We start from the raw sequence: 110,772 nt of genomic DNA, 5'->3' as shown, positions 1-110,772 counted from the left end.
GCGGATCAGCGATGCTGGCGCAAGTCATCTTGGCCCGCATGCGGCCCGCTGCGGCGGTTGCGCGTATCATCGGCGCATGTTGGCCGCTGCTTCTTCCGATCATACCTATGGCAATCTGGCGGGCCGAAGCCACCGGCGCCGCGCTGTCGGGCTGGTCTTTCGTTTTCAAGTTATACTGGCTCATCTCACCGCTGCGTACGCAGTGGGAACACCTTGATATTGGATCAGTGTTCGTCATCGTTGCAGCGCTGGTGTTGATGCGCGTCCTGGTCCGGTGGTTTGTATGGGACTTGAAGATGTCATTGGCGGCAATCGTGTGCTTTGCCGCATACGCGATCCTTCCCAGCGTCGTATTCGGGTCGGCTTTTGCCGATATGCGGCTACTGCCTTATGCCTTTGCACTGGCGCTGCTCGCGGTTCGCATGCAGGCGCTTGGGCCAAAGGCCAACGCATTTGTCAGCACCGTGGCAATAGGCTTTTTTGCCGCCCGCATGGTGATCACAGGAACGGCCTACGTCGTACAGGATCGAGAGATTCAGGCTGAACTCGCCGCGCTCGACAAGATACCACAAGGTGCGCGGGTGGCGTTCTTTGTGGTGAAGCCGTGTTGGGCAGCGTGGGAATCGCCCGTGCTCGATCATATCGGCGGGGCAGCAATTGCGCGGCGCAACGCTTTTGTGAATGATCAGTGGCAGCAGCCCGGTGTGAACCCCATGACGGTGCACTACCCCGCAGCCGGACGGTTTGACCGCGACCCGTCCCATCTAACTCAGCGCGAAGATTGCAGCCACCAGATGCGGCCCAAGCTGTCGGAATCGATCTGGAGCCTGCCGCTCGACGCATTTACGCATGTCTGGATTGTGGGTGAAGTCGGCCAATCGATCTTCGTGCCGCCGCGCTTGGAACGTGTCCCCTATACGGGCGCTGGCCAGCTTTACACAGTGACGCCTTACAGCGGCGATGCACCATGAACGATCTTGCGTATCACGGTTGACTGGCTGGCTCAGCTTGCGCTTTTGCGATGGCTTCAGGCGCGCTAGGGCATGGCAATGATCAAAGTCGTTTCCGCCCCGCGCCGCATCCTTCTTGCAGGGGCAAGCGGAACGATCGGATCGGCTGTGGCGGCCCGGTTAAACGCAGAAGGGCATGCCGTGACATGTGCATCACGAGCCGCGCTGGGCGATCCGGCGTTGCTGGCTGCGACCATGGCCGATGCCCGGCCAGAGGTGGTCATATCGTGCATCGCATCGCGCAGCGGCGCACCAAAAGATGCACAATTGGTCGATTTTCAGGCCAATATTGTCCTGCTTGATGCCGCACAAACGGTTGGAGCAGCACAGTTCATCCTGTTATCCGCTATCTGCGTACAAAAGCCGCTACTGGCGTTCCAACGCGCCAAGCTCGCCTTTGAAGCGCGCCTTGTTGCCAGCGGGATTGGTTACACCATTATCCGTCCGACCGCATTCTTCAAGTCGCTGTCCGGACAGGTGAAACGGGTCAAATCGGGTAAACCATTCCTAATCTTTGGAGACGGCAACCTGACGCGGTGCAAACCCATCAGCGACCGCGATCTTGCAGGGTTCATCAGTGAGGCTATCGGTAATCCCGAGGCTGCAAACCGTATCCTACCGATTGGCGGCCCGGGCCCGGCCATCTCTTTGCGTGAACAAGGAGAAATGCTGTTTGCAGCCGCAGGTCGGCAGGCACGTTTCCGGTCTGTATCGCCGGCCATTTTCACTTGGGCCGAGCGGGCACTTCAACCGGGCGCTGGGGTGTCAGACTGGTTTGCGCAAAAGGCCGAATATGCCCGGATTGCCCGTTACTACGCGACCGAATCGATGCTGGTTCTCGACCCCGTATCGGGCCACTATTGCACTGATTTGACGCCCGAATATGGGGTGGATACACTCGCGGCGCATTACCGTGAGTTGCTGCTGGCCAGCTAAGTTGGTGCAAGCAAATTGTGGGCTCTTTAAATGCACGATGGCGAAGCTGTTGCTAATGTCATCATTTCAGCGTGCACCCGAGCCGTGCAGAATTTGCCTGATCACAGCTGCGCGAAGTGATTTACAGATATAAAAATATCTTTATATGATGCGCCTCCATGCAGATCGAAGACATCTTTAAGGCGCTTGGCGACCCTACCCGGCTGCGCATTGCGCGGTTGCTTGGGGCGATGGAATTGGCCGTTGGAGAACTTGCACAAGTTCTCGGCCAAAGTCAGCCGCGCGTTTCGCGCCATGTCGGAATCCTGTGTGACGCAGGCCTTGCCGAACGACGCCGGGAAGGCAGCTGGGTGTTTCTGCGCCAGAGCGAACCAAGCGCGCCCTTGATTGAAGCGGTCCAAAGCCTGCTCACGCTGGCCGAGACGGAAGAACCCACCTTCGCCGCGCTGTGCGACGCAGACCGCCGTAAACTCGCTGCGATCCGGGACGCCCGTGAAACGGCAGCCGAAACCTATTTTGCCCGACACGCCGGAGAGTGGGACGAATTGCGTGCGCTTCACAGCGCGGATGTTGAAGTCGAACGTCGACTGTCCGACGCGCTTGCAGATGCACCGCTTGGTGCAATGCTGGACATCGGTACGGGGACCGGGCGCATGGCCGAACTTTTTGCTGATCGCGCAGAGCGCATCGTTGCGCTGGACAAGAACCTTGAAATGCTTCGCGTCGCGCGTGCCAAGCTGCAGCACCTACCCACCGCTCAGATCGAGCTGGTGCAGGGCGATTTTGCCGATTTGCCGTTCGCGGATGCCACGTTCGATACCGTGTTGCTGCATCAAGTCTTGCATTTTGCCCCCGATCCCGCGCCTGCATTGATCGAGGCCGCCCGCGTGCTACGGAGCGGAGGGAGGATCGCGATCGTTGATTTTGCAAGCCACGATCACGAAGAATTGCGCACCCGCCATCAGCATGTCCGCTTGGGATTTGCCGATCGCCAGATGGCCGAATTGCTCGGTGCTGCCGGGTTTGTTGCCTGCCCGCCTCTGGCACTAGAAGGGGGCGCGCTGGTCGTGAAAATCTGGACCGCTACGCGCCTGCCTGCCGCCGTTACTGCCAAGATACCCGCTTTGGAAACCGCTCGATGACCCCGACGCTCGACCAACTCAACGAATACCGCACCGCGACCGATACGCCGCTGTTTTCCGGCCTGCCGGGCGATGTCGCGGTGAGCTTCGAGTTCTTCCCGCCCAAGTCTGAAAAGATGGAAGAACAGCTGTGGGATGCGGTGACGCAGCTGAAGCCGCTGGACCCGAGCTTCGTCTCGGTCACCTATGGTGCGGGCGGTTCCACCCGCGAGCGCACCCACGCCACGGTCGCGCGGATCATCTCCGAGGCCAAGCTGCCGGCGGCCGCGCATCTCACCTGTGTCGCGGCCACCAAGGCGGAAATCCGCGACGTCGCCGAACAATACTGGGAAGCGGGCGTGCGCCATATCGTCGCGCTGCGCGGGGATGCAGGCGAGCCCGGCGCGCCGTTCACGCCGCATCCCGATGGCTATGCGAGCGCCGCCGATCTGGTCGCGGGCTTGAAGGACATCGCCCCGTTCGAAGTGAGCGTGGCGGCCTATCCTGAAACCCACCCCGATGCGGTGAGCCCACAGGACGATATCGACAATCTTAAGCGCAAGCTGGACGCCGGCGCCACCCGCGCGATCAGCCAGTTCTTCTTTTCGCCCGAAGCCTTCTTCCGGTTCCGCGATGCCTGCGCCGCCGCCGGGATCGATGCCGCGATCCTGCCGGGCATCCTGCCGGTCACCAACGTCGCGCAGGCGCGCAAGTTCGCGAGCGCCTGCGGGGCGGAGTTCCCGGTGTGGATGGACGGATTGTTTGCCGGCCTCGATGAAAAGCCCGCCGCGCGCCAGCTGGTCGCCGCCACGGTCGCGGCGGAGATGTGCCGCCGGCTTTACGCAGGCGGCGTGCGCGATTTCCACTTCTACACCCTCAACCGCCCCGAGCTCGCCTATGCGATCTGCCACATGCTCGGGAAGCGTCCGCAATCGGAGCACACCGCATGAGCGCCCGCCAGCATCTCCTCGAAGCCGCCCGGACCCGCGTCTTGATCTCGGACGGCGCCTTCGGGACGCAGATCCAGAACCGCAAGTTGACCGAAGCGGATTATGCCGGTGATCTGGGCCTTGCCGCCGATCAGAAGGGCAACAACGACATCCTGGCGCTGACCCGCCCCGATGTGATCGGTGACATCACCCGCGCCTATCTCGAGGCCGGGTCGGATATCGTGTCGACCAACACCTTTTCGGCCAACCGGATCAGCCAGGCCGATTATGCCGCCGAAGCGTTGGTGGGCGATATCAACATCGCCTCGGGCCGGATCGCGCGCGCGCTGGCGGATGAATATCAGGCGAAGGATGGGCGGATGCGGTTCGTCGCCGGCGCGATCGGGCCGACCAACAAGACGCTGTCGCTCAGCCCCGATGTCGAAGATCCCGGCTACCGCGAGATCGACTTCGACGAACTCGTCGCGGTCTACAAGGAACAGGCCGCCGCGCTGATCGAGGGCGGCTGCGACTTCATCCTGATCGAAACCGTGTTCGACACGCTCAACGCCAAGGCGGGCGTCATGGCGGTCAAGCAGCTCGAGCGCGATCTGGGCCGCGAAGTGCCGGTGATGATCTCGATGACGCTGACCGACCTGTCGGGCCGCAACCTGTCGGGCCACACGGTCGAAGCCTTCTGGTACGCCGTACGCCATGCCAAGCCGGTGACCATCGGGCTCAATTGCAGCTTCGGTGCCGAGCAGCTGCGCCCGCATGTGAAGGTGCTATCGCAGATCGCCGACACCTTGCTGATGATCTATCCCAACGCGGGCCTGCCCAATGAACTCGGCGAATATGACGAGATGCCTGAGACGACCGCGGGTTTCGTCAAGGACTGGGCCGATCATGGTCAGGTGAACATTCTCGGCGGCTGTTGCGGCTCGTCGCCCGCGCACATCGCCGCCATCGCCAATGCGGTCGCCAAGAGCGAGCCGCGCAAGGTGCCTTCGCCCGAACCGGCCATGAAGCTGGCGGGGCTCGAAGCGTTCATCGCGGCCTGATCTGAACTGAAAGTTTGCAAGTGACCCAACCCACCTCCTCCGCCCGCTTCATCAACATTGGCGAGCGTACCAACGTCACCGGCTCGGCCGCGTTCAAGAAGCTGATCATGGCGGACGATTACGCCGCCGCGGTCGAAGTCGCGCGCCAGCAGGTCGAAAACGGCGCGCAGGTGATCGACGTCAACATGGACGAAGGGCTGCTCGATGCTGTCCACGCGATGACGACGTTCCTGAAACTGATCGCCGCCGAGCCCGACATCGCGCGGGTGCCGGTGATGATCGACTCGTCGAAGTTCCACGTCATCGAAGCGGGCCTCAAGTGCGTCAGCGGCAAGCCGATCGTCAATTCGATCAGCATGAAGGAGGGCGAGGCCCAGTTCCTCGAACACGCGCGCATCTGCATGGATTACGGCGCGGCCGCGGTGGTCATGGCGTTCGATGAGACCGGGCAGGCCGACACCAAGGCGCGCAAGGTCGAAATCTGCAAGCGTGCCTATGATCTGCTGGTGGCCGAAGGCTTCCCGCCCGAGGACATCATCTTCGATCCCAACATCTTCGCGGTGGCGACCGGGATCGAGGAACACAACAATTACGGCGTCGACTTCATCGAAGCGGTTCAGGAACTGCGCGAGCTGTGCCCGCACGCGCATTACTCGGGCGGGCTCTCCAACCTCTCCTTCTCGTTCCGCGGCAACGAGCCCGTGCGCCGCGCGATGCATTCGGTGTTCCTGTATCACGCCATCCCCGCCGGGCTCGACATGGCGATCGTGAACGCGGGCCAGCTCGACGTTTACGACCAGATCGACCCGGCGCTGCGCGAGGCTTGCGAGGACGTGATCCTCAACCGCGATCCGGATGCGACCGAACGGCTGATCGCGCTCGCCGAAAGCTTCAAGGGCAAGAGCGTCGCGGACGAAAAGGCCGCCGAGGAATGGCGCGGTTGGGCGGTGAAAAAGCGGCTGGAGCACGCGCTGGTCAAGGGCATCGACGCGCATATCGTCGACGATACCGAAATCATGCGCGCCGCGATTGCCGAGGCCGGCGGCCGCCCGATCGAAGTGATCGAAGGCCCGCTGATGGACGGCATGAACGTGGTCGGCGACCTGTTCGGCAGCGGCAAGATGTTCCTGCCCCAAGTGGTCAAATCCGCCCGCGTGATGAAGAAGGCGGTCGCCCACCTCATCCCCTATATCGAGGCCGAGAAGGACCTGCTGCCCGAGGAAGAACGCAAGGCCAAGGGCAAGATCATCATGGCGACGGTGAAGGGCGATGTGCACGACATCGGCAAGAACATCGTCGGCGTGGTGCTGCAGTGCAACGGCTACGACGTGATCGATCTGGGCGTCATGGTGCCCTGGCCGACGATCCTGGCATCCGCCAACGACAACAAGGCCGACATGATCGGGCTGTCGGGCCTGATCACGCCGTCATTGGACGAGATGGTGACCGTGGCCGAGGAAATGCAGCGTGCGGGGATGACCATGCCGCTGCTGATCGGCGGCGCGACCACCAGCAAGGTTCACACCGCGCTGCGGATCGACCCGGCTTACGAAGGCCCGGTGATCCACGTGCTCGACGCCAGCCGCGCGGTCGGTGTGGCTTCCAAGCTGCTCTCCGACACCCAGCGCGATGATTACGTCGCGCAGGTCGAGGATGACTATATCGCGGTGCGCGATGCGCGTGCGGGCAAGACGGTGAGCGCGCTGCTCAGCTTGGCCGAAGCACGCGGCAATGCCTTTCCGACCGATTACGCCGAGAAGCCCGCCGCGCCGGCGCAGCCCGGCTTGCACGTGTTCGATGATTGGAGCCTTGCGCATCTGCGGGACTTTATCGACTGGACGCCGTTCTTCCGCGCCTGGGAGCTCCACGGCAATTACCCCGCGATCCTCACCGACGAGGTGGTGGGCGAAACCGCGACCCAGCTTTTCGCCGATGCAAATGACATGCTCGACCGGATCATCGCGGAAAGGTGGCTGACCGCGCGCGGCGTAGTGGGCCTGTGGCCGTGCGGTCGCGATGGCGACGACATCGTGCTGGACAACGGCGCGCGCCTGCCGATGCTGCGTCAGCAGGTCAAGAAATCGCGTGACCGTGCCAATATGTGCCTCGCCGATTTCATCGATCCCTCGGGCGACTGGATCGGTGGCTTTGCGGTCGGCATCCACGGGATCGACGAGCACTCGGCGCGGTTCCAGGCCGACAAGGACGATTATTCCGACATCCTGTTGAAGGCACTGGCCGACCGCTTTGCCGAGGCTTTCGCCGAAGCGCTGCACCAGCATGTCCGCACCACGCTGTGGGCCTATGCACCGGACGAACAATTCACCGGCGAAGCGCTGATCAAGGAAGAATACCGCGGTATCCGCCCCGCACCGGGCTATCCCGCCTGCCCCGATCACTCCTTGAAGCCGATCCTGTTCGACCTGCTCGATGCGCCGGCCACCACCGGGCTGACGCTGACCGAAAGCTTCGCGATGTGGCCGACTGCGGCGGTCAGCGGCTTCTACTTCGCGCACCCCGAAGCGGCCTATTTCGGCGTTGCGCGCGTCGGCCCGGATCAGGTTGCCGAATATGCGGAACGTCGCGGTGTTGACGTGGCGACGGCAGAGCGTTGGCTGCGGCCCAATCTCGACTGATTGAGATGGGGGGGGCGGCAAAGGCGGGAGCGATTTCTGCACTGAAATTGCATAGGCGGACCGCCGCATGATCCTTGATGGCACGACACCGCGCCGCGCAGTGCTTCCTTCAGGGCGCTTGGTCTGGATAGGCGGCCTCGTTGTTTTTGCCGCGTATGTCATTCTCGCATCCATGGTGCCCGCAGAACCTGCTTTATTGGAGCGATTGTGGTTCCTGCCGGGGGTGGGCGTAGCCGGAGCGATTATCGCCAACACGTCGGGCACAGGGGGCGGGGTCGTGTTCGTCCCTGTCTTCAATGCCTTGCGCGAGCTGGGTGTGATGACCGTCGCCCCGCTGGGGGTTGTGGGTGTCTCCATGGCGATCCAGAGCTTCGGGATGACGATGGGCAGTTTGCGGTGGACCGATCGTTTGTTGCACCAGCCTGCGCCCGGCCCGCTTGAAGAGCGAGTGCGATTGAAGGACTTTGCGACTGTCGTGCTGGCGGTGCTGGCCTTGTCGCTACCCGCAATGCTCGCCACGCAGAGGTTCACCGAATTCAATCAGCGCGATGTGCTGATGGCCTACAAGGGTTTCTCGATCCTGCTGGGCACAGGCCTGATCGCCGCAACATGGACCTTCAACGCGGCCCGGCCTGAACGCTGCGAATTGGCGCGGCACGACCTTATCGTGTTGCTGGCGCTGGCTATCCCCGGCGGGATGATCACCGCGCTGTTTTCGGTCGGCATAGGAGAACTGGTCGCCCTCTATCTGTTCATTCGGCACTATCCCGTTCTGCTTTGCACAGGTGCAGCCTGTGTCATATCAGCGGTAAGCTGCATTGCCGGGGTGGCGTGGCATATCGACGCTGGCACCATTGTCTGGGAAGTGCTGTTGCTGGCCGCACCGGGGGCGGTTCTGGGCGGTTTTCTGGCCCGCGACATCGCGCTGTGGCTGGGTGCCAAGCGGCTCAAGACCCTGGATGGCGGCTGGATCGTGCTGTCCGCGCTCTATTTGCTGTGGCTGAATGCCAAATAAGCCATTCTGACCCGATTGACGCGGTGCAGCAAATCGCGCATCGCCGCGAGGTCTTCCGCCGCAGAAGCGATTCTGTTGCGGGCAGGCGAGCGGGAGAGCCCGATGCCCTTTAACCGGGGCAAAGGCGCCGAAGGAGCAACCGCCCCGGAAACTCTCAGGCCAACGGACCGCTCGGCTGTGTGACACTCTGGAAAGCGTCTCTCGCCTTCAGGCAAGGGGCCACCGAAGGGGAGGTGCTGCGCTACATTGGCGTTTGCTCCGAAGCTCTCAGGTCCACCCGACAGAGGGGGCAGTATCGTGGCGGTGCGCGTGCGCATCGTCGGACTGCCGTTTCTGCTTGCCGGGTGCCTCTCATGACCGACCACGACGCCGCCGAAGATCACCTTGAAGACATCCCGTTGGATGCGCTGCCGCTCGACGCATGGCATCGCGCACGCGGCGCTCGCATGGTGCCCTTCGCGGGATATGAAATGCCGATCCAGTATACCGGTCCGTTTGGTGGCATCGTTGCCGAACACAACTGGACGCGTGAGAACGCCGGCCTGTTCGACGTGAGTCACATGGGACAGCTGCTGCTATCCGGTCCCGGGCTGGATGAAGCGGTCGAAGCCGTGTTGCCGATCGATCTGTCAACGCTGAAGCTTGGCCAGCAACGCTATTCGCTGCTGCTGGACGAAGACGGCGGCGTGCTGGATGACCTGATGGTTTCGCGCTGGCCCGATGCGTTGTATCTCGTAGTCAACGGGGCGACCAAGTGGGACGACATGGGCACGCTGCGCGAAGCATTGCCCGACGACATCACGCTGAACTACCTTGATGATCGCGCATTGCTGGCCTTGCAAGGACCCAAGGCAGGCGATGCGCTCGCTCGGCATGCAACCGGCGACTATCCGTTGTCGGCGCTCACCTTCATGAAGTTCAGCCGGTTCCAGATCGCGGGCCATGATGTCACCATCGCACGCGCAGGGTATACTGGCGAAGATGGGTTCGAAATCTCGCTCCCGGCCGATGCCGCCGCGCAGATTGCCAATTTGCTCTGCGCCGAACCCGAGGTGAAGCCCATTGGCCTCGGCGCGCGCGATTCGCTGCGGTTGGAGGCGGGATTGCCGCTTTACGGCCATGACATGAGCCCCGACACTTCGCCCATCGAAGCAGGGCTGATCTTCGGCATAAACAAGCGCCGCCGTTCGGAAGGCGGCTTCCCGGGCGCTGACCGCATCATCCGTGAAATTCATGAAGGCACCGCGCGCAAATGGGTCGGGCTGAACATCGTAGGTCGCCTGCCCGCCCGCGAAGGCGCCGAGGTGTTCAAAGGCGCTGACCACATCGGCACGGTCACCAGCGGCGGCTTTTCGCCAACCTTGGGTGCGCCCATCGCCATGGCTTACGTCGCAAGCGAACAGGCGGCGCCCGGAACCGCGCTTGAAGTGGAAGTGCGAGGCAAGCGCCTTGCCGCCACCGTTTCGCCCACACCTTTCGTACCCCACCGCTACTACCGAGGGAGCTGACCGATGCGCTATTTCACTGACGAACATGAATGGGTCGATGTTGACGGGGACGTCGCAACAGTCGGCATCACCGATTATGCGCAGGGCCAATTGGGCGACATCGTTTTTGTGGAACTTCCCACTGTCGGGACAGCTGTCGAAAAGGGCAAGGACGCTGCTGTAGTGGAAAGCGTCAAGGCTGCCTCGGATGTGTACGCGCCGATCAACGGCGAAGTCACCGAAATCAACGGCGCGCTCGAAGACGATCCGTCGCTGGTCAACACCGCGCCAGAGGGCGAGGGCTGGTTCTTCAAGATGACCATCGGTGATGCAGCGCAGCTTGAAGGTTTGATGGACGAAGCTGGTTACAAGGCCTTCGTTGACGGTCTGTAATCGATCGGACGGCACATGACGCATGGGCCGTCCCCCCGCCCACAATTAACCGACGGCCTTGTATTCATGATCAAGGCGTTCGCCTGACCTCTTACGTTCCCACCCCAGCCACGGAAAAAAGACCACGCCCATGCGCTATCTTCCTCTCACCGACACTGACCGGCAGGATATGCTGGCAAAGATCGGCGCTGCGAGCGTCGATGACCTGTTCGTTGATGTGCCCGAAGTGGCCCGTCTGGACGGCCCGATCCACGGTTTGCCAATGCACGCCTCCGAAATGGCGGTCGAGCGCCATATGAAAGCGCTGGCGGCCAAGAACTTGGTGGCAGGCGATGTGCCGTTTTTCCTTGGTGCCGGCGCGTACCGCCACCATGTGCCCGCCAGCGTAGACACGATCATCCAGCGCGGCGAATTTCTGACGGCCTATACGCCTTACCAGCCAGAAATTGCCCAAGGCACCTTGCAGGTCTTGTTCGAGTTCCAGACCCAGGTTGCGCGGCTTTATGGCTGCGCGGTGGCCAATGCCTCGCTTTATGATGGTTCGACTGCATGCTGGGAAGCGGTCGCGATGGCGACTCGCGTGACCAAACGCAAGCGGGCGGTGCTGTCAGGTGCGCTGCACCCCCATTACGCGCAGGTGGTCAAGACCATGGCGCACTTCACCGGCGACACCATCGCCGATGCGCAACCCGCGATCACTGCGGAGCCTGACCTTGAAGGGCTTATGGCGCGAATTGATGACGAGACAGCCTGCGTCGTCGTGCAGTACCCGGATATCCTTGGCCGGATCAGTGATCTTACCGCTGTAGCAGAGGCGGCGCATGCCAAGGGCGCTCTGCTGGTTGTGGTCAACACCGAACCGGTCGCCCTGGGAGCGATCAAAAGCCCGGGTGAAATGGGTGCGGATATCGTTGTGGGCGAAGGCCAGGCGCTGGGCGTCGGTCTGCAATTCGGCGGGCCGTACCTCGGCCTGTTCGCCGTGCGCGATCCCAAGCATGTGCGCCAGATGCCGGGCCGCCTGTGCGGCGAGACGACGGATGCCGAAGGCAAGCGCGGCTTCGTGCTAACGCTGTCGACCCGCGAACAGCATATCCGGCGCGAGAAGGCGACCAGCAACATCTGCACCAATTCGGGCCTGTGTGCGCTAGCATTTACTGTCCACATGACGCTGCTGGGTGAAACCGGTCTGCGCCAGTTGGCGGCAGAAAATCATCGATTGGCCTGCCTGGCCGCAGATCGGCTGGCCAAGGTGCCCGGCATCGAAGTGCTCAATAATGCCTTCTTCAACGAATTCACGGTGATGTTGCGCGGCAAGCCTGCACGCGAAATCGTCCGCGATCTGGCGGATCGCGGCGTCTTGGGCGGGGTGTCATTGGGGCGGCTCTATCCGGGTGTCGAGGCGTTGGAACACGCACTGCTTGTTGCTGTGACCGAAACCACCACTGAAGAGGACATCGAACGGCTCGCCACGGAACTGGAAGCCAGCATCAAGGAGACCGTGTGATGAACGCCCCCAACCAGTCCGGCTGGAAGCCTGCCATGACCCTTTCCGAAGACGGGATGCACAACGGGCCTGCCACTACCACTGGCAACCGTGCGCTGATGCTTGAAGAGCCTTTGCTCTTTGAAATCGGCCGAGCGGATGTGACGGGTGTGGACCTGCCGCCGGTCAATGCGAACGCGCCCACGCGGCTCGGCGGTCTTGCACGTAGCGAGGCCATCGGCCTTGTCGGTCTGACCGAACCTGAAACTGTGCGCCATTACACCCGCCTCAGCCGCCAGAATTACGGGATCGACCTTGGCTTCTTCCCGCTCGGCAGTTGCACGATGAAGCACAACCCGCGCTTGAACGAGAAAATGGCGCGGCTTCCCGGATTTGCCGACATCCACCCGCTGGCTCCGCAATCGACCGTGCAAGGCGCGCTTGAAGTTGTCCACCAGCTTGGCGGCTGGCTCTGCACACTTACCGGAATGCCGGCGGTCGCGATGAGCCCCAAGGCGGGCGCGCATGGCGAATTGTGCGGCATCCTTGCAATCCGCGCAGCCCACGAAGCCCGCGGCGATGCGCGAGAAGTGGTGCTGGTGCCCGAAAGCGCTCATGGCACCAACCCTGCCACGGCGGCCTTCGCAGGCTACCGGGTGGAAGATATCCCCGCAACGCCCGAAGGACGCGTCGATGTGGACGCCTTGAAGGCAAGACTGGGCCCCGATGTGGCCGGGGTCATGATCACCAATCCGAATACCTGCGGATTGTTCGAAAAGGATTTCCGGGAAATCGCCGATGCCGTCCACGCTGCTGGCGGGTACGTCTATTGCGACGGGGCCAACTTTAACGCCATCGTCGGCAAGGTGCGCCCCGGCGATCTGGGCGTCGATGCGATGCACATCAACCTGCACAAGACCTTCTCCACCCCGCACGGCGGCGGCGGGCCGGGTTCTGGGCCGGTCGTGCTGTCCGAAGCGCTCGCGCCCTATGCCCCGCTGCCCTTCGTACGCAAGGACGAAGCTGGCGGCTTCTATCTCGTCGAGGAAGAAGATGGCGAGGAATGCGGGCCGACTTTCGGCCGCATGACCGCCTTCCACGGGCAGATGGGGATGTTCACCCGCGCGCTCACCTACATGCTCAGCCACGGCGCCGATGGCCTGAAGCAGGTGGCCGAGGACGCGGTGCTCAACGCCAATTACATCCTGCGTTCGATGGAAGACATCCTGCACGCGCCTTTCGCTGACAGCGGACCCTGCATGCACGAAGCTTTGTTCGGAGATAAGGACTTCACAGAAGGGCTGACGACACTCGATGTGGCGAAGGGTCTGATTGACGAAGGCTATCACCCGATGACCGTCTATTTCCCGCTGGTGGTCCACGGCGCAATGTTGGTCGAGCCTACGGAGACCGAAAGCAAGGCCGCCATTGACCAGTTCATCACCGCCTTCCGTGCAGTGGTTACGCGGGCGCTGGACGGGGACGAAGCGTTGAAGCAGGCGCCGTACTACGCGCCCCGGCGTCGGCTTGATGAGACAGGCGCGGCGCGCAAGCCAAAGCTTGCCTACGAAGGATAGGCTTCAGCGTTCGGGGGGCGCGGTGGGCTTCAGGTCATCGTCGTCCCCCGGAACGACTACAATGCGGAACTGTTTGAGATTCATGATCGCCAGATAGAAGCCCACCACGGTCAGCACGCTTGATCCCAGCACGGCAAACCCAGCGCCCTGTGCGCCTTTCCAATCGATTGCCAGTTCCAGCATGACCAATGCAAGAACCGTTGGAAACAGCCGGACCAGAAAGGCAACATGCGCCTTTCCTGCCGACACCAGCAGGGATTCCAGACTGGCGCCCACCAGTTCGACTGCGCCGGCTATACTCAGGATGATCATGGCCCAGTAAAACCCGGTAAATTCCGTTCCTGCGATCAGCGCAAGCCCAGGGCGGCCGACCATAATGGCTGTGATGACCGCAGTGACGCCGGCAATTGCAGCGATGTTGGCCATGCGCCGCGCGATATCGACGGCCCCGTCACGCGACTGGACCAGTTCTGGCAAGATCGCCTTCGATATTGTCTGCGCCAGCGCGATCAACGCCACACCCAACTGGTTGGCAATCCGGAAACCGCCCGCCAGATAAGCGCCGCCAAAGGTGCCTACCAACAAGATCATCACCTGTTTGCCTGCCACAGCAAGACTGCCTGACATGTTGGTCGACAGTACAAACTTCCATGTTCCCTTGTGCCTTGAGGGTATTGTTCGCAGGCTTATCGACGCCAAGGTGACAGGCTGTACGCGCAAGGCCACGGCCCAGAGCGCAAGTGCTGTTGCCACTTCGGACGCAGCGAAGGCGAGTATAAAGCCAGTGACATCCGGCATCAACCACCACGCCAGCAAGGTGCCACCAGTGCGAATGACCGGTTGAACGGCTTCGGCCCCTGTGGCCTTTCCGTATTCGGAATGCAGGCGAAGCATCCCGGTTGGCGTGGTGCGGATCGCCAGAAGCGATACTGCGCAATAAGCAAACGTCAGCCACATCAGTTCCGGCGGGACATCAAGCCACAGCGGCGCGGTCAGCACCAGAACGGCAGACGCCATTGTTCCGACAATGACGGAAACACCATCCAGCGCGACCGCAAAGCCCGTTGCTTCGCGCGCCCGGTCGATATCGACACCGGGTTGAAGCGGATTTGCGCCCCATCGGACGATGAACTGCCAGGTCTGGAAGCTGGAAAAGCCCGTGACCGCTTGGCCAAGCGCGATAATAAGTGCGAACTGGCCGAAGCCCACGGTGCCCAATGTGCGCGCGGTGATGGCCAGATAGACGAGGCTCAACACCGCGTTGAAACCGCGCCCTCCCAATAGCCAGCCCATATTGGCGAAAACCTGCTTCATGCGGTGTCCCGTGCAGCGTTCAGCAGGTCGCCCAAAGGCTGGCGGCGGGCAGGGGCAGTTTTACCATAGCGGGCCGCCCTTAGCCGCAAATCATGCATCACGCCAAGCGGTCATGATGTTTAGCTTGCAACATATGAGCGGCGAAGCCTTGGCGCCTGATTATTTTGCGCAGCGTTTGCGCAAAATACCCTGCGAACTTTCAGGCTTGGTCGCATCGGTAATGCGAAGCCGCTCGCCAGCAGAGGTGGCTTCAAGTGACAGACGGCTGGGCTGAACCCATGTTTCACCTTCCCCCTCCATCACCAGATCGACAATGGCATCATCCCCATCGCTGCCCATGCCGGACACCTCGCCGACACTTTCGAAATACTCGATCCGGCGTGCGGCGATTTCAACCCGCGTATCCGATGAAGCATCACAGTTTCCAGCAATCGCATCCCATATGCCGTGGAAGCGTGCAGGAATTTCTCCAGCAGTAGCGTTCGCATCAGTCTGCGTCTTGGCCTGAACTCCAATATCACCATCGGGTTCAACCGAAATCGCGGTTTCGGCCGGGCTATCGGGCGTGGGTTCTGCCTGCCGCTCGCAGGCGGTCAGGACCATAGCTAGGGCGATGACGAGAAGGCTGCGCATCATGCCTACCCCATCGTCGGGATGACGAAGGCATTCGACCCATCACCGCCGCCATCGGGCCAACGTTGAGTGATCTTCTTGTTCTTGGTCCAAAACCGCAGACCTTCGGTGCCGTACTGGTCGATGTCACCAAAACCCGAACGCTTCCACCCGCCAAAGCTATGGTAGGCGACCGGCACCGGGATTGGCACATTGATGCCGACCATGCCAACATTGACCCGCGCAGCAAACTCACGCGCGGCGTGGCCGTTGCGGGTGAAGATCGCGACGCCGTTGCCATACTGGTGCTCGCTGGGCAGGCGGACCGCTTCCTCAAAGTTCTTGGCACGAACGATCTGGAGCACGGGTCCGAAGATCTCCTCTTGATAGGAGGTCATCTGGGGGGTCACATGGTCGATCAGCGTCGGGCCGACGAAAAAGCCCTTTTCGTGGCCCTGTAACGAGAAGCCGCGACCGTCGACGACGATTTCGGCGCCCTCTTCCTCGGCGGTGGTGATCCACTGTTCAATCCGCGCTTTGTGTTCGGGCGTGACGACCGGGCCGTAATCCGCGTCGGGATCGTTGGAGACGCCGATGCGCAAGGCGGCGATCGACTTGAGCAGCTTTGCCTTGAGCCGCTCTGCCGTCTCCTCACCAACCGGCACCACCACCGGCAGCGCCATGCAGCGTTCGCCTGCTGAACCGAACGCCGCGCCGGTCAGGTCATTCACCACCTGATCGAGATCGGCGTCAGGCAAGACAATCCCGTGATTCTTCGCGCCACCAAAAGCCTGCACGCGCTTGTTGTTCGCAGACCCGCGCGCATAGATGTATTGGGCGATATCGGAGCTACCGACGAAGCTGATTGCTGCAATATCAGGGTGATCGATTATCGCATCGACCATTTCCTTGTCGCCATGGACGACTTGAAGAAGGCCCTCAGGAGCGCCGGCTTCGACAAACAATTCGGCCAATCGCATGGGAACCGAAGGATCGCGCTCCGATGGCTTCAGGATAAAGGCGTTGCCCGCAGCGCAAGCCATGCCGAACATCCACATCGGGATCATGGCCGGGAAGTTGAACGGGGTGATCCCCGCACCAATGCCAAGCGGCTGGCGCACCGAATAGACGTCGATCCCGGGTCCGGCGCCGTGGGTGTATTCACCCTTCATCACTTGCGGGATGCCGCAAGCATATTCGATTACTTCCAAACCGCGCTGCACGTCACCCTTGGCGTCGGGCACGGTCTTGCCATGTTCGGATGAAAGCATTTCGGCGAGGCTTTGCATGTTGGCTTCTACCAACGCCTTGAATGCAAACATCACCCGCGCACGGCGCTGCGGATTGGTGGCGGCCCATTCCGGCTGGACGCGCTTGGCGGTTTCCACCGCACGAGCCAGCAAAGCACCATCGCCGAGTACGACTTCGGCCTGAACTTCGCCGGTCGAAGGATTCCAGATCTTGTGTTTGCGGGTTGGGGCGGGGCAGTCACCGACGATGAAATGGTCGATCTGACGCAGGGTTTGGGTCATGGGGAAAGCTCTCCTGTATGGCGGTTCCCATGCCTCCCATAGACTGCCCATGCAACCCTTCGCACCTCCGCGACCCGCCTTACGGGGCAGATCGAATTGCGGTCAGGTCAGTCTGATCAATGGGTTCATCGGGCCGATTGCCCATGCCAGTCCTCTCGCGTTATTGCGATTGATTATCATTGACAGTTCCGTCCTGCAGAGATAGCGGCGTCTTGCGATCGGGCCTTGCCCCCAAATTTCGCCACTTGCGGAGACGATGTGAAGCGTTCCACCATCAAGGTCTGGTTTTACGTTCACAAATGGACGGGTCTTGCGTCTACCCTGTTCTTGCTGATGCTGTGCGTCACGGGTCTGCCGTTGATTTTCCATGACGAAATCGATGCGATTGTGGGTGAGGATTACGATGCGCAGCTGGCTGGCGCACCGTCCGCGCAAGGGGGGCTGCCGCTTGATGTGATGTTGTCGCAGGCACTTGCGCAAAAACCAGATCAAGTGCCGCTGTTCATGGCATTCAGCAACGATAGCTCGCTGCTGACAGTCACCACCGGGCCAAGCGCCGATGCTGCCGAAGCTGATATGACATTGCTTTTCCTTGACCGGGCAACCGGCAAAGCGATCGGCCCTGCGCCCAGCGGCGGGATCATGGATGTCATTCTTTCGCTCCATGTCGATCTCTTTCTGGGCCTGCCGGGAATGCTGTTCCTTGGATCAATGGGGCTGCTTTTTGTCATTGCGCTGATTTCGGGCGCTGTGCTCTACGCACCCTTCATGCGCCGCCTGCAATTCGGGACGCTGCGCACGCGTAAAAGCCAACGCGTGAAACGGCTGGATCAGCACAATCTTTTGGGAATTGTAACGCTGGGCTGGGCGTTGGTCGTCGGGTTGACGGGCGTCATCAACACACTGGCAGACCCGCTTACCGCGCAGTGGCAAAACGGCGAATTGGCCGCGATGACGGCGAAGTATGCCGGAGTGGCACCTGTTGCGCCGGATCAATACGCGTCGCTCGACAATGCAATGATCTCTGCGCAGGCCGCGCTTCCGGGCCGTGATCCGCAGTTTATTGCCTTTCCGGGCGGAGCATTCAGCACCGGGCATCACTATGCCGTATTCTTTCAGGGGGACAGCCCTGCAACGCAGTTTCTTTTGACCCCGGCCCTGATCGATGCACGCAATGCGACGCTTACGGATGCGGGCGATATGCCGAAGCTCAACCAGGCATTGATGCTGTCCAAACCCCTTCATTTCGGAGACTATGGAGGGCTTGCGCTCAAGATACTGTGGGCATTGCTCGATCTGGCGACGATCTGGGTCTTGTGGACCGGCGTTCTGCTATGGCTGCGGCGTGAGCCGGGCCGGGTGGATCGGCGGATCGATGAGATTGCGACCGGCGCTATGGCGCGTGCCTCATCATGAGCAACCTTGCCCCTTCTCACGCGGGTTCGCGCACCAGACACCGCAATCTCGGACAGATATTCGCTGTGCCGCTGGCCTTGCTGACGGCTTCCCTTGCAGGTTTGATTTGGGGCCTGTTGGACGACGGCTGGACCGATCTTGCCGCCGCGCTCCTGCTTTCAGCCCCTCTTCTTGCAGCCTGTGCGGCATGGCGCGGGCGAGGCTGACGGCCACCCTCCTCTTTCTTCCAGTCACGACCAACACACCCGGAAATGTTCATGATGATCCAGACCCGTTATATCCTCACTGCTTCAGTTCTTGCAGCTGCCGTGTCGACGCCCACTAGTGCGCAGACTGTAGAGGACGACGTGATCATCGTCGTCACGGCACAACGCGACAATGCAACCCAGGTGATCAATGGCGGCGAAGCCGGGGTGTTCGGTCCGATGCCCGCTGAAGATCTGCCGTTCCAACTGCGCAGCTTCGATGAAACGCTTATCTACAACCAGCAGCCCCTGACGCTGGGCGATGTGCTCGACAACGATCCCACCGTGCGGACGACCTATGGGTTTGGCAATGCAGCCGAGCAGTTCGTGATCCGCGGCTTTGCCCTGTTCAGCGATGATATCGGGGTGAACGGCCTTTATGGCATCGCCCCGCGCCAGTTGGTCGCACCGGAACTGTTTGACCGGGTTGAGGTGTTGAACGGCGCCAATGCTTTCATCAATGGTGCGGCGCCGGGCGGTTCAGCCTTGGGCGGAAGCGTAAATCTGGCTCTTAAACGCGCTGGCCGGCGCGATTTTACCCGTGCGACGGTAGGCTTTGTCGGTGATGCGAATTTCGGCGGCAGTTTCGACGTGTCGCGCCGGTTCGGGATGAACAACGAATGGGGTGTGCGCATCAATGCCGCCTATCGTGACGGTGAGGTCGCGATTGATCGTGAGAATCGTCGAACCAAGGTTCTGGGCGCCGCGATTGATTACGATGGTGGTGCCTTGCGCGCCGCACTTGACCTTGCCTACCAGGAAGTGCGGGTCGATGGTCTGCGGCCGAAGGTAACGATAGCCGGTTTCATCCCACAGGTTCCGGATAGCGAAGCCAACTACGCGCAAGATTATACCTTTACCGAACTGCGGGACATCTTCGGTACGTTCAACCTTGAATACGATCTGTCCGACAACGCCATGCTGTATGCGCGGGGCGGGGCGCGCGATGGGCGTGAGGATGGCATTTACGGGGCAATTACTGTCCTGGACGAAGCGACAGGCGCGGCGAATGGCACGGCCTTGTTCGTACCGCGGACCGATAACAATGAAGCCCTTGAAGCAGGGTTACGCAGCCGCTTTGCGGTCGGTCCCACAAGCCACGAAGTGAACCTTGGCGGCAACATCAACTGGCAGCTTAACCGCAATGCGTATGACTTTCTCTACGGGCCGGGCTTTGCAGGTTTCGCTACCAATCTGTACGATACCCCGCAGCTTCCCCTCCCTTCATCCAGTCTTGTCGGCGGCGACCTGAACGATCCCTTCCCGATTGCGAAAAACCGCCTCTCCAGCCTTTTTGTCTCCGATACGATCGGCCTGTTTGCCGACAAGGTGCTGCTGACAGGAGGCGTGCGCTATCAGGAAATCCGTGTTGAAGGGTTCAGCTACGCAGATGGCGCGCGCGACACCGTCTATATCGAAAACCGATGGACTCCGGTCGTCGGGGTCGTGGTCAAGCCGGCTGAAGGCCTTTCGCTGTACGGCAACTATATCGAAGCCTTGCAGCAAGGCCCGGTCGCGCCCATCGATCCATCGTTGAGCAATACGGGCGAAGTGCTCGCCCCGCGGGTGTCGGAGCAATTCGAAATTGGCGCCAAATATGCCATCGGCCGGATGTTCGCGAGCCTCGCTCTTTTCCAGATCGAGCGGCCCGGGGAAGGCGTGATCGGAGCTAATGCCGATCGGCGGTTTGGTTATGTCGGAAATCAGCGACACAGAGGCGTGGAAGCCAACGTCAACGGCGAAATCGTACCCGGCCTCCGGATCATCACAGGGATTGCCGTCACCGACGCCGAATTGAATGGCGGACTGAACGTCGTTGGCGTCCCCGATTTTACCTTCAACGGAAACGTTGAGTGGGATTTGCCCTTCGCAGCGGGCTTCACTCTGACAGGCCGCATCACCCATACAGGGGAACAATTCGCTGATAACGCCAATACCCTGAAAATCGATGACTGGACGACGATCGACCTTGGTGCACGCTATGTCTTCGTCGCGGGCGAGGCACCCGTGACCCTGCGCCTTACTGCCGACAACGTGTTCGACAACGCATTCTGGGCGTCGTCCTTCGACAGCTTTGCGCCGGCTCTGCTGCAAGGCGCGCCGCGCACGGTCAGAGCCTCGGCATCAGTGTCGTTCTGAAGTGCTGGCGACCACTGGCTCTGGTGAAAGGTTCGTGCTGGCGTAGCTGAACAATTGTTGACCCGTCAGGCCCAAACGTGGCAATGGGCGCCTCGGATGTGCTTGGCCATGGCAAAGCGTTTTGGGCGCTTTTACAAATTCCTGCCTTTTTAGCACGCTGCGGGTGTAGCTCAATGGTAGAGCAGCAGCTTCCCAAGCTGACGACGAGGGTTCGATTCCCTTCACCCGCTCCAGCCCTCCCTTCCCAAACAGCCCCAGAAAGTCTATAAAGCCCTTGGAAATCCGAGGGATTTAGGCTCTCGGTCGTCCGAGAATGTCCCTATTCTTCCCGCTGCATCCGAGGCCCTTGGGGGCCACCTCGCGGGGCCACGGCATTTCGGGCAATTGGATTGGCCCCCACGTGGGGGCCACGAGCTGGGAAAGGACCGAGGGCCATGCCGCTGACAGATGTTGCGATCAGAAACGCAAAGCCGCGCGAGAAGCCCTATAAGGTGGGTGATACCCTCGGCCTGTTCCTGCTGGTGCAGCCGTCAGGCGGCAAGCTGTGGCGGGTCAAGTATCGCATCGACGGCAAGGAGAAGAAGCTGGCGATCGGCATCTATCCTCAGGTCGGGCTCGCGGAGGCGCGGCGCAGGCGCGATGCTGCCCGCGAGTTGGTGGCCGCTGGCAAGGATCCGGGCCGCGAAAAGCAACGCGAGAAGGTGCGGTCGCGCATCCAGGCCGAGACAACCTTCGACGCTATTGCCGCCGAGTTCTGTGCGAAGCGGCGGCGCGATGGTCAAAAGGCCTGGGCGGTGAGCACGGCCACGCGCAGCGAGTATCTGCTGTCGCTGCTCAAAGGATCGATCGGCAAACTGCCCATCACCGATATCGAACCTGCCGATGTGTTGATTGCCGTCCGCAAGATCGAACGCAAGGGCCAGCTGGAAAGCGCCCGCCGTACCCTGCAACTGGCCGGAGCAGTATTTCGCTATGCGGTCGCCACCGCCCGCCTCGCCTCGGACCCGACCCGCGACTTGCGCGGCGCGCTGACCGCTCCCACCGTCACCCACTACGGCGCGATCATCAACTCGGCGCGTGTGGGCGAGCTGCTGCGCGCTATCGATGGCTATGAGGGCCAGCCGATCACCAAGCTGGCGATGCAATTAGCCCCGCATGTGTTCGTCCGGCCCGGCGAACTGCGTCATGCCGAATGGAGCGAATTCGATCTAGATGGCGCACTGTGGACCATCCCAGCGGGAAAGACCAAGATGCGCAAGGACCACCTTGTCCCGCTCTCAACCCAGTCGATTGCGATCCTCGAAGACCTACGCACGCTGACCGGACCCGACGGCTACGTCTTCCCATCGATCCGCTCCCGCAAGCGCCCGATGAGCGACAACACGATCAACGCAGGCCTGCGCCGCCTCGGCTACTCCACCGACGAGATGACCGCCCACGGCTTCCGCGCGATGGCATCAACGCTGCTCAACGAAAGCGGCAAGTGGCATCCCGACGCCATCGAGCGCGCGCTAGCCCACGGCGACAGCGACAGGGTCCGCGCCGCCTACCATCGCGGCGCACACTGGAAAGAGCGCGTGGCCATGGCGCAATGGTGGAGCGACCACCTAGACCAGCTGCGCAAGGGCGCTGAGGTCGTGCCGATCAAGGCGGGAAATCGGTGATCAGCCTCGAGAAGCCGTAACTTGCCTATGATCCGCAAACGATCGAAGAATTACGGCAGAATTTCAGAGTGATAAGCCAGAACGACTTGCCCACAACTCGCCGCAAACCCGCATAACTCGCAGGCGGGTCACTTGTGCACAAACCGCATTTCCTTCGATACATCAGTGAGATGCAACCCGAATTCGCGGGGTAGGGTGTGCTCATTTTCCCCAACTGCGCGGTCCGGATTCAAAGCTTACGACGTTTCCAGCATGGTACCCTTAGCCATTCGCCCAGAACGGAGCCTCCGGCAGGTTGGGCTGTAAAGCCTCGATCGGGTTCTAGCGGTTGAACGGCACGCACGATGTCAGCCATTGGCTGTTTGCCGAAAGGAATGATTGGGCGAACAAGGGAGGAAAATAGCAGTCCGATCAACCAGTCGAAGACGGCGGCTGTCGACCCAAAACACGGCCTTCGAGTTCGTCAGGCTGAATATTCATTTCTGCCGGAAGCTGCCCTCTGCTCACAGGATCATACATCGGGTCTACTGATGGTCGGTAAAGTGTGAAAGTCGACAGATCACTTCTGGCGCTTGTACAGAACGCGATATTATGGGAGCTCGCCACTTATTTTCAAACTATCCGCCCCAACGCTCCAGTTTTCGGTAAATAGTCGAGGGGCTCACGCCGAGCCCGCGAGCAGCTTGGACAATGTTGCCGGAGTTGCGGGCAATGGCTTGCTCTATTGCGAGCCGTTCCACTTGGTCCAGCGTCATGCCGGAAAAGTCGGCGATCGAAGCATCGTGCGAAGCCTTGGAAGCGATAGGTTGGGGCACCGCTTCGATAGCACCCGTTTCTGCCCCAATCGCTGTGACATTGCGGTGTGTAGACCGCGACGATTGGTGGGTTCCACCCGCCAACTCCACCTTGCTGCCCGATCCCGTGATAATCGCCCGGCGCAAGAAGTTTTGCAATTCGCGCACGTTACCCGGCCAGTCATGCTGTCTGAGATAATTTTCGCTCGCTTTTGAAAAACCGGAAACGTTTCGCCCTTCCTCGGTCGCGATCCTTTCGGCCAGAGCGCTAGCGATAAGCGAGATATCATCGCCGCGATCGCGCAAAGCGGGAAGCGTGATCGGGATTACGTTGAGACGGTAATAAAGGTCTTCACGAAATCGTCCTTCGGCAACTTCGCGTTCGGGGTTGCGGTTGGTTGCGCAGACAATGCGCACATTGACCGGTTCGGCCGCAGAGCTGCCAACACGCTGAATCATTCCGGATTGAAGAAAGCGCAGAAGTTTGACCTGAAGTTTCAAATCTATCTCGCAAATTTCGTCGAGGAAGAGCGTCCCGCCGTCTGCTGCCTTTGCAGCGCCAATGCGGTTTTCGATCGCACCCGTAAACGCACCTTTGACATGACCGAACAATTCGGACTCCAACAGGTTCTCAGGGATCGCCCCGCAATTGATTGCTACGAAAGGGCCTTTGCGGCGCTTACTTGCGGAGTGGATCGCTTCCGCAGTGACTTCCTTGCCCGTGCCGCTTTCACCGGTCACGAACACGGTCGCCTTTGAATCGGCCACGCTTTCGATTGTGCGGAACACCACCTTCATCGCCGGCGATTTGCCGATAAAACCGTGAAATGTATCGCTTTCATCAAGCGGAGAACAACTGGGCGCAACCGGCTCGGGAACGGCCTTGCTCTGCTCGGCAGCGTTGGACACTGTGGTCAACAACCGCATGCCCGAAACCGGTTTCACCAGGAAATCATAGGCTCCGAGCCGCATTGCCGCGATCGCCCGGTTCAACGAACCATCTGCGGTCACGACGATAACGGCCGGGTTGCCTTTGCTTCCCGAAAGAACTTCGAACAGCGTCAACCCGTCTCCATCAGGCAATTGCAGGTCAAGCAAGATAACATCAAACCTTTCGGCTGATAGCGCACGACGCGCTTCGCCCAGGCTCTCGCAAAGGCTTACTTCGTGGCCAGCATCCTCAAGTTGCGCGGAGTAGCCGAGTGCCAGAGAAGCACTGTCTTCGACAATGAGAATGCGGGCTTCTGTCATCATTGGATCCTGAAGTAAGCAGTCCTGCCGGTGGGATCACGATTGACCCAGTGGATCGAACGCGGATCGCCGAAATGCTTCATGCAGCCTTGTACGAGCCCAAAAGCGATGTGCGCGAAGGGGCGGTGAGAACAGTATTCGACTACAAACCCATCGTCATCTTTCCATGACGATACCTGAGGCGGCTCGGCGTCCGGATAGAGCACCCGGACCTCTTCATGAATGTGATCCTCCACATGGGCGAGCATCCCTTCGGCAGTCGGGTAACGCTCGACAATCTCGGTGTAGAGAATGGTGAAGCGGTCGAACAGGAACCTGCCGAACTCCTCGCACAGATCATTGGCATCCGCGCCGCTGATCTTCGAAGCCGAAGTCACAACCTGCACGGCCTGCTCCCAAGGATAGCGCGAGACACGCGAGAACGCACCGCCATGTGGCAAATCGGCTCCGGCAAGCACTTTCTCCGTGAAGGCCGGCCCGCCTTTCACGTCGAGAAAGCCGACCAGCTCCGAATAGATAATCCCCTTCATTCAAGATGACTCCGATAATTCGTTCTGTCTCCCATTATGCAAAGGGCGTGCCGAAAAATTCGCATTGTTCGAGGCTTTTGGAGTCCTTTCGATGACGCATAATGCGAATTTCTTTGCAAAACGCAAAAATTGCTGACGCATTTTGAGAATTTCACCAATCGCACCATTCGCAAACCGCACAATTCCCCGATTGTGCGAGGTTGGCACGATCCTTGAGAAACGATGGGCAACCGCCGTTCAGGGAGTTTCGCATGTTGCGTTCAATCAACAAGACAGTGCTGGCCTGCGCTGCAGGTGCAGTCCTGGTATCGGGCTGCGTTGCCGGTCCCGCTCCAGAGAACCTGGGGAGCTCGGTCTATGCGCCGGGTCAAATGGCCTGGGCCGGAAGCGAGCAACCGAAGGGCGACTGGATCAGCGACGCGCCGGTCGCGCGCGGCGCACCGACATGCAGCTGGGAAGTGCCACGCGAGCTTGATACGTATCGCCGCGTCTCCCCCGCCGCCTTCCTCGACCGGACAGCGCCGCTCGGCACGGGAGACCGTCTGGAAATCACCGTTCTGGGCGACGAGGATCGCCTTACCGGGACTTATGTGATCGAGAGCGACGGCACGATCGCGCTGCGTAGGCAGGTGCCTGTGCAGGCCAGCGGTCTTTCGATACAGGATCTGACGACGAGCCTGCACAAGCAGCTCGTAAACGCCAATCTGGTGCGTCCGCTCCAGAACGCGGTTCGCGTATCACTTATCGAGAATGCGGGGACATCGGTCGCAGTCAGCGGCGCGGTCTTCCAGCCAGGCGCGGTTCGCGCGGGAGAGCGTGACCCTGAAAGCCGTATCGGGCTGAAAGAGGGTGCGGTAAGCGGCGATGACAATGTCAGCCGCACAATTGCGGGAGCAATCCGGGCCGCGGGCGGAGTGCGTCCTGATGCCGATGTCCAGCGCATCTATCTTCTGCGCGGCAACACCTATGCGGAGTTCGACCTATCCGGTTTCATCCACGGCTGGTCGAGCCGCGACGTGTCCGTCGCCAGCGGTGACCGAATCGTCGTCCCGAGCCGCACCTGCTTTAACGCCGACCTCGTCCGTCCCACCCCGCTCACGGCTCCGGGCATCCGCGTGTTCATGTCCAACCTCACGCGCAGCGCGATGAACAATGCGGGCGCGGCCATAGGCCATCAGACCACTTCGTTGCCCTATGGAACGCGTTTCCTTCAGGGGCTGGTCGCGGCCAATTGTGTGGGCGGGAGCTACATGCAGTCGGACCGCCGCGCTGTGCTGATTTCGCGCAACCCGATCAACGGGCAGAGCATCGTGATAGAGCGCGACATCGAGAAACTCGTGCGCGAAGCCAACCGCGATGCACTCAACCCGTATCTGATGCCGGGTGACGCTATTGCCTGTTATGACAGCCGCTGGACCAATTTCCGCGAGGCGGTTGGTCTTGTCACCGACGCTGTCAACACTGCGACCCCGGCAATCCTGCTAGATAGTGCGCTGTGAAGAGCTTTGTCGCCGATTTCGATCAGCTGCAACCACCGCGTCGCCTGCTCCGTGTTTGGATGCTTGTCCGGGACGGTCTACCTTCGGTCGGCCGCTATCGCCGCTATCTCATGGCGCTGGCGGGTCCTCTAGCGCTCGTCTGGCTCCTGGCGCTGATCTATATCGCTTTTGCTCCTGACAGGTTCGACAGCCGCATGACCTTGATTCTTCCGGGAACAGGCGTGGGTGCGAGCATGAACCTCGAATTGATCGGTCAGGCCACCACCAATACCTCTTCGGCATTCTCCTCTACGAGCCTGAGCCCGACCGAAAATTACAAGCGCCTGCTGATGTCGGACATTGTTCTGCGTGACGCGGCGGGGCTTGCCGGTGAAGATGAAGGGGCTTTTCCCGCGCCAGACATCAAGCTGATCGACCAGACCAATGTCATCGAACTGCGGATGAGCGCGCGGTCTCCCGAGCAGGCGCAAGCACGCATGCAAGCGCTGCAGCAGGCATTCAATACCGCGCTTGAGAAGCTCCGCGACGATGAGGCTCGCACCCGCGAAGAGGCGGACGTTGCGCGCATTACTGAGCTTGAACGCAAAGTCGACGAAGCGCAGCAAGCGCTGCTCGATTTCCAGGGGAAGACAGGTCTCGTATCGCTCGACCAGTTTGCTGGCCGGATCACCGCTCTGGACGAATTGAAGGCAAATGAACGCGACCGCCGCGTTCGCGTGGCGGAAACCGGGGCTGCGGCCGCGCGGCTTTCCTCGACTCTCGACATCACCCTCCCGCAGGCACGCCGGGCTATGCAGTTGAAGGCCGACCCGGAGTTTCAGGACTTGCTTTCCCGCTATGCCAAAGCGAGCGGCGAGCGTGCTAGGCGCTCCGGCACTTTGGGCGATGCGCATGCGACGATGGAAGAGCTCGCAGCGGAAAAGAATTCACTGAAGGCCGAGTTGGCCAGGCGCGGGGCTGCTGTCACCGGCCTAGGCGGCGCGAAAGTCATTGCGCTGGCAGACCTTTCGGTATCGAACGCCCGCGAAAACCTTTTCGCCAGCCTGTCCGAACGCGACAGCGATCGCAGCGGGCACGGCGCTGCCCTCAACGAATTGCGCCGCCAGATTTCCGAGCAGTCGGCAGACACCAAAGACCAGGTCGCGCAAGCGGCAGAACTGGCCGAACTTTTGCGTGATCTTCGCGTTGCCGAAGCTGTCTTCAGCTCAGCTCTGGCCCGGCTCGACACCAACAAGTCTGACCCATTCGCGTCTTATCCGCTTGTCCAGACGCTCGAAGCACCATCGCTCCCGCGCGCCAAGGCGGCGCCGTCCGCGCTGCTTATCATCGCAGGAGCAATCGGTGCCACCTTCTTCATTCTTATCGGATCGCTGCTGCTATGGCTGAGACAGCCCATCATCCGCAAACTTCTGCCGAACGGCTGATCGCGCGAGGCGTCGGGTGGACCTGGGCGCTGTGGCTGGTCGGTGGCTTGTACATCGCTGGTCCTGTCCTCGGCTGGGCGCTGGCCGGGATGGTCGCGCTGGCGCTCTATCTCGACCGGGTGAAAGCGACCGCTATTCCCGGCACGGTTTGGGCATGGCTGGCGGGGATGCTTGCGATGCTCGTCATCCTGTGGGTCGGTCACGTCAATTTCGAGCTCGACTTTGGCAAGACGATCAAGTCCAGCGTCGGTTGGGCGAAAGGTTGGGCGCTGCTTGCTCTGTTTCCGCTTGTAGGAGCGATGCTGGATGTGCGGGCGGAGGTGATATACCGAGCAGTGTGCCGCCTTGGTCTGCAAACCCTCATTCTTCTGCCGATCTTTTTAATCGCGCCGTACGTGGGACTGCCCGAAGTCTTATGGGTATCTCCTCTCAAGGTGCTGGGCGGCGCAGGAGCGGAATACTTTGCAGCGCAGCTTTACACGATTGAACCCGGGGCTGGCACGCCGCGCTGGCAGTTTTTTGCGCCATGGTCTCCGGCTGCGGGGATGATGGGCGTGCTTTATGTGCTTCTCGCCGCTCAGGAGAGCCACCGCGGATGGAAGGCTATCGGTATCGCAGGCGGGCTAATGCTTGCGCTATTCTCGCAGTCACGGCTCGCACTGGTGGCTCTTTTTGTGATCGTGCCTATCGTTTGGGGCGCGAGCCGGTTGGGTAAAGGTCAACTCTGGCTTCTTGCCGCTCCGGCAGTCTTCGCGCTCGGTATTTTCGGACCGACCCTGATTGATATTATCGACGGCGCGGCAGGCGAATTTTCTGCAGCGCGGGCCGATTCAAGCCGCGTGCGCGCTGCACTGGGACGAATTGCGATCCTCCGGTGGGAGACCGAAGCCTATTGGTTCGGTCACGGGGTGGTCGAAGACGGGCCTCATCTGGTCGAGTACATGCCGATTGGCAGCCACCATTCGTGGTACGGGCTGCTTTTCGTGAAAGGGTTGCTGGGAAGCATCGCACTCGCGATCCCGCTTGGAGCGACCTTCCTCGTCCTTCTGATCAGGTCCCAGACGGATAGGGGTGCGCAGATCGGTTTGAGCCTGACGCTTGCACTGGCCTTGTATTCCTTCGGAGAGAACCTCGAGATTCTTGCCTATCTCTATTGGCCGGCTCTGGTGGTCATCGGGTTAGCGCTCCGTGAGAACCCAACTCCAGAAGCATAAGACATTTGTGTTAAGGCTATGGGGCGTGAGCTAAGGCACCGCCGCTATTTGAAACTTTTCAGTCGGAGCGGGCCGCCCTTGGGGGCGGACGAGGCGCTCCGGTTAATGAGACGGGTCCAGCGGGAGATGATCTCGTCCGATTGTCCTCGGACTTCATGGCGTCCCGCAATGCCCAGGGAGAGCAGGTCGAGCCTCGTGAAAGCGTTGATCGCCGCCAGGATATCATCAGGGGTCGACATGTTCGCCGACAGTCCCGCAGAACCGACCTGTTCGGGCAGGCCATCGACACTCGCAACCAGGACGGGCCTCGCCGCCATGCGGGCTTCGGTTGCGACGAGGCCAAACGCCTCATAGCGCGAAGGGATAACCACAGCATCGCAATCTGCGAGGTGTGCGGCGGGCGAGTGGCACGGGCCAAGCACGGTCACGCTCGGCAACCCAGCAGCCATCGCCTCCAACGATGCGCGGTCGGGACCGTCGCCAAAAATGATTAGCCTCGCCATGGTTTCAGGAACGGCGCGCATCGCTTCGATCAAAGCAGCGAAATTTTTGACCGGCGCATACCGGCCATATGCAAGCAGTTGCACGGGACGACCGAATGCAGGCCGGGCTTCCGGCAATTCGAACAACTCACTGCGATCCGTCCATGGGTAGATGACAGTCAGCTTCGAGGAGGGAATACCGACACCTTGCGCCAGCCAATCGGCTTGCGCGTTGGAAACGCACACAAATTCATCGATCAGGTGCGCCGCGAGTTTCAGCATCGCGCGAAAGCGGCCGACCGCCTGAATATTCTCGTGTTCGAACGAGCGCGTGTAGCTGTGCTCCACATGCACTATCCGGCTTGCGGGATTACGTGCACGCAGGCTGGCGAGAAACACCAGTCGCTTCCACGAAAGAGCCATGTGGTCAACGATCAGATCGGCTTGGACCCGCGGCGCGATCAGCGCGTCGTTTTTGACCGGCACGACTGCCGAAGTGGCCAAACGGGTCAGCGCTGGCTCTTCGAAAAGAGTCAGCGCCCGGGTCACCCCGCCCATGCCAAAATCGTCAAGCAGGTGTGCTATCCGCATCATGCGGCGTTCTTCAAATATGGGCGCATGAGTGAGGTGAAGCGGCCTTGCCCGAGCCATGTCCCCGCGACGACCGCGCCCGCCGTGGTAAGAGTCTTCACAGGCTCTTGGGTGAGCAGGCGCGGCTGAAGCCGAAGCGCCTTGCTCATCAGGTCGCGGGCAAGCTCGAAGTTGCCGAGCTGTACCGAACGCCGCGCGAGATAGCGTAGCTGATAGGCGCGGGCGGTGTCGCCGTGCTTAGCCACGAATTCCGGCGCGTAACTGTTCAGCTTGCGCACCATCTTTGTCCAGCTGAGATATTGCTTCACGACATTGGCCGACAGGGCGCCGGGAATGATGCGGTAATCTGTAAGAAGGCCGTCGATGCCGGCAAAGGTCACCCCGTGCTTGACAGCCAGACGGGTCCACAATTCGATGTCCTCGGACTGGCGAAAGTTCTCGTCAAACCAGCACGTGCGCGAGTGTTCCTGCGGGTGCGAAAAGGCTGCGAGATCGAGCGCGGTCTTGCGAAGCACCGGCGCACTGCCATTGCCGACAGGATTGCGGCAGAAGATATCGCGAGTGCTTATGCGGCCAACCTTCGGGCGCATTGCCACTTTCAGCACCGCGCCGTCACGGTCAATCATGCGCGAACCAGCGTAACTCGCTCCGATATCGGGGTTCGCCATCAGATGAATGAAATGAAGCGCGAGCTTTTCCGGATGCCAGATATCGTCGCTATCCAGCAGAGCGACAAAGTCGCCGCGTGCATTCGCGATCCCGGTGTTGCGCGCACCGGCGAGACCGCGATTGTCCTGACACACGATACGAATGCGCGGATCGCAAAATCCGCGAACGATATCCATCGACGCGTCGGTACCACCATCATCGACGCAGATCAGTTCGAAATCGGCGAAAGTCTGGTCCAGTACTGACTGCACGGACTCGCCCACGAATTCTTCGACATGGTAGATCGGCATCACGACTGACATTTTGGGATTGGTCATTGTTCGGTCTCCTAAGGGTATGGGGTCAAGCAAACACGGCGCGCCGCAGCGACGCGGGCAGAGCACCTCCGGCAATCGCGCCGCCAAGGGTGAGAAAACTGCGAGTGCCGCCCGCCATGAAGGCCGCGCGATCCGCTTTCAGGCCGCGCCGGGCGAAGGAGCGCGCGACCTCCATCCTGGCCCCTGCACGCAGCGCGCGGCGGGTGAGGTAACGGCAATAGGTGGCCTCCGCCTGCGCCAGCGCGCTTCCTTCAATCCAGTATGATGCAAACCGCCTCCAATGAGACAACATCGCTTCGAAGTCGCATGACAGGCCGTCGGCGCTCATGCGGTAACGCACTAACGGCTCTTCGATCCCCAGGATCATTCCGCCATCGGCGATGATACGCGCCAGCAATTCCTGATCCTCGGCAAAGCGCATCGTCGGGTCGAAGCCGCCAAGATCGTGAAACACATCGCGTTTGACCACGAGATTGGAGGTGGTGCAGATTGCGTTCTCGACCAGAACATCGGCGAGATCGAGACAGCCTGCCCGGAAAGTCGAAAACGTCCGCGCTTTTGCCATCTCTGCGCCACGCTCGGGCGCAAATTCGACCTGTGCGAAGCTGGCCGTGAGCAGGGGGTCAAAGGCATGGGCCACGCGGTGGCGGGCGAGCTTGGCCGGGTGCCATTGATCGTCTGCATCGAGAAATGCGAGCAGTTTGCCTTTGGCAAGCTTGCCGGCGAGATTGCGGGTATCCGATACGCCCGTATTGGGCTTGGAGATGGCACGGATGCGCACGTCTGCCGCGGCGAGGTCGAGCATGATCGAGAGCGTCTCATCGGTCGAACCGTCATCGATGATAATGATCTCGAAATCCTGATCGGTTTGCGCCTGAACGCTGGTCACGGTCGACCGCAGGGTCGCAGCGGCATTGTAGGCAGGGATGACGATTGAGAAGTGGACCGCGGACATCATTGGCCTCCTTTCGAGGGAACAGATTGCGTGGGTCGAAGCGCGTTGAACTGGATGGCAGCGGCCGGGAGCAGGACGAGAGCAAGGCCTCCGGCAAAACCGAGGCAGGCCAACATCAGGCTCGATTGCGCGCCGACGGTAAGGCCGATCAGAGCCGCCGATGTGGCGACAGCCATCAATGCGGTTTCAGCATAGGGCTTACCGACAGCGCGAAAGCGGGCGCTGAGGAGCGCACCCACGAAGAGCGGCACAGCGGCGCAAGCGAGCATGGACAGGTAAGGTGCCGCAGCGATCCAATTCTCGCCGAAGATGATCGGCACATAGATCGAAGCGAGCAGCGCCTGCGCAACCACGAGCGGGACGAGGGCGGCGAGCCCAATAATGAAGGCGCGTCGGAACTCGGTTTCCAGTTCTTCACCATGTGTCTTGGCAAGATGCGGGAACAAGACGAGGTTGCAGGCGGTCACCAGCGATTGCGTGATGCCCAAACCGGCGTTGAAGGCCAAGAAGTAAAGTCCCAGCGCCTCGGTTCCGAGCATCGCGCCAATGATAAGCTTGTCGCCATGAAGCCGCGCGGCGATCAGAAGCTCGGAGCAGAGGATGGCTGGGCCAAAACTGGCGAAGACGCTGATGGGCGCAAATCCGCCAAGCGGGTTGGGTGTCCAAGCATGGGTGCCACGCGCAAGTAGAAGCCACAAGGGTGCGGTGAGCAGCTTCGGAAGAACGATTGCCCAAGCGCTCGGCCACAACACGGCCAGAACGACAGTCAGAATGCAGTCGGCAATGTTTTGAATTGCGGTAACGCTTGCTGTCGCTCCCATGCGCTGTTCGCGCATGGCCAGAAAAATTTGCACCAATCCGGCGGGCATGAAGAGATAGACCGCCGACAAAGCTGCCAGCATGGCCGCGACATCGCTCATTCCGAATGCGAGCAATGCAAGGGCAGCGACGCCGAGCTGCGATACGGCGACACCAAGACAGACGATCCAGAACAGCCGCGACGCGGTGTTGCAAATCGCGATGAGCTCGGCCTGATTTGCCTGAATGATACGCTGGCCAATGCCGACATTGGCAAGAACGCGAACGAGCTCGAACAGGCTCAAGGAAAGCGCTGCGGTTCCGAGCATCTCGGGAGAAATCTGGCGAGCAACCACAAGAATTGCCGCAAGTCGAACTATCCGCGTGATCCCCTCGGCCGATCCATAGGCGATCATTCCACGGGCAAAGGCAGGCCAGCGGCTCGGCATCATAATGGTGCGAATTGCAATGTTCATTCTTCCCTCGCGGATGGTTCGCGGGGAAGAAATTCAACATCTGTGCCAATTGCGGGATTGGCGGAAATACCGGCTTTTCTAAGTTAAAATCGCCTCATTTTTGCAGAAACAACATTCAATTTCCCAAATTGCGAATTTCGCCTGCCGCAATTCGCCAAAAGCGTGTTGCGAGGTAGGGCAAAAAATCGGGAGATGTTAAAAGTATTAATAATATCAATGTTTTGAGAGTTTGGCATGCGCGTTGCCACTCGTTGGACGAATCCAAATCAGGGAAGCGTCCGATGAAATATATTCCTAGCAGCGATTTTCAGCGCGTTCTCGGGGCACAGGTGGAAGATCGTGGCGAGGCCGATCGTATCTGGCCCGTGACCAAACTTTTCAGCCTTCCGCTTGTCTGCGCAGGCCGAACCGAAATTGCGCGGCACATCGTGGCGCAGGTTGGTGCGCACAAGAGGTCGACGATCAATTTTGTCAACGCGCATTGCGTCAATCAGCAGCGTGAAGATGTCGCCTATCGCGAAGCTCTGAGATCGAGCGACATGTTGTTGCCCGATGGCGTGGGTATGGAAATTGCGGCCAAGCTTGCCGCAGCCCGGCTTGGCGAGAACCTCAACGGGACTGATCTCTTCCCAGAAATCTGCCGCGAAGCCGAAGAGGAGGGTACTGGTATCTTTCTCCTGGGGGGATTGCCCGGTGTTGCCGACGGTGCCGCAGATTGGGCCACGGCAAACTTTCCCGCGCTTCGCATCGCAGGCACCCATTCGGGCTATTTCGATACGGAAGAAGAAGATGCACTTATCGAGCGAATTAACCGCTCGCACGCGGGGATTGTGATGGTCGGCTTCGGCGTTCCGCTCCAAGAAAAATGGATTGCACGCAACCGTCACAAGCTTAGAGCTTCCGTGATCATGGGAGTTGGCGGGCTGTTCGATTATTATTCGGGCCGGATTCCGCGAGCGCCCAAACTGGTGCGTGCCTGCAAAGGCGAATGGGTCTGGCGCCTCGCGATGGAACCACGCCGCATGGCCAGGCGCTACGTCTGGGGCAACGCAATGTTCCTCGCGCATGCGGTCTTCGCTGGCGCCCAGGCGCGTGGGCTGACAGATCAGGCAAACGAACTTGCAAAGCGCATGCTCGATGTTGTCGGCGCCGGCTTCGCCATTCTTACTCTTTTGCCGATCTTTCTTGCAACCGCGTTGTCGATCCGTCTGGAGGACAAAGGCCCTGTTCTCTTCCGGCAGACCCGCATCGGAGCCGACGGGAAGCCTTTCAGCATGATCAAGTTCCGCTCCATGTACAAAGACGCAGAAGAGCGCCGCAAAGCTCTCCTGTCGCAGTCTGAGCGCGATGGAACGTGCTTTAAGATGCGCAATGATCCACGCATTACCCGAACGGGGCGTTTCATCCGCCGGTTCTCGATCGATGAATTGCCGCAGCTCTTCAACGTGCTGTTTGGCACCATGTCGCTGGTCGGCCCGCGCCCTGCCTTACCCAGCGAAGTTGCAACCTATCGCGGGACCCATTGGCAGCGACTTGCCGGAAAGCCCGGCATCACATGCACCTGGCAGGTACGCGGCCGCGCTGAGATTCCGTTTGCGCGTCAAGCAATCATGGATCGCGCCTATCTCAAGCGCACCAATCTGTGGGTTGATATCAAACTGCTGGTGTGTACGCCCGGCGCGGTCCTGCGCGGACGTGGAGCCTACTGAACCTGGGCCCTACTGCGTTTTGCCAACCAGAGCGCTGAAGAGATCGTCGAACGCCAACAGGCTTGCGGCGATCTCCTTTCGCAGCGCCGCGCTGGAAAAATCGGGGTCATCAGCAAGCATTTCGCGGTAGCGGCTGAGTTCCTCGACGATGCCGATTGCGCCCACATTGATTGCGACGCCTTTAAGGCTATGCGCGGCCCGTGAAAGCGCCTCATAATCGCCAATTCTGGCCGCCTTCAAAACCTCTTCGCCATACAGGCTGATGTCCTTCTTGGCCGCCGCGCGCATCCGGTCACGGTAGGCTTCGGGCAGATCGAAGAAGGCGCGCTGAAACAATTCATGGTCGAACCGCGCGTTAAGCGTCTGCACCGATTCCTGGCCTATCAATGCAGTGCGGATCGCCGACTCCAATTCCTCCCGGCGAACCGGTTTGGAAAGGCACGCGGTCATGCCTGCTGACAATAGTCGCTCGCGTTCCGCATGCAGACTGTGTGCGGTGACTCCAATGATAGGGGTACGCGAAGTGGGTCCGGTCATCGCGCGGATCGCCCGTGTTGCTTGCTCGCCGTCCATGATAGGCATCATCACATCCATCAAAATGACATCAAATGTCGTTCCTCTCACAGCCTCAACTGCTTCGACACCGTTGGTAGCGATTGTCGTTTCGCATCCGATTGCGCCCAGCATGCGTTCAATTACGTAGCGGTTGGTTTCGGTGTCCTCGGCAAGAAGAACCTTGGGTGATGCTCCTGCCTGATGCTCCATCTTGCGGACTGCCAAGGAAAGTTCAGGCGGTTTGGGGGCGGACAGCGTGTCGCCGGTGTCGGCCTGCTCGATCAGCTGCGATGCGATTTTGACCAGCTGATCGACCGCGCAACGGACTATTTCCAAGTCCCTTGACCGGCCAGTGGGCTGGTCTGCCAGCAGCTCAATACCACCGCTGAGCGAGTTAAGCGGAGTGCGTATCGCGTGCGCCATTGCGGTCAAAAACCGGGTCTTGTCCAACAATGCTTCAGCGGTCTTTTCTTGCTCGGCGGACAGCAGTCGGCTGAGAGCATCGAGTTCGCGCACCCGTCGCTCGGCGCGCAACTGAAGCGCACGAACGGCTCTTTCGTTGGCACGGCTCAGGGTGATGTCGCGCACAGTGCCATATACCCGGGAGGCGCCGTTTTCTCCGGCCGGTTCACGCCGGATCACCCAGCTCAACCAATGAACCGCCTTCGTGTCATACCGGATAACGCGGTGCTCGAACGCGTGCTCGATTCCCGGGTCGAGCCTAGTGAAAAACGAGACTGAATCCCGCATGATCCTATCCCGATCAAGGGGATGGATCGCGGTCATCAGGCTGTCGATTGAGCTCTCTTCGCCCTCGGGTAGCCCTAGCAAGGCTCCGGTCCCCTTGGAGGCAGTGAACGGCTTACCCTTCTCACCATAAATGGTGGCCATTCGCGCAGTCGATTGCGCGGCCAGCAGCTTCCGGCTTTCGATATCGAGTTTTTCGACAAGTTCGCTTTCGCGCTGGCTCAGTTCCCGGTTGGCCCTGTCAAGCTCGCGCATCCGCCCTTCTAGAGCGGTTTCGGCATCGCGCTGCGCGCGTTCGGCGCGGTCCAGCCGAAGCTTCAGGATGCGGATCTGTTCCTCGACTAAAAGGTCGTCAAGCCGTTCCATCGTGCGCCCGCTCCAGAAAATGTGGCAGGTCATGAGCCACACTGAAATTGGGAAGAAGAACGATTTTGGCTCGATTGGCGCCCGGTATGGGCTCGCCACCTTCGGCTGTACCGACCACCACGATCCGATAACTGGCTGACAACCAGCCATCATCTATCAATGGCAATCGCGCGTGGCTGGTAATAATCAACAGCCTTTCGGCTACGATGCTTGCCTCGTCAAAAATCTCGCCGGGTTGTATTACTTTCCAGCCAAGCCCGCTCGCTTGGGCTTCTGCTTGAATTTGTTCGGTCGCCTTATCGAGATCAAGGTAGAGGCTTCCTTCGGAGGAAGCCGGCTTGTCAGGCGAGAATTCATCGGGCACCGCCTCCAATGGCAGAAGGACACGGAATAAAGTGCCGCGGCCGACCTCGCTTTCTACTCGGATCTGACCACCCATCGTCTTGACGATGTCGCGTGTGATCGAGAGGCCGAGACCCGCTCCCACCGATTTTCCCAAAGAATCGAAGTGACTTGTATCATAGGGATCAAATATCTTCTCGAGCCTCTTTCCATCGATCCCGGCGCCGGTATCGGAAACCTCGAAAGACCAATCTTCTCCTGCAATGGCAGGCGGTTGAATATCGATCGTAACGGAGCCTGACTGCGTGAATTTAACAGCATTGGAGACGAGGTTGGCAAGAACCTGTTGAACGCGCGCCGGATCGCCCATCGCTTCGCGTTCGCCCGACGCCAGCGTTTCGATACGTATGCCTTTGCGTCTGGCCAGCGGCCGGAAGAGTTCGCTTACGCGCCGTGCGATGGCACTGGGGCGAAACCTGCGCGATTCATATTGTGCATCACCGTGCGACCCCCGCGTTTGCTGGAGTATTGCATCCAGCGTGTCGAGCAATGCCCCACAGGAATCCTCAATAAGAATCAATGCGCGGCTGCGCTCTGCATCGGAGCGCTCGTTCTTGAGTTGATCGATGATGCCAAGAAGGCCACCAAGCGGCGTTCTGATTTCGTGGGAAATAGTTGCGAGGATGTTGGTCCTTGCTGCCAATTGCGCGCTGGCCTCGTCTCGCGCTGCGATAATAGCAGCTTCCGCTTGTTTCTGACCAGTCATGTCCCGCCCTACATAGGCAAAGCCGATCAGCGCGCCGCTGTCGTCCTGCATCGGCTCGAAAGCCTCGAATGCCCAGAAATCTTTACCGTCTCCGCGTTTGCGCTGTACCGCTTGCGAAACGCGGCCTGTTTTGCTGACGTCTGCCAATAGTTGCTGCGCTGTCGCTTCATCACCGCCCATAATTTGAGCGATAGGGCGCCCCTCGACCCAGCCAAAACGATCCTTGGCGGCGCTATTAGCCCGCAACACATGCCCATCCGGAGCGAGCAGCAAGATAGCATACTCTTCGATCGCATCGACAAGCTGGTCGAAGGAACGGGTCAGCCGAAGTCGCTCACGGGCCACTCGCGTTTCCAACGCATCAAAGGCAATGTTGAGCCGTTCAAGCTCGGTCCCGGATTTGCCCAAACCGATACCATCGGCCTTGTGCAAGGCCGAAATGCCATCGACCCGGTCGGCCAGTTGCTCAATTGGGCCGGTCAGGCTTCGCCGAACAAATACCACGATGAAAAGCGCAAAAAGCGCGGTTCCCAACAGTCCGGAAATCAAAATCGGTCGTGAAGCAGCAAAAGCGTTGGATCGGATGGTTTCACCCGACATGAAGGACACTACGATCCACTCTGGCTGATCGAGTTGCTGCGCATCGATATAGATGTCCGCATCGGGCAGATAGCCGCTCGTCAAAGCTGCATCGTCATTGTTCAACGCATTCCAGATCGCCTTGAGCTTGGCATCACTCGTTCTGGTGAGGTCCAGGAAATCCAGCGTTCTGACCGATGACTGTACCGTGAAGTCGGGGTGGCTGATCAGCTGGCCGTCGCGGGTAATGACCACCCGTGTCACGCCTTCCATGGTCACCTTGTCATTGTCCATGAAGAGTTCGTCGAGAAGAATGCTCGATCCTACCGCTCCGACATGACCGGCTTGGGATCTCACAGGTGTCATGCAACCTGTTGTCCAGGTCCGCTTGGTCTCGTCATACAATATCGGTCTAAGGCTGGTGCAGCGCATCTCCCCGTCCGGATTTACAGCTGGCGAGACGATGACCGAAAACTCCTCTTTCTGAAAATCGAAATTGGCCGGGGCATCTCGACGGTAGTAAAGCAGCTGGTCACTACGCTCGGGCGCAAACATGATGAGATCGTTGTCGGGTGAGAAGAAGTAGATGTTGCTGACATTTGCTGGCAGCCCATCCACGAAATTTGCCAGTGCCGAAAACGCCGCGGTGATTGTCCGTCGGCGTTCTGAAGTGATCTCCTCGTCGGCGATGTACGCACCGAAGCCTTTAACAGAGCCAAGTGCTACGTCCTGGCCAACCCAGAGGCTGTCTGCACTGCGGCGCGTTCCATCGCCAAAAGCTGGGAAATAGCTATCAAACGGTAGAGAAGGACTGACCGACCCGTCTAGCTGATCAAGAATCCTCTGGCGGGCGCGCTCGTGCGAAAGCGCAATCGCGTTGAATCGAAGCTGCATAGATTGGCGTGCGAGGAACCGATCTTGCGCGAGACTTTTCATGGACGAGGCGATCTCGCTTTCGCGGGCGCTGGCATAGGCGAGCCATGTCGACAGACCGAAGAAGGTCAGAGCAACCGGCAATATGACCGAGAAGGCGCGGGCGCTAAGACTTTTCATTAGGGCGCGCATTCCCTTCATTGCACAATTTTTGTCGAACCTTGGGGGTGCCCCCTATGGTGCATCCCATTGCAGATCGCGTGTAGCATCGACCGGTAGGCTCGCTTGAAAATATAGACCTCATTCGAAACCGAGACAACTCATTGGACAGACTCCTCCAAAGGAGCGGTCCTGCGCCGAGCGCAGTCAGATCAAAGGGCGAGACATGGGGCATCATGAAGTGAGGTCGCTTATCCTTTCGGACGCGTTGATCTGATCGGCCATGCGACGATCTTGGCGTCCTTGCTTATGGTGTTGGTGGATCCAATTCGTGGCGGCTCCATGAACATCGCGCCAATTGGGAGCCGGGCCACCTTGTTCGTTCCAGTTGGCCTCGCCGCCGCCCTTGCCATTACGCTCGTTTCATACGCCAGCTTGCACAATATCATCTATGATCGCGCAAGCGGGCGGATCGCGGAGCTTCTGCACCCTGAGACGACCTCCGCCACGACGGCAGATGTCGGAGTACCTCCGGGCAGCTTCTGGCGAGGAAGCGAGCATTATTATGGCGACGTTGGCTCAAACCAAGCGCCCAGCGCCGAGGGAGTTGAAGCAATGGTTGCGCAGATGGATACAATACACACCGCCACTGAGCGTGTGCCTGTAACAGGTGACTTGAACCGCGATTTCGTGGCGTTAATGGTCCTGCATCATCAGGCTGCAATCGAAATGGTAAGCAACTATCGAGAAAGTGGCACCGACCCTGAGCTACGCCGGATGGCTGAACATATCGTCGCAGAGCAGCGTGCGGAGATCGCCAAAATGCATGCACTAATCTAGCCAGCGCCAGCCATCACCGCCCCGCGAACCGCCGGTTTAGGCGGAAGCGGTCGATCCGGCAAGCTCTGCCGATTGGCGGCTTTGTCCCAGACCCGGAACTTGAGAGGTGCTGGTCCCCGCCCGGAGCGATCCCAGAGTCAACGTTTTTAGACTTCGATTTTCGTCATCGAGTGAACGGCTGGGGCCTAGCTGAAAAGCCCGAAATATAGGCACACCCTATGCGACAGCTCGCCGTGATATTGCGCTGAAATTAAACAAGAAAATGTCGGAACGTGCGCATGGCAGCTTCCCAATCGAATCGGACTGATCAATCGGATCAGATAAATTGCTCGTTATGGCGCTGAAAAAACGAACCATTTTTTAAGACTTCAATCATTCGAAACTTACTGGAAGGTCGCGAGTTCAAATCTGACCCACATTTTCCACGGGCATCCGGCTCTTGCAGGGGCTAATGTGGGGGCCTCCAAAAGCCGTGGTGTAAAATTTAATACTATCTATCAAGATATTGCAGCAACAACTAGATTCCCTTCACCCGCTCCAGCGCCGCGTGCGGTCATGCTCTCAAATTTGCGCAAGGTTCGCGATCTGTCGGGAGCGTTGGTCGGTACACCTGAGCATTCGGCGCAGTAAGAAACGTCATCCGGGCAGACGCGGCAGTCTGAAATAAGGTTTTTCCGCTCGCGATTTCAGGCGGCGACACGATCGACGTTGTGCGCAAAGCCTGCGGTTGGGCTCGGACCTTGCGCCAGATGTGCGTGCGACTGAGACACGCCCACTGCAAAAGCTTTGACCAGCTGCTGAAGATCGGCGGACTGCTGCGCCAGGCTGCTGGCAGCGGCGGTGGCCTGTTCGACCATTGCTGCGTTCTGCTGGGTCATGCGGCCCATGTCGCTGGCGGCGTTGCTGACCTGCTGGAGATTGTCGGCCTGCCCTTGGGTAGCGTCCGCGATAGTGCGCACATGACTGTCGATCCGGCTGAAACTGCCCATGATCCGCGAGAATGACTGTCCGGTCTTCCCTACCAGCGTCACGCCCCTGCTGACCTGTTCGGAACTGGCGCGGATCAGCGCGGTGATTTCGCTTGCCGCTTCGGCGCTGCGCTGGGCAAGCGCGCGCACTTCGCTTGCAACGACGGCAAAGCCCTTGCCCGCTTCGCCCGCCCGCGCAGCCTCAACCCCGGCGTTGAGAGCGAGCAGGTTGGTCTGAAAGGCAAGCCCTTCGATCAGCGCGATGATGTTGCCAACCTCCTTGGAAGACTGCTCGACGGAAGCCATGGTGTCGACCGCCTGCCGGACGATGTCGTCGCCTTCGGCCACGTGATGGTTGGCCTCTGCGATGACCTGCTGCACGTCCTTGGCGCTGGATGCCGTGCTCTGTACATTGCCCGCCACTTCGCCCAGCGCCGAACTCGACTGATCGACGCGAGCGGCCTGCAGCTCATTGCGTCTGGCCAAGTCGCTTGACGCACTGTGGATTTCTTCCGCCCCTGTGGAGACACTGGTAGCGGCTTCTGCGACCTGCACCATCACCGCGCTCAGTTCGAAGGCGGTGCGGTTAAAATTGTCGCGCAGTGTTTCGTATTCGGCTGTGAAAGGCGTCTCGATGCGCACGGTCAAATTGCGCGCGGCAAGCGCCTGTAATCCGCTTGCCAGCGCCGCAACCACCACTGCCTTCTCGCGGTCGGCGGCTTGTTTTGCGATTGCTGCCGTTCGAAAAACCTCGGCCGAGCGGGCGATTTCGCCAATTTCATCGCCGACAGCCGTACCTTCGACCCGGCTGTCATAATGTCCTGCTGCCAGTGATTTGAGTTGGTCCGACAGCCGGCTGAGCGGCAGGATCACCGTGCGCTGTAGCACGCGCATTGTCACACCCAAGACAATGAAGGACACCAGTGCAAAGCCGATCAGCAGCCAAAGGCTGCTCGACTGCGCAGCCGCGTTGCGCTGTGCAAGAAGGTCTTCGAAGGTTAGCCCGATCTTCTCCATCGATCCTTCAAGCCGTTCGAACGCCGCAGTGAATTGCGGGGAAAGCGCCTCCGCGCTGCTTCGGTTACGCGCTGCCGCGTCGATCATCCTGCGTCCTGTACCAAGGTAGACCTCAACATCCCGGTTGGTGGTTTCCAACGTCTGTCGCAGGCCCGGATCTGCCGCCAGATTGCGGTTCTGCGCCATGATTTCCCGGTAAGTAGCAGCATATTTATCAAGATCGGCGCTGGCCTAGCGCACGCGAGCCGGTTCTTGGATCGCAGCGCCGTACAACGCTGCGAATACGGCCCCGCGCACGGCATCGTGCATCATGTCACCGACCATATGGTTACGGAGCATGCTGACGATCACTTCGCCTTGCGCATCGCTTTGCGCGCGCTGGTAATCGCTCCACGCGGCCGACAAGGTCTGCACAAGCGTAAGGCCAATAAGGATTGATCCGATCAGGATCGCGCGTTGCTTGATAGTCATGATCGCAAAGTTTCCTGATCCATGGGCAAATTCACCATTCTTGTCCAAAAGCAAAAACGAAGCGCAGCCCGACGACGATGGCATCGCGCACGCTTGCACCTCGTCCGGCGTTGCGAACATATTGCGCGTCTGCCTGAAGATTGAGCCACGGCGTGACCTGATCGGCGAAGGTCAGTTCCAGCCCGGTTTCCGCGCGGCGTTGCGGGTTGCCGCCATCGGCTTCGTTATGCCGGAACTTGTCAGCAAGAAGCGCTTGATGCGCGCCGAAAGATAATTGGCTGCTTGGGCGACCGGGCCAAACGCTATTCATCAGGATCCCGGTCTGCCAACCGCCGCGATAGGGTGTGGTGTCGCCATCCGAAATTCCTGCACGCAGGAACAGGCTGGCCTTTCGCGGCGCATCCTTTTCAAGAGCGATAGGCGCGCCGACGGGCCATTCGACCAGGACATACCCTCCTTGTGCGCGTTGACGCAACGGGTCGCCAACGGAGTCGAACAGGCGAATATCATCCTGCTTCTTTGTGTACATCCACGCACCAAGCGCAATCTTGCCCATGCTGGCCCAACCTATCTCGCCAATCATCAGCGCGCCATGATCGAAGACCGGGCGCATGCCGCCAGCATCGCCCAAGACGCCCGCTTCGGCGTTTACGACCGCTAAGGCGGTGTAGGTATCTGCGGAGGGTTCAATCCGAACCGCAGCGGTAAGCGCTGTCGAAGGAAAGATCGCCGGCCCATTTGGGCCCGTTGCGGCCAGTTCCGAACCGATCCCGAACGCAGGTGCGATCAACAGCCCGGCGGCGTCGTTGTTGTAGAATTCGGCGTTGAGATCGATGAAACCCGCCCGCAAGAGGACGGGCCATCGGGCGAGGCGTTGTTCAAGGTAGAGCTGGTAAATCTTGGCCCGGTTTTCTGCCACCTCGTTATTGTTTACGCCTTGAAGCGTGCCAGCAAGGTCGTTGGGCCGCTGTCCGGTGCCAGCGATGCCCTCGGCGACGATATGCGCGCCGCGCCAACCGGCGGCTGCTTCGAGGTCGAGTACGGCAACGAGCGACGCAAGATCGACATAACGCACCCCGGTATTGGCGCCTTGGGCCACGGTCACCAGATCTACGACATATTCGCCCGACAGGCTCAGAACCGCAGAGGGCGGCGGCAAAGGCGCTGTGTCGCCATCTTCGGCGTGTCCGGGGATGGCCGCCATTATCATGGTCAGCAGCGAAGCGCCGACCACACGCAAAAGGTATTGTCTTCCAAGATGCAACAGGCTGGTGCGGTACTGCGTCAACGTCATACCCACTCCCACTGCAAATCAATCAACGGTGGGCGATGTCATGCTCTACCGAGGTAGATCCTACTTGCATGCAGACTTGAAGATGCTCTGGGCGCGTCCCTCGGGAATAATTCGTACTCCAGCATATTTCCGAGCTGTCTGAAGATCCCCCTCGTATCCCACCGATGAGGGCGCATCCCGGAGGGAGTCCCGCATTTCGATAATTTGGGAATTATCGGTCTTTCGGATGCTGGTGATCGCGGGTGACGACGGTAGGATTGCCGGGGCCATAGCGGATTATGGCGGCGTGCCGCCGTCTACCATGTCGCACCGTCTGGTAACGCTGAAACGCGCCGGGCTGGTGCAGTCAGAACGCGAAGGCCAGTTGATCCGTTACCGCGCCGATTACCCCGGCATGCGGCGACCGCTCGCCTTTTTGAAGCAGTATTGCTGCGGAGGCGAACCAGACATATGCGCCGACCTTCTGTGTGGTCTCGATTGCAAACCCCGGGCAAAGGCGCTCAAATGAACCGCACACCCTTCGCTGTGCTGGCGCTGGTGCGTTTCACTGTATTGCTGCGTCCCCATTCCGAACAATTGGTCATTCGATATTCCGAACGTGCCGAATGCGACATGCCGGTTATCATGCCAGCCGATAGCGCAGGTTTGGTATCGGATTGGTAGATATTGGGGGCACGTATGGCGCAGCGGCGCAGACTGAAAATCTACTTTGATGGCGGCTGCCGTCCCAATCCCGGGATCATCGAGGCCGCCGTGGTGGTGCGCGGCGTTACCTACTTTTTCGATGATCTGGGATACGGGACCAGTAGCGACGCGGAATGGACAGCACTGCGCCTGTCGCTGGAACTTGCGCAATCGCTGGACGCACCGGAGTTTGATCTGATCGGCGATTCGGCCGAGGTTATCGGTCAGGCCACAGGGGCGGCCCCGCCGCGTTCGGCTGCGTCGGTCAAACACCTTACCTTATTCAGGCAGCAGGCGGCGAAGGCGCCGCCACGGCGTATTGTCTGGACACCCAGACAGCAGAACCTGGCCGGTATCGCGCTTGCACGCCGCCGCGCGTTTTAAGCAACCTTGGCGCGCCCACTACTCCGCGATACGTTTCGGTTCGCCTATGGCAGCCGCTGTGATTTCGGCCTTTGAAAAAGGCAGGCGATGCCATTGCTTGGCAGCATAGGCGCGGGTCTGGTCATAGGCATGCGGGGAGGCTGGATTGGTGGACTGTCCATAGCTGAGGATCGCGTCAGCCACTGGGCCATCGTCGTCGAACCCGACGATCTGGATATAGCTTGTCCCATGGACGGGCATCAGCCCGCCGTAGGGTGCCGGACGCGATTCCTGCATGTTGAGCACGCCGAGCGTACCGGGGCCACCGTGGATCGGAATCGCCTGATTGCCTGCCATCACGCGCTGCACATCGCCCCACGCCGCGTCGAGCGCGATGTGGGAAGATTCAAGTTCGGCCACAGCCTCTGCCAGCGTGGCCATCAGTTTCTGGCCCTTGGCTCCCTCAGTGGACAATGTGTGCGGGGTGTTCAGCGGATCAGCAGGATCAAACGGCACCTGCCATACGCCGGGCAAACGACCCGCCTTGGCCCAGAACGCACGAAACAGCGCCGCGCCCTTGCTGGATGCCTCAAACCGGCGGTCCCATCCTGCCAGCGCCCTGCAGCCGCGCAACGCCGCGTCTGATACAGCGGCTTCGGACGCGCACAGCGCAGCCACCGCATCAAGCGTCATTTCGGCTGCAAGACTTTTGTTGGCAAAAGCGTGCTGCTGCGCCCGCGCGTGATCCACCGCGCCGCCCGCAAGAAGTGCTGCAGTTTCCATGAAATTGGACCGTGTGCGCAGACTGCGTGTGGTCCCATATTCACCGAGGATCGGCGAGAGTTGCCGATGCGGAACCGCCGGATTGCTGATCCAGTAACTATCATTGGAATTGGTAAGATAGCTGCGCACGATGGTCGATGCCTGATCGCCTGCGGGCATCAGTCCGGGCGCGGGTGTTCCTGTCGCCACGTCCCAATCGCAAGCTTGCCGCGTCCCGTCGAGCAGCACGGCAAATTCGGCAAACAGGCCCGATATCGGGGTGGAGCAGGTCTTGATCTTGTCGGCCGAAACGTTGGGCACTGCGGTTATATCGGCGTGCAACGCATCACCGTACCGATCAGCGGCGATGGTATTGACCCAGGGAATGCCCAGCGTGTCGCTGACCGCGGCCTGTACGTCGCCCACGTTCTTCGCTTCCCCGATGCGCAGCCATGCCTCGATCCCGCGCTGATTTGCGCGGTTGGCGTCACGAACGGCAAATGCGGACGTTGCGGTCCATGTGATGCCGCGGTTGGGAATCACGAAAACCGGGCCGAAGCGTGTTGCATACAGCGTCCGCGTAACCGCTGGGGCGCCGCCGGGCATGGGGACGGTAATCGTCTGCGGCGTCATGGCGAGGCTGTTGCCATCGACCATGTAGCGGGTCGGGTCGGCCGGATCGAGGCTGAGCTGATACAGCGTGAAATGCTTCGCCTGGGTGACGGTATGCGTCCACGCCATGTCCTTGTTGAAGCCCAGCGTCGGCAGCGGAGTACCGGCAAGGCCAACGCCCATCACGTCATATCCATCAGGCCCCCTGACATGCATCTGCCAAAACCGGTTGGGGCCTTTCCATGGGAAGTGCGGATTGCCGATCACCAAGCCACGCCCATTTGCGGTGGCATCACCGCCAAACGCCCAGCCGTTGCTGCCCATTCCCAGTTCGCCTGGCTTGGGCATTGTGATCGCGACCTTGGGCGGCGTTGCGCCTGGCGGTGCAGCATTGGCGATGGCCGCGGCAAGGTTCAGCGAACTCGCCAGCAGCATCTGCTTTTCGTTCAAACGCAGCATATCGTCGCGGGTAACCGGGCGAACCCACGCCTTGCCGCGGCATTCTTCAGGAACGCCTTGCGTTCCGGCATCTGTCAGGAAGCGGTTGTATCCCGCAACATAGCCATCCATCAGGCTCAACACCCGCGGGGTCAGGTTTTGGGTGCCTTCGCGCAATGCCGGAAGATCGATGATCGCACGGAAAAACACGTCCGAAGACAGATTGTCGACCTGTTCAAAGCCTAGCGTCGCGGTGCCTTCGGGGCCGAAATGAAGCGACCGTTCGCCTGCAACGGTGGCGAATTCTTCGGCGAGCAGACACAGGTTGTCTTCGGCATAGGCATAGGCAACACCATAGCCGACGCCGCGCCAATCCTTTGCTTCGATATGCGGAATGCCAAAAGCGGTGCGGGTGATCGTGGCTTCCAACCCCCCGTCGGCGCGCGCCTGACTGACTGGTGTTGTCAGAAGCGCGGCTGTTGTCACCGCCAGAACTGCCGTCCGCATCATCATTCCTCTCATCTACCCGTTATCGGGTCTCGCCTTGCAACCTATCGGCAAGCCGATGCCAAAGTAAAGGGGCGCTCTGCCGCGATGGCAGAGCGCCCCCTTGCGCGCTTTTGTAAGCTTATGCAGCGATCAGAACGATGCGGTGACCGAAAAAACGACTGTCGCATCCGAGATGGAATTACCTGCCAGCGTCGCAAAGTTCGGGCGCAGCAGATTGGCTTCGGCTTCCGAAATGTCGGTATCGACATAGGCAACCGACAACGTCAGCCCTTCGATGGGCGAAACGTCGGCACCGATCAGCCAGTCAAAATAGGTGCCGGTTGGTGCGATGCTGGTCCCATTGGGGCCCAGACCGGGGTTGCCGTCCGAATAACCGATATGCGCTTTCAGGCTGACAGGCGTGTCGGCGATGCCATAGACAAAATCGCCAGCCAGATAGAGGTTGTCTTCCTTGTCACCGGGATCGGCCGGAAGCCCGATGGGAAAAACATTGCCCAGCGCTTCCTGTTTCGGCGCATAGGCGACCGTGGCCGTCAGGCCCACCGGCCCGACATCGCCCGAAAGCTTGGCGTAGATTTCGGCAAAATCGGTGGTGTCCGCGCCGCTGGGATACATGAACCAGGTCAGGCCGACATCAAGCGCGCCTTCGCCCACGGGCAGCGCATATCCGCCATAGATATCCAGTTCCATGTTGGAACCGCCAAAGGTGCCCCAGCCGGCGAGGTTTGAACCCCATGCGCCGACATAAAAGCCGCTTTCATGGCTAATCGTAAAGCCGCCTTGCACGGCCATGCCTTCATCGGTCTGCGATACGCCGCGGAACCGGTAATCGGATGCGAGCGTGGCGGAACCCGACACCGTGATGGCGGAGCCAACGTCTTCCTGACCGGTGGCCGTAGCCAGATCGATTGGCGCAACAGCGCGCGTCGTGGCGGCATCGACATCTTCAGAAACGGTGACTGCGGCATCTTCGACCGGGCCGGTGATCGCGGCATCGGCATCGCTCGCAAAAGCGGGCGTGGCAAAACATGCGGCGAAAGCGACAGCCGATGCGGCCGTGGCAAAACGAATGGACATAAGGAACGCTCCATAGAGAGGTTTGGATCGTTCCACCTGCGCGGCGTGCAGGAATTATTCTCCGAAGAATCGGGTTCCCGTCACATCGAAATCATATTCTCCGAAGCGGCACTGGCGCACAAAGGTTATATGATAATCAGTTATCGTATTCAGTTATTGCGTGACTTTCATGCAACAGTTTCCAGATAGACCGGAATCCTGAGAAGTGGCTGTCACTCTGCGGCGCGCAAGCTTTCCATGTCGATCACGAAACGGTACTTGATGTCGCTCGCCTCCATCCGGTCATAAGCGACGGCAATATCCTGCATCGCAATCACCTCGATATCGGGCAGGATGCCTTTGTCAGCACAGAAATCGAGCATTTCCTGCATTTCGGCCAATCCGCCGATCCCGCTTCCGGTCAACACCTTGCGGCCCAGCAGCACGCCGGTGTGGAGCTCAGGCAGCATGTCGATCATGCCTACCAGCACCTGAACCCCGTCCACCTTCAGCAAATGGAGATAAGGTGTCACGTCATGGCGCACCGGAATGGTGTTCAGCACCATGTCGAACGTTCCCCGCTTGGCCTTCATCGCCGCCTTGTCGGTGGTGTTGAGGAAATGCTGTGCGCCCAGCTTTTCGGCATCCGGACGCTTGCTTTCGCTGCGAGACAGCACGGTTACTTCGGCCCCCATCGCAGCGGCAAGTTTCACACCCATGTGCCCAAGCCCACCCAACCCGGCGATCGCCACCTTGCTGCCGGGACCAATCTTCCAGGTGCGCAGCGGCGAATAGGTGGTGATCCCTGCACACAACAATGGTGCAGCCTCGGCGCTGGGCAGGTTGGCGGGGACTTTCAGCACAAATTCTTCGCGGCAAACGATCTGTTCGGAATAGCCGCCGAAGGTGGGCGTCCCGTCCCGCCTGTCCGTGCCGTTATAGGTGCCGGTATTGCCGCCACTGGCCAGACAATATTGCTCCAGATCTGCCGTGCAATGGGCACATTCCAGACAGGAATCGACCATGCAGCCGATGGCCACGCGGTCGCCAACCTTATGGCGGGTCACGTTCTCGCCAATCGCGCTCACCGTGCCGACGATTTCATGGCCGGGCACGATGGGATAGGTCGTGAAACCCCAGTCGTTGCGCGCGGAATGCAGATCGGAATGGCAAATGCCGCAATGCGTAATGTCGATCAGCACATCGTCGTGACGCAGGCCCCTGCGGGTGATCTGCATTGGCCCGACCCCGCTGTCGGGTGACGTCGCGCCATAGGCTCTGGTGGGGTATTCGTTGGTCTGGGTTGCCATTTGTGTTCCCTCGCAGCTTGTTCGCTTCGATTGCCTTGCTCTACTATTTCGGCGGCATCCGGATCGCCCCGTCCAGCCGGAACTGGTGGCCGTTGATGTAACTGTTGCGCGCGATTTCCAGCACCAGCGACGCAAATTCTTCGGGTTCGCCAAGGCGCTTGGGGAACGGCACGCTGGCGTTCAACTGCTCCCACATTGGCGGGTTGCGGTCTTTCATGCCCAGCATCAGCGGGGTGGCAAAGATGCCGGGCATGACCGAATTCACACGGATGCCCATGTCCATCAGGTCGCGCGCCATCGGCAACACCAACCCGTTCACCCCGGCCTTGCAGCTGCCGTAGATCACCTGCCCGATCTGCCCGTCTTGCCCGGCAACGCTGGCTGTGAGGATGATGCAGCCGCGCTCGCCATCGTCGTTGACCGGATCGGCGTTCGCCATCCCCAGCGCCGAGATGCTGGCAACGCGGTAACTGGCGACCAGAATGCCCTCGGCCCCGAAGGCGTAATCTTCGGTCGGAAGGCGCATGTACTGGCCGTTCTGTTTGTCCCAGCCCAGCGTTTTGCCGCGGCGGCTGGCCATCGCGCAGTGCAGTGTCACACGCTCCTGTCCATGCGCAGCGCGCGCGGCGGCAAACCCCGCCTCGACACTGGCTTCGTCCATGATGTCGACATGGTGGAAGGTGCCGCCAATCGCTGCAGCATGGGCTTCGCCCGCTTCGTCATTGATGTCGAAAATGGCAACCTTCATGCCCGCATCGGCAAAGGCGCGGGCGCTTGCCTTGCCCAATCCGCTGGCGCCGCCTGTAACAACCGCCGCCATGCCCGGTTCGATTATCATGCCTGCTCTCTCCTGTGCGTCTTTTGCCGTAACGCTAGGCCGATCGCGCAGCCTGCGCCAGCCTTGCGTTTGCCGGTATTTTTGCAGCCATTTTCCATTTCACCGATCCGTCACCGATCGGTCGTTCGCCTGTCACGGATCGCGATTATCGGCGCTTCCAACGCGGCACCGATTCCCGGAAGACCGCGAGGGGGAATATCCATGCTCCGAACACAGCTGTTCATCGGCAGCGCCGTAACCGCGCTTACCGTCGCTTTTGCCTCACCCATCCGCGCCGCGGAGGTCGATCCGCAGGCGGTCGCCGCTGCCGCGCTCCAGTCCGGCGGCGCCATTGCCGAGACAGCCGAGAGCGAAGATGACGAGATCCAGACCGCCAAGGAAATCGTGGTGCAGGGCAGCATCGGGTTCCGAAACCGGTCAGACGCGGCAGAGCCGGTGCTGGTTTACGACGAAGAATATTTCCAGCGGTTCGAACCGCTGACCGCGGGCGATGCGCTGAAGCGCGTGCCGGGCGTCACTTTCCTGTCCGACGTGATCGAAAGCGATGGCGCGCGTCTGCGCGGGCTTGATCCGGGCTACACCCAGATCCTGATCAATGGCGAGCGCGTGCCCGGCGGGCAATCGGACCGTTCGTTCTTCCTCGACCGCATCCCGGCCGAATTGATCGAGCAGGTCGAAATCGTCCGCTCATCCTCGGCGCGCCGCACAGGCGATGCGGTTGCAGGTTCGCTCAACATAAAGCTGCGCGATGGGTTCGCGCTTGATGGTGGGTACCTGCGTGCCGGCGGCCTGTTCTTCGATGACGGCGAATTCAAGCAGTCGGGGGGCTTTTACTATGGCGGCGAACTGGCCGGGGGACGCTTGCTGGTCGGGGCCAATGTTCAGGGCCGCTACAATCCCAAGGAAAAGTCCAGCCTGCGCTACGGAGACTCGCCCGAAAACAATCCCGATTTTGCAGAAGATGAATTCGACAACCGCGAAGACCAGACCGATACGCGGGATGGGACCGACTATGCCTTCAACGCAAGTTGGGGGATCGAAACCGAGGCGACCGAATTCGAAATTCTCGGCAATTATGTGCGTACTGAGCGTATCGAGGACGAACGCTCGTTCGAATATTCGCGTCCGACAGGCGTGTTCGGCCCGGTCGACAATGATGACGATACCAACGATGCGGGCCTGTTGACGGATAACGCCAACGTCAATGACATCACCACGGAAAGCTGGTCGGTGATCGGGAAGCTCGATCAGGAATGGAGCCTCGGCGAAACCCAGCTGCGCGTGGGCTACGCACGGTTCGATGATGTTCAGGACGAATTCGAATACGAAATCGACTTTGACCGCAGTTCCCCACGCTTTACCGGCGAATTGATCCTGTCGGATACCAGGGACACCGAGTTCTTTGTCAATCTGGAACATGAATTCGAGCTCAACGACAATCTCGAATTTGCGGTTGGTGGCTTTGTGCAGACCAAGGACCGCGATACGCTGTTGCAGGAAACTCCGCGGACCAGCCTTAACCGGTTCAACCTGCCAGCGGCAACGCGCACGGGGTATGATCAGTTCAGCCGCAGCCCGGTGGAATTCGTCCCGGTGGCTTTCCCCGCCTTCGAAAACACCGTTATCGCAATCGAGGAAGAGCGCGCCGATCTTTATGCCCTCGTCGAAGGCGAATACGACAATCTGACTTTCGAAATCGGTTTGCGTTGGGAGAACACCTCGACCGACATTTTTGGCAGCAATCCCGACAATCCTGTCGGGACCAGCGTCAGCAACGAATATGACGAGTTTCTGCCTTCGGCTTCGCTGAAGTACGAAATCGGCGATGGCCGCGTCACGATCTCGGGCGCCCGCACGCTGCGTCGCCCGCGTTTTGATTTCATCGCGCCAATCGAGCTGGAAACCGAATTTGGCGATAACGACTTCCGCGGCAACCCCTTCCTGCTGCCCGAAACCGCATGGGGCGGCGATCTGGGGTACGAACACAAGATCGGCAATAACGGTGTGGTCGGCGTCAACGTGTTCTACCGCGATGTCAGCAACCTTACCGAACTGACAACCGCGCTGGAGGCCGATGGTTCGGTGGAAAACGGATCGGAAGGCCCCGGCACCTTCGTGCTTGTGCCGCGCAACACGGGTGATGGGGAGGTTTACGGAATCGAATTCGACGCTTCGTTCAGCCTCCGCTTCCTTGGTTTGCCTAACACGGGGGTGTTCGGTAACCTTGCGCTGCTAGACAGCAACATCACCGATGAATTCGGCAAGCGCCGCTTCAATGACCAGTCGGATTACGTCTACAACTTTGGCGCGATCCAGAACCTGCCCGATTTCGGCGCGGCGTTTGGCGCGACCTATCGCAAGCAGGGTGAGGCTTTCGGCCGCGTCGTGGGTGAAGAAGTCTTCACCCGCTACGGTGCGGACCTCGAAATCTTCGTCGAAAAGCGCTTTGGCGATAGCTTCACGATCCGCGCAGTGGGTTCGAACCTGCTTGACGGAACGAAAGATGAAGACTTCAACAAGTTCAACACCGTAGACGAACAGATCGACCGCGAATTCGACGAATACGAGCTTGAAAGCGAGCGTGCCGGGCCCGTGTTCCAGGTTGTCGCAAGGTACGCGTTCTGATGCTGCGACCGTTCCAGGGCTTTGCCCTTATAGCTCTGGTGATCGCCGGGGGCTGTGCCACAGTTCCCGCGATCATCGGTGATCCCGCCGTGTCCGTAGCCGCACGGGCGCAAACCGCGCCTGTCGGCACTGCAAGGCAGGATGCGGCGGATGACCCGGCCATCTGGCGGAACGCTGCAAATCCAGCAGCCAGCCTGATCGTCGGCACCGACAAGAAAGGCGGGCTCTACGTCTATGATCTGACGGGCGCGCAGAAGAGCTTCCTTGCAGCGCCGGGCCTCAACAATGTCGATGTGGTCGAATTGGGCGATGGAACGGTCGTCGTTGCGGCGAGCGATCGTAGCGATCTGGCGAACGCGACCATCTTTCTTGCGCTTCTGGATGGTGTTTCGGGCAAGTTGACTCCGGCGGGCAAGGTGGCGGTCGGTCCGGGCGAAGGGTACGGCATCTGCATCGACAAGCCGAACACGGGCAAGGTGCAGGGGCGCAGCTTTACGGTATTCAACGCGCCAAAGAACGGGGTGATCTATCGCACCATAATCTCGGGGGAAAACGGCGCTTTCACCGGGACCACCACGACGCTTGCCAATGTGGCGACCCAGCCCGAAGGCTGTATTGCCGATCCGCGCACGGGCACGCTTTACATCGGTGAGGAAGACGCCGGTTTGTGGGCGATCGATACCGCCACCGGGGCCAAGCGGATGATAGCAGCCATCGACAACAAGGCGCTGGTCGCCGATCTCGAAGGACTGGCAATTGCGCCCGAAGGCGTGGACGGCGGGTATCTGATCGGATCATCGCAGGGTGACAACGCATACATGGTTTGGCGCCTGCCCGATCATGCTCCGGTGGGCCGCTTCCGCATCGCGGCGGGCACCTTTGGCGCCGCTGAGGAAACCGACGGGATCGAAGTCGACAACCGCGGTTTCGGCCCGAATTTCCCGCGCGGCATCTTCATCGCGCAGGACGGGATCAACCCGCCCTATGCGCAGAACTTCAAATATGCCCGATGGGACGAAATTCTTGCCGCGCTGGAGGCTGGTCGATAAGCCGCCGGGCATGACAGATACAATCGCACTCGCACCCAATCGCCGCCGCTTTCTTGGTGCGACCGCCACCGCTTTTGCCGCATTGACTGCCAGCGGGTGCATGACCCGCGGCGCGGCCAGCACGGCCGTGCCCCGCGCCGATGGGGGCAGCTTTGCCGGCTATGGTGCTTTGGTAACCGATCCGGCAGGTTTGCTCGATCTCCCGCAGGGCTTCAGCTACCGGGTGATTTCACGCCTGGGCGATGCGATGGACGACGGCGGCACCGTGCCCGACCGTGCGGACGGGATGGGATGCTTCGACCTCGGGCCCGATGAAAACGGACACCCTGAAATCGCGCTGGTGCGCAACCACGAGCTGCAACCGCGCCACGATGCGGGCGGGCCGATCGCCAAGGGCTTTGGCAAGCGGAATGGTGAATTCGTCCCCGGCGGCACCACCACAATTGTGCTCGATGCGGCAACCTTGCAGGTGAAGCGCCAGTTCCGCAGCCTAGGCGGCACGATCCGCAACTGTTCGGGCGGGGTGACGCCGTGGGGCAGCTGGCTGACCTGCGAGGAAGCGCCGACCGGGCCGGGCCAGCAATACGGCGAGGGGCTTGAGCGCAATCACGGCTGGGTGTTCGAAGTCCCCGCTGCGGCGCGCGGCCTCGTCGATCCGGTGCCGCTGACGGCGATGGGCCGCTTCAATCACGAAGCCGCGGCGGTCGATCCGGCGACCGGCGTCGTCTACATGACCGAGGACCGTGACGACGGGGTGCTGTATCGCTTCCTCCCCAAAACCCCCGGCAAGCTCGCCGAGGGCGGGCGGCTTCAGGCCATGGTGATCAAGGGCCTGCCGGATTCGCGCAACTGGACAACTGCGCTGATGCCGCTGCGCAAGTCCTATCCGGTCAGATGGATCGACCTTGACGAGCCTGAGGCTCCGAAAGACGATCTGCGCATCCGCGCCGCTGCAAAGGGCGCGTCCCTGATCGCGCGCGGAGAGGGGCTGCACATGGGCGTGAACCGCGGTCAGTCCGAAGTGTTCGCCTGCTGCACCAGCGGCGGGGCACAGCATCTTGGGCAGATCCTCAGGCTCATGCCGGGGCTGGCAGGGGCGCCCGAGATGATCGAGCTGTTCTTCGAAAGCGCAAGTAAGGACCAGTTCGATTATGGTGACAACCTGACGGTGGCTCCCAACGGCCACCTGATCGTGTGCGAGGATCAGTATACCGATACGGTCGACAACCATATTCGCGGCATTACGCCCGCGGGCGAAGCATACACACTGGCGCGCCTGACCGCGCAGACTGAACTGGCTGGCGGGTGTTTCTCACCCGATGGCAAGGTGTTGTTCGTGAACGCCTATGGCCCCACCGCAACGCTGGCGATCACAGGCCCTTGGGCGGCGTGATCGCTTAACCGTGGACAGCTTTCTGCTCGCTTTCCTGCTGTCATTCGTGCTGGCGATGGGTGGGCGCGATCAGTGGATGGTCGCCCATTGGGCAGACGGTTTGAACCAAAGCGCCGCGCTGCTGGCGGTCGCCTTGCTGTGCGCGGGTCTGAGCGCCGCTGTGATGGCGTGGGTCGGTGCAGAGTTTGCCGCGCTGTTGCCGCGCCGCGCTGCACAGATGCTTGTCGCCTTTGCCTTGCTGATCGCCGCTGCCGAACTCGCCCTGCCGGTGCGATTCCGACAACCTAGGGAACCGACCCGTTCGCTTGGTGCGATCGGCATTGTTCTGGCTGCCCGCCAGGTCGGCGACGCTGCGCGGTTTGCGGTCTTTGCGCTGGCTGCGTGGGCGACGCTTCCCGCAGCCGCAGCACTGGGCGGTGCCCTTGGCGGCGGCGCGGCTGTTGCATTCGGATGGTATGGCGGCGCTGCCAATCTTGCGCGATTGCCCCTGCCAATGGTTCGCCGCGTTCTCGCCGCAGGATTGTTCGCAACCGCTATCATCATCGGACTGAACGCACGCTTCAGCCCGTATTGATAGCCTTATTGCCTGACGAAATCCTGACCGTCATGAAACCTTCGCGCGGGTTTGCCGTTATACTGTGTAACCACGGCGCGGCACCGTGTGATCGTTGCCGCCAAACATGCACAGGAGCTTATCATGGCCAAGGCTGAAACCAATTCCAAGACCGCATTGATTGCCGAACTTAACGGTTTGCTGGCGGATCACTTTGCGCTGTACACCAAGACCAAGAATTTTCACTGGCACGTCAAGGGCCCGCGTTTCCGCGACTTGCACCTTTTGTTTGACGAACATGCCGTTGAAATCCGTGACCAGATCGACGTGATCGGGGAGCGCGTGCGCAAGCAGGGCGGCGAAACCCTGACCTCGATCGGCTTTATCGCGAAGCATACGAAGATCAAGGATCAGGACAGCACCACGCTGTCACCCGATGACATGATCACCGAACTGCGTGACGATAACCAGAAGGTTGTCGATCGTCTCAAGGCGATGAAGGATCTGGCTGAACAGGCCGGTGACAACGCCACGGACGGTCTGTTGGATGACTGGACCGATATGGCCGAAGAACGCGTATGGTTCCTTTCGTCGTTTCTTGGCTGATACCGCGCAATAGCTATCCATAACCGGGCCGTCCCCATTGCCGGGGGCGGCCCGTTTGCTATGTTGCGCCCATGCACAACGTCATGATGATGGATAGCGCCGATGCCGCCGCAATTGCGGACTGGCTGTCATCCCGGCTGAAAGATGGCGGCGCGATCACGCTGCCAGGCGGATCAACCCCTTTTCCAATTATGGCCGCGCTGATTGAACGGGGCATTGTCGACTGGTCGCGGTGGCAGGTCTGGCCCAATGATGACCGGATCGTCCCCGAAACGCATGATGCGTCCAATACGGGCAAGATGCGGAGGTTGCTTGAACCTGCTGGTGCCACCATCGTCCCCTTGACCCAAGACGCTAAACCGCCGCGCTTTGCGCTGACATGGCTGGGCATGGGGCCAGATGGTCATATTGCCTCGCTGTTTCCCAACACCGATCCCTTGGCCAACGATCATCAGCCTGTCCGGCGGCTTACGCCCCATCCCTTGCCAGCGCATGCACCGTTTGATCGGATCACGCTGACGATCCCGGCGCTTGTGGCAACTGGCGAAATCCTGTTCACGCTAGGGGGGGCGGCGGATAAGCGCGCTGTCTTTGACGCCGCGGTAGCAGGCGATCATGATCTTCCCGTCGCTCGGTTGCTTCGCGCCGCGCAAGCCCACCACATACCCGTAACCGTCTTCCCCTGATGGCGAACCTGCTACCCGCACCGCTGCACCGCGCGATCCTGCCTGCAGCGCATATCATCAGACATCGCTGGCGACGCTGGCGCAAGACTCCGATCGCAGGGGTCAGCATTGTCATGACCAATCTGAGCGGTGATGTCTTGCTGCTGAAGCATTCCTACGGGCCCGATGTGTGGAGCCTCCCCGGTGGCGGACTGGGCAAGGGCGAAGATCCCGAAGTCGCGGCCCGGCGCGAAGTGCGCGAAGAACTGGGCGTGGACCTTGCCCGGATCGAGCGGGTCGGCACGCTTGAGGAAACCCTGTCGGGATCGCCGCACACCGCGCATGTCTTTGCCGCTGTGTGCGACCAGCGCCCCACGCCCGACAAGCGCGAAGTGAAAGAGGCCCGCTACTTCCCGTCGCATTCACTGCCAGAACCGCTGGGGCGCACCACCCGCAGCCGGATCGCGCTGTGGCGGGCACGGGAAATGGGCTAGCGGTTACAGCAGGGAAAGCTGCGCGTCATCACGCGGCGGTTTTTCCTGCGCTGCGCCTTCAAGGTTGCCCAGTTGCAGTCCCATAAGCCGGATCGGGCCGCGCAAAGGCAGTTCGGCCTCGAGCAAGGCGCGTGCAATCGTGCCGAAGGTGTCCTTGTCGCTCACGTAATCAGGCTGCGACGCTGCGCGTGTGATGATCTGGAAATCGGTAAATTTGAGCTTCAGTGTAACGGTACGGCCGCGCGCGCCTGCGGCTTCAATCCGCTCCCAGACGATGCCGATGATCGTTTCCAGCGTATCGCGCAGTGCTGCGCCGCTTCCGATATCCTGCGAAAAGGTGCGCTCCCCGCCAACGGATTTCCGGATGCGATGCGCCGCCACCGGACGCAGATCGATCCCGCGGGCTGCGCGGAACAGATAATCTGCCATGCTGCCGAAATGCTGGCGCAGAAATGCAATGTCCTTGCCCGCCAGATCGGCGCCGGTCGCAATACCCAGTTTCTGCATTCTGGCTTCGGCCTTTGGGCCAACACCGTGAAAGCGCCGGATCGGCAAACCTGCAACAAATGCCGCGCCTTCGCCCGGACGGATGATGCACATGCCATCCGGCTTGTTCTGATCGCTGGCAATCTTGGCGAGGAACTTGTTGTAGCTCACCCCCGCACTGGCAGTCAGCCGGGTTTTGGCGCGAATTTCCTGACGGATCAATGTGGCGATGCGGGTGGCGCTGCCGATGCCCAGCTTGTCTTCAGTGACATCGAGATAGGCTTCGTCGAGGCTCAGCGGCTCGATGATGGGCGTGTAATGTTCAAACACCCGCCGAATCTGCCGGCTGGCTTCCTTGTAGGCATCAAAGCGCGGACGCACGAAGATGAGATCGGGGCACAGGCGGCTCGCCGTGACAGACGGCATCGCGCTGCGCACGCCGAACACCCGCGCTTCGTAACTGGCGGCGGCCACCACACCACGCCCGCCTGATCCCCCCACTGCGACAGGCTTGCCCTTGAGCGAGGGATCGTCGCGTTGTTCGACGCTGGCAAAGAAGGCATCCATATCGACATGGATGATCTTGCGCAGCCCCAACTGATCCTGGGTCTGCGGGTCGGCATCGTCGGGCAAGGGCGGCGGAAAGGCCATAGGGCGATCAAATAGAACCTTGCGGCGCGCGAAGGAACTGTTGCTGGAACATTTCCCGCTGCATGTCATTTTGTGCACATGCGAAAAGAACAGTGGTCTCCGGGTGAACCGATCGGCAAAGGCCCCGCCGCAGCCACCGCTCGGGCCGCTGCGGCCGGGCCCGTCAAGGCTGTGGGCGAACGCGAACTGCTGTGGATGATGGCGCTGCTGATGGCGCTGAATGCTTTTGGCATTGATTCGATTTTGCCCGCATTGGATGCGCTCGCAGCTGATCTGTCAGTTGACGGCAATGATCGCCAGTTCGTGATCGGTGTCTATCTTTTGGCCGGGGGTCTGGGATCATTAGTGCCGGGCGCGCTGGCAGACCGGTTCGGACGCCGTCCAATCCTGTTGGGTTCGGTCGCGGTATACATCGTTCTGTCAGTCTTCAGCGCAATCGCGCCCACATATAATGCGCTGATTGCCGTGCGAGCAGCGCAAGGCTTCTTTGCCGCCGGAATCGTCGCGCTCCCGCCCGCGATTATCCGCGACCGCGTGGGCGGCGACAAGATGGCCCGGATGATGAGCCTGATCTTCGTGATTTTTCTCATGGTGCCGGCAGTTGCGCCGACTATCGGCGAAGGCATCCTGCAGCTGGGCAACTGGCGCGCAATTTTCGGCGCGATGGCGTTGCTGGGCATGATGATGGGGGCGTGGGTGTTCTTCCGTCTTCCGGAAAGTCTGTCCGAAGACAATCGTCAGCCCATCCACCTGCGCACCATCGCCGCCAACATGACCCGTGCGCTCGCCTTGCCGAGCACCGCGGGTTACGTAATCGGTTCCGCGCTGGTGTTTGGCGCATTGTTCGGTTTCATCAATTCCTCGCAGCAGCTGATCACCGAAACGTTCGGTGCAGGCGAAATCTTCCCGCTGGTCTTTGCAATCTGCGCCGGGTCGATGGCGTTTGCGAGCTGGTCGAATTCGCGCATCGTCGAACGCTTCGGCGCCCGCCGGGTGAGCCACACCGCACTGTTCGCCTTCATCGCGGTCAGCGCGGTGCAGGTCATCTTTGCCTTCCAGCCGGACGAGCAGCTGTGGCATTTCGTGCCGCTGATGGCGATCAACATGGCGCTTCTGGGCTTCATTGGCAGCAATTTCGGTTCGATTGCAATGAACCCGTTCTTCAACATCGCAGGCGCGGCAAGTTCCGCGCATGGCTTTGTCCGCCTGACCATGGCGGCGCTGCTGGGCGGCGCGATAGGCTATGCCTTTGACGGCACGGCGCGCCCGCTGGCACTGGCGCTTCTGGCGAGCGGATTGGTGTGCCTGGTGCTTGTTCTGCTGAGCGAAAAGGGCAAGCTGTTCGGCCCGTCAGACCCCGATATGGCGCTGGGCGCCAAGGGGGCGAAAGACGTCGATTAACGCTCAACCATCGCTGTGCAATCGCCGCCACGCCAGCCCGGCGAATTCGCACAGCAAGGGCCGCGTGTCGCGCGGGTCGATGATGTCCTCGACATTGAAGCGTTCGGCTGAGCGGAACGGCGAGGTGACCTTGGCAAGCCGTTCGCGGATTTCCTCAAGCAGCGCGGCCGGATCATCCGCGGCTTCGAGTTCGGCCTTGTAGGCGACCTCCAGCCCGCCTGCGATGGGGAGGCTGCCCCAGTCACCCGAAGGCCAGCAATAGCGGTACTGGTAGCGTTCAGCATTGCTCATCGCGCTCCCGGCGATGCCATAGGCGCGGCGCAGGACGATGCTGGCGAGCGGCACGGTGGCGCGGTAGATCGCGTTCATCGCGTTGACGCCGTAACGGATCGTCCCCGCCATCTCCGCCTCGCGCCCGATCATGAAACCGGGGTTGTCGACAAGATGCACAATGGGCAGCCGGAACTGGTCGGACAGTTTGACGAACCTTTCCACCTTCTCGCTGGTCTTGGCCTCCCACGATCCGCCCAGATAGCTGGGATCGCTGGCGATGACGCAGACCGGCCAGCCATCGAGCCGGGCGAAGGCGGTGATCGCAGCGCGGCCCCAGTGGCGACCGATCTCGAACACGGTGCCGTGATCGAACACCATGTCGAGACAACGGCGCATCGAATAGACCTGCTTGTCCTCGCGCGGCACCAACGAGAGCAAAGCCTCCTCGCGGCGATCCGCCGGGTCGCCGGTTGCGATGCGCCGCGCCGGCTGGCCGACATATTCGGGCATGAACCCGAGAAAATGCCGCGCGCGGGCGAAGGCCTCGGCCTCGCTGGCGACCTCGTCATCGACCACGCCGTTCCGGGTGTGGATCGCAGAGCCGCCGAGCGCTTCCTTGGCCTCCTCATGACTGGCCGCGCCGCCCTTGTAGGCATCGCCCAGCCCATCGACCACGGCGGGGCCGGCGGCAAAAATCTGGCTGAGGCCTTTGACCATGATCGAGTAGTGGCTCGCCACGGTGCGCGCCGCGCCAAGGCCCGCTGTCGGCCCCAATGCTAGCGCCACCACCGGCACGGTATCGAGGTTGGTCACCACATCGCCCCATCCGGGCACGGCGGGGATATAGGTCGCGCCGATCTGTTCGAGCGTCTTGACGCTGCCGCCGCCGCCCGTGCCGTCAATCATGCGGATGATGGGAAGCTTCATCTGATGCGCCATCATCTCGGCCTGCACCATCTTGCGCGCAATCCCCGCATCCGCCGCGCCGCCGCGAATGGTGAAGTCGTCCGCCGTGGCGACCACCGGGCGGCCATTGATCAGCGCCTTGCCGAACAGGAAGGGGGCGGGGGTGACGGATTGAAGATCGCCGTTCTCATCATACTTCGCCGAACCGGCGATCTTGCCGATCTCGCGGAAGCTGCCTTCGTCGCACAGCGCCGCAAGCCGCGCGCGGGCGTCCATCTTGCCCCGGCCATGCTGGCGGGCGACCTTGTCCGCGCCGCCCATCTGTTCGGCCAGCGCCTCGCGGGCGCGCAGGTCTTCGAGTTCTTTCTGCCAGGTCATGTCCTCTCCCTCACCTCGTCATTGCGAAGTGACGCAGTCGCCGCGCCAATCCAGAGCGCCTTGTGAACCGCTCTGGATTGCTTCGCTGACGCTCGCAATGACGAAACGGGTAGGGGGTCAATCTGCCGCAGCAGGGACCACCGTCACCAGCACCGCATCGACTTGCACCTGCGCGCCTGCGCTCACCGCCAACGCCTCGATCACCCCGTCGAACGGCGCAGAGAGGGCGTGTTCCATCTTCATCGCCTCTAGCACCAGCAGCCGCTGTCCGGCGGTGACGGCCTCGCCTTCGCTCACATCGACCGCGATCACCTTGCCCGGCATCGGCGCGATGATCGCGCCGTCGGCGGCGGAGGCCTGGCCGGTGCCGCGCGCGGCGAAGGGACGCAAGGCGAACGTCTCGGCCGCTTCGTTGACCCAGACTGTGGCGCCGTCATCATATTGCAGCACGCCCTCGAACGGGCGCAAAGGATCGCCGGTGACGACTTCGCTGCCGTGCATCATTGCGACAATGGTGCGCGGGGCGGCATTCAGACGGAAGCCGGTCGGCGCGAGGACCGCCTTGTCAGTTCGCCGCCTCAGAAAGGGCAAAGCCGCCTGATCCATGGCCGCTTGCGAAAGCGCGACCGCTTCGGCCCATTGCGGATTGCGCCCGATCAGCCCGGTGTCGAGCTGGCCGCCTTCGAATTCATCCGAGGTGAGCGCCCGCAGCAAGAAGGGCGCGTTGGTCTTGACCGGATAGACCAGCAGTTCTTCGAGGCAATCTTCCATCCGCCAGATCGCGGCTTCGCGGTCGTTTGCGTGAACCACCAACTTGGCGATCATCGGGTCGTAATGCGGGGAAATCTCGTCGCCCTGTTCAACACCCGTTTCGATGCGACTGCTGCCATCGTCGATCGAGAACATTTCGAGCCGACCGATGCTTGGCAAGAACCCCTTGGCCGGGTCTTCCGCATAGAGCCGCGCTTCGATCGCGTGGCCGTTGATCTTGAGGTCTTCCTGCTTGCACGGCAGCGGCTCGCCACTCGCCACGCGCAATTGCCATTCGACCAGATCGACCCCGGTGATCTCCTCGGTGACGGGGTGCTCCACCTGCAGGCGCGTGTTCATCTCCATGAAGAAGATGCGATCCGCGCGCAGGCCCTCCGAGGCATCGGCGATGAATTCGATCGTGCCTGCCCCCTCGTAATCGACCGCTTTCGCCGCGCGCACGGCGGCGGCGCAGATCGCCTCGCGGGTCGCTTCGTCCATGCCGGGGGCGGGGGCCTCCTCGATCACCTTCTGGTGGCGGCGCTGCAAGGAACAGTCGCGCTCGAACAGGTGGACGACATTGCCGTGGCTATCGCCGAACACCTGCACCTCGATATGGCGGGGCGAGGTGATCCACTTTTCGAGCAGCACCTCGTCATTGCCAAAGCTCGCCTTGGCCTCGCGGCGGCAGGATTCCAGCGCGGCAGCGAAATCGGCGGGGGTATCGACCTTGCGCATCCCCTTGCCGCCGCCGCCCGCGACCGCCTTGATGAGGACGGGGTAGCCGATGGCCTCGGCCTCTTTGGTCAGCCGTTCGAGCGATTGGTCCGCGCCGAGATAGCCGGGGGTGACGGGAACGCCAGCCTCGATCATGCGCGCCTTGGCCGCGTCCTTCAGACCCATGGCGCGGATGCTGGCGGGTTTGGGGCCGACCCAGATCAGCCCGGCGTCGATCACGTCTTGCGCGAAGTCGGCGTTCTCGCTGAGGAAGCCGTAGCCGGGATGGATCGCATCCGCCCCGGTTTGCTTTGCGGCGGCGATGATCTTCGCACCGACGAGATAGCTTTCGGCAGCGGGCGAGGGGCCGATATGCACGCTTTCATCAGCGGAACGCACGTGCAGCGCCTTGGCATCGGCATCGGAATAGACCGCGACCGTGGCCACGCCCATCGCGCGGGCGGTGCGGATGATGCGGCAGGCAATCTCGCTGCGATTGGCGATCAGGAGTTTTGAAATCATGGGGCGGGATTAGCCACGCGCAACCTTGATGTCGAGCGCGTGGCTAGCGCGGCCGGTAATCCGCGATGCCCCAATCGATGCCGCCCGCGGGCATCTTCTCGCGGTTGATCACCGCCGAAAGGAACGCGCGCACGCCGTACAGCGCCTTTTCGCCGCGTGGAACATAGGTGCGGCTGGTCCAGGCATCGGGCCCGCGCTTCCTGACCTTGCGGCCGATCGCGCCATAGATGCGGGCGGCGGACAGCACCGCCCAGCGGCTCCGGAACGGTAGTTTAGCCGCGCCCACGCGCGCTGCGGCCTCGTGCTTTTCCACCAGCGCCACCAGCCGCGCCGCCATTTCGGCAAGTTCGGCGCGGTGGTGCGGCTTGGTGTGCTGGCCGGGCTCGATGTCCTGTTCGACCAGCCACATGATCGGAAGGTAACAGCGCCCGGCGGCGTCATCCTCGACAATGTCGCGCGCGATGTTCGAAAGCTGGAAGGCGAGGCCAAGATCATTCGCGCGGTCGAGCGTTTCGTGATCGTCGGGCGAAACGCCCATCACCACCGCCATCATCACCCCGACCGCACCGGCCACGTGGTAGCAATAGCGCAACATGTCGCCCTCGGTGCGCGGACGCCAGTCTTCGGCGTCGAGCTGGAAGCCGGCGATCACATCCTCGGCCATCTGCGGGGTCAGGCCCACTTCGGCGGCGACCACGCCCAGCGCATCGAAGGCCGGGTCGCCGGTGGGCTGGCCGGCAAAGGCGAGCGCGGTCAGGCGGCGGATATGCGCGAGGCGTTCGTGCAGGTCGCTCTGGTCGCCCAGCTCGCCGCCCATGTCCTGATTGTCGGCAATGTCGTCGGCCCGGCGGCACCAGGCGTAGAGCAGCCAGGCGCGTTCGCGCGTTTCCTTGTCGAACAGGCGCGCGGCGGCCGAAAAGCTCTGCGATCCGCGCTTGATCGAAAGCCGTGCGTGCTCGACCAGCGCGGCGCGGGTGGCGGCGTCGACTGCCATGACGAGACCCTAAAGTTCCTCGGCCTTCATGCGGAAGATCGGGGTGTGGGGCTGATAATCGGCCATCTTGGCGAGCAGTTCGTGGATCGATGTCGCCGCAATCAGGATGTTCTGGTGCGCGGGCCGCACGAAGCCGATTGCCGCCATCTTGGCGTTGAAGGCGAGCAGGTCGTCATAGAAGCCGAAGGCGTTGAGCAGGCCGACAGGCTTGGTGTGATAGCCCAGCTGCGACCAGCTCATCGCCTCCCACAGCTCGTCCATCGTGCCCACGCCGCCGGGGATGGTTACGAAGCCGTCCGACAGATCGGTGAAGCGCTGCTTGCGCTCATGCATCCCGCTGACGGTGACGAGTTCATCGCAGTCATGGTTGGCAACTTCGGCGCGCACGAGGCTTTCGGGGATAATCCCGATCACCTCGCCGCCGACCTCCTTCGCGCCCTTGGCAACCGCGCCCATCAGCCCGAGCTTGCCCCCGCCATAGACAAGGCCGATGCCGCGCCCGGCCAGTTCCGCACCGACATCATAGGCCAATTGCACATAACGCGGATCTTCGGGCGAGGCCGAACCGCAATAGACAGCGAGACGTTTCATATCAGTCGGTCACTTCAAGCTGGATTGGCGAGCCGTCCGGAAGGTCTTTGATCTGCTGCGCGACATCGCCGGTAAACCGGATCAATTCATCTAGTGGCATCACGCAGAGGCTCTCCGGTTCGTAGCGGCCTTCGATCATCGCATGAGGCTTGATTGTAAAGACCGAACCTTCCGGCGGCTCGCCAAAACGCTTTCGTGCTTCGGTGACCAATGCACCACCAGACCACAGTTCCTTTGCTTCTTCGCTGGCCAGATGTGCCTGCGCCTCAGCTTCCGTGCCCAGCGGGATGAGCGCCATCCCGTCTGGATCGAGGTAGAACAACCTATCCTCGGTGTCAGTGAGCACAAGATGACCCATCGAGCTTTCAGCAATAATCCGTCTGGCGGTCAGCCCAGTCCAACCCCAGGCTTCGTTGACCACCTCGACGAGCGTCATGCGTTTGCCTTGACTGCCAGATCCTCCAGCATCAGCCCGGCGGTTGCCTTCGCGCTGCCGACCACGCCGGGGATGCCGGCGCCCGGATGGGTGCCTGCGCCCACGAGGTAGAAGTTGTCGATCACGTCATCGCGGTTGTGGCCGCGCAGGTACGCGCTCTGCCACAGCACCGGCTCCAGGCTGAAGGCGCTGCCCATGTGGGCCGACAGGTCCTGCTTGAAGTCCTTGGGCGCGTAGCTGAACTTGGTGACGATCCGGCTGTGGATGTCGGGGATCAGGCGGCGCTCCAGCTCGTCGAGGATCATCTTTTCGAGCTTGGGACCGACTTCGTCCCAGTCGATCGGCATCTTGCCCATGTGCGCCACCGGCACCAGCGCGTAGAACGTGCTCTTGCCTGCCGGTGCCATGCTGGGATCGGTGACGGTCGGGTGGTGGAGGTAGATCGCGAAATCCTCGGGCACCACGCCGTTCTTGTAGATGTCGTCGAGCAGGCCCTTGTAGCGCTTGGCGAACAGGATCATGTGGTGCGGAATGCCGGGCCAGGTGCCTTCAAGGCCGAAGTGGACCACGAACAGCGAGGGCGAAAAGCTTTTACGGTTCAGGCTCTTGGCCATTTTCTTGCCGCGGTCGCTGCCCGACAGCAGGTCCTTGTAGGAATGCATGATGTCGCCATTGGACGCCACCGCATCGAAGCGTTGACGCAAGCCGCTCCTGGTCTCGACCTCGGTCGCCTTGGTGCCCAGCGTGTGGACCTGCACCACCGGATCGCCGACGCGCATCGTGCCGCCCAGCCGCTCGAAATGGCGCACCATCCCGGCGATCAGCCGATTGGTGCCGCCGCGCGCCCACCACACGCCGCCATCCTTCTCCAGCTTGTGGATCAGCGCATAGATCGACGAGGTGTTCATCGGGTTGCCGCCGACCAGCAGCGAATGGAAGCTGAAGGCTTCGCGCAGCTTGGGGTGCTCGATATAGCTCGACACCATCGAGTAAACCGAACGCCACGCCTGTTCCTTGATCAGCGCAGGCGCGGCCTTCAGCATCGACTTGAAATCGAGGAACGGCTTCGTCCCGAGCTTGAGGTAACCTTCCTCGTACACCCGCGCCGAATATTCGAGGAACCGGGCATAGCCTGCCACGTCAGCCGGGTTCAGCTTGGCGATTTCGGCGTTGAGCTGTTCTTCATCGTTCGAATATTCGAAGTTGGTGCCATCGGGCCAGTTGAGCCGGTAGAAGGGCATGACCTTCATCAGCTCGACATCTTCGGCGATGTCATGGCCGGTCAGCTTCCACAATTCCTCAAGGCAGGGCGGGTCGGTGATGACGGTTGGCCCGCCATCGAAGGTGAAACCGTCGCGCTCCCAGAAATAGGCACGCCCGCCGGGCTTGTCGCGGGCTTCGATGACGGTGGTGGCAATCCCCGCCGATTGCAGCCGGATCGCGAGCGCCATGCCGCCAAAGCCTGCCCCGATCACGCAGGCGGTCTTGCCCGCATAACGTTCAGCCAGCGCAGCGTTCACGCCCTTGCTGCCAGCGATGTTGATCTTCACATCGGCGTTCATGCCGGGGTCTCCATGTTGAGAGGCTTACCTGAGGAAAATAGCGCACGGATCGCACGCGGAATAGCTACGGGCGGCTTGCCCGTCAGGATGCGCAACCGATCGGGCCAGGTCGATCGGCCTGCATAGAAGCGTTCGACCAGCTTGCCTTGCAGCGCGTAGAAATGTTCGAACACCACCACGCGCTTGTCCGGTTCTGCCGCTTCGAACAGCATCCGGGACAGCATCCGGTAATAGGCAGTGGCGCGCCAGTGCCGCTTGGCTCGGCGGTGGCAGAAGGCGGCCAGTTCGCTGCCCGAAAGATCGGGAGCCTTGGCGATCAGGTGCGCAATCGCAAGCGCATTGTCGACCGCAAAGGGCAACGTGTAACTGGTCAGCGGATGCGAAAACCCGCCGCGCGCGCCTGCCAGTGCCACACCGGGAATGGCAACTTCGGCCAGTGCGGCATCGAAGTCCCCGCCCGAGATGACCGGCAGGATGCCCGCTTCGCTATCCACGATCTCGCCCGTCCAACCCTGGCGGTGCGCATATTCGGCAACCCGGCCCCTCAGCACGCCGGCGTCCATCTTGGGCTGGTCGGCGTAATAGGTGTCCTCGATGAAGACATCGGTGGGCGACAGCGGCAGGACATAGACGAAGCGATAGGCCGCGCCGTTGCCATGCGGCGCCAATTGGTCGACGCTGGCATCCATGATGACAGGGCGCGTCAGACCGTGCGGCGTGTCGCAGCGCAATTGCTGGCCCAAAAACACCTGCCAGCCGCCCGACAGCGCCTGCGATGATTTGAACGGGCGGCAATCGATCACACGCCTGGCCGCAATCCGGGCGCCATCAGCCAGCGTCACCCCGCCCGCATCGAGCGCAGCAGCCCTGGTTTCCAGCATCACCCGTTCAGCTGGCAGCTCAGCCATAAGCTTGGCATGAAACTCGGCGCTGGCGAGCGAGCGATAAGCGGTCGGCAGTGTACGGCCGAGGCCCGGAAAATTGATGTCGTAACCTTCGTCCCAACCATTGACATCAAAGCCGTCCATCAGGCTGCGCGCCTTGGGGCGAATGTCGGTTTCGAACCAGCTCCACCGGTGATGCCCGCCAAACCTACGCCCGGCTTCGATCACGACAAAGCGGCAATCGGGCGCATGGCGGTGCAATGCCAGCGCAATCAGCCCGCCTGCAAGGCCGCCGCCGACGATGACAACATCATGCGGAGCGGTAGTGGATTTTTCGGGATTCCGGACTGAGTCGACCATGCAACCACGGCCCTAGGACAGGGCGCGCCGATGGGCAATGATGCCGCAAGCATGAATGCTGTAAAGAATGTTGCAACATATCGCGCAAACGATAAGGCGTGTACGAGTTTGACCGTCGTACCCCGTTTCACCACCCCGTTTTTCAGGATTGCGCCATGCCCTTACGCTTTGCCCTTGCCCCGCTCGCTTTGGCCGCCAGCTGCGCTGCCCCTGCTTTTGCATCGGAACGAGAGGGTGAGACTGCCGCTGCGGAGGCAGAGGAAGAGGCAAGCGTCCAAAGCGCCACCCAATCTGACCCACAATCCGGCCCCCAGGCTGGCTCCCAGTCCGCCCCTCCGTCCGCTGGCGCCCCGCCCCCTTTCGCTTTTGCCAAGCCTGTGTTCGATGAAACCTGGGCGACTATTGGTCTGGGCGCCGCAATGGTGCCAAGCTATGCCGGATCGAATGATTACATCGCCTTTCCGCTGCCGCTGATCGTGGGCCGGATCGGCGGCGTGGGTATCAGCCCCAACGGGCCGGGCTTCGTGCTCGATCTCAATCCCGGCAAGCCCGGCCTTACCCCGCGCAAAGGTCCGCGCGTCGCCTTTGGCCCCGCCTTCCGGTTCCGCAATGATCGCAATAACCGCATCCGCGATGAAGTGGTGGCGCGCGCGGGCAAGCTGGATGCGGCGCTGGAGGTGGGCGGCAATGTTGGGGTCAGTTTCCCCGGTGTGCTCAAGCCGTTCGACCAGCTTAGCGTTGGCGTGCAGGCGCGCTGGGACGTGCTGGGCGCGCATGAAGGCATGATCATCGAACCTCAGATCGGTTACCGCGCGCTGATCGGCAAGGCGATCACCTTGCAGGCACAGGTCAGTGCTGAATTCGTCGATAATAATTTTGCCGATTACTACTTCTCCGTCGATCCGGCGCAGGCGGCAGCCACCGGACTTGCAGGGTTCCGCGCCGATGGCGGATTGAACCGGGTCGGCACGATCGCGATTCTCGCCTATGATCTTGACCGCAACCCCTTGAATGGCGGGTGGAGCCTGACCGGCGTTGGCGGCTATTCACGGCTGGTGGGCGATAGCGCCGATACGCCCTTCACCACGGTACGGGGCGATGCGAACCAGTTCATCCTTGGCGCAGGGATCGCCTATACCTTCTGAAGCTTCGAGCGGCCTTGCCATGGGCTTGCCTGCGCGCCATCACACGCAGGCAAGACCCGAGGGAAGAGACATTATGCACCAATTTCGCAAGGCCCTGATCGCCGGCACCGCCTTGATTGCCGCAAGCCCGCTCGCTGCCGAAACAGTGGCGATCCGCGCGGGTAGCGTGATCACCGATGCCGCTGCGGAAGCAAGCGGCCCGGCCACGATCCTGATTACCGACGGGCGGATCGTGTCCGTCACCCCCGGCCACGGTGCTGTTACCGCCGACCGTGAGATCGATCTTGCTTCCAAGACCGTGCTGCCTGGGCTGATCGATCTGCATACCCACCTGACCGGCGATCCGGGCGGCGATTTCTGGAAAGAAGCCACCGAAGCCGACGAATGGGGCGTGGTCGTGGGTGCCAAAAACGCGCGCCTGACCGCGCTGGCAGGGTTTACCACCGTGCGCGAAGCGGGCAGCGGGCGCGACACCGCATTCGCGCTGCGGCGCGGCACCGCCGAAAGCATGGTGGCCGGACCGCGCATCGTGGCAGCGGGGCCTGCGCTGGCGATCATCGGGGGGCACGGCGACGTCAACGGCTTCCGCCCCGAAGTCAACGAACTGCTCGACAGCGGCTTCACCTGTACCGGCGTGGTCGAATGTGCCGCCAAGGTGCGGCTTGCCAGTCAGAACGGTTCGGACGTTATCAAGATCACCGCGACCGGCGGCGTTTTGTCGCAGCAGGGCCGCGGGCTTGAGGCACACTTCACGCCCGAAGAGATGAAGGCGATTGCCGACACCGCCCATTCGCTCGGCCTGAAAGTCATGGCCCACGCGCATGGCGCACGGGGTATCCAGCAGGCCGCCGAAGCCGGGATCGATTCGATCGAACATGGCACCTATCTGGATGAAGCCGCCGCAAAAGCGATGAAGGCCAATGGCACCGTGCTGGTGCCCACGCTGATGGCGCTGGAAGGCGTCAGCGAAGGGCTGGGCAAGGGCATCTACACCCCCGTGGTCGAAAACAAGATCCGCGCCGTGCAGCCGCTGATGGCCTCGCTGGTCAGCCGCGCGCGCGAATATGGCGTCACCGTCGCCTTCGGCACCGATGCGGGCGTGTACCAGCACGGCCGCAATGCAGAGGAGCTGGGCCTGATGAAAGCGCAGGGCATGACCGACCGCCAGGTGCTGGCCAGCGCCACCACGGGCGCGGCAAAGGTGCTCGGCATGGAAAGCCAGATCGGCAAGCTCGCGCCGGGTTATTCGGCGGACATCATCGCGGTGGACGGCAACCCGTTGGCGGACGTGACCGTGCTGGAGGAAGTGGACTTCGTGATGGTGCGCGGCCGGGTGATCGAATAGGGGCCCGCGCCGGAGATTGACTTGGCCGATAGGCAGCGCATTGTTCCGGACATGAAACCAGCAGCCCTATTTGCCGCCTTTGCTGCGGCCTTGTCGTTCGGCGTGCCAGCCCATGCCAGCACCGCCCAATGTCCCGATCCCGCCACCGCGCCCGCAGAGATCGAACAGACCATCCACGATTTCTTCGCTGCCCTGCGCACGGAGGACAAAGCCCCGTTCGAGCAGCTGACGACCTCTTCCTTCTACGCTTTCGATGTGGGGCAGCGTTTTCCCGGCGCGGCACTTGTTGACGCGGTTGTCGGAGCTCTGGGCAAAGGGGTCGAGATCAACTGGAACCTCGGCCCGATGGACACCACCGTGCGCTGCGATGTCGCGTGGTCGCAATGGGAGAACACCGGCAGCGCGGGCACCTCGCCCGATGTGCGGCCCGTGCGGTGGCTGGAGTCAGCCGTGCTGCTCCATGACGGCACGCGCTGGAAGCTCGACTTCTTCCATTCCCAGCGCGCGGTGGGGGAATAGGGCGTGCGCCGAGCGCCGCGAAAGCCTCCCGCCTACGCCGAACCGCTGGATTTGTGTGTGGTGACGCGCTATTGATCGCCCATCCCCGGGGAGCCGCTTGGCTGAGAGGGGCGGTTAGCACCGTCCGACCCGTTGAACCTGAACCGATTAGCATCGGCGGAGGGAGCGGGCTGGTCGATGCACCAATGCGCCAGCGCTCCATCCGTCTTGAGGAGAGAGCACTATGGCCGACATCAATTCCCCCGTCGAAATCGGCGTGACCACCGGGCCGATCCGCGGCAGCCGCAAGATCCATGTCGGCGCACGCACCGGGTCCGGCATCCGCGTCGCCATGCGCGAAATCGGACTTGAGGGCGGCGAGCCTTCGGTGCGCGTCTATGACACCTCCGGCCCTTACACCGATCCTGCCGCGCACATCGACATCAACGCCGGCCTTGCCCCGCTGCGCCGCGACTGGATCATGGCACGCGGCGATGTCGAGGCTTACGATGGCCGCGAGGTGAAGCCCGAGGATAACGGCCAGCTCGGCCCCGATCGCTCCGGCGGCGTCCCGCAATTCCCGAATACCGTCAAGCGCCCTTTGCGCGCCAAGGCGGGCATGAACGTCAGCCAGATGCACTATGCCCGCCAAGGCATCATTACGCCCGAAATGGAATATGTCGCCGAACGCGAAAACCTCGGCCGCGAAATCGCCGCCGACATGGTGCGTGACGGGCAAAGCTGGGGCGCGGCGATCCCGACCATCATCACGCCCGAATTCGTACGCGATGAAATTGCCCGGGGCCGCGCGATCATCCCCAACAACATCAACCACCCCGAAAGCGAGCCGATGGCGATCGGGCGCAACTTCCTCGTCAAGATCAACGCCAATATCGGCAACTCCGCCGTGGCATCGAACGTGGCGAGCGAAGTCGACAAGATGGTGTGGGCGACCCGCTGGGGTGCGGACACGATCATGGACCTTTCGACTGGGCGCAACATCCACGACACCCGCGAATGGATCATCCGCAACTCGGCTGTGCCGGTCGGCACCGTGCCGATCTATCAGGCGCTCGAAAAGGTCGGCGGGGTGGCCGAGGAACTAACCTGGGAGATCTTCCGCGACACGCTGATCGAGCAGGCCGAACAGGGCGTCGATTACTTCACCATTCACGCGGGCGTGCGGCTCGCCTATGTCCCGATGGCCGCCAAGCGCGTCACCGGGATCGTCAGCCGCGGCGGATCGATCATGGCCAAGTGGTGTCTCGCCCACCACAAGGAAAGCTTCCTCTACGAGCACTTCGACGAGATCACCGAAATCTGCGCCGCCTACGACATCGCCTACAGCCTCGGCGATGGCCTGCGTCCCGGCAGCATTGCCGACGCCAATGACGAAGCGCAATTCTCCGAACTCTACACCTTGGGCGAGCTGACCCACCGCGCCTGGGCGCAGGATGTGCAGGTGATGATCGAAGGGCCGGGCCACGTGCCGATGCACAAGATCAAGGAGAACATGGAAAAGCAGCTGCAGGTCTGCGGCGAAGCACCGTTCTACACCTTGGGCCCGCTCGTCACCGACATCGCGCCGGGTTATGACCACATCACCAGCGGCATCGGGGCTGCACAGATCGGGTGGTACGGCACCGCGATGCTCTGCTACGTCACGCCCAAGGAGCATCTGGGCCTGCCCGATCGTGACGATGTGAAGGTCGGCGTGATCACCTACAAGCTGGCGGCCCACGCGGCGGACCTCGCCAAGGGCCACCCGGCCTCGCAGGTGCGCGACAATGCGCTGTCCAAGGCCCGCTTCGAGTTCCGCTGGCGCGACCAGTTCAACCTCAGCCTCGACCCCGAAACCGCCGAGCAATACCACGACCAGACCCTGCCTGCCGAAGGCGCGAAGTCGGCGCATTTCTGCTCGATGTGCGGCCCGAAGTTCTGCTCGATGCAGATCAGCCAGGACGTTCGCGACTTTGCGGCGAAGCAGAACGAAAGCCCCGAAAGCTTCCTCGCGTCCGAAAAGCTGGGCGCCGACACTGCCGAGGCCAGCCGTCAGGCGGCGCTCAAGGGCATGGAGGAAATGAGCCGCCGGTATAACGAAGGCGGGCGCGAACTCTATGTGGGCGCCGGCAACCGCGAGCACGATTGAGGCGCCTTGAGCCCCCTCCCTTTACGGGAGGGGGGGTGGGGGGAGGGATCGCAGCCCCAGCCGATCACCAGCCCCACGGCGCGGGCGGCGGGGTGACGGGCTGCGTCAGATCGAAGGCGACCCGGAACAGCCGCCCCTCGCGGCTGAGCTGGTAGATGTAGGCCTCGGGCGTCACCTCGACCCGCCAGACATTGGTGAGCGACGCTGTCATCCCGCCGGCACGAAACATCGCGATGCTGTCCTGATCGACCGGAAAGTCCTGCGCGCCCGCGCTGCCGGGCGCCGCGGTATCGCCGCCATACAGCGTCACCGGATCAGGCGAGCCGTCTGCGTGGCGATGATCGTGCTTCAGGCGCAGGCCGCTTGTCGTGCGGGTGATCAGCCAGGTGCGGCTGCGATCCCATGTCCCGTCGGCGCCCCGGACATGGAACGGGATTGCCATGCGGTCAGGCGAGCATTCGCGAAAATGCACGATCATGTCCGCGCCCGCCATATCGGCATCGGCCGCATCGCTGGAGACGAGGCGGCCCGCATAGGCCTTGCCGCAATGGCTGGCGAGCGTCGCCATGAAGGCGCCCTGCGGATCGGTCTTGGCGCTCGCGGAGACAGCAGGCTCGCCCGAACCGGGCACGGCGCAGGCGCTCAGGGCCAGCACGGGCGCCAGCAGCGCGGCGACGACAGCGGCGGTGCGGGCGCGGCGAAGGCGTTTGGCTGCGCGCATGGTGCGAGTGGTCATGGCCACCGTTCTGAGCCGCCGCGCCGCGAAAGGCAAACGCGAGGCGGCGGCGCCCCGGCCTAGCTGTTCTTCATGTTCTCCAGCCCCTTGATCCCGCCGGGCTTGGTGCTGGGCTGGCTGGCGTTTTGCTTCGGTCCCTTGTCCGCCTTGGGCTTGCGTGCTTCGCGGCTCTTCTTCTGTTGGCCCTTGGCCATAGGTTTTCCGATCAGGGGCGAGATGCCCGAGCGCGGGCGTGGGCCTGATGGGGGGTGGTGTCAATGTGGGGGATTATTGAATGCTACCGGAGGAGCCGGCACGCTCGCGAGCGCGGCCCAGAACATAATCACAAAAGCTTTCGTGCGATAGCAATTTGCTAACCCAAAAATCTGCATCCTCACGATTTTGGGACGCTTCAATACCTCTGCGATAAATGCGTTTGACGTCACCGCCTTTTGGTTCGCGCCCGATTGCGATGCCAATAATGGCATTAATCTGCTGTTGAGTCTTTCTTCGGTACTCTGGAGGAATATCATTGAGCATCTCAGTCAGTAGCTGCCTCCAAGGCTTTAATTCAGATTCATGTACTTCTAGATCCTCGCGGATTTGCCAGAAATAATAGCTAGCATCGGTTCCCTGTACGACGCGCGGTTCAAACGCAGCTGGCATCTGCACTCCGTTGATTTCTGCTCCTACTTCTGGAATTCTGGATTTTGTTTCTGGGCTACGCATCGACCTTGTTATTATGGAGTTCTTTACCTCGGCACAAATCAAGCCGGGTTTTGATAACTTAGCCGCTTTTAGAAAGGCGGCAGGATATGAAACATTAGCAATCTCTTTGATCGAGTGCATCAGAGCAGCGCCGTCTTCGGCTCTCTCCGCGAGATTCAAAACCCATGAAGAGGGCATAAGAAGTTCGGCAGCGAACCGATTGGCTTCTGCCTCCATATCTCGATAGCGCGACCGCTCCTTCGAGCTTGGGGCTTCGAGATCGTCCACGATTGTCCCTGCATGCCAAGGTATGATGATATGACCAATTTCGTGCGCTAAGGTGAAGCGTCGCCTTACGAGAGGAATATCGACAGAGACCCAAACTTTCGGTTTTTTTCCAGCAGACTTTAAGTCCAGACAAAGTCCGTCGATTTCGATCGGGAACCGCTTAAATTCCAGATCTGCTAGAGATTTGCAGAGATTCTCTACATCTATAGGTGGCCTAAGTCCCAGTCGTTCAACAAGCCTCGCGGCCATCCGTTCTTCTGGATGTCGCAACTCAACGATCTGACTGTCGTTCAATCCATCTTTTGAGGATTGTGAGTTTTCCAGCTTCATCAGAGCGAGCCGCAAGCCGTTCGCTAGCTTGTAGGTTGTCATTGACCGCCTCTCGCAACGGAATACTTTCATAACGCGATTGGATAATGAGATTCAAAGAGTCAGGCTCCGTCGTCCACAAAGAATACTCGTCCCACGACATTCCAAGGAATTCATACAGTTCTGTATCGGAATCCGACGAATGCCATTCCTCAACAAAATCATCGATTTCGTCTGATAGCACTTCGCCGCGAAGGGCGAGTTCGATGAATGATCGCTTAGACATCAATCCGCCTTCCCTTTATTGCTGACTTAAAGATGACGCCAGTCACAGCATCTGCTGCTCCCAGGTGGAACCCTCGCTTGGTAAAAACCTCGACCTCTCCGTGTAAGCTGTCCCAAGTGTAAAGGCGACTCCCATCCAGATTTCGCCAGCGCTTCGCGCCATGGACAAAGCCCATGGACTCGCATTCGTCCAAAAAGCATGGGTCGGGTTTTGCTACCATACGGAAAGGTAAGCACCTTTTTGAGCGACTGCCAAGTATCTGAAAGCCAAGCCTAACACCCCATCCCCACCAACACCCGGTCCAGCGCCTGCAAGAACCGCGACCGATCCGCCTTGCTGAACGGCGCCGGCCCGCCACCGACCCCGTCCATCCCGGCGCGCAGGTCGGCCATGATCGCGCGGGTGGCGATCGCGCCGCCGATGCTCGCCGCCGTGAACGCATCGCCATTGTGTTTCAGCACCCGCGCGCCGGCTTTCAGGCAGCGGTCGGCCAGAAGAATATCGCCGGTCACGACCACGCCGGTGTTCGGGGGCAGGGCGGCGGCGGCCTCGGCGATCCAGTCGTCGGCGGCGTCGAAGCTGTCGGACACCACCACGCGCTTCACCCGCGGGCTGTCGGGGATGCGGAAAGGGGCGTTGCTGACCACGCGGACTTCGGCGCGGAAACGCTCGGCGACGCGGTAGATTTCGTCCTTCACCGGGCAGGCGTCGGCGTCGATCAGTATGGTGAGCGCGGGCATCACGCCAGCCTAGCCTGATTGCGCGCTTTCCTACACCCCCTGCTGCGCGGCAGGGTGCGGGCGATGACGCCTGCGCCCTTTGCCTGCTCCGCTGCTGCTGTGACAGCCTGCCCGATCACTGGGTTTGCGGGCTTGCGGCAGGGGCCGGTTTTTGCGTCCAGGACAGTGTCTCATGTGTCTCCTACACGGCGGCGATTAGGTGAACCGGGCAAAGCGTGCTACATGATCCGGGCTGACGTCGAAATTTGCGACGGACTTCGAAATTTGCGCTCCGCCGCTTGGCCCTGTGGCCCCCGGCGTAAACCAGACGACGACTTCCTTTCATCGGACGATACGACGCACTTCCCCGCCCGCACATCGTGGGCGGACTTTGATATGTTCTTGAAAGGAACACGCCATGAGCAGCAAGACCGGAACCGTAAAGTTCTTCAACACCGACAAGGGCTACGGCTTCATTCAGCCCGACGATGGTTCGTCGGACAGCTTCGTCCACATCACGGCCGTGCAGGCTGCCGGCATGCACAGCCTTGAAAAGGACCAGCGTCTGAGCTTCGATCTCGAACGCGGCCGTAATGGCAAGGAAAGCGCCGTGAACCTCGCGGCTGCCTGATCGAATACCGGCGGCGGGGCGTCATGCGGCGCCCCGCCTGCCACAGAAGGCTCCCGCCTTTTACCCCTCTCATGGCAGGACACCCCGATGGCACAGACCTACGAATTCTATTGTGAGCGGGCCGATGAAGCCGCAGCCCTTGCCGACAAGGCGACGCTCGACAATGTCCGCGACCGCGAATTGCGGTCCGAAAAGACCTGGCGCGGCCTTGCCGAACAGGCACGCAAGACCGCCGAAGAGCGCGTGAAGGCCGATCGGGTCCGCGCTGAAAAGCGGGCGAGCGACCACCTTCTTTCCTGAACCGTTCGGCTGATTTGGCTGGCACGGCGGAACATTGGTTCCCATATTCCCTTTGGCTACAGGATACTGAAGCAAAAGGAGATTATCGCATGAGCACGATGCAGTTCCAGTTCAACACCGACAGTTCGGTGATGGGTACCCAAGAGGTCGCCGAACGGATCGAAGCGCAGGTGCGCAAGCGGCTCGAACGCTTTTCCGAACGTCTGACGCGGGTGGAAGTCCACGTTACCGACGTCAACGGCCGCAAGCACGGCGAAGATGACAAGCACTGCACGATCGAAGCGCGCCCGCGTGGCAGTCGTCCGATCGGAGTGACCGGCAAGGCGTCCGATGTGGACGCCGCGGCGCGCATAGCTGCAAACACGATGGCGGAACGGCTGGAGCGGGTGCTCGGCAAGGCGGATCGCCACCGGCATGATCCCTCGCCCGACAAGCAGATGTGATCCGTTGCACGCGGGCGCAGGTGGGCCCTCAGGTCACCTTGCGCCCGAATGGACGCGGCATCGCCGGGCGCCGGCCGAGTGCCGAGAACCGGGCTGGCGCTCCGGTCTGCGCAGGAGAGATAGGCTGCGCATGACCGCTCGCCGCACCATCCGCTGAAGCGGTCGTCGGGGCGAGCTGCTGAACGGGAATGATCTCGAACAACGGTTCGCCCCCTTCCGCATGCTCAGTCTCGTCGCCCGCCTCATGATGCAGGATACGGCATGTGAACCCCGGCTCTGCTGTGCCCAAGGTGCTGCCATGCGCCGGAACAGCAGCGCCAGGTCGGCTGGCCTCCCGCACGAAGCCGGACACGATGGCAAGGTTCGCGGTCCAGGGCAGGACGTTGGGCTGCACGATGACTTCGCGCCCCAACCAATTCGCAGCCCCTTGTGTACGGAACCCAGCGAGCGACTGCGCACCCGGCTCAGCGTCGGGGCCGAACAGGTGGGGGTGGATATGCAGCACCCCCGGCATCTCGCCGCGCGCTGCCCAATCATCGAACACCGCGCCGCTGATGAGCGTATCCGACTGCCCCCAATGCACCGCCACCGGCATGGCATGATCGATCATGATGCGGCTTATCAATGCCAGATTAGCAAGACGTTGTTCAAACAGCGTCTGCGTCGCAACGGGTGCGGGCGGGTCAGGGTCCTCGCCCGCGGGATCATGACCGACACTGAACATCACATGGCTTTCGCAAGCCACCACCCGGTTGCGGATATCGGGCGTGACGATCGCGGTATATGCCGACGCAAGCGCCGATTGCAGCACTTGGGCATTTGCCGGTCGATCGATGTAGTCCGCGCGAACCGACAGGCTATCGGCTGGATCGGCAAGGCGATAGAACCGGTCGTCGTCGGTATCGGTCACCTGAAAGGCAGCATCGCTCCTCATGCTGGCAATGCGGACGAAATCACGCACTACGTCGCCGAGACCGGACAAGCGGCGATCGAACAGCAGGACGCATGTCAGATGGTTGGGATAAAGCATGGCACGCACGGCATCCGGTTTGGGGTTAGCCACCTGCCTAGCCAAGCTGTCTTAACCGGCGGTTGAAGCTGCACGGTTGGCCCCTGCAATTCCGCATTCGGCAAGAATATCATCAATCGCCTTGGCCACCGGGAAAAACCCGGCCTTCGCCAGCGGCCAGGTGGCGCGGTCAAGATCGCCGAGGATCGTGATGGCCTGCCCCTTGGCTGCAAGTGGCGCAAGCTCGGGCCACAGGGCATCGCGGGTCCATCCGTGGGGAAGGTAGGGCAGCACAACCTGCGACACGCCTGCGTCTGCAATCAGCGCGCTGAGTGGCTTGTCTGCTTCCCAGATGGCAGCCGGGCAATCAAAGGCGGCAGCAGCATCGGCAACACCCTGCGAAACGGCTCCGCGGGCAAAGTCCGCTGCCAGAGAACCAACCGCACCGGGCGACCGGGCGTCGGGCCGCGCTGCGCCGATCACGAGGTTGGGTACGGCAGGCAGATTAAGCACTGCGTGATGCGCGGCTTCGTCATGCAGCAGCAACGCAAAAGGCTGTTCAAGTGCCGAAGGATCAATCGGTGCCGGAAGATTAAGCGGTTGCCGCGCATAATCGTGCGGTTCGGACAGGGCCGCAGCGTCTTGCGCCAACCCTTCGGCCACCAATGCGCCGCCTGGCCGACTGGCGGTGTAGCGTGCGATGTTGCCGGCTCTGGCCAGATAATGCTTCCCCTGGGTGTGGAGACCCGCGACCCAGCGCCATGACAGCGTATTCGATGCTGCATCCGCATCCATCAGATGCCGCAGGAAAAAATCCGCGCCCAGATGCCAGTCGAGCTTCAGCGTGAAGATCCAGATGCTCGCAAACCACATGCGCGCGTGGTTGTGAAGGTAGCCTGTGTCGCGCAATTCGTGCACCCAGACATCGAAGGCTCCAATTCCCGTGCGACCTTCGGTGGCAGCAGCGTAGCCAGTGCGCAGGCCACTATTGCCAGCCACCGCGGCCAGCGCAGCATCGCGTCCGGTGCAATAGTCGCTCCAAATGGCGGGACGCTGTTCCAGATAGCCCTTGAAATAGATGCGCCAGAACACCTCGGCGATGAACTTTTCGGCCGCACGCGGCGAATGGGCGCCAAGCACAGCGTCGAGGACATCGGACGCGCTTAGGACGCCTGCGTGGATCCATGGCGACAATTCGCTGACATTGCCGCGTTCGCCCGGTGCCGCGCCATCATCGGTGTTTCGTGTTTCGGCGTAACGCCGACCTGCTGCTGGAAGAAACTGTTCAAGCCGGGCAAGGCCAGCGCTGCGCGTCGGGGCAAATGTCATAAGGTTGGCAACCCCGTGTTCCGTGCTTGGTTCCGGACAGGCTGTGTCTGATGCGCGACGAAGCTGGAACATCCTGCCGCGTCGTTCATTTGTAACGGTAACGGTCCGCGCCAGAAAGGCAGTGTGTCCGCACGCCATCGGCCCCTCGGGGTCGGGGCAAACACCGGCCTTCGGGCTCATATCAAGGATTACCTATGAAGATCATGCATTTCACGTTTGCATCGGTTGCCGCGCTTGCGCTGGTTGCCTGCGCCAACGAAACCCCGGCCGAAGACACCGCCGCAGACACGACTGCGGTTGCTGATGATGCCACGGCCGCCGGAACGATTGTCGAAGTTGCTCAGGGCAATCAGGATTTTTCGACCCTCGTAACGGCTGTGACCGCTGCGGAACTGGGTGAGACGCTTTCGGGCGCCGGTCCCTTCACCGTCTTCGCGCCGACCAACGCTGCTTTTGAAAAGCTTCCCGCCGGCACCGTCGAAAAGCTGACCACCGAAGACAAGGATACGCTGAAGTCGATCCTGACCTATCACGTGGTTGAAGGTTCGGTTGATGCAGCAACGCTGACCCAGGCAATTACTGATGCAGGCGATGCCGGTTACACGGTGAAGACTGTCAACGGCGGCAATCTGACCGCCAAGATCGTTGATGGCGGTGTTGTTCTGACCGACGCGGCAGGCAACACTTCGAAGGTGACTGCAACCGACGTGGCGGCGTCGAACGGCATGATCCACGTGATCGACACGGTTCTGATGCCGATGTAATTTTTCAAACGTCGATGAACGTTCGAAGGGGGCGGGCACCGGTCATACGGTCGCTCGCCCCTTTTCTATGGTGGCTCATCAGTTGCGTATGAACCTGCGCGCTTTGTCAGGAAGGGCCAAAGGGATTAAGCAGGGCTTACAAGGAGCCCTGCTATGATGACACCCTATCGCCGCGTTCGCATCTGGACACCGATGCTGCTTGCTGCGGCCCTGCCAATTGGGTGCAGTCCCACTGCCGACCGGATCGATCCGCAGGGCAAGACATTCGATGGCGTCGCACCGCAGGATGTGGTGACGCTTTCGGGAACCGAACCCTTCTGGACGCTGGTGATCGATGGCGGGCAAGCGGTGTGGACGACACCTGACGACCAGTCCGGCACCCGCTTTGCAGCCCAACGTTTTGCGGGGAACAACGGACTGGGCTTCTCCGGCACGCTCGATGGCAAGCCGATTGCCGCGACGCTGACACCGGGTGAATGCAGCGACGGGATGAGCGACCGGCAGTTTCCCTTTGTCGCCACGGTGGCGTGGGGCGATGAAACATACGAAGGCTGCGGACACACGGGGGCTCAAGCCTTCACCGGCGAAGGCGCGTCTTGAAGCCGACTGCTTGCTGTCAGTACAACCCGGGCATTTCGCGCTGGGCCGCGTTGGGACGATCGGACTGAAGCGGCTTGCGAGCCGGCAGATCAAGCCCGATGCGTTGGCTTTGCCCCTTGGTCAGTTCTGTCGAAGCCGTTGCTGTGGTCCCCGACGTGATGGGGGTGCACGTGCGCCCACCCAGGAAATCGAGCGCGGCGGCGACCGAGGCTTCCCTGGGGTCGCCCAAAGGCCGCGACAGATCATCGCCCGCGCGGCAGGTGTTAGGCACCACGCTGGCCAGACCCGAATAATATTCGCCCTGATTGTTGGCATTCAAAGTCTGGAAGGTCACGGCCCGGACGCGCAGATCGCAGGCCGCAAGGTCGAAACCGAACTGGCCGACCGGCTTGCCGAACGAATTGCGGCCCACCAATGCCATGTTTGTGCCCAGATAAGGAATCAGCGAATTGGTGACGAGTTCGCTTGCCGATGCGCTTGCCTCAGTGGTGATGACGGCGATGCGCGTCGGCGCGATCGCGTTGGCTTCGTTACGGAACAGGCGCGTTTCGTTTTCGGATGACTTGGAGGCGCGCAGGACGGTGCGGCTCCACACTTGCCCGACGCGGCCCGCTCCCATCAGGTCGCCCATCACATCGGCCACGCTCACCAGCCCGCCGCCATTGTAACGCAGATCGATAATAATTTCGGTCACGCCTTGCGCGGCAAACTGTCCATAGGCCTGACGCAACTGATTGGCGGCATCGGCGATGATGAAGGTGCGCAGGTTGATGTATCCCACGCGCTTGCCGCCATCATTCAGGATCGCCACCCCGTAGCGGTCCGATACGGGATCGAGCAGATATTCGGTCTTGGTGATCGAGCGTTCCACCGTCGCACCGCCCGGCTCGACAAAGCGGATTACCCGCGTCACCCCGGCGGTTGCCGGGCCGAAGGCGTTGTTGACGGCCTGTGCGCCGCCGCTCGCAAACAGGCTCGCAACGCTTCTGAGATCGTTGCTGCTGGTTCCGATCGCCACGATTTCGGTCCCACGATCAAGGCCTGCGGCAAGTCCTGCCGCACCCTCGTAGGCTTCGGTGACGAACAAGCGTTGCACCGGATCATCGTAGAACAGGCGAATCCCGAACCCCGCGCTTGAACCAGAATTGATGAGCGCGTTTTCTTCGGCGATCGATGTGGCGAAGGTGAAGCCGCGGTCGCGGTCCAGCGCGCGCGCAGGCGCAACACGTGCGTCGAGATAGGCGTCAAGCGTGCTGAAGGCCGCAGGATCGGCGGTCGCCAGAAGAGACGGGAACAGATACCATTCATTCAAGACCTGATCGGCAAAGTCCTGCTGCGCACGCAGACCGCAAACCGATGGCGGTAAAGGGGTGCTGACCCCGCCGCCACCGCCACCGCCACCGCCGCCGGTTGAAGGTGGCGAAGACGATCCGCCGTCGCCGCCGCCGCAGGCGACAAGGCTGGTGCAGACAACAAGGCTGAGAGCGGTGCGACCAAGCTTCTTCAAAGGGGCAACTCCGTAGGGCAAGCGCCGGACCAAGGGGGAAGTCCGATTCATCAGGGATGCAGTGTCATGCCGCCAAGAGCAAGATTGTCATGTCCAAAATGCGGCAGACTGCGCCGAGATGCGACATTTTGGCTGCTTTTGCAGGGTTTTCCTCAGAAAGTCACAAAAACCCGCTTGCCAAGTCTCGTATCGCGCATCCGAACGGACTAGCACGAAGACGAGGAACCGACAGAATCATGACCGAATTTCCTGATTGGCTATCATCCCATGTGCCCGCAGCGGCGCGCCATCCCAGCCTTGCTGTAGCAAAGCTGGGGTCTGCGCAGACGTTCGGGCGTGGGGGCTTTGCGCTGACCAGCCCTGCATTTGGCGCCGGTGAGGCGCTGGACCCCAGTTTCACCGCGACCGAAGAAGACGCGGTCGCCCCGCCGCTGGAATGGAGCGCGCCGCCCCCCGGATCGCAGGAACTTGTGCTTGTGGTCGAAGATGCTGCATCAAACGGCGGCGAACCGGCCTGTCACTGGCTGGTCTGGGGTCTGGCCGGACAGCGCGGCAAGCTGCTCGAAGGGGAAGTGCCGCCGCGCACCGGCAAAAATGCGGTGGGCAATTCCGAATGGCTGCTGCCCGATCCGCCCGAAGGCGAGACGCGCCATTATGTGTTTCAACTGTTCGCGACTGATCTGCCGCTGGTGCTGATGCCCGGCGCGGGAAGGGCGGAACTGCTTGCGTCGCTGCAGGGGACGATTACGGCCTGTGCGGTGCTCCATGCCACTTTTACGGGGGGCGGAGATGACGATGCAGGCTGGGAAGATGACGATATCTGATTAACCTGCCACTTAATTAAGGGAGTAGATGATGGCTGGATCAACCAACGCACTGCAGAAGCCGGTTACGCTTTCGGCGGACCTCGAATCCGTGATCGGCAAGGGCCCGATGACCCGCGCGCAGGTCACATCGAAGGTGTGGGAATACATCAAGGCGAACGACCTTCAGGATTCGAAGGACAAGCGCCAGATCAATCCCGATGCCAAGCTTGGCGCGGTGATCGGCAAAGATCAGATTTCGATGTTCAAGATGACAGCTGCCGTGTCCAAGCACCTCAGCTGACGTGTCAGGGGCACCGAATAGTGCCCCTAACCGGCTATCCGGGCATCAGCGGCGCGCGATCCGATAGGGTCCGCGCCGTTTTTGCATGGGGCGGCCTTTCCACGACAGGGTGACATCGCCCAACGCTGCCAGATCGTCAGCCGCCGCATGGACCGCGTCCATCTGTACGCGCCATTCGCCACCCGGGCCCGCCAGACGCCGCGCAGCTTCGCTGGGACAGATCGTGGCCGCGGCGGCGCGTTCCGCCAGCAAGGTCAGGATCGCTTCTGACGGTGTCACGCAGACGCGCGGCGCAGCGGCAGGCATTCCCCCACCCACAGCGCCAGCCAGATGATCGCGGGCTGCGCGAACATCCGCGGGACATGATATCCCAGCCCCAAACCCCCATCAGGTTTGGCCAGATCGATGATCATGTGATTGACGTTCGCAGGCCAGACGCACAGCGCGTAAAGCGCAAGGCCCCATCCGGCCGCCTGCCGCAGTGGCCGCGAAAAGGGCTGCACCAGACCCACCGCGCCAAGCACCTCGGCAACACCGGTCCACAACACGACAGCCTGAGGCGCGGGCACCCATGCGGGCATGATCGTGAGAAACGGCGCAGGATGGGCCAGATGAATGACGCCGGCGGCAAAATAGAACAGGGCAAGCACCCAGCGAAGGACAGTCTTGATCACCGGCCCGGCTCCCAGCCCGGTTGTGCCAGCGTGAACCCGGCAAATTCGAACCCCGGCACGACCACGCACGTCACCAGGCTGTAGCCGTGCTGCGCAGCGCCGAAGGGGCGGGCGGCCTGCCATTCTTCCGGAGCGACATGCCCCTGCAGGTGCTGGCCTGCGCCAATGTCAGGGCCCAGTATCACTGATCGCACCGGCCCTGTGTCAGCATCGGAAAGCCGCAGTTCCACAGGATCACCCGCCTGCCAAATCCACATTTCGGCCGCATCGATCTTGTGCCAGTGCGAAGCCTCTCCGGTGCGCAGCAGAAAGATGATCGCGGTCCCGCCAGCGCGGTCAAGGCCCGCCGCATCTCCGCGCCAGGTTTCACGATACCACCCGCCTTCGGGATGCGCGGTCAGGCCCAATTGTTCGATGAGTGCGGCCGCGCTATTCATGATCGTGTCCTTGTCTGCCCCGCAGCCCGCCCCAAGAGGATGGGCCGCAATAACGGGTGCGGGCGCCTTAGCTTTGGGAGCCACCAACATGCAACGTTTTGCGCCTTCGCTTGCCGCCCTTGCCGCCGGACTGCTTTTGTCCCACCCGTTGCATGCGCAAGGCGCCGCTGACGATGCGGCCATCGTCGCCGCAAATGCAGCCTTGGACGCAGCGCCGATTTTCGACGGGCACAATGATGTCCCCAATCAGCTTCGCGCGCGGGTCGCCAACCAGATCAACGCCTTCGATTTTGAGGATACGACCGACACCGGGATGGATCATCCACAAGGCGCAGTGATGCAGACCGATCTGGCGCGGCTGAAGGAAGGCAAGGTCGGCGCACAGTTCTGGTCAGTCTATGTTCCGTCCAACCCTGATGAAGCCGATGCCGTGCAGCAGGTGATCGAACAGATTGATGTGACCCGCCGATTGATCGCGCGCTATCCTGCTGCGCTGCGCTTCGCCACGACTGCCGATCAGGTGGAAAGCGCGATCGCCGATGGCCGGGTGGCATCGTTGCTTGGCATGGAAGGGGGCCATTCGATCGGATCAAGCCTTGGGGTGCTGCGCCAGCTTCACGCACTGGGGGCGCGTTACATGACGCTGACGCACAACAGCAACACCCCGTGGGCGGACGCTGCAACCGATACCCCGCAGCATGGCGGGCTATCGCCCTTCGGCGTCGACGTGGTGCGCGAAATGAACCGGCTGGGGATGCTCGTCGATCTGTCGCATGTCAGCGAAGCAACGATGATGGATGCAATCGACGCGGCACGCGCACCGGTGATCTTCAGCCATTCGGGCGCACGTGCGGTGAACGGCCATCCGCGCAATGTGCCCGATTCTGTGTTGTCGCGTTTGCCGGATAATGGCGGGATCGTGATGGTGGTGGCCTTGCCCGGCTTTCTCAATGAAGACCGCCGCCAGTGGTTTGCGCGGCGTTCGGCCGAAGAGGCGCGCTTGAAGGCGCTGTTCCAGGGACAGCCCGAAGCCGTCACAAGAGCGCTGGAAACATGGGAAGCGGCCAATGCCGAACCAGCGACCACGATCAAGCACATGGCCGATCATATCGACCATATTCGCAAGGTCGCGGGCGTTGAAGCCATCGGGATTGGCGGTGATTTCGATGGGATGCCATCAGGCCCCGTCGGATTTGAAGACGTGCGCGGCTACCCGCAGCTCTTTGCAGAACTGGCACGGCGCGGCTATTCGCAAACCGAGCTTGAAATGATCGCAAGCCGCAATGCCTTGCGGGTGATGCGCGCTGCCGAAGCCTATGCTGCAAGCGTGGCCGGCGAACCGCCGATTGAAACCATCATCGGCGGTTCGCAGCCGGATGGTTGATCAGTGAGCGGCGCGGGCGAGGGCCGGGATGATCCAGACCAGGCTCATTGCGATCAGCGCCAGTGCAAGGCTGAAGCCCAGCACGTAACGCAAACCGGTGTTGCTGACAGCGCCGCGGGCGGCTTCATCGGTGATGCTGACGATATCATTGTGTTCGGCCATTACCGTTCTCCCCAATTATGATTGACGCTACGGAATTACCTTCCGTAGCGTCAATCAAATCGCGGTGCGGCCTTTGGTTCCCGGCAAACGAAATTGCCCTGCATCAATCGTCCTGCTTGTCAGCCTCGATCTCGCTGCCAAGCTTCAAAACCTCGTCACCATCTTCCTGCTTGATGAGGTAGGCGGGGTTATCGGAATCGCCCTTGCGGGTCACTTCTGATCCCTTGAGCGTACGGGTCACTTCGCGCTCGAACCGTTCCTTGATCTGGCCCGTGGCCTTGCCGTTGCCCCAAGTCCAGCTGACGTATTGTCCGGTCTGAAAACTGTTGCTCATGGCTTACTCGCCCGTTGCAGCGTCACGATCGGTGACGACGCCATCGATCGAACTGCTGTCGGGCGCTGCTGCTTCGCGCTGCGCTTCGGCGCGGCCAGTTGCTGTGCCTGCGCCTTCGACATCGTTCTGCGACAATGCGCCGGTCATCCAGATCACGGTCATGGCAACAATTGCCAGACCGAGGCTGATGAGAAGTATCCAGCGAACCACACCGCTTTTGCTGCCTGCGCTGGCGTCGGTTTCATCGATGCGGGTACGGCGGTCATTAACGGACATTGGATACTCCTGCTGATTTGCACCGTACAACCGGCATATGCGCCGGCTTGTTCCATCACAAACGCGCCATCACCTCGCAGGAAAAGCGATCAATCGCGCAGCAGTTCGTTGATACCTGTCTTGGAGCGGGTCTGCGCGTCCACGGTCTTGACAATAACTGCGCAGTAGAGCGACGGGCCGGGTGTGCCATCGGGCAACGGCTTGCCCGGCATCGAACCGGGCACCACCACCGAATAAGGGGGCACTGCGCCCATGTGAATTTCACCTGTGGCGCGGTCGACGATCTTGGTGGATGCGCCAAGATAGACGCCCATCGAAAGCACCGCGCCTTCGCCCACGCGCACGCCTTCTGCCACTTCGGCGCGGGCGCCGATGAAGGCGCCGTCACCGATGATGACGGGTTCGGCCTGAAGCGGTTCAAGCACGCCGCCAATCCCAGCGCCGCCCGAAATGTGGACATTTGCGCCGATCTGCGCACATGATCCCACGGTCGCCCAGGTGTCGATCATGGTGTTTTCGCCCACATGGGCACCAATGTTGACGAAGCTGGGCATCAGGACGACGCCCTTGGAAATATAGGCGCCGCGCCGAACGACCGCACCCGGCACCACGCGGAAGCCGCCTTCGCGGAAGCGGTTGTCGCCCCATCCGGCAAACTTCAGCGACACCTTGTCATAAGCCGATTCCCCGGCGGCGCCGCCTTCCATCACGCGGTTGTCGCTAAGACGGAAGCTGAGAAGCACGGCCTTTTTCAGCCATTGATTAACCTGCCAGCCGCCATTGCCATCGGGCTCAGCCACCCGTGCTTCGCCGCTGTCGAGCAAGGCGATCGCATCAGCGACGGCATGGCGCACGTCATGACCCGGAGACACGTCAGCGCGGTTTTCCCACGCTGCTTCGATTTCGGCGATCAGATTGTCACTCATGGCATTCTCCGGCGATCATCATGCAGCATCGCGCCTAGCTTGGCTTGATAGCAGCGGCAAGCGCAGGCTGCCTGCGGGGCGTGCACGCCTCGGCGAAAAACCGCAGGCGTGCCGCTATTTCAGGCAGGCATACCCGCAGCAAGCGCGAACTGGTATGCACGTTCGGCCAGAGGGCGCACCCGTTCGCTCATCGATTGGGCGTGCGCCGAAGATGCCGTCCCATCAATCACGCGCTTCTTGATGCCCTGCATGATCCCGGCGAGGCGGAACAAGTTGTAGGCGAAATACCAGTCCATCGGCGGCACAGGATAACCAGTGCGCGCAACATAGCGTTCCACCGCTTGGTCGACCGTGGGGATGCCCAGCGCCTCAAGATCCAGCCCCAGCAGCCCGGCGCGCCCATCAGCGGGCTGGAACCAGTTGAGCATCAGGTAGCTGAAATCGGCGATCGGGTCGCCCAGCGTCGACAGTTCCCAGTCGAGCACCGCAATGGTGCGCGCCTCGTCCTTGTGGAAGATTACATTGTCGAGCCGGTAGTCGCCATGCACCACGCTGGAGCCGTGCTGCGGGGGGATGGTCTGCGGCAGCCATTCGATCAGCCGCTCCATCTCGGGCATCAACTCGGTTTCGGACAGCTTGTACTGCTTGGACCAGCGGGCAATCTGGCGCGCGCAGTAATCGGTGGGCTTGCCATAATCGCCCATGCCGATCGCGTCGGGATCGTTGAGATGCAGGTCGGCGATCGTATCGATCAGGGCATTGTAATGCGCGCGGCGTTCGTCCGACGTGAGGCCGGGAAGCGCACCGTTCCACAGGCTGCGGCCATCAGCCATGCTCATCACGAAGAACTTCGATCCGATCACGTCCGGGTCTTCGCACAGGCCATAGGTGCGCGGCACCGGGAAGCCAGTGGGGTAGAGCCCGGTCATCGCCGCATATTCGCGGTCCACCGCATGGGCCGATGGCAGCAGCTTGCCGAACGGCTGGCGGCGCAGCACGTAGGACGCGCCCGGCGTGTCGATCCGGTAGGTTGGGTTCGATTGACCGCCCTTGAACTTGGTGTAGCTGATCGGGCCTTCAAAGCCTTCGACATGGGCTTTGAACCATGCGGTCAGCGTATCAAGGTCAAGCGCGTCCTTCTCGGTCACTTCGACCGTGCCGACCATCTCGCTATCGTAATCGATGCTTGGCTCGCTCATCAGTCGAACACCACCACCGTGCGGGCCGACGTCCCGGCACGCATCGTGTTGAAGCCTTCGTTCACCTGATCGAGCGAAATCCGGTCGGCGATGATTGTATCGAGGTCGAGCAATCCGCGCAGATAAAAATCAACCAGACGCGGCAGATCGACCGGGAAGTGGTTCATTCCCATGATCGCGCCCATCAGCTTCTTGCCGCCCAGCAGGTCCATCGCGCCAAGGCCGACCTTGCAATCCAGTGGCATCATGCCGAGGATCACCGCAGTGCCGCCGCGCTTCAGGCTGGCGACCGCCAGATCGGCAGAGGCCTGACGCCCCACCGCTTCGATCCCCCAATCGACCCCGCCGCCACTGATCGCGATGATCTGCTTTGCCGCATCATCCGCCAGCGCATCGACGGTGTGGGTTGCACCCAGCACCTTGGCAAGGTCGCGCTTTTCGGCCAGCGGATCGGCGGCGATGATCTTGCCCGCGCCGGCAATCCGGGCGGCGTTAATCGCGGCCAGGCCCACCCCGCCGCATCCGACCACCAGCACAGTTTCGCCCGGCGTCACCTTGCAGGCGTTGAAGATCGTCCCCGCGCCCGTCGTCACCGCGCAACCCAGCAGCGCGGCGCGGTCGAACGGCATGTCCTTGTCGATCGCGACGCAGGCGTGTTCGTGGATCAGCATCTGTTCGCTCAACGCCGACAAGTTGAGCATCTGCGCGATCGGCGCACCATCGGCAAAGGTGATGCGCGGTGCATCGCCCTTGGCGCGGCGGGTGTCGGCGCCAAGGCACAATGCCATGCGTCCGGTGACGCAGAATTCGCAATGCCCGCAGAAGGCCGACAGGCACGAGACGACATGATCGCCCGGCTTCACGGTTTTCACTTCCGAACCGACAGCGCGGACGATCCCTGCGGCTTCGTGTCCCGGAATAGCGGGAAGCGCGTGGGGGTAATGCCCGTCGATGAAGTGCAGATCCGAATGACACAGCCCGCAGGCCTTGGTGTCGATCAGCACTTCGTGCGGGGCAGGATCGCTGTAGGCCACATCGGCAATGCGAAGGCCTTCGCCCGGGGTTTCAAGAATGGCGGCTTTTGCCATGAGAATATCTTTCCGTTCGGGTTGAACCCCCGCCCGCCATCAGGCGAGCGGGTGTTTCAGGTACGTCCGTCAGATGTCAGCGCGTAGCGCCCATGTCACCTGAGCTGAAGCTTTGGCTGTCGTTGGCAGCGCGGCCGTGATCGCCCCGCAAGGCATTGGCCGTAGGGCCGGGACGCGGCGCGTGCTTTGAAAACTCGATATGGGCGATCGAGCGCGCGTGCACTTCGTCCGGGCCGTCAGCCAGTCGCAAGGTGCGCTGGTTGGCGTAGCTCTTGGCCAAGCCGAAATCGTCCGACACGCCGCCACCGCCATGCGCCTGGATCGCATCGTCGATGATCCGCAGTGCCATATTGGGGGCCTGCACCTTGATCATGGCGATTTCCTGCTTGGCCGCTTTGTTGCCGACCTTGTCCATCATGTCGGCCGCCTTGAGGCACAGCAGGCGCGTCATGTCGATGTCGATGCGCGCGCGCGCCACGCGCTCTTCCCAGACCGAGTGCTTGTAGACCGGCTTGCCGAAGGCTTCGCGCTCCTGCAGGCGGCGGCACATCTTCTCCAGCGCTTCTTCCGCGGCGCCGATGGTGCGCATGCAGTGGTGGATGCGGCCCGGCCCGAGGCGGCCCTGCGCGATCTCGAACCCGCGCCCTTCGCCCAGCAGGATGTTCTCGGCCGGCACGCGGACGTTGACCATCTCGACTTCCATGTGCCCGTGGGGCGCATCGTCATAACCGAACACCGGCAGATGCCGCAGGATGTTCACGCCAGGCGTGTCGATCGGCATCAGGATCTGCGACTGCTGCGAATGGCGCTGGGCATCCGGGTTGGTCTTGCCCATCAGGATCGCGATCTTGCACCGCGGATCGCCCAGGCCCGAAGACCACCACTTGCGGCCATTGATCACATAGTGATCGCCGTCGCGTTCAATCCGGGTTTCGATGTTGGTCGCATCGGAAGACGCGGTGTTGGGTTCGGTCATCAGGAAGGCCGAACGCACTTCGCCGTTCATCAGCGGACGCAGCCAGGCTTCCTTCTGTTCGCGCGTGCCATAACGGTGGAACACTTCCATGTTGCCGGTATCGGGCGCAGAACAGTTGAACACTTCGGATGCCCAGCCGATGCGGCCCATTTCTTCAGCGCACATCGCATATTCGAGGTTGGTAAGGCCCGGGCCTTCGAATTCGAAGCTGTCATCGACATGGTGGTGGCTGTCGTTGCGCGGCGGCATGAAGAGGTTCCAAATGCCGGCATCCTTGGCCTTGGCCTTGGTTTCTTCAACGATGGGAAGCACCTTCCAGCGTTCGCCGGAGTGATCCTGTTCGTTGTAGACATTCATGTTGGGACGGACATGCGCCTCGATGAAGTCGCGCACGCGATTGCGCCAGTAAAGCTGGCGTTCGGTGGGTTCGAAATTCATGGGGGTATTCCTCTCTCTCGTCCTGTTTGAAAACCGAATCTTGCGATGACCGTGGCAGAGCCGCAGGGCTGCGCCAAGCTCTCATTTGTGGGGCGCGGGCGTCTCCTGCGCGGCGTGTGCGGTTGCTGTTCGTGCGATCAGACGCGCTTCGTGATCGGCCTGACTGATCGGGAAACGGGCGAGCCAATAGGCCGCCGTAATGGCCAGAACTGCCGATACCGCAAGGTAGGCCAGCGCCAAATTTTCGACGACGTCGGCCCCTACGGCGTCTTGCGCCGTGCCCGGTGCCAGACCGATGCTTTCAACAATCAGGCTGGTAAGCAGGATGCCGCCGCCGGTCGCGGATTTCTGCACCAGCCAGTTGCCGGCGTAGAAGGTTCCTTCGGCACGTTTGCCGGTGCGTTCCTCGAAAGCTTCGACGATTTCGGCGACCATCGAAGTGGCCGAGATGATCGCAACCACCCCGGCGGTGTTGGCCGCAACCATGAAACCCATGAACAACCCGGTCGACAGTGCTGATCCGGTTTGCGGCCATAGCCCGGTCAGAAACAGGACATAGGGCGTGCCTGCAATTGCCAGGGTCGCCAGTGATCCGCCTGCGCCGCTTGCCGGTTTGCCAAAACGCCGATGAAGCGGGCCGACGATCACGAACATGATGATGACCGAAAGCCCCAGCACCGCCGGGTACAGTTTGAAGGCAAATTCGCTGAACTGCCAGACATAGCGAATGACATAGAGCGTGATCGACAGCGTGACGCCTTGGCTGATGTAGGCGGCCAGGGCGCCGAACGCGAAGATCACAAACGCGCGTTCGCGGAAGGCATCGATGATATCGGCAAAGGCAAGGCGAAGCGAAAAGGGCGGGGGCGCCTGATCGGGCAATCGCGCCACATACCGATGCTGGCCCAGCGCCGATCCCGTCACCGAAACAATTATGACTACCGCGCCGACAAGGCCGAACACTGCATAGCCATCAGGCTGCAGTTGCGATTCAGGTGTGGGCAGGAAGACGGTAAAGGCCAGCACCGACATCGTCAGCCCGCCCACCCAACCGGACAGAAAGCGATAGCGGAACAGGGTAGTACGCTCGACATAATCGCCGGTGATTTCAGGCACCAGACTGATCGAGGGCACCTCGCACGCCGAAAGTAATAGCCGCACGCCAACGGCCAGCATCAGGATTTCGCCATAGGTGGGTACGCCGGTGAACGGGGGCGACCACAGCACCGCCCATGCAATCGCCAGCGGGATGGGGGCCAGATAAAGCCACGGCAGACGGCGGCCCCACCGGGTATAAGTGCGGTCAGACAGGTGCCCGATCAGCGGATCGGCGATCGCATCGATGACCAACGCTGTCGCCAGCGCGGCGCCGACGATCCCGGCATCCACACCCAGCACCAGATTGTAAAATGGCAGCAGGAAGAACGAAAACCCGCCATCCTTCACCCCGAACGCCACTGCGCCAAAGCCGTGCATCAGCTTGAGCCTGCTGGGAAGCGGCCCGGCAATCATGCTCATTGGCACCTGCCTTTGCGGCAAGGCGTTCCGGCGAATCCGGCCAAATGTCTTCTCCCGTTTTCGGTTGCGAACCTAGACCGATTGACCGCCTCGTCAATCGCACAGCATGTGACGCTACGGCATGGTGGGAGGGTCGATGAATGCTTGCAGCGCCTGTCCAAATGCCACTAACGTAAGCGTCAAGTGGGAGTTTGAACGAGAGGAGAGTCGGCATGGCCGATCTGGAGACATTCCGCACCGAAACACGCGCATGGCTGGAAGCGAACTGTCCGCCCGAAATGCGCGAACCTGTTCGCGACGAAAGCGACATTTACTGGGGCGGCCGCCGTGCGACGTTCAAGAACGATGCGCAAAGGGCCTGGCTCGAAGCCTGCGTTGCCAAGGGGTACACCGTCCCTAGCTGGCCTGTCGCCTATGGCGGGGCGGGTCTTTCGCCCGCCGAAGCCAAGGTGCTGCGCGAAGAAATGGCGCGCATTGGTGCCCGCCCGCCGCTCAGCAGCTTCGGCATCTGGATGCTCGGCCCGGCGCTGCTTCACTTCGGCACCGAAGGCCAGAAGCAGCGGTTCCTGAATGAAATCGCGCGCGGCGAAATCCGCTGGTGTCAGGGCTATTCCGAACCGGGTTCGGGCAGCGATCTGGTGTCCTTGCAGACATATGGCGAAGATGGCGGCGATCACTGGACCGTCAACGGCAGCAAGATCTGGACGAGCTACGCTGACCAGGCCGACTGGATCTTCTGCCTCGTGCGCACCGACAAGGCCGACAAGTATTCCGGTATCACCTTCATGCTGTTCGACATGGCAAGCGAAGGGGTCAGCACCAAGCCGATCCTGCTGATCAGCGGCAATTCGCCTTTCTGCGAAACCTTTTTCGACAACGTCGAAGTGCCCAAATCCTATGGCGAGGATTGCCCGGCCTACGTCGGTCAGATCAATCGCGGCTGGGATGTCGCCAAGTATCTGCTCGGTCACGAACGCGAGATGATCTCTGGCGCGGACGGCGGCGATCGCACCGCCGGAATTGGCGCGGCGATGAAGCGCCATTCGGCGAAACTGGGCGATGATCTTGATCCGGTGCTGCGCGCCGAACTTGCGATGTTCGATGTCGATGCATTGGCCTACACCGCGATGGGCGAAAAATTCCTCGATGAAATCAAGGTTGGCAAGGCGCACCCTGCGCAGCCCAACATGATGAAATATGCCGGGACCGAATTGAACAAGCGCCGCCACGAATTGATGATGGCGGTTGGCGGTTCGCGCAGTCTGGAGTGGGACAGCGAAGACACCGAAGGCGGCAAGCCTTCGCGTAGCTGGCTGCGCACAAAGGCGAACTCGATCGAGGGGGGAACGAGCGAGGTGATGCTGAATGTCATCGCCAAGCGTATCCTCGACCTGCCGGGGGCCTGACGCTGGCGTTGCCCCGGACCTGATCCGGGGCCGTCACTGCCTCTGGCGCCAAGATCACTGCGATCCCGGTTCAGGTCCGGGATGACGAATTGCATTTTCCGGGAGAGGGAAAAACAATGCCCCTGTATCATGATGAAGATCAGGCGATGCTCGCCGACACCGCGCGCGGGTTCATTGCCGAAGAAGGCAACATTGCCAAACAATTACGCCACTGGCGCGATCGCGACTGCAAGGATGGCTTTGGCCACGGCTTGTGGAAGCAGATGGCCGAAATGGGCTTCACCGGCATGCTGGTGGACGAAGCCGACGGCGGGCTTGGCATGGGCCATGTCGAAGCAGGCATTGTGCTTGAGGAAATCGGCCGCAACCTGACCCCATCGCCGTTCCTCACCTCATCCGTGCTGGCCGCTACTGCGCTGAAGCATGGGTCAGCCGACGTGAAGGGCCGCTATCTGCCCGGCCTGATTGCGGGCGATTCCGTGTTCGCGGTCGCAATCGACGAAACCGCCAAGCACCGCCCCCAGCGGATTACGACCCGCGCCGAAAAGTCGGGTAACGGCTTCAAGCTGTCAGGCGCCAAAAGCTTCGTCATCCAAGGCGCCAGCGCAGACATGATCGTGGTCGCGGCACGCACCAGCGGTGCTGACGATGACGCGGACGGCATCACCCTGTTCGCAGTGCCCAAAGACGCCAGCGGGATGAACCACGACAGCGTGCGGCTGGTCGACAGTTCGATGGCGACCCACACCCGGTTCGACAATGTTGAATTGGATGGCGATGCCGTTATTGGCGAGATCGATGGCGGTCGCGCCGTGCTGGATGCGATGCTGATGGCAGGCCGTGTGGGCGCCGCCGCAGAAGGCGTGGGCGTTGCGCGGGGGGCAATGGACATGACGGTCGATTACCTCAAGCAGCGCAAGCAGTTCGGCAAGCTGATCGGAGAGTTTCAGGCGCTTCAGCACCGCGCAAGCCACCTTTATTCCGAAGTCGAAATTGCCCGTGCTGTCACAATCAAGGCGCAGCAACTGCTTGATGCTGGCGCTGCGCAGGCTGACCTGATGGCCAGCGTCGCCAAGGCCAAGGTCGCCAAGACCGCGCGCCTAGCGGTGCAGGAAGGCGTGCAGATGCACGGCGGCATCGGCATGACCGACGAATACGACATCGGCCTCTACATGAAGCGCGACCGCGCACTGGCCGAATTCTTGGGCAATTCCTTCTACCACGCTAACCGCGTGGCCGAACTTAGCGGGTATTGAGATATGGATATTCAATCACTTTTCAGTCTTGAAGGGCGCATTGCTCTGGTCACCGGGGGCAGCCGCGGGATTGGCAAAATGTTCGTCGAAGGTCTTCTCGCCGCCGGATGCGCCAAGGTGTATATTTCGGCGCGCAAACGCGATCAGTTGCAGGACACGATTGACGAGCTGGGCGCAGACCGCGTCATCGGTATTCCTGCCGATCTCAGCCAGATGGACGGCATGATCGCGCTTGCGGATGAAATGAAGTCGCGTGAAAGCCGGCTGGACATTCTCATCAACAACGCCGGTGCGGCATGGGGTCAGCCCTATCTCGAATTTTCCGAAGCCGGATGGCATCGGACAATGGACCTGAACGTCAAGACCCCGTTCTTCCTGACGCAGAAGCTGCACGATCTGCTTGTTGCAGGCGGCAAGGAAGGGCGCCCGGCCAAGGTGATCCATGTGTCTTCGATCGATGGCCAGCGGATCAATCCGTGGGAAACCTATGCCTATCAGGCGTCTAAGGCCGCAGTCATTCAGTTGACACGGCGGATGGCGGCACGCTTGATCCAGGACAATATCATCGTCACGTCGATCGCACCCGGCGCCTTCCCGTCCGAAATGAACAAGGCCGCCAAGGACGCGCCTGATGCCAGTGCATCGGGCATCCCGGCCAAGCGCATCGGCACCGCCGAAGACATGGCGGCGGCCGCGATCTACCTGTGCAGCCGTGCGGGCGACTATGTCGTGGGCGAAACGCTTACCGTCGATGGCGGGGTGGTCAATGCGCTGTTGCCCAAGCACTTTGCCGATCCGGGCGGCGAAAATTTAACCGCCCCATCCTGAATGACGCGACCAAAGCCGCCGGTGCGATCCGGCGGCCTTTTTGCATGTGTCGCAGCCCAACCGGCATGGAGACACGACCAACGGCACAGCGCAAAGGGCACATTTTCGCGCGGCCGAGATTATTCCCCGGGCAACCACTCCTGATTGCATGGAGACAGATCATGGCCAGTATCCCCCCAACCTCGCCCGACATTATTGATCCGATCACGCCCCCGGCCGAAACTCCGCCGCCGCCGATCGTCGAACCGACCGAACCCACGCCGCCAGAAACGACGCCAACGCCGCCCGATATTGACGAGCCGGGCCGCGGGCCTGACGAATTGCCGCCGCCCGAATGAGGCGCAGCAAAAAGGCCACCGGAGCGATCCGGTGGCCCTTTTTTGTAGGAGCGTGCAGCCGGTCCGACCGGATGATTTCGCAGTATCAGTCTTCGCCGCGCGCCTCTTCGACCTGATCCTCGCGGTATTCGTCCATGACTTCGGCGGCGGTTTCGCGGTCGTCACGCGTGACTGCCGCGGGTTCTTTGTTGCGCAGTTCACCCTGACGCGGTGTCAGGCACACGCGTCCGTAAACCGGGCGGTGGTCAGAGCCGACATCCTCAAGCACCCGGATTTCTCCAAGGGTGAAATCCTCGGTCATGAAAATATGATCGAGCGGCCATGCCAGCCACGGCATCTTTGATGGGAAGGTGGCATAGGTGCCGCGGCCGATGCGCGGATCAAGATACTTGCCGATCCGCTTGAACGTCTGCGAAGTGTTCGACCAGGCCACATCGTTAAAATCGCCAATCGCGACAACGGGCGTGCCCAACCGCGCAGCGCGGCGCGCCGCAATCAGGATTTCGGCGTCGCGTTCTTCGGTATCCTGTCCCGGATGCGGCGGGCGCGGATGCAGGCCCATCAAGGTGAAGGGGCGGTTGACCGACAATTGCGCAGTCATCGACGGCGTATCAGGCTCGGCAATATCCTCGATCTTCCCAGACGCCATCGGCAACCGCGTCGCAAACAGCAGCCCATACGTGTTGTCCAGCGGCCGATCGAGGCGCGATGGGTATTGCGAGAGGATGGGCTCCAGCGCCGTCTGCCAGGCCGCGTCGGTCTCCAGCAGCAGCAGCACATCGGGGTTGGTTTCGCGCAGCAGCTTCAGCGTGCGATCATACTGGCGGTTCGTCTGCAGCACGTTCAGCGACACGAACGAGAAACACGCAGGATCGCCTTGCGCCTTGGCGGTCATGGCGACTTCGGTCGGGTGCAGGATGGTGTAGGGCATTATGCGGTAAAATTGCCATGCGGCGGCTATCAGCAAAACGGCGGCCAGCCACCAGTACCGGCGCCAGTTCAACACGCTGATGGCGGCCGCGGTGACAAGGATCACCACTAGGATCTGGATGCGCGGAAAATCCCAGATCCTGATCCACCATTCGTTCGAATCGGTAACGCTCAATGCCGATACGATAAGAGCCAGTACGGCGATCGTGATGGTCATGATCGTAAGGCCAAGCCGGATCTTGCTTTGTCGGTGCACGGATACTGCCTTCTGCCAGTCGAAACACGGCGATTATCGCGGCAAAATGCGTTTGAACACTGGCCTAATAGGCCATTGACGATTTTTGTCGGATATGTGGCCGGCGTGCTGAGCCGATTAGGCCATCAGGCCGCGCACAAAGGGGATCAGGCCGGTCTGACGTGCGCGTTTCATGCGTTCCGCTTCGAGGATCGCGTGAACCTTTTCAAAGCAGACATCCACATCATCGTTGATGATGACGTAATCGTACCCGTCCCAGTGGCTGATTTCAGCACGGGCGCGTTCCATGCGGGCGGCGATCACCACGTCGCTGTCGGTTGCGCGGCCGGCAAGGCGGCGATGCAGTTCATCGATCGAAGGGGGCAGGATGAAAACCCGCACCACATCCTGCTGATCTTTCTGAAACAGCTGCTGGGTGCCCTGCCAATCAATATCGAACAGGAAGTCCTGCCCTTCCTTCAAGGCATTGCGGATTTTCCCCTTGGGCGTGCCATAACGCTGACCAAAGACGTGCGCCCATTCGTAGAAATCGTCTTCTTCGACCATCTGATCGAATTCGGCATTGCTGACGAAATGATAATGCACCCCATCGATCTCACCGGGTCGCGGGGGCCGTGTGGTCGCGGACACCGAAAGCTTGATCTCGCTATCTTTGGCCAGCAGCATGCGTGACAGGGTTGTCTTGCCTGCGCCCGATGGCGAAGACAGAATGAACATCAGGCCCCGCCGGTGGAGGGTATCGTCGGATTGGTGTGCAGTGTCGCCCATAGGCTCCGTTGCACCATCAGGGCACCGAAAATCAAGCTGCGATGAGGATTAACGCCGGGTGCGGCGGCGCGGGCTGCGCTTCGGTTCAAGATGCTTGCCGCGATCATAGAAGACCTTGGCTGCAAAGCCGCCCACCACCATGGCCAGTCCGAGCGGCGACTTGCGCGCCACACGGCTTGCGCCCCACAAGGCGATGGTCGACATCACACCGCGGTTTTCGATCATCTTTTCCGCCTTGTCGCGGCCCGGTTCGCCCGCGCGATGGCTTTCTGCGGCGATGCTTTTTTGAAGACGACGCCGCAAGATGCCGCCCGCTGCCCGCAGCACCACATCGGCGATCACCAGATTGGTGCCCGTGACGGGGCTGGGCATGGGAAGCTTGCGGTCGGATCGTTTGCCTGCACCGTCGCGCATTCCCGCATCCGCACCGCGCAAGGGGCGATTGCCTGAACCAATGCCTGTCTTGCGCGCCATGTCGTTACTTCTTTCTGCCGAAATCGACCGAGACGACATTGGAACCGTCAGGATCGGTGTCCGGCCCATCGTTTTCGGCGTCTTCGTGCGCTTCGGGTTCGAGCAATTCGACCGCTGCCTGGAATTGCAGGCCGAAATCGACCGCCGGATCGACAAAGGCGGTGATGGCGGCAAAGGGGATCGTCAGTTTCGCTGGCACCTGATTGAAGGTGAGGCCGACCGAGAAACTGTGTGCGAGCACTTCGAGATCCCAGAACTTGTTCTGCAGCACGATCGTCATCTCGTCCGGGAACCGTTCGCGCAGGTGCGGCGGGATCGAGACACCCGGCGCGCCGGTCTTGAACGTGATGTAAAAGTGATGGTCGCCGGGCAGCATGCTGCCGCCGCTGACGATCGTACCAAGCACCCGGCCAACGACGGCGCGCAGGGCTTCCTGAACGATCTCGTCATAGGGGATCAGGCTGTCGGGCGTATCACTGTTCATATCGCTGTGATTGGTGACGCCGTGCGCGTGGTTGGTCAAGCCCCTTGCGCCAACATCGCACTGGCAGTGGGCCATTATCGCACGCGATTGGCCGCCCCATGCTGCGACGTGCGCGTCATGCTTGTCTTGGCTGCCAAGCGGACTATAGCGCGGCTATGCCCATCACCCCTGCCCAAACCTATCCGCGCACCGGCTCGGTAGAGCGCAACACCACCGAGACCAGCATCGCCATTTCCGTCGATCTTGACGGGACGGGCGCGTATGATGTCAGCACCGGTATCGGCTTTCTTGACCACATGGTCGAACAGTTCAGCCGTCATTCGCTGATCGATGTGACGATGAAGGTGAAGGGCGATCTGCATGTCGATCAGCACCACACCACCGAGGATTCGGCCATCGCGCTAGGTCAGGCGATCGCTCAGGCGCTGGGCGACAAGGCAGGGATTGGCCGCTACGGCGCGGCCTATTCGCCGATGGACGAAACGCTTAGCCGTGTGGCGCTGGACATTTCGGGGCGGCCCTATCTGGTGTGGAAGGCGAAGTTCACGCAGGAAAAGCTGGGTGAATGGGACACCGAATTGATCGAACACTGGTTCCATTCGGTGTCGCAATCCGCCGGGATCACGCTGCATATGGAATTGCTGTACGGCACCAACAATCACCACATCTGCGAAAGCCTGTACAAGGGTTTCGCCCGCGCCATGCGGCAGGCGGTGGAACGCGATCCGCGCAAGGGCGAAGCCGTGCCCAGCACCAAGGGGCAGCTGGGTGGCTAGCATCTTCATCGCATCGTTGACCTATACCGTGCCCATCGAACGGATCGATGCGGCGCTGACCGATCATCTGGCGTGGCTTAACGCCGGGCAGGATAGCGGACATTTCCTGGCGTGGGGCCCGCGCGAACCGCGCGATGGCGGGCTGATCTTCGTTAAGGCTGCAAGCCGGGACGAAGCGCAGGCGCTGCTGGAAACAGACCCTTTCCGTAGTAACAATCTGGCTGATCTGACCATCACCGAATGGGTGCCCCGCTACGACTTCCCCGGACTGGAGGCGTTCCATGGCTGAAGTGGTCGCCTTGGTCGATTACGGCGCGGGCAACCTTCATTCGGTCCACAATGCCCTGAAAGCCGCCGGCGCTGATGTGACCGTTACCGCCGATCCCTATGTCGTGCGGGCTGCTGACCGGATCGTTCTGCCGGGCGTTGGCAGCTTCAAAGCCTGCGCCGAAGGCTTGCGCGCAATCCCGCACATGGTCGAGGCGATGACAGAGCGGGTGATGGTGGGCGGCGCGCCGTTTCTGGGTATTTGTGTGGGCATGCAACTGCTCGCCGACCGCGGGCTGGAACATGGCGAGACTCCCGGTCTTGGCTGGGTGCCGGGCGAGGTGCGGCTGATTGCGCCCAGCGATCCTGCAATCAAGGTTCCGCACATGGGCTGGAACGACGTCGCCGCAATGCCGCACGCCCGCGATCATGCGGTGATCGAAGAAGGGGAAGCCTATTTCCTCCATTCCTATCATTTCGCCGCGACCGATCCGCACCATGTCGCTGCGATGACCGATCATGGCGAAGGGCTGGTGGCTGCCGTGGCGCAGGGCAACATCATTGGCGTGCAGTTTCACCCGGAAAAGAGCCAGGCTTACGGGCTGGCGACGCTCCGGCGCTTTTTGGAGTGGTATCCTTGATCATCTTCCCCGCAATCGATCTCAAGGGCGGTCAGGTCGTCCGTCTCGCGGAAGGCGATATGGACCGCGCCACGATCTATGGCGATAACCCGGCCGCACAGGCGCTGATCTTCGCAGACGCAGGTGCAGAGCACCTCCACGTGGTCGATCTTGATGGCAGCTTTGCGGGCGAAAGCCGCAACCGGGCGGCGGTAGAAGCGATTGTCGAAGCCTTCCCCGGCTATGTCCAGCTGGGCGGCGGGATCCGTGATGCCGCGGCGGTGGAAGGCTGGTTCAACCTTGGCGTGGCGCGGGTGGTTATGGGCTCGGCAGCGCTCAAGAACCCCGCTTTCGTGAAAGACATGGCCCGCGAGTGGGAGAACGGCATCGTCGTTGCGGTCGACGCGAAAGACGGCATGGTCGCGACCGAGGGCTGGGCCGAGGTGTCCGATGTGCCTGTGGTCGACCTCGCCCGCCGGTTCGAGGATGCGGGCGTTGCTTCGCTGCTTTTCACCGACATTGGCCGCGACGGGCTGCTGAAGGGCGTGAACATCGAAGCCACGGTTGATCTGGCCCGCCGGGTCGATATTCCGGTAATCGCCAGCGGCGGGGTGAAGGGGCTGGACGATATCCACATGCTCGCGCTTCACGCTCACGAAGGCATCGAAGGCGTAATCACGGGCCGCGCGTTGTACGAAGGGCGGCTTGATCTGACAGCCGCGATCGCGATGGGTGCGCGGGACTAGCCATGCGCCTGATGGGCCTGCTTTTCCTGTGCCTCACCTTCCTTGCGGGGGTGACGGTTGGCACGGTCGAAATTGCGCTTGTCAATATCATCGTCTTTCTGGCGCTGGCCTTGATGGCGGACCGTTTTCTTGTGCCGCGCTTCGGCAGGAACGGGTTGGTTTACGGCATGGCAGGGGCGTTCTTCGTCAGTTGCCTTTGGCCCGCCGTGATCCACGGCGCGAAAGATGATCTGACTTGCAAAGGCGAAGACTGCCCGCCCGAGGAACCTGAAATGACCGTTACGTTGAGCCCTGCCTGATGACTGTTCGTATCCGCGTGATCCCCTGCCTTGATGTTGCCGATGGCCGCGTGGTCAAGGGCGTCAATTTCGTCGACCTGAAAGACGCTGGCGATCCGGTCGAACAGGCGCGCGCCTATGACGCGGCGGGCGCGGATGAGCTGTGCTTCCTCGATATTTCGGCCAGCCACGAAGGGCGCGGGACGTTGCTCGACATGGTGCGGCGCACCGCGGAAGTGTGTTTCATGCCACTGACCGTGGGAGGCGGGGTGCGCAGCGCTGATGATGCGCGCGCGCTGCTGCTGGCAGGCGCAGACAAGGTCGCAGTGAACAGCGCAGCGGTGGCGCGGCCCGAACTGGTGGGCGAAATCGCCGCGCGGTTCGGCAGCCAGTGCGTTGTCGCCAGCGTGGATGCGCGCCGCACACCGCGCGGGAACTGGGAAATCTTCACCCACGGCGGGCGCAAGCCGACAGGGATTGACGCGGTGGAATATGCGCTGAAAGTGGCCGATCTGGGCGCGGGCGAACTGCTGGTGACGTCAATGGACGGGGACGGCACGCAGCGCGGCTATGATCTTGCGCTGATCCGCGAAATTGCCGACGCTGTCAGCGTGCCAGTTATCGCCAGCGGGGGGGTGGGCAACCTTGACCATCTTGTCGAAGGGGTAACGAAAGGTCACGCCAGCGCGGTGCTGGCCGCCAGCATCTTCCACTTCGGCACGCACACCATCGCCGAAGCCCACGCGGCGCTGCGGGCGGCGGGCTTGCCTGCGCGCGGGGTTTGATCGAAAGAAACGCCATGCACACCCTGTCCCGCCTCGAAGCCACGATAGCCCAACGTCTCACCGCCTCGCCGGACACAAGCTATGTCGCAAAGCTTCACGCCAGGGGGGTCACAAAAATCGCCCAGAAGGTAGGCGAGGAAGCGACCGAAACGGTGATTGCCGCGTTGGCAGGCGATGCGGACGAACTGGTGGGCGAAGCGGCCGATCTGCTGTTTCATCTCATGGTGTTGCTCGCGGAAAAAGGCGTGGCGCTGGACACGGTGCTGACCGAACTCGACCGGCGCGAGGGGTTGTCCGGTCTTGCCGAAAAAGCTGCAAGGAGCCAATGATGCCGATCGACCCGACCTTGCCCTATGACGATACCAATATCTTCGCGAAGATTCTGCGCGGAGAAATCCCGTCGAACAGGGTCTATGAAGACGAATGGGCGGTCGCGTTTGAAGACATCAATCCGCAGGCTGAAATTCATACGCTGGTGGTGCCAAAGGGGCATTATGTCAGCTGGGACGATTTCAGTGCCAAGGCCTCCGACGCGGAAATTGGCGGGTTCGTGCGCGCGGTCGGCGAAGTGGCGCGGAGCAAGGGACTGGTTGAACCCGGCTATCGTCTGATGGCGAATATCGGCGCGCATGGCGGGCAGGAAGTGCCGCATCTTCATGTTCATATCTTCGGCGGGGCGCCGCTGGGGCCGATGATCGCAAGGCGCTGAACGCGCTCGTCCCTCGTTTCAGCGCCGTTCATCGAGTATCGGCAAACACCGCCCTTTGCAGCGATTCCGTGCTAGGCTAGGTGGCGCCTGATGATTTCTCCCAATCCTCCCGGCGGCATCCTTGATGGATCGCGGCACCTGTATGCGGTGCGCGTCTATTATGAAGATACGGATCTGTCCGGGATCACCTATCACGCCAACTACCTGCGCTGGTTTGAACGCGCCCGCAGCGATCTGTTGCGCCTGTTGGGAATCGATCAGCGCGCCGCGATCGAAAGCGGCGCCAAGGGCGGGGATGGCGGCGCCTACGCGCTGTCCGAGGTCAATCTCAGATACCTTCGCCCCGCACGGTTAGATGATGACGTGGTGATCGAAACCCGCTGCACCGATCTTGGCGCGGCATCGTGCCGTATGCATCAGGTGGCACGCCGGGAAGACGATCTTTTGTGCGAAGCCCATCTCAGGGTAGGTTTCATCACACTGGACGGCCGCCCCCGCCGTCAACCTGCTGCGTGGCGGGATGCTTTCAAGATTTTCATGAACGAGGACAACTGAACCCGTGACGCTCGAATTGCTCAGCGCTGCCGCCGCCGCCGCTGCCACGCCGACCCGGCTCGACCCGGTCGAACTGTTCCTGCAGGCCGACATCATCGTGCAGGCCGTGATGGTGGGTCTTATCCTTGCCAGCATCTGGGTGTGGATGATTATCGTCTCCTTTTCGCTCAGGATCGGCGGACTGACCAAGAAATCGCGTACCTACGAAGAAGAATTCTGGGAACAGCGTGACCGCGATGCCTTGCTGACGAAGCAGGCGCGCAAGGATAATCCTGCCGCACGGGTCGCGGCAGCCGGACTTGACGAATGGCGCAAATCCACTGCCAAGCAGCCGGTCGATCGCGATGCCAGCCGCCAGCGCATCGCGGCTGCGATGGAAAGCCAGATCGCCGAAGAAGCGGACATGCTTGCCGGACGGCTCAATTTCCTTGCAACAGTAGGGTCGGTCGCGCCGTTTGTCGGCCTGTTCGGTACGGTGTGGGGCATCATGGCCAGCTTCTTCCAGATCGGCGCGCAGCAAAGCGCCAGCCTTGCAGTGGTGGCGCCCGGCATCGCAGAGGCGTTGTTTGCCACCGCGATCGGGCTGTTTGCCGCCATTCCGGCGGTGATCGCCTACAACCGTTTCAGCGGTTCGGTTGACCGGTATGAATCGGTGCTCCAGCGTTTTGCCGACAGGCTGCATATGGGTCTCAGCCGCGAGCTGGACCGAGCGTAATGGGCATGGGCGTATCTTCACGCGGCCGCCGCTCCAGGCGCATGCGCCGCGCCGCGATGGCGGAAATAAACGTCACCCCGCTGGTCGATGTGATGCTGGTGCTGCTCATCATCTTCATGGTGACAGTCACGCTGCCAGCGGTGGGCGTTCCGGTGGAACTGCCTGAAAGCCGCGCCGCGCCGGTGGAGGAAACCCCCGACCAGATCACCATCTCGCTCGACCAGGCAGGGGTCATCTATATCGAGGATGAACCCGTCCCTGCAGGCGGGTTGCCAGCCGCGCTCGAAGCGTTGGATCGCGGAGGAGAACAACCGCTGGTGGTTCTGCGCGGCGATCGCAGCCTTGATTACGGCAGAGTGATGGCCGTGATGGGCGAATTAGGGCGGGCAGGCTTCACGTCGATCTCGCTGGTCACTGACGGTTCAGTTTCGGCTCCATAATCGGTGGGATGATGGCAGAGCGCGCGTTCCGCAATGATGAAAAGGTTGGCCTTGCCGCGGCGGTCGTGCTGCATGGCGCGCTGGTGGCGGTGCTGCTGATGCAGACCGCGCGGAGCGAGGTGTCGGTCTTTCCCGAACGGATGACGGTCAGTCTGGCGACCGAGGTGGGGCTGGATGCGGCCTCGCCCGATCCGGTGCCCGAAAGCCGTGCGGCCACGGCGCCCACGCTGTCCGATGATCCTGCGCCCGCGCCCGAAGCTGATCGTGCAGAACCGGCGGTGCAGCCCGCCGTGGTGCCGCCCAGAACGCAGGCTCAGCCGCAACCGCAGCCACGTCCGCAGCCCAAACCGCAACCGCGGGTCACGCCGAAGCCTGCGCCGCGACCAGCGGCGCAGCAGCCTGCGCCCAATCGTGAACGCGCACAGCCCGCCCGCACCCCGCCCAAGCCCGCAGCAAGCCCCGCTGCCCGAAGCGGCGGTGGCAGCCGGATCGGGGACGATTTCCTCGAAGGGCGCGGCGCATCAACAACAACGCAGGAAACCCGTGCGCCCGCAGCCGCGTTCGGGCGGACCGAACAGGCCGCGCTGTCTTCCGCGATCACCCGCCAGCTGCGCCCGCATTGGAGCGCGCCGTCGGGCGTCGATACCGAAAAACTGGTGTCGATCGTATCCTGGAACCTCAATGCCGATGGCACCTTGCGTGGCCGCCCATCATGCCGGACAACCGAAGGCAGCATCACCGCCAGCAATCGGCCACAGGCCAGCGTGCATTGCGAACGCGCAATCCGTGCGGTTCAGCTTGCGGCACCTTTCAATCTCCCGGACCAGTTCTACGATCGCTGGAAGGCGCTCGAATGGCAATTCGACCGAAGGCTTTGACACATGACCAAGAAGATAGTGTTCCTGCTTACCGCCGCGCTGATGGCAGCGCCTGTCACCGCGCAGGATCTGGGCGCGCCGATTGGTAGCGACCAGCCGGTTGAAAGCATCGCGGTGGAAGGTGAAAGCGCCGATGGGCCGCTGCGCGGCACCGTGACCGATGAAAGCGCGTGGTCGGACATCGGCATCGCCATTCCCGCCTTTGCCACCGATCGGGAACGCCCCACGCCTGCCAATGACGCCGGAACGGGCGCGCTGGGGCGCGAAGTGGCGCGTGTGATCACTGCCAACCTGCGCAACAACGGCCTGTTCAAGCCGGTCGGCCCTGACAGCCTGCCGCAGCCCGCCTTCACGCAGATCACCGCGCCTGCCTTTGGCACGTGGAGCGGGAAGGGCGCCGAAATGCTGGTGCACGGCTATGTCCGCGCGCGTGACGATGGCAAGCTGGTGGTGGGCTGCTATCTTTACGATGTCGCCTTGCAGAACGAACTGGTGCGCGAAGGCTGGGTGGTTGCCGCGGGTGATTGGCGGCGCGCTGCGCACAAATGTTCCGACATCATCTTTTCGCGGCTGACCGGCGAAAGCCCGTTCTTCGACAGCCGCATCGCCTATATCGCCGAAACCGGGCCGAAGGACCGCCGGGTGAAGCGGCTGGCGGTGATGGATAGCGACGGGGCGAACCATCGCTTCCTGACGCTGGGCAGCGCCACCGCGCTGACGCCGCGGTATTCGCCGGATTATTCGAAGATCCTTTATCTCAGCTATGTCGATGGCAACCCGCGCATCTATGTCTATGACATCGGCACCGGCAAACAGACGCTGGTGAGCGAGAACCGCAATCCCACTATCGCCCCGCGCTGGTCGCCCGATGGCCGGCACATCCTGTATTCGATGGCCGTGTCGGGCAATACTGATATCTACCGTGTTCCCGCCACCGGCGGCGCCAGCGTGAAGCTGACCGACAATCCGGGTATTGATGTGGGCGGCAGCTATTCGCCCGATGGCAGCAAGATTGTGTTCGAAAGTGATCGTTCGGGCAGCCAGCAATGCTATGTCATGGATGCCGTTGGCACAAACCAGAAGCGCATCAGTTTCTTTGGCGGACGCTGCGCCACGCCGGAATGGAGCCCGCGCGGCGACCAGATCGCGTTCACGCGGATCGCCGGCGATTTCAACGTTGCGGTAATGAACACCAGCGGGGGCGGCATGCGCGTGCTGACCCGTGGTTGGCAGGATGAAGCCCCGACTTGGGCGCCCAACGGCCGCATCATCCAGTTCTTCCGCACCGAACAAAACAGCGGGCGATCGGGGATCTGGCAGGTCGATCTGACCGGCCAGAACGAACGCCGCCTGCCTACGCCCGTGGACGCGTCCGACCCTGCATGGGGCCCGATCCGTCCGTGACTACCCTGTTTGGAATGAAAGGAACCTGCATGATGAACATCAAGACTGCCACGATCCTGCTGCTGGCATCGGCCACCGGTCTGGCGGCGTGCTCGAAGAAGGCACCCGAAACGCTTCCCCCGGAACCGGTGCAGACCGCGGCGCCGGCGCAGCCCGTCCAGCCCGGAACATCCGCGGGCGCAGTTCCGGGTACGCAGGCGCACTTTGCCGGCGCTGTCGGATCATCGACCACGATCTATTTCGATACCGATCGCTACAACGTCGATGCGCAGGATGCCGCCGCCTTGCAGGCGCAGGCCCAGTATTTTGCACGTTACCCGCAGATCACCTTCACCATCGAAGGCCATGCCGACGAACGCGGGACGCGCGAATACAATCTGGCGCTGGCTGAACGCCGCGCCGATGCAGCCAAGGCCTATCTGGTCAGCCTGGGCGTGGCTGCAAACCGCATCCAGGTGCTGAGCTATGGCAAGGAACGGCCGATTGCCCTGGCATCGAACGAATCGGCATGGGCGCAGAACCGCCGTGCCGCATCCGTGCTGATCAACTGACGTCAGCCATGCTGCAGGCCGGGTGTACGCTCGGCCTGCTGTTCATAGCCTGAGTGATGATCGGCCAGGAAATCCTGCGCCGATGTCACCACGCACAATCCGGCCAGCGCAAGCACGCAGAAAAGGCTGGAAAGTGTCAGTTGCGGGCTCATTTCTGCGGACTTCCTGTGGACTGCCCATGGGCAGGATCGGGTGTGTATCGCAATGCAACATTTCACATTGCAACCGGTTCCCGTGTTCTCATGCCTTTCCCTTTCCGGCCACTGCGCCTAGATTGATGGCGTGAGACAATCGACCAACGACATTCTGCCCAACGGCCTGCGGATTCGCACATGAGCGGGGCGCGCCGTTCGATGGATTGGGGTTTTCCCCGCTGGCGGCCCTATGGTGCGTCGCAGGAAGCCACCAATGTGCGCATCTGCGATCGCCATGGGTGCGAGGAACCCGGCAATTGTCCGGCGCCCAAATCGCCCAACAGCCGCGAACGGTGGTATTTCTGCCAGAAGCACGCGGCCGAATACAATTCGAAGTGGGATTATTTCGAAGGTCTGGACAAGGCCGAGAAGGAAGAACGCGCGAACACCGAACGTCAGGAAAGTGCGGGCTATGCCGAAAGCGCGCATTACGGCTGGGCGGGATCGGGCGACGGTTCACGCACCGCGGATGAAATGCGTGCGCTCGAAGTGCTGGGCTTGGAATCCGATGCGGATTTCAATGCGGTCAAGAAGGCCTACCGCGCGCGTGCCAAGGAAGTTCACCCCGATGTAAAGCCCGGCGATGCCGAGGCGGCCAAGCAGTTCCAGCTGATCCAGACCAGTTACGAAGTGTTGCGTGCGGCCGAAGAACGCCGCGAGTGGCGCGGCTGACGTAGTTTCCTACTTCGCGCAGGCGTGACAGCGTGCGCCCATGAGCCGCCTGA

113 protein-coding genes, 1 tRNA gene and 2 riboswitches (1 of these 116 running past the window's edge) are annotated in these 110,772 nt (G+C 61.4%); of the genes, 63 read left to right on the top strand and 51 right to left on the bottom strand.

Annotated elements, in window-relative coordinates:
* The 11 genes from SJY33_RS09295 to gcvPB all read left to right on the top strand — a co-directional run.
* On the top strand, positions 1 to 971 hold the 3' portion of the coding sequence (locus SJY33_RS09295; RefSeq protein ID WP_379922482.1) for a hypothetical protein. The gene continues 580 nt to the left of window position 1, outside the view; the window shows 971 of its 1,551 coding nt (coding positions 581-1,551); its start codon lies off the left edge, out of view; it ends in the stop codon at positions 969 to 971.
* Between the two features lie 72 nt (positions 972 to 1,043).
* Complete coding sequence (locus SJY33_RS09290; RefSeq protein ID WP_379922481.1) at positions 1,044 to 1,946, top strand: NAD(P)H-binding protein; 903 nt, start codon at positions 1,044 to 1,046, stop codon at positions 1,944 to 1,946.
* Between the two features lie 158 nt (positions 1,947 to 2,104).
* Positions 2,105 to 3,088 (top strand): ArsR/SmtB family transcription factor, encoded by a 984-nt coding sequence (locus SJY33_RS09285; RefSeq protein ID WP_379922480.1) that lies wholly within the window; start codon positions 2,105 to 2,107, stop codon positions 3,086 to 3,088.
* Positions 3,085 to 4,017 carry a methylenetetrahydrofolate reductase [NAD(P)H] gene (gene metF, locus SJY33_RS09280; protein ID WP_379922479.1) on the top strand — a complete coding sequence of 311 codons (933 nt, stop codon included), beginning with the start codon at positions 3,085 to 3,087 and terminating at the stop codon, positions 4,015 to 4,017. Before SJY33_RS09285 ends, metF begins: the two co-directional genes overlap by 4 nt.
* Complete coding sequence (locus SJY33_RS09275) at positions 4,014 to 5,057, top strand: homocysteine S-methyltransferase family protein (RefSeq protein WP_379922478.1); 1,044 nt, start codon at positions 4,014 to 4,016, stop codon at positions 5,055 to 5,057. Before metF ends, SJY33_RS09275 begins: the two co-directional genes overlap by 4 nt.
* Positions 5,058 to 5,077: 20 nt before the next feature.
* Complete coding sequence (metH, locus tag SJY33_RS09270; RefSeq protein WP_379922477.1) at positions 5,078 to 7,693, top strand: methionine synthase; 2,616 nt, start codon at positions 5,078 to 5,080, stop codon at positions 7,691 to 7,693.
* A gap of 67 nt (positions 7,694 to 7,760) precedes the next feature.
* Complete coding sequence (locus tag SJY33_RS09265) at positions 7,761 to 8,708, top strand: sulfite exporter TauE/SafE family protein (protein WP_379922476.1); 948 nt, start codon at positions 7,761 to 7,763, stop codon at positions 8,706 to 8,708.
* 80 nt (positions 8,709 to 8,788) lie between these two features.
* Positions 8,789 to 8,888: riboswitch (glycine riboswitch) on the top strand.
* A gap of 173 nt (positions 8,889 to 9,061) precedes the next feature.
* Positions 9,062 to 10,216, top strand: coding sequence for a glycine cleavage system aminomethyltransferase GcvT (gene gcvT / locus SJY33_RS09260; RefSeq protein WP_379922475.1), 1,155 nt, complete (start codon positions 9,062 to 9,064; stop codon positions 10,214 to 10,216).
* Positions 10,217 to 10,219: 3 nt separating this feature from the next.
* Entirely contained in the window at positions 10,220 to 10,588 is a 369-nt protein-coding gene (gcvH, locus tag SJY33_RS09255) for a glycine cleavage system protein GcvH (protein ID WP_379922474.1), read from the top strand.
* Between the two features lie 130 nt (positions 10,589 to 10,718).
* Complete coding sequence (gene gcvPA / locus SJY33_RS09250) at positions 10,719 to 12,092, top strand: aminomethyl-transferring glycine dehydrogenase subunit GcvPA (protein WP_379922473.1); 1,374 nt, start codon at positions 10,719 to 10,721, stop codon at positions 12,090 to 12,092.
* Positions 12,092 to 13,648 carry an aminomethyl-transferring glycine dehydrogenase subunit GcvPB gene (gene gcvPB, locus SJY33_RS09245; protein WP_379922472.1) on the top strand — a complete coding sequence of 519 codons (1,557 nt, stop codon included), beginning with the start codon at positions 12,092 to 12,094 and terminating at the stop codon, positions 13,646 to 13,648. Before gcvPA ends, gcvPB begins: the two co-directional genes overlap by 1 nt.
* 3 nt (positions 13,649 to 13,651) lie before the next feature.
* Here gcvPB and SJY33_RS09240 read toward each other — a convergent pair whose 3' ends face one another.
* The 3 genes from SJY33_RS09240 to SJY33_RS09230 form a co-directional block, all read right to left on the bottom strand.
* Positions 13,652 to 14,962: a lipopolysaccharide biosynthesis protein gene (locus SJY33_RS09240; protein WP_379922471.1), complete on the bottom strand. Its 1,311-nt coding sequence runs from the start codon at positions 14,960 to 14,962 to the stop codon at positions 13,652 to 13,654.
* Between the two features lie 159 nt (positions 14,963 to 15,121).
* Positions 15,122 to 15,598, bottom strand: a complete 477-nt coding sequence (locus SJY33_RS09235) for a hypothetical protein (RefSeq protein WP_379922470.1) — start codon at positions 15,596 to 15,598, stop codon at positions 15,122 to 15,124.
* A 2-nt stretch (positions 15,599 to 15,600) separates the two neighbouring features.
* Complete coding sequence (locus SJY33_RS09230; RefSeq protein WP_379923560.1) at positions 15,601 to 17,094, bottom strand: CoA-acylating methylmalonate-semialdehyde dehydrogenase; 1,494 nt, start codon at positions 17,092 to 17,094, stop codon at positions 15,601 to 15,603.
* A gap of 270 nt (positions 17,095 to 17,364) precedes the next feature.
* On the opposite strand from SJY33_RS09230, the gene SJY33_RS09225 reads away from it, so the two are divergent.
* The 5 genes from SJY33_RS09225 to SJY33_RS09205 all read left to right on the top strand — a co-directional run bounded on the left by SJY33_RS09225 (position 17,365) and on the right by SJY33_RS09205 (position 22,570).
* Positions 17,365 to 18,522, top strand: a complete 1,158-nt coding sequence (locus SJY33_RS09225; RefSeq protein WP_379922469.1) for a PepSY-associated TM helix domain-containing protein — start codon at positions 17,365 to 17,367, stop codon at positions 18,520 to 18,522.
* Complete coding sequence (locus tag SJY33_RS09220) at positions 18,519 to 18,728, top strand: hypothetical protein (protein WP_379922468.1); 210 nt, start codon at positions 18,519 to 18,521, stop codon at positions 18,726 to 18,728. Before SJY33_RS09225 ends, SJY33_RS09220 begins: the two co-directional genes overlap by 4 nt.
* Positions 18,729 to 18,779: 51 nt before the next feature.
* Positions 18,780 to 20,906, top strand: a complete 2,127-nt coding sequence (locus SJY33_RS09215) for a TonB-dependent receptor (RefSeq protein ID WP_379922467.1) — start codon at positions 18,780 to 18,782, stop codon at positions 20,904 to 20,906.
* A gap of 159 nt (positions 20,907 to 21,065) precedes the next feature.
* Positions 21,066 to 21,139 (top strand) — tRNA-Gly (locus SJY33_RS09210).
* A 201-nt stretch (positions 21,140 to 21,340) separates the two neighbouring features.
* On the top strand, positions 21,341 to 22,570 hold the full coding sequence (locus SJY33_RS09205) for a tyrosine-type recombinase/integrase (protein WP_379922466.1): 1,230 nt from the start codon (positions 21,341 to 21,343) through the stop codon (positions 22,568 to 22,570).
* Between the two features lie 617 nt (positions 22,571 to 23,187).
* Here the strand turns inward: SJY33_RS09205 and SJY33_RS09200 are convergent.
* Together SJY33_RS09200 and SJY33_RS09195 are read right to left on the bottom strand one after the other, a co-directional pair.
* Positions 23,188 to 24,618: a sigma-54-dependent transcriptional regulator gene (locus SJY33_RS09200; RefSeq protein ID WP_379922465.1), complete on the bottom strand. Its 1,431-nt coding sequence runs from the start codon at positions 24,616 to 24,618 to the stop codon at positions 23,188 to 23,190.
* Positions 24,615 to 25,145 carry a heme NO-binding domain-containing protein gene (locus tag SJY33_RS09195; RefSeq protein WP_379922464.1) on the bottom strand — a complete coding sequence of 177 codons (531 nt, stop codon included), beginning with the start codon at positions 25,143 to 25,145 and terminating at the stop codon, positions 24,615 to 24,617. The genes SJY33_RS09200 and SJY33_RS09195 overlap by 4 nt, the downstream gene beginning before the upstream one ends.
* Positions 25,146 to 25,396: 251 nt before the next feature.
* Between SJY33_RS09195 and SJY33_RS09190 the strand changes: the two genes are divergently transcribed.
* The 3 genes from SJY33_RS09190 to SJY33_RS09180 are packed head-to-tail and all read left to right on the top strand — an operon-like array spanning position 25,397 to position 29,282.
* Complete coding sequence (locus tag SJY33_RS09190; protein WP_379922463.1) at positions 25,397 to 26,644, top strand: polysaccharide biosynthesis/export family protein; 1,248 nt, start codon at positions 25,397 to 25,399, stop codon at positions 26,642 to 26,644.
* Positions 26,641 to 28,068, top strand: coding sequence for a GumC family protein (locus SJY33_RS09185; protein ID WP_379922462.1), 1,428 nt, complete (start codon positions 26,641 to 26,643; stop codon positions 28,066 to 28,068). Before SJY33_RS09190 ends, SJY33_RS09185 begins: the two co-directional genes overlap by 4 nt.
* A complete protein-coding gene (locus SJY33_RS09180) occupies positions 28,023 to 29,282 on the top strand; it encodes an O-antigen ligase domain-containing protein (RefSeq protein ID WP_379922461.1) in 1,260 nt (419 codons plus the stop codon). The genes SJY33_RS09185 and SJY33_RS09180 overlap by 46 nt, the downstream gene beginning before the upstream one ends.
* Positions 29,283 to 29,326: 44 nt before the next feature.
* On the opposite strand, the gene SJY33_RS09175 is transcribed toward SJY33_RS09180, so the two are convergent.
* Genes SJY33_RS09175 through SJY33_RS09160 form a run of 4 tightly spaced genes read right to left on the bottom strand, consistent with a single transcriptional unit; the run spans position 29,327 to position 33,570 of the window.
* Entirely contained in the window at positions 29,327 to 30,358 is a 1,032-nt protein-coding gene (locus SJY33_RS09175; RefSeq protein ID WP_379922460.1) for a glycosyltransferase family 4 protein, read from the bottom strand.
* Entirely contained in the window at positions 30,355 to 31,341 is a 987-nt protein-coding gene (locus SJY33_RS09170; RefSeq protein ID WP_379922459.1) for a glycosyltransferase family 2 protein, read from the bottom strand. Before SJY33_RS09170 ends, SJY33_RS09175 begins: the two co-directional genes overlap by 4 nt.
* Before the next feature lie 25 nt (positions 31,342 to 31,366).
* Entirely contained in the window at positions 31,367 to 32,299 is a 933-nt protein-coding gene (locus SJY33_RS09165) for a glycosyltransferase family 2 protein (RefSeq protein ID WP_379922458.1), read from the bottom strand.
* Complete coding sequence (locus tag SJY33_RS09160; protein ID WP_379922457.1) at positions 32,296 to 33,570, bottom strand: oligosaccharide flippase family protein; 1,275 nt, start codon at positions 33,568 to 33,570, stop codon at positions 32,296 to 32,298. Before SJY33_RS09160 ends, SJY33_RS09165 begins: the two co-directional genes overlap by 4 nt.
* Positions 33,571 to 33,851: 281 nt before the next feature.
* Here SJY33_RS09160 and SJY33_RS09155 point away from each other — a divergent pair, with 281 nt between their 5' ends.
* A complete protein-coding gene (locus SJY33_RS09155; protein ID WP_379922456.1) occupies positions 33,852 to 35,279 on the top strand; it encodes a WecB/TagA/CpsF family glycosyltransferase in 1,428 nt (475 codons plus the stop codon).
* Between the two features lie 9 nt (positions 35,280 to 35,288).
* Here the strand turns inward: SJY33_RS09155 and SJY33_RS09150 are convergent, their stop codons facing one another.
* Together SJY33_RS09150 and SJY33_RS09145 are read right to left on the bottom strand one after the other, a co-directional pair.
* Positions 35,289 to 36,980, bottom strand: a complete 1,692-nt coding sequence (locus SJY33_RS09150) for a response regulator (RefSeq protein ID WP_379922455.1) — start codon at positions 36,978 to 36,980, stop codon at positions 35,289 to 35,291.
* A complete protein-coding gene (locus SJY33_RS09145; protein ID WP_379922454.1) occupies positions 36,934 to 39,687 on the bottom strand; it encodes a PAS domain-containing sensor histidine kinase in 2,754 nt (917 codons plus the stop codon). The genes SJY33_RS09150 and SJY33_RS09145 overlap by 47 nt, the downstream gene beginning before the upstream one ends.
* A gap of 321 nt (positions 39,688 to 40,008) precedes the next feature.
* Between SJY33_RS09145 and SJY33_RS09140 the strand changes: the two genes are divergently transcribed.
* On the top strand, positions 40,009 to 40,506 hold the full coding sequence (locus tag SJY33_RS09140; protein ID WP_379922453.1) for a DUF305 domain-containing protein: 498 nt from the start codon (positions 40,009 to 40,011) through the stop codon (positions 40,504 to 40,506).
* Between the two features lie 686 nt (positions 40,507 to 41,192).
* On the opposite strand, the gene SJY33_RS09135 is transcribed toward SJY33_RS09140, so the two are convergent.
* Genes SJY33_RS09135 through SJY33_RS09125 form a run of 3 tightly spaced genes read right to left on the bottom strand, consistent with a single transcriptional unit; the run spans position 41,193 to position 44,256 of the window.
* Entirely contained in the window at positions 41,193 to 42,677 is a 1,485-nt protein-coding gene (locus tag SJY33_RS09135; RefSeq protein WP_379922452.1) for a methyl-accepting chemotaxis protein, read from the bottom strand.
* A gap of 45 nt (positions 42,678 to 42,722) precedes the next feature.
* Positions 42,723 to 42,962 (bottom strand): hypothetical protein, encoded by a 240-nt coding sequence (locus tag SJY33_RS09130; protein WP_379922451.1) that lies wholly within the window; start codon positions 42,960 to 42,962, stop codon positions 42,723 to 42,725.
* A 31-nt stretch (positions 42,963 to 42,993) separates the two neighbouring features.
* A complete protein-coding gene (locus tag SJY33_RS09125; protein WP_379922450.1) occupies positions 42,994 to 44,256 on the bottom strand; it encodes a carbohydrate porin in 1,263 nt (420 codons plus the stop codon).
* Between the two features lie 193 nt (positions 44,257 to 44,449).
* Between SJY33_RS09125 and SJY33_RS09120 the strand changes: the two genes are divergently transcribed.
* Genes SJY33_RS09120 through SJY33_RS09110 form a run of 3 tightly spaced genes read left to right on the top strand, consistent with a single transcriptional unit; the run spans position 44,450 to position 45,324 of the window.
* Entirely contained in the window at positions 44,450 to 44,764 is a 315-nt protein-coding gene (locus SJY33_RS09120; RefSeq protein WP_379923559.1) for an ArsR/SmtB family transcription factor, read from the top strand.
* On the top strand, positions 44,761 to 44,919 hold the full coding sequence (locus tag SJY33_RS09115; RefSeq protein WP_379922449.1) for a hypothetical protein: 159 nt from the start codon (positions 44,761 to 44,763) through the stop codon (positions 44,917 to 44,919). Before SJY33_RS09120 ends, SJY33_RS09115 begins: the two co-directional genes overlap by 4 nt.
* A 15-nt stretch (positions 44,920 to 44,934) precedes the next feature.
* Positions 44,935 to 45,324, top strand: coding sequence for a ribonuclease HI (locus SJY33_RS09110; RefSeq protein ID WP_379922448.1), 390 nt, complete (start codon positions 44,935 to 44,937; stop codon positions 45,322 to 45,324).
* A gap of 18 nt (positions 45,325 to 45,342) precedes the next feature.
* Here SJY33_RS09110 and SJY33_RS09105 read toward each other — a convergent pair whose 3' ends face one another.
* The 4 genes from SJY33_RS09105 to SJY33_RS09090 all read right to left on the bottom strand — a co-directional run bounded on the left by SJY33_RS09105 (position 45,343) and on the right by SJY33_RS09090 (position 50,829).
* A complete protein-coding gene (locus SJY33_RS09105; RefSeq protein ID WP_379922447.1) occupies positions 45,343 to 47,628 on the bottom strand; it encodes a penicillin acylase family protein in 2,286 nt (761 codons plus the stop codon).
* A 126-nt stretch (positions 47,629 to 47,754) separates the two neighbouring features.
* Positions 47,755 to 48,702, bottom strand: coding sequence for a TorF family putative porin (locus SJY33_RS09100; protein WP_379922446.1), 948 nt, complete (start codon positions 48,700 to 48,702; stop codon positions 47,755 to 47,757).
* 212 nt (positions 48,703 to 48,914) lie between these two features.
* A complete protein-coding gene (locus tag SJY33_RS09095; RefSeq protein ID WP_379922445.1) occupies positions 48,915 to 49,991 on the bottom strand; it encodes an NAD(P)-dependent alcohol dehydrogenase in 1,077 nt (358 codons plus the stop codon).
* Between the two features lie 43 nt (positions 49,992 to 50,034).
* Positions 50,035 to 50,829, bottom strand: a complete 795-nt coding sequence (locus SJY33_RS09090) for an SDR family oxidoreductase (RefSeq protein ID WP_379922444.1) — start codon at positions 50,827 to 50,829, stop codon at positions 50,035 to 50,037.
* Positions 50,830 to 51,030: 201 nt separating this feature from the next.
* On the opposite strand from SJY33_RS09090, the gene SJY33_RS09085 reads away from it, so the two are divergent.
* From SJY33_RS09085 to SJY33_RS09055, 7 genes are all read left to right on the top strand, one after another.
* On the top strand, positions 51,031 to 53,454 hold the full coding sequence (locus tag SJY33_RS09085; protein ID WP_379922443.1) for a TonB-dependent receptor plug domain-containing protein: 2,424 nt from the start codon (positions 51,031 to 51,033) through the stop codon (positions 53,452 to 53,454).
* Complete coding sequence (locus tag SJY33_RS09080) at positions 53,454 to 54,503, top strand: phytase (protein ID WP_379922442.1); 1,050 nt, start codon at positions 53,454 to 53,456, stop codon at positions 54,501 to 54,503. The genes SJY33_RS09085 and SJY33_RS09080 overlap by 1 nt, the downstream gene beginning before the upstream one ends.
* A 10-nt stretch (positions 54,504 to 54,513) precedes the next feature.
* On the top strand, positions 54,514 to 55,896 hold the full coding sequence (locus SJY33_RS09075; RefSeq protein ID WP_379922441.1) for an alkaline phosphatase PhoX: 1,383 nt from the start codon (positions 54,514 to 54,516) through the stop codon (positions 55,894 to 55,896).
* A gap of 10 nt (positions 55,897 to 55,906) precedes the next feature.
* Positions 55,907 to 56,470: a hypothetical protein gene (locus SJY33_RS09070; RefSeq protein ID WP_379922440.1), complete on the top strand. Its 564-nt coding sequence runs from the start codon at positions 55,907 to 55,909 to the stop codon at positions 56,468 to 56,470.
* Positions 56,471 to 56,593: 123 nt separating this feature from the next.
* The gene (locus SJY33_RS09065; RefSeq protein ID WP_379922439.1) at positions 56,594 to 57,055 is read left to right on the top strand and encodes a Dps family protein; all 462 of its coding nucleotides are present in this window, start codon (positions 56,594 to 56,596) and stop codon (positions 57,053 to 57,055) included.
* Between the two features lie 71 nt (positions 57,056 to 57,126).
* Positions 57,127 to 57,741, top strand: a complete 615-nt coding sequence (locus SJY33_RS09060; RefSeq protein ID WP_379922438.1) for a 6-phosphogluconolactonase — start codon at positions 57,127 to 57,129, stop codon at positions 57,739 to 57,741.
* A complete protein-coding gene (locus SJY33_RS09055) occupies positions 57,741 to 58,214 on the top strand; it encodes an NUDIX hydrolase (protein ID WP_379922437.1) in 474 nt (157 codons plus the stop codon). Before SJY33_RS09060 ends, SJY33_RS09055 begins: the two co-directional genes overlap by 1 nt.
* 3 nt (positions 58,215 to 58,217) lie before the next feature.
* Here the strand turns inward: SJY33_RS09055 and dinB are convergent, their stop codons facing one another.
* Positions 58,218 to 59,351, bottom strand: a complete 1,134-nt coding sequence (gene dinB / locus SJY33_RS09050) for a DNA polymerase IV (protein ID WP_379922436.1) — start codon at positions 59,349 to 59,351, stop codon at positions 58,218 to 58,220.
* Positions 59,352 to 59,429: 78 nt separating this feature from the next.
* Between dinB and SJY33_RS09045 the strand changes: the two genes are divergently transcribed.
* Positions 59,430 to 60,752, top strand: a complete 1,323-nt coding sequence (locus SJY33_RS09045) for a multidrug effflux MFS transporter (protein WP_379922435.1) — start codon at positions 59,430 to 59,432, stop codon at positions 60,750 to 60,752.
* A gap of 3 nt (positions 60,753 to 60,755) precedes the next feature.
* Here the strand turns inward: SJY33_RS09045 and SJY33_RS09040 are convergent, their stop codons facing one another.
* From SJY33_RS09040 to crtY, 7 genes are all read right to left on the bottom strand, one after another.
* On the bottom strand, positions 60,756 to 62,309 hold the full coding sequence (locus tag SJY33_RS09040) for an acyl-CoA carboxylase subunit beta (RefSeq protein ID WP_379922434.1): 1,554 nt from the start codon (positions 62,307 to 62,309) through the stop codon (positions 60,756 to 60,758).
* Positions 62,310 to 62,426: 117 nt separating this feature from the next.
* A complete protein-coding gene (locus SJY33_RS09035) occupies positions 62,427 to 64,298 on the bottom strand; it encodes a biotin carboxylase N-terminal domain-containing protein (protein WP_379922433.1) in 1,872 nt (623 codons plus the stop codon).
* A gap of 43 nt (positions 64,299 to 64,341) precedes the next feature.
* Entirely contained in the window at positions 64,342 to 65,292 is a 951-nt protein-coding gene (locus SJY33_RS09030; RefSeq protein WP_379922432.1) for a phytoene/squalene synthase family protein, read from the bottom strand.
* A gap of 9 nt (positions 65,293 to 65,301) precedes the next feature.
* Positions 65,302 to 65,883: a TIGR00730 family Rossman fold protein gene (locus tag SJY33_RS09025; RefSeq protein ID WP_379922431.1), complete on the bottom strand. Its 582-nt coding sequence runs from the start codon at positions 65,881 to 65,883 to the stop codon at positions 65,302 to 65,304.
* A gap of 1 nt (position 65,884) precedes the next feature.
* A complete protein-coding gene (locus SJY33_RS09020; RefSeq protein ID WP_379922430.1) occupies positions 65,885 to 66,319 on the bottom strand; it encodes a hypothetical protein in 435 nt (144 codons plus the stop codon).
* Complete coding sequence (locus SJY33_RS09015) at positions 66,316 to 67,881, bottom strand: phytoene desaturase (RefSeq protein WP_379922429.1); 1,566 nt, start codon at positions 67,879 to 67,881, stop codon at positions 66,316 to 66,318. The genes SJY33_RS09020 and SJY33_RS09015 overlap by 4 nt, the downstream gene beginning before the upstream one ends.
* On the bottom strand, positions 67,878 to 69,125 hold the full coding sequence (gene crtY, locus SJY33_RS09010) for a lycopene beta-cyclase CrtY (protein WP_379922428.1): 1,248 nt from the start codon (positions 69,123 to 69,125) through the stop codon (positions 67,878 to 67,880). The genes SJY33_RS09015 and crtY overlap by 4 nt, the downstream gene beginning before the upstream one ends.
* Positions 69,126 to 69,280: 155 nt before the next feature.
* Between crtY and SJY33_RS09005 the strand changes: the two genes are divergently transcribed.
* The 4 genes from SJY33_RS09005 (at position 69,281) to thiC (ending at position 74,262) form a co-directional block, all read left to right on the top strand.
* Positions 69,281 to 70,270 carry a MipA/OmpV family protein gene (locus tag SJY33_RS09005; protein ID WP_379922427.1) on the top strand — a complete coding sequence of 330 codons (990 nt, stop codon included), beginning with the start codon at positions 69,281 to 69,283 and terminating at the stop codon, positions 70,268 to 70,270.
* A 73-nt stretch (positions 70,271 to 70,343) separates the two neighbouring features.
* Entirely contained in the window at positions 70,344 to 71,615 is a 1,272-nt protein-coding gene (locus tag SJY33_RS09000; protein ID WP_379922426.1) for an amidohydrolase family protein, read from the top strand.
* 51 nt (positions 71,616 to 71,666) lie between these two features.
* Complete coding sequence (locus SJY33_RS08995) at positions 71,667 to 72,134, top strand: hypothetical protein (protein ID WP_379922425.1); 468 nt, start codon at positions 71,667 to 71,669, stop codon at positions 72,132 to 72,134.
* Between the two features lie 76 nt (positions 72,135 to 72,210).
* Positions 72,211 to 72,317, top strand: a riboswitch (TPP riboswitch).
* Between the two features lie 40 nt (positions 72,318 to 72,357).
* Entirely contained in the window at positions 72,358 to 74,262 is a 1,905-nt protein-coding gene (gene thiC, locus SJY33_RS08990; protein ID WP_379922424.1) for a phosphomethylpyrimidine synthase ThiC, read from the top strand.
* Positions 74,263 to 74,326: 64 nt separating this feature from the next.
* Here thiC and SJY33_RS08985 read toward each other — a convergent pair whose 3' ends face one another.
* From SJY33_RS08985 to SJY33_RS08960, 6 genes are all read right to left on the bottom strand, one after another.
* Positions 74,327 to 74,998: a hypothetical protein gene (locus SJY33_RS08985; RefSeq protein ID WP_379922423.1), complete on the bottom strand. Its 672-nt coding sequence runs from the start codon at positions 74,996 to 74,998 to the stop codon at positions 74,327 to 74,329.
* 59 nt (positions 74,999 to 75,057) lie between these two features.
* Positions 75,058 to 75,192, bottom strand: coding sequence for a hypothetical protein (locus SJY33_RS08980; RefSeq protein ID WP_379922422.1), 135 nt, complete (start codon positions 75,190 to 75,192; stop codon positions 75,058 to 75,060).
* A 73-nt stretch (positions 75,193 to 75,265) separates the two neighbouring features.
* Positions 75,266 to 76,303: an ImmA/IrrE family metallo-endopeptidase gene (locus SJY33_RS08975; protein WP_379922421.1), complete on the bottom strand. Its 1,038-nt coding sequence runs from the start codon at positions 76,301 to 76,303 to the stop codon at positions 75,266 to 75,268.
* Positions 76,245 to 76,568 (bottom strand): hypothetical protein, encoded by a 324-nt coding sequence (locus tag SJY33_RS08970; protein ID WP_379922420.1) that lies wholly within the window; start codon positions 76,566 to 76,568, stop codon positions 76,245 to 76,247. Before SJY33_RS08970 ends, SJY33_RS08975 begins: the two co-directional genes overlap by 59 nt.
* Positions 76,561 to 76,743 carry a colicin E3/pyocin S6 family cytotoxin gene (locus SJY33_RS08965; protein WP_379922419.1) on the bottom strand — a complete coding sequence of 61 codons (183 nt, stop codon included), beginning with the start codon at positions 76,741 to 76,743 and terminating at the stop codon, positions 76,561 to 76,563. Before SJY33_RS08965 ends, SJY33_RS08970 begins: the two co-directional genes overlap by 8 nt.
* Before the next feature lie 97 nt (positions 76,744 to 76,840).
* Positions 76,841 to 77,308 carry a DUF188 domain-containing protein gene (locus SJY33_RS08960; protein WP_379922418.1) on the bottom strand — a complete coding sequence of 156 codons (468 nt, stop codon included), beginning with the start codon at positions 77,306 to 77,308 and terminating at the stop codon, positions 76,841 to 76,843.
* A gap of 397 nt (positions 77,309 to 77,705) precedes the next feature.
* Here SJY33_RS08960 and SJY33_RS08955 point away from each other — a divergent pair, with 397 nt between their 5' ends.
* The 3 genes from SJY33_RS08955 to SJY33_RS08945 all read left to right on the top strand — a co-directional run bounded on the left by SJY33_RS08955 (position 77,706) and on the right by SJY33_RS08945 (position 78,661).
* Positions 77,706 to 77,918, top strand: coding sequence for a cold-shock protein (locus SJY33_RS08955; RefSeq protein ID WP_379922417.1), 213 nt, complete (start codon positions 77,706 to 77,708; stop codon positions 77,916 to 77,918).
* 87 nt (positions 77,919 to 78,005) lie between these two features.
* Complete coding sequence (locus SJY33_RS08950) at positions 78,006 to 78,218, top strand: hypothetical protein (RefSeq protein ID WP_379922416.1); 213 nt, start codon at positions 78,006 to 78,008, stop codon at positions 78,216 to 78,218.
* An 89-nt stretch (positions 78,219 to 78,307) separates the two neighbouring features.
* Complete coding sequence (locus SJY33_RS08945) at positions 78,308 to 78,661, top strand: HPF/RaiA family ribosome-associated protein (RefSeq protein ID WP_379922415.1); 354 nt, start codon at positions 78,308 to 78,310, stop codon at positions 78,659 to 78,661.
* Positions 78,662 to 78,689: 28 nt separating this feature from the next.
* Here the strand turns inward: SJY33_RS08945 and SJY33_RS08940 are convergent, their stop codons facing one another.
* Both SJY33_RS08940 and SJY33_RS08935 read right to left on the bottom strand, forming a co-directional pair.
* The gene (locus tag SJY33_RS08940; protein WP_379922414.1) at positions 78,690 to 79,724 is read right to left on the bottom strand and encodes a hypothetical protein; all 1,035 of its coding nucleotides are present in this window, start codon (positions 79,722 to 79,724) and stop codon (positions 78,690 to 78,692) included.
* 18 nt (positions 79,725 to 79,742) lie between these two features.
* Positions 79,743 to 80,999: an FAD-binding domain-containing protein gene (locus tag SJY33_RS08935; protein WP_379922413.1), complete on the bottom strand. Its 1,257-nt coding sequence runs from the start codon at positions 80,997 to 80,999 to the stop codon at positions 79,743 to 79,745.
* Between the two features lie 194 nt (positions 81,000 to 81,193).
* On the opposite strand from SJY33_RS08935, the gene SJY33_RS08930 reads away from it, so the two are divergent.
* Positions 81,194 to 81,763 carry a fasciclin domain-containing protein gene (locus tag SJY33_RS08930; protein WP_379922412.1) on the top strand — a complete coding sequence of 190 codons (570 nt, stop codon included), beginning with the start codon at positions 81,194 to 81,196 and terminating at the stop codon, positions 81,761 to 81,763.
* A gap of 153 nt (positions 81,764 to 81,916) precedes the next feature.
* Positions 81,917 to 82,363 (top strand): COG3650 family protein, encoded by a 447-nt coding sequence (locus SJY33_RS08925; protein WP_379922411.1) that lies wholly within the window; start codon positions 81,917 to 81,919, stop codon positions 82,361 to 82,363.
* Positions 82,364 to 82,379: 16 nt separating this feature from the next.
* Here the strand turns inward: SJY33_RS08925 and SJY33_RS08920 are convergent, their stop codons facing one another.
* Positions 82,380 to 83,870 (bottom strand): S41 family peptidase, encoded by a 1,491-nt coding sequence (locus SJY33_RS08920; protein WP_379922410.1) that lies wholly within the window; start codon positions 83,868 to 83,870, stop codon positions 82,380 to 82,382.
* A 236-nt stretch (positions 83,871 to 84,106) separates the two neighbouring features.
* On the opposite strand from SJY33_RS08920, the gene SJY33_RS08915 reads away from it, so the two are divergent.
* Both SJY33_RS08915 and SJY33_RS08910 read left to right on the top strand, forming a co-directional pair.
* Complete coding sequence (locus SJY33_RS08915) at positions 84,107 to 84,694, top strand: YbhB/YbcL family Raf kinase inhibitor-like protein (RefSeq protein ID WP_379922409.1); 588 nt, start codon at positions 84,107 to 84,109, stop codon at positions 84,692 to 84,694.
* A gap of 28 nt (positions 84,695 to 84,722) precedes the next feature.
* The gene (locus SJY33_RS08910; RefSeq protein WP_379922408.1) at positions 84,723 to 84,977 is read left to right on the top strand and encodes an SWIB/MDM2 domain-containing protein; all 255 of its coding nucleotides are present in this window, start codon (positions 84,723 to 84,725) and stop codon (positions 84,975 to 84,977) included.
* A gap of 45 nt (positions 84,978 to 85,022) precedes the next feature.
* On the opposite strand, the gene SJY33_RS08905 is transcribed toward SJY33_RS08910, so the two are convergent.
* Genes SJY33_RS08905 through SJY33_RS08895 form a run of 3 tightly spaced genes read right to left on the bottom strand, consistent with a single transcriptional unit; the run spans position 85,023 to position 86,088 of the window.
* Positions 85,023 to 85,256 carry a DUF3253 domain-containing protein gene (locus tag SJY33_RS08905; RefSeq protein WP_379922407.1) on the bottom strand — a complete coding sequence of 78 codons (234 nt, stop codon included), beginning with the start codon at positions 85,254 to 85,256 and terminating at the stop codon, positions 85,023 to 85,025.
* A complete protein-coding gene (locus tag SJY33_RS08900) occupies positions 85,253 to 85,651 on the bottom strand; it encodes a DoxX family protein (RefSeq protein WP_379922406.1) in 399 nt (132 codons plus the stop codon). The genes SJY33_RS08905 and SJY33_RS08900 overlap by 4 nt, the downstream gene beginning before the upstream one ends.
* Entirely contained in the window at positions 85,648 to 86,088 is a 441-nt protein-coding gene (locus SJY33_RS08895) for a cupin domain-containing protein (RefSeq protein ID WP_379922405.1), read from the bottom strand. Before SJY33_RS08895 ends, SJY33_RS08900 begins: the two co-directional genes overlap by 4 nt.
* Before the next feature lie 88 nt (positions 86,089 to 86,176).
* On the opposite strand from SJY33_RS08895, the gene SJY33_RS08890 reads away from it, so the two are divergent.
* Positions 86,177 to 87,472, top strand: a complete 1,296-nt coding sequence (locus SJY33_RS08890; protein ID WP_379922404.1) for a dipeptidase — start codon at positions 86,177 to 86,179, stop codon at positions 87,470 to 87,472.
* On the opposite strand, the gene SJY33_RS08885 is transcribed toward SJY33_RS08890, so the two are convergent.
* The 8 genes from SJY33_RS08885 to SJY33_RS08850 all read right to left on the bottom strand — a co-directional run bounded on the left by SJY33_RS08885 (position 87,473) and on the right by SJY33_RS08850 (position 94,389).
* Positions 87,473 to 87,634: a hypothetical protein gene (locus SJY33_RS08885; protein WP_379922403.1), complete on the bottom strand. Its 162-nt coding sequence runs from the start codon at positions 87,632 to 87,634 to the stop codon at positions 87,473 to 87,475.
* A 103-nt stretch (positions 87,635 to 87,737) separates the two neighbouring features.
* Entirely contained in the window at positions 87,738 to 87,968 is a 231-nt protein-coding gene (locus tag SJY33_RS08880; protein WP_379922402.1) for a DUF2945 domain-containing protein, read from the bottom strand.
* 3 nt (positions 87,969 to 87,971) lie between these two features.
* Positions 87,972 to 88,244 carry a hypothetical protein gene (locus SJY33_RS08875; RefSeq protein WP_379922401.1) on the bottom strand — a complete coding sequence of 91 codons (273 nt, stop codon included), beginning with the start codon at positions 88,242 to 88,244 and terminating at the stop codon, positions 87,972 to 87,974.
* Between the two features lie 89 nt (positions 88,245 to 88,333).
* Positions 88,334 to 89,170, bottom strand: coding sequence for a 2,3,4,5-tetrahydropyridine-2,6-dicarboxylate N-succinyltransferase (dapD, locus tag SJY33_RS08870; RefSeq protein ID WP_379922400.1), 837 nt, complete (start codon positions 89,168 to 89,170; stop codon positions 88,334 to 88,336).
* Between the two features lie 119 nt (positions 89,171 to 89,289).
* Complete coding sequence (locus SJY33_RS08865) at positions 89,290 to 90,369, bottom strand: phosphotransferase family protein (protein WP_379922399.1); 1,080 nt, start codon at positions 90,367 to 90,369, stop codon at positions 89,290 to 89,292.
* Positions 90,369 to 91,457, bottom strand: a complete 1,089-nt coding sequence (locus SJY33_RS08860; RefSeq protein ID WP_379922398.1) for a Zn-dependent alcohol dehydrogenase — start codon at positions 91,455 to 91,457, stop codon at positions 90,369 to 90,371. The genes SJY33_RS08865 and SJY33_RS08860 overlap by 1 nt, the downstream gene beginning before the upstream one ends.
* A 76-nt stretch (positions 91,458 to 91,533) precedes the next feature.
* Positions 91,534 to 92,871 carry an acyl-CoA dehydrogenase family protein gene (locus tag SJY33_RS08855; RefSeq protein WP_379922397.1) on the bottom strand — a complete coding sequence of 446 codons (1,338 nt, stop codon included), beginning with the start codon at positions 92,869 to 92,871 and terminating at the stop codon, positions 91,534 to 91,536.
* Positions 92,872 to 92,952: 81 nt separating this feature from the next.
* Positions 92,953 to 94,389: an MFS transporter gene (locus tag SJY33_RS08850; RefSeq protein ID WP_379922396.1), complete on the bottom strand. Its 1,437-nt coding sequence runs from the start codon at positions 94,387 to 94,389 to the stop codon at positions 92,953 to 92,955.
* 212 nt (positions 94,390 to 94,601) lie between these two features.
* Here SJY33_RS08850 and SJY33_RS08845 point away from each other — a divergent pair, with 212 nt between their 5' ends.
* The 4 genes from SJY33_RS08845 (at position 94,602) to SJY33_RS08830 (ending at position 98,217) form a co-directional block, all read left to right on the top strand.
* Positions 94,602 to 95,795: an acyl-CoA dehydrogenase family protein gene (locus tag SJY33_RS08845; protein ID WP_379922395.1), complete on the top strand. Its 1,194-nt coding sequence runs from the start codon at positions 94,602 to 94,604 to the stop codon at positions 95,793 to 95,795.
* Between the two features lie 116 nt (positions 95,796 to 95,911).
* A complete protein-coding gene (locus tag SJY33_RS08840; RefSeq protein ID WP_379922394.1) occupies positions 95,912 to 97,051 on the top strand; it encodes an acyl-CoA dehydrogenase family protein in 1,140 nt (379 codons plus the stop codon).
* A 3-nt stretch (positions 97,052 to 97,054) separates the two neighbouring features.
* Complete coding sequence (locus tag SJY33_RS08835) at positions 97,055 to 97,879, top strand: SDR family oxidoreductase (protein WP_379922393.1); 825 nt, start codon at positions 97,055 to 97,057, stop codon at positions 97,877 to 97,879.
* 161 nt (positions 97,880 to 98,040) lie between these two features.
* Positions 98,041 to 98,217, top strand: coding sequence for a hypothetical protein (locus SJY33_RS08830; RefSeq protein WP_379922392.1), 177 nt, complete (start codon positions 98,041 to 98,043; stop codon positions 98,215 to 98,217).
* Positions 98,218 to 98,302: 85 nt separating this feature from the next.
* Here SJY33_RS08830 and SJY33_RS08825 read toward each other — a convergent pair whose 3' ends face one another.
* From SJY33_RS08825 to SJY33_RS08810, 4 genes are all read right to left on the bottom strand, one after another.
* Positions 98,303 to 99,403, bottom strand: a complete 1,101-nt coding sequence (locus SJY33_RS08825) for an endonuclease/exonuclease/phosphatase family protein (protein WP_379922391.1) — start codon at positions 99,401 to 99,403, stop codon at positions 98,303 to 98,305.
* Between the two features lie 117 nt (positions 99,404 to 99,520).
* Positions 99,521 to 100,171: a guanylate kinase gene (gene gmk, locus SJY33_RS08820; RefSeq protein WP_379922390.1), complete on the bottom strand. Its 651-nt coding sequence runs from the start codon at positions 100,169 to 100,171 to the stop codon at positions 99,521 to 99,523.
* A gap of 48 nt (positions 100,172 to 100,219) precedes the next feature.
* Positions 100,220 to 100,645, bottom strand: a complete 426-nt coding sequence (locus tag SJY33_RS08815; protein ID WP_379922389.1) for a hypothetical protein — start codon at positions 100,643 to 100,645, stop codon at positions 100,220 to 100,222.
* A 4-nt stretch (positions 100,646 to 100,649) separates the two neighbouring features.
* Entirely contained in the window at positions 100,650 to 101,129 is a 480-nt protein-coding gene (locus SJY33_RS08810; protein ID WP_379923558.1) for an SspB family protein, read from the bottom strand.
* 155 nt (positions 101,130 to 101,284) lie between these two features.
* Here SJY33_RS08810 and hisB point away from each other — a divergent pair, with 155 nt between their 5' ends.
* The 14 genes from hisB to pal all read left to right on the top strand — a co-directional run bounded on the left by hisB (position 101,285) and on the right by pal (position 109,853).
* Positions 101,285 to 101,905, top strand: a complete 621-nt coding sequence (gene hisB / locus SJY33_RS08805; protein ID WP_379922388.1) for an imidazoleglycerol-phosphate dehydratase HisB — start codon at positions 101,285 to 101,287, stop codon at positions 101,903 to 101,905.
* On the top strand, positions 101,898 to 102,194 hold the full coding sequence (locus tag SJY33_RS08800; RefSeq protein ID WP_379922387.1) for a YciI family protein: 297 nt from the start codon (positions 101,898 to 101,900) through the stop codon (positions 102,192 to 102,194). Before hisB ends, SJY33_RS08800 begins: the two co-directional genes overlap by 8 nt.
* Positions 102,187 to 102,813 carry an imidazole glycerol phosphate synthase subunit HisH gene (hisH, locus tag SJY33_RS08795; protein ID WP_379922386.1) on the top strand — a complete coding sequence of 209 codons (627 nt, stop codon included), beginning with the start codon at positions 102,187 to 102,189 and terminating at the stop codon, positions 102,811 to 102,813. The genes SJY33_RS08800 and hisH overlap by 8 nt, the downstream gene beginning before the upstream one ends.
* Positions 102,810 to 103,538: a 1-(5-phosphoribosyl)-5-[(5-phosphoribosylamino)methylideneamino]imidazole-4-carboxamide isomerase gene (hisA, locus tag SJY33_RS08790; protein WP_379922385.1), complete on the top strand. Its 729-nt coding sequence runs from the start codon at positions 102,810 to 102,812 to the stop codon at positions 103,536 to 103,538. Before hisH ends, hisA begins: the two co-directional genes overlap by 4 nt.
* Before the next feature lie 2 nt (positions 103,539 to 103,540).
* Positions 103,541 to 103,837: a hypothetical protein gene (locus SJY33_RS08785; protein WP_379922384.1), complete on the top strand. Its 297-nt coding sequence runs from the start codon at positions 103,541 to 103,543 to the stop codon at positions 103,835 to 103,837.
* On the top strand, positions 103,837 to 104,601 hold the full coding sequence (hisF, locus tag SJY33_RS08780; RefSeq protein ID WP_379922383.1) for an imidazole glycerol phosphate synthase subunit HisF: 765 nt from the start codon (positions 103,837 to 103,839) through the stop codon (positions 104,599 to 104,601). The genes SJY33_RS08785 and hisF overlap by 1 nt, the downstream gene beginning before the upstream one ends.
* 14 nt (positions 104,602 to 104,615) lie before the next feature.
* Positions 104,616 to 104,930, top strand: coding sequence for a phosphoribosyl-ATP diphosphatase (locus tag SJY33_RS08775; protein ID WP_379922382.1), 315 nt, complete (start codon positions 104,616 to 104,618; stop codon positions 104,928 to 104,930).
* Positions 104,930 to 105,310, top strand: a complete 381-nt coding sequence (locus SJY33_RS08770; protein ID WP_379923557.1) for a histidine triad nucleotide-binding protein — start codon at positions 104,930 to 104,932, stop codon at positions 105,308 to 105,310. Before SJY33_RS08775 ends, SJY33_RS08770 begins: the two co-directional genes overlap by 1 nt.
* Positions 105,311 to 105,400: 90 nt before the next feature.
* The gene (locus tag SJY33_RS08765) at positions 105,401 to 105,865 is read left to right on the top strand and encodes a YbgC/FadM family acyl-CoA thioesterase (protein WP_379922381.1); all 465 of its coding nucleotides are present in this window, start codon (positions 105,401 to 105,403) and stop codon (positions 105,863 to 105,865) included.
* 4 nt (positions 105,866 to 105,869) lie between these two features.
* Positions 105,870 to 106,580 (top strand): protein TolQ, encoded by a 711-nt coding sequence (tolQ, locus tag SJY33_RS08760; protein WP_379922380.1) that lies wholly within the window; start codon positions 105,870 to 105,872, stop codon positions 106,578 to 106,580.
* On the top strand, positions 106,580 to 107,020 hold the full coding sequence (locus SJY33_RS08755) for an ExbD/TolR family protein (protein WP_379922379.1): 441 nt from the start codon (positions 106,580 to 106,582) through the stop codon (positions 107,018 to 107,020). The genes tolQ and SJY33_RS08755 overlap by 1 nt, the downstream gene beginning before the upstream one ends.
* 8 nt (positions 107,021 to 107,028) lie before the next feature.
* Positions 107,029 to 107,898: an energy transducer TonB gene (locus SJY33_RS08750; protein ID WP_379922378.1), complete on the top strand. Its 870-nt coding sequence runs from the start codon at positions 107,029 to 107,031 to the stop codon at positions 107,896 to 107,898.
* A gap of 3 nt (positions 107,899 to 107,901) precedes the next feature.
* Positions 107,902 to 109,302, top strand: a complete 1,401-nt coding sequence (tolB, locus tag SJY33_RS08745) for a Tol-Pal system beta propeller repeat protein TolB (RefSeq protein WP_379922377.1) — start codon at positions 107,902 to 107,904, stop codon at positions 109,300 to 109,302.
* A 32-nt stretch (positions 109,303 to 109,334) separates the two neighbouring features.
* Positions 109,335 to 109,853: a peptidoglycan-associated lipoprotein Pal gene (gene pal, locus SJY33_RS08740; RefSeq protein WP_379923556.1), complete on the top strand. Its 519-nt coding sequence runs from the start codon at positions 109,335 to 109,337 to the stop codon at positions 109,851 to 109,853.
* Between the two features lie 2 nt (positions 109,854 to 109,855).
* On the opposite strand, the gene SJY33_RS08735 is transcribed toward pal, so the two are convergent.
* Complete coding sequence (locus SJY33_RS08735; RefSeq protein ID WP_379922376.1) at positions 109,856 to 110,005, bottom strand: hypothetical protein; 150 nt, start codon at positions 110,003 to 110,005, stop codon at positions 109,856 to 109,858.
* 180 nt (positions 110,006 to 110,185) lie between these two features.
* Here SJY33_RS08735 and SJY33_RS08730 point away from each other — a divergent pair, with 180 nt between their 5' ends.
* Positions 110,186 to 110,719 (top strand): J domain-containing protein, encoded by a 534-nt coding sequence (locus SJY33_RS08730; RefSeq protein ID WP_379922375.1) that lies wholly within the window; start codon positions 110,186 to 110,188, stop codon positions 110,717 to 110,719.
* Positions 110,720 to 110,772: the final 53 nt, after the last annotated feature.

It is taken from the genome of Erythrobacter sp. R86502 (genome assembly GCF_042466465.1).
GTDB lineage: Bacteria > Pseudomonadota > Alphaproteobacteria > Sphingomonadales > Sphingomonadaceae > Erythrobacter.
The sequence above is the reverse complement of the archived record's forward strand: the minus strand, read 5'-3'. Positions and strand labels throughout refer to the sequence as shown.

What these genes read in the sequence shown, in the direction of transcription:
- SJY33_RS08995 (WP_379922425.1), top strand. Translation starts at nt 71,667, where the DNA reads ATGAAACCAGCAGCCCTATTTGCCGCCTTTGCTGCGGCCTTGTCGTTC.
- SJY33_RS09030 (WP_379922432.1), bottom strand. Translation starts at nt 65,292, where the DNA reads ATGGCAGTCGACGCCGCCACCCGCGCCGCGCTGGTCGAGCACGCACGG.
- SJY33_RS08880 (WP_379922402.1), bottom strand. Translation starts at nt 87,968, where the DNA reads ATGAGCAACAGTTTTCAGACCGGACAATACGTCAGCTGGACTTGGGGC.
- SJY33_RS09115 (WP_379922449.1), top strand. Translation starts at nt 44,761, where the DNA reads ATGAACCGCACACCCTTCGCTGTGCTGGCGCTGGTGCGTTTCACTGTA.
- SJY33_RS08850 (WP_379922396.1), bottom strand. Translation starts at nt 94,389, where the DNA reads ATGAGCATGATTGCCGGGCCGCTTCCCAGCAGGCTCAAGCTGATGCAC.
- SJY33_RS09020 (WP_379922430.1), bottom strand. Translation starts at nt 66,319, where the DNA reads ATGACGCTCGTCGAGGTGGTCAACGAAGCCTGGGGTTGGACTGGGCTG.
- SJY33_RS09060 (WP_379922438.1), top strand. Translation starts at nt 57,127, where the DNA reads ATGCACAACGTCATGATGATGGATAGCGCCGATGCCGCCGCAATTGCG.
- dapD (WP_379922400.1), bottom strand. Translation starts at nt 89,170, where the DNA reads ATGAGTGACAATCTGATCGCCGAAATCGAAGCAGCGTGGGAAAACCGC.
- SJY33_RS09150 (WP_379922455.1), bottom strand. Translation starts at nt 36,980, where the DNA reads ATGACCTGCCACATTTTCTGGAGCGGGCGCACGATGGAACGGCTTGAC.
- SJY33_RS08730 (WP_379922375.1), top strand. Translation starts at nt 110,186, where the DNA reads ATGAGCGGGGCGCGCCGTTCGATGGATTGGGGTTTTCCCCGCTGGCGG.
- SJY33_RS09100 (WP_379922446.1), bottom strand. Translation starts at nt 48,702, where the DNA reads ATGTCCATTCGTTTTGCCACGGCCGCATCGGCTGTCGCTTTCGCCGCA.
- SJY33_RS08955 (WP_379922417.1), top strand. Translation starts at nt 77,706, where the DNA reads ATGAGCAGCAAGACCGGAACCGTAAAGTTCTTCAACACCGACAAGGGC.
- SJY33_RS08845 (WP_379922395.1), top strand. Translation starts at nt 94,602, where the DNA reads ATGGCCGATCTGGAGACATTCCGCACCGAAACACGCGCATGGCTGGAA.
- SJY33_RS08875 (WP_379922401.1), bottom strand. Translation starts at nt 88,244, where the DNA reads ATGTCCGTTAATGACCGCCGTACCCGCATCGATGAAACCGACGCCAGC.
- SJY33_RS09135 (WP_379922452.1), bottom strand. Translation starts at nt 42,677, where the DNA reads ATGGCGCAGAACCGCAATCTGGCGGCAGATCCGGGCCTGCGACAGACG.
- SJY33_RS08965 (WP_379922419.1), bottom strand. Translation starts at nt 76,743, where the DNA reads ATGGGCTTTGTCCATGGCGCGAAGCGCTGGCGAAATCTGGATGGGAGT.
- SJY33_RS08835 (WP_379922393.1), top strand. Translation starts at nt 97,055, where the DNA reads ATGGATATTCAATCACTTTTCAGTCTTGAAGGGCGCATTGCTCTGGTC.
- SJY33_RS09170 (WP_379922459.1), bottom strand. Translation starts at nt 31,341, where the DNA reads ATGACCAATCCCAAAATGTCAGTCGTGATGCCGATCTACCATGTCGAA.
- SJY33_RS09240 (WP_379922471.1), bottom strand. Translation starts at nt 14,962, where the DNA reads ATGAAGCAGGTTTTCGCCAATATGGGCTGGCTATTGGGAGGGCGCGGT.
- SJY33_RS09125 (WP_379922450.1), bottom strand. Translation starts at nt 44,256, where the DNA reads ATGACGTTGACGCAGTACCGCACCAGCCTGTTGCATCTTGGAAGACAA.
- SJY33_RS08775 (WP_379922382.1), top strand. Translation starts at nt 104,616, where the DNA reads ATGCACACCCTGTCCCGCCTCGAAGCCACGATAGCCCAACGTCTCACC.
- SJY33_RS08750 (WP_379922378.1), top strand. Translation starts at nt 107,029, where the DNA reads ATGATGGCAGAGCGCGCGTTCCGCAATGATGAAAAGGTTGGCCTTGCC.
- crtY (WP_379922428.1), bottom strand. Translation starts at nt 69,125, where the DNA reads ATGGTCGACTCAGTCCGGAATCCCGAAAAATCCACTACCGCTCCGCAT.
- SJY33_RS09065 (WP_379922439.1), top strand. Translation starts at nt 56,594, where the DNA reads ATGGCCAAGGCTGAAACCAATTCCAAGACCGCATTGATTGCCGAACTT.
- gmk (WP_379922390.1), bottom strand. Translation starts at nt 100,171, where the DNA reads ATGGGCGACACTGCACACCAATCCGACGATACCCTCCACCGGCGGGGC.
- SJY33_RS08855 (WP_379922397.1), bottom strand. Translation starts at nt 92,871, where the DNA reads ATGAATTTCGAACCCACCGAACGCCAGCTTTACTGGCGCAATCGCGTG.
- dinB (WP_379922436.1), bottom strand. Translation starts at nt 59,351, where the DNA reads ATGGCCTTTCCGCCGCCCTTGCCCGACGATGCCGACCCGCAGACCCAG.
- SJY33_RS09220 (WP_379922468.1), top strand. Translation starts at nt 18,519, where the DNA reads ATGAGCAACCTTGCCCCTTCTCACGCGGGTTCGCGCACCAGACACCGC.
- SJY33_RS09190 (WP_379922463.1), top strand. Translation starts at nt 25,397, where the DNA reads ATGTTGCGTTCAATCAACAAGACAGTGCTGGCCTGCGCTGCAGGTGCA.
- SJY33_RS08970 (WP_379922420.1), bottom strand. Translation starts at nt 76,568, where the DNA reads ATGTCTAAGCGATCATTCATCGAACTCGCCCTTCGCGGCGAAGTGCTA.
- SJY33_RS09075 (WP_379922441.1), top strand. Translation starts at nt 54,514, where the DNA reads ATGACAGATACAATCGCACTCGCACCCAATCGCCGCCGCTTTCTTGGT.
- SJY33_RS08890 (WP_379922404.1), top strand. Translation starts at nt 86,177, where the DNA reads ATGCAACGTTTTGCGCCTTCGCTTGCCGCCCTTGCCGCCGGACTGCTT.
- SJY33_RS09085 (WP_379922443.1), top strand. Translation starts at nt 51,031, where the DNA reads ATGCTCCGAACACAGCTGTTCATCGGCAGCGCCGTAACCGCGCTTACC.
- SJY33_RS09015 (WP_379922429.1), bottom strand. Translation starts at nt 67,881, where the DNA reads ATGAACGCCGATGTGAAGATCAACATCGCTGGCAGCAAGGGCGTGAAC.
- SJY33_RS09005 (WP_379922427.1), top strand. Translation starts at nt 69,281, where the DNA reads ATGCCCTTACGCTTTGCCCTTGCCCCGCTCGCTTTGGCCGCCAGCTGC.
- SJY33_RS08840 (WP_379922394.1), top strand. Translation starts at nt 95,912, where the DNA reads ATGCCCCTGTATCATGATGAAGATCAGGCGATGCTCGCCGACACCGCG.
- SJY33_RS08945 (WP_379922415.1), top strand. Translation starts at nt 78,308, where the DNA reads ATGAGCACGATGCAGTTCCAGTTCAACACCGACAGTTCGGTGATGGGT.
- SJY33_RS08925 (WP_379922411.1), top strand. Translation starts at nt 81,917, where the DNA reads ATGATGACACCCTATCGCCGCGTTCGCATCTGGACACCGATGCTGCTT.
- SJY33_RS09195 (WP_379922464.1), bottom strand. Translation starts at nt 25,145, where the DNA reads ATGAAGGGGATTATCTATTCGGAGCTGGTCGGCTTTCTCGACGTGAAA.
- SJY33_RS09145 (WP_379922454.1), bottom strand. Translation starts at nt 39,687, where the DNA reads ATGAAAAGTCTTAGCGCCCGCGCCTTCTCGGTCATATTGCCGGTTGCT.
- SJY33_RS09035 (WP_379922433.1), bottom strand. Translation starts at nt 64,298, where the DNA reads ATGATTTCAAAACTCCTGATCGCCAATCGCAGCGAGATTGCCTGCCGC.
- SJY33_RS08735 (WP_379922376.1), bottom strand. Translation starts at nt 110,005, where the DNA reads ATGAGCCCGCAACTGACACTTTCCAGCCTTTTCTGCGTGCTTGCGCTG.
- SJY33_RS09175 (WP_379922460.1), bottom strand. Translation starts at nt 30,358, where the DNA reads ATGATGCGGATAGCACACCTGCTTGACGATTTTGGCATGGGCGGGGTG.
- SJY33_RS09000 (WP_379922426.1), top strand. Translation starts at nt 70,344, where the DNA reads ATGCACCAATTTCGCAAGGCCCTGATCGCCGGCACCGCCTTGATTGCC.
- SJY33_RS08885 (WP_379922403.1), bottom strand. Translation starts at nt 87,634, where the DNA reads ATGGCCGAACACAATGATATCGTCAGCATCACCGATGAAGCCGCCCGC.
- SJY33_RS09265 (WP_379922476.1), top strand. Translation starts at nt 7,761, where the DNA reads ATGATCCTTGATGGCACGACACCGCGCCGCGCAGTGCTTCCTTCAGGG.
- pal (WP_379923556.1), top strand. Translation starts at nt 109,335, where the DNA reads ATGAACATCAAGACTGCCACGATCCTGCTGCTGGCATCGGCCACCGGT.
- SJY33_RS09205 (WP_379922466.1), top strand. Translation starts at nt 21,341, where the DNA reads ATGCCGCTGACAGATGTTGCGATCAGAAACGCAAAGCCGCGCGAGAAG.
- SJY33_RS08930 (WP_379922412.1), top strand. Translation starts at nt 81,194, where the DNA reads ATGAAGATCATGCATTTCACGTTTGCATCGGTTGCCGCGCTTGCGCTG.
- SJY33_RS09200 (WP_379922465.1), bottom strand. Translation starts at nt 24,618, where the DNA reads ATGATGACAGAAGCCCGCATTCTCATTGTCGAAGACAGTGCTTCTCTG.
- SJY33_RS09285 (WP_379922480.1), top strand. Translation starts at nt 2,105, where the DNA reads ATGCAGATCGAAGACATCTTTAAGGCGCTTGGCGACCCTACCCGGCTG.
- SJY33_RS09160 (WP_379922457.1), bottom strand. Translation starts at nt 33,570, where the DNA reads ATGAACATTGCAATTCGCACCATTATGATGCCGAGCCGCTGGCCTGCC.
- SJY33_RS08830 (WP_379922392.1), top strand. Translation starts at nt 98,041, where the DNA reads ATGGCCAGTATCCCCCCAACCTCGCCCGACATTATTGATCCGATCACG.
- tolB (WP_379922377.1), top strand. Translation starts at nt 107,902, where the DNA reads ATGACCAAGAAGATAGTGTTCCTGCTTACCGCCGCGCTGATGGCAGCG.
- SJY33_RS09235 (WP_379922470.1), bottom strand. Translation starts at nt 15,598, where the DNA reads ATGATGCGCAGCCTTCTCGTCATCGCCCTAGCTATGGTCCTGACCGCC.
- gcvT (WP_379922475.1), top strand. Translation starts at nt 9,062, where the DNA reads ATGACCGACCACGACGCCGCCGAAGATCACCTTGAAGACATCCCGTTG.
- SJY33_RS09215 (WP_379922467.1), top strand. Translation starts at nt 18,780, where the DNA reads ATGATGATCCAGACCCGTTATATCCTCACTGCTTCAGTTCTTGCAGCT.
- SJY33_RS08785 (WP_379922384.1), top strand. Translation starts at nt 103,541, where the DNA reads ATGCGCCTGATGGGCCTGCTTTTCCTGTGCCTCACCTTCCTTGCGGGG.
- SJY33_RS09140 (WP_379922453.1), top strand. Translation starts at nt 40,009, where the DNA reads ATGAACATCGCGCCAATTGGGAGCCGGGCCACCTTGTTCGTTCCAGTT.
- hisH (WP_379922386.1), top strand. Translation starts at nt 102,187, where the DNA reads ATGGCTGAAGTGGTCGCCTTGGTCGATTACGGCGCGGGCAACCTTCAT.
- SJY33_RS08975 (WP_379922421.1), bottom strand. Translation starts at nt 76,303, where the DNA reads ATGAAGCTGGAAAACTCACAATCCTCAAAAGATGGATTGAACGACAGT.
- SJY33_RS09165 (WP_379922458.1), bottom strand. Translation starts at nt 32,299, where the DNA reads ATGATGTCCGCGGTCCACTTCTCAATCGTCATCCCTGCCTACAATGCC.
- SJY33_RS08860 (WP_379922398.1), bottom strand. Translation starts at nt 91,457, where the DNA reads ATGGCAAAAGCCGCCATTCTTGAAACCCCGGGCGAAGGCCTTCGCATT.
- gcvPA (WP_379922473.1), top strand. Translation starts at nt 10,719, where the DNA reads ATGCGCTATCTTCCTCTCACCGACACTGACCGGCAGGATATGCTGGCA.
- gcvH (WP_379922474.1), top strand. Translation starts at nt 10,220, where the DNA reads ATGCGCTATTTCACTGACGAACATGAATGGGTCGATGTTGACGGGGAC.
- SJY33_RS09095 (WP_379922445.1), bottom strand. Translation starts at nt 49,991, where the DNA reads ATGGCAACCCAGACCAACGAATACCCCACCAGAGCCTATGGCGCGACG.
- SJY33_RS08770 (WP_379923557.1), top strand. Translation starts at nt 104,930, where the DNA reads ATGCCGATCGACCCGACCTTGCCCTATGACGATACCAATATCTTCGCG.
- SJY33_RS09110 (WP_379922448.1), top strand. Translation starts at nt 44,935, where the DNA reads ATGGCGCAGCGGCGCAGACTGAAAATCTACTTTGATGGCGGCTGCCGT.
- SJY33_RS08985 (WP_379922423.1), bottom strand. Translation starts at nt 74,998, where the DNA reads ATGACCACTCGCACCATGCGCGCAGCCAAACGCCTTCGCCGCGCCCGC.
- SJY33_RS08950 (WP_379922416.1), top strand. Translation starts at nt 78,006, where the DNA reads ATGGCACAGACCTACGAATTCTATTGTGAGCGGGCCGATGAAGCCGCA.
- SJY33_RS08935 (WP_379922413.1), bottom strand. Translation starts at nt 80,999, where the DNA reads ATGACATTTGCCCCGACGCGCAGCGCTGGCCTTGCCCGGCTTGAACAG.
- SJY33_RS08865 (WP_379922399.1), bottom strand. Translation starts at nt 90,369, where the DNA reads ATGAGCGAGCCAAGCATCGATTACGATAGCGAGATGGTCGGCACGGTC.
- SJY33_RS09105 (WP_379922447.1), bottom strand. Translation starts at nt 47,628, where the DNA reads ATGATGATGCGGACGGCAGTTCTGGCGGTGACAACAGCCGCGCTTCTG.
- SJY33_RS08960 (WP_379922418.1), bottom strand. Translation starts at nt 77,308, where the DNA reads ATGCCCGCGCTCACCATACTGATCGACGCCGACGCCTGCCCGGTGAAG.
- SJY33_RS09055 (WP_379922437.1), top strand. Translation starts at nt 57,741, where the DNA reads ATGGCGAACCTGCTACCCGCACCGCTGCACCGCGCGATCCTGCCTGCA.
- SJY33_RS08765 (WP_379922381.1), top strand. Translation starts at nt 105,401, where the DNA reads ATGATTTCTCCCAATCCTCCCGGCGGCATCCTTGATGGATCGCGGCAC.
- SJY33_RS08980 (WP_379922422.1), bottom strand. Translation starts at nt 75,192, where the DNA reads ATGGCCAAGGGCCAACAGAAGAAGAGCCGCGAAGCACGCAAGCCCAAG.
- SJY33_RS09040 (WP_379922434.1), bottom strand. Translation starts at nt 62,309, where the DNA reads ATGACCTGGCAGAAAGAACTCGAAGACCTGCGCGCCCGCGAGGCGCTG.
- SJY33_RS09080 (WP_379922442.1), top strand. Translation starts at nt 53,454, where the DNA reads ATGCTGCGACCGTTCCAGGGCTTTGCCCTTATAGCTCTGGTGATCGCC.
- SJY33_RS09045 (WP_379922435.1), top strand. Translation starts at nt 59,430, where the DNA reads ATGCGAAAAGAACAGTGGTCTCCGGGTGAACCGATCGGCAAAGGCCCC.
- SJY33_RS09275 (WP_379922478.1), top strand. Translation starts at nt 4,014, where the DNA reads ATGAGCGCCCGCCAGCATCTCCTCGAAGCCGCCCGGACCCGCGTCTTG.
- SJY33_RS08810 (WP_379923558.1), bottom strand. Translation starts at nt 101,129, where the DNA reads ATGAACAGTGATACGCCCGACAGCCTGATCCCCTATGACGAGATCGTT.
- metF (WP_379922479.1), top strand. Translation starts at nt 3,085, where the DNA reads ATGACCCCGACGCTCGACCAACTCAACGAATACCGCACCGCGACCGAT.
- SJY33_RS08910 (WP_379922408.1), top strand. Translation starts at nt 84,723, where the DNA reads ATGATGGCTGGATCAACCAACGCACTGCAGAAGCCGGTTACGCTTTCG.
- hisF (WP_379922383.1), top strand. Translation starts at nt 103,837, where the DNA reads ATGACTGTTCGTATCCGCGTGATCCCCTGCCTTGATGTTGCCGATGGC.
- SJY33_RS08755 (WP_379922379.1), top strand. Translation starts at nt 106,580, where the DNA reads ATGGGCATGGGCGTATCTTCACGCGGCCGCCGCTCCAGGCGCATGCGC.
- thiC (WP_379922424.1), top strand. Translation starts at nt 72,358, where the DNA reads ATGGCCGACATCAATTCCCCCGTCGAAATCGGCGTGACCACCGGGCCG.
- SJY33_RS09130 (WP_379922451.1), bottom strand. Translation starts at nt 42,962, where the DNA reads ATGACTATCAAGCAACGCGCGATCCTGATCGGATCAATCCTTATTGGC.
- SJY33_RS09180 (WP_379922461.1), top strand. Translation starts at nt 28,023, where the DNA reads ATGGCTGAGACAGCCCATCATCCGCAAACTTCTGCCGAACGGCTGATC.
- SJY33_RS09025 (WP_379922431.1), bottom strand. Translation starts at nt 65,883, where the DNA reads ATGAAACGTCTCGCTGTCTATTGCGGTTCGGCCTCGCCCGAAGATCCG.
- SJY33_RS09155 (WP_379922456.1), top strand. Translation starts at nt 33,852, where the DNA reads ATGAAATATATTCCTAGCAGCGATTTTCAGCGCGTTCTCGGGGCACAG.
- SJY33_RS08915 (WP_379922409.1), top strand. Translation starts at nt 84,107, where the DNA reads ATGACCGAATTTCCTGATTGGCTATCATCCCATGTGCCCGCAGCGGCG.
- SJY33_RS09290 (WP_379922481.1), top strand. Translation starts at nt 1,044, where the DNA reads ATGGCAATGATCAAAGTCGTTTCCGCCCCGCGCCGCATCCTTCTTGCA.
- gcvPB (WP_379922472.1), top strand. Translation starts at nt 12,092, where the DNA reads ATGAACGCCCCCAACCAGTCCGGCTGGAAGCCTGCCATGACCCTTTCC.
- hisB (WP_379922388.1), top strand. Translation starts at nt 101,285, where the DNA reads ATGCCCATCACCCCTGCCCAAACCTATCCGCGCACCGGCTCGGTAGAG.
- SJY33_RS08815 (WP_379922389.1), bottom strand. Translation starts at nt 100,645, where the DNA reads ATGGCGCGCAAGACAGGCATTGGTTCAGGCAATCGCCCCTTGCGCGGT.
- SJY33_RS08895 (WP_379922405.1), bottom strand. Translation starts at nt 86,088, where the DNA reads ATGAATAGCGCGGCCGCACTCATCGAACAATTGGGCCTGACCGCGCAT.
- SJY33_RS09090 (WP_379922444.1), bottom strand. Translation starts at nt 50,829, where the DNA reads ATGATAATCGAACCGGGCATGGCGGCGGTTGTTACAGGCGGCGCCAGC.